97 protein-coding genes, 4 tRNA genes and 1 riboswitch (1 of these 102 cut by a window edge) are annotated in these 111,862 nt (G+C 70.2%); of the genes, 40 read left to right on the top strand and 61 right to left on the bottom strand.

Annotation, left to right across the window (positions count from 1 at the left end; all coding sequences use genetic code 11):
• A protein-coding gene (locus tag J2851_RS06955) for a Na/Pi cotransporter family protein (protein WP_209765212.1) crosses the window boundary here: on the top strand, window positions 1–1,175 show its 3' portion. 454 nt of this gene lie to the left of the window's left edge; only the last 1,175 of its 1,629 coding nucleotides appear in the window; the start codon falls outside the window, past its left edge; its stop codon occupies window positions 1,173–1,175.
• A 45-nt stretch (window positions 1,176–1,220) separates the two neighbouring features.
• A complete protein-coding gene (locus J2851_RS06950) occupies window positions 1,221–1,748 on the top strand; it encodes a hydrogenase maturation protease (protein ID WP_209765210.1) in 528 nt (175 codons plus the stop codon).
• A gap of 36 nt (window positions 1,749–1,784) precedes the next feature.
• Here the strand turns inward: J2851_RS06950 and J2851_RS06945 are convergent, their stop codons facing one another.
• Window positions 1,785–2,726, bottom strand: coding sequence for an NAD-dependent epimerase/dehydratase family protein (locus tag J2851_RS06945; protein ID WP_209765209.1), 942 nt, complete (start codon window positions 2,724–2,726; stop codon window positions 1,785–1,787).
• 329 nt (window positions 2,727–3,055) lie between these two features.
• Between J2851_RS06945 and J2851_RS06940 the strand changes: the two genes are divergently transcribed.
• Together J2851_RS06940 and J2851_RS06935 are read left to right on the top strand one after the other, a co-directional pair.
• Window positions 3,056–3,283 (top strand): hypothetical protein, encoded by a 228-nt coding sequence (locus J2851_RS06940; RefSeq protein ID WP_209765208.1) that lies wholly within the window; start codon window positions 3,056–3,058, stop codon window positions 3,281–3,283.
• A gap of 178 nt (window positions 3,284–3,461) precedes the next feature.
• The gene (locus J2851_RS06935; protein ID WP_209765207.1) at window positions 3,462–5,123 is read left to right on the top strand and encodes an ATP-binding response regulator; all 1,662 of its coding nucleotides are present in this window, start codon (window positions 3,462–3,464) and stop codon (window positions 5,121–5,123) included.
• Window positions 5,124–5,171: 48 nt separating this feature from the next.
• Here J2851_RS06935 and J2851_RS06930 read toward each other — a convergent pair whose 3' ends face one another.
• Entirely contained in the window at window positions 5,172–5,930 is a 759-nt protein-coding gene (locus J2851_RS06930; protein ID WP_209765206.1) for a glycosyltransferase family 2 protein, read from the bottom strand.
• A gap of 96 nt (window positions 5,931–6,026) precedes the next feature.
• Between J2851_RS06930 and J2851_RS06925 the strand changes: the two genes are divergently transcribed.
• Window positions 6,027–7,841, top strand: a complete 1,815-nt coding sequence (locus J2851_RS06925; protein WP_209765205.1) for a tetratricopeptide repeat protein — start codon at window positions 6,027–6,029, stop codon at window positions 7,839–7,841.
• A gap of 7 nt (window positions 7,842–7,848) precedes the next feature.
• On the opposite strand, the gene J2851_RS06920 is transcribed toward J2851_RS06925, so the two are convergent.
• Together J2851_RS06920 and J2851_RS06915 are read right to left on the bottom strand one after the other, a co-directional pair.
• Window positions 7,849–8,091 (bottom strand): hypothetical protein, encoded by a 243-nt coding sequence (locus J2851_RS06920; RefSeq protein ID WP_209765204.1) that lies wholly within the window; start codon window positions 8,089–8,091, stop codon window positions 7,849–7,851.
• Between the two features lie 150 nt (window positions 8,092–8,241).
• Window positions 8,242–10,416 carry a tetratricopeptide repeat protein gene (locus tag J2851_RS06915; RefSeq protein ID WP_209765203.1) on the bottom strand — a complete coding sequence of 725 codons (2,175 nt, stop codon included), beginning with the start codon at window positions 10,414–10,416 and terminating at the stop codon, window positions 8,242–8,244.
• A gap of 136 nt (window positions 10,417–10,552) precedes the next feature.
• Here J2851_RS06915 and lptF point away from each other — a divergent pair, with 136 nt between their 5' ends.
• The 3 genes from lptF to J2851_RS06900 all read left to right on the top strand — a co-directional run bounded on the left by lptF (window position 10,553) and on the right by J2851_RS06900 (window position 13,302).
• Window positions 10,553–11,683, top strand: coding sequence for an LPS export ABC transporter permease LptF (lptF, locus tag J2851_RS06910; RefSeq protein WP_209765201.1), 1,131 nt, complete (start codon window positions 10,553–10,555; stop codon window positions 11,681–11,683).
• 15 nt (window positions 11,684–11,698) lie between these two features.
• Window positions 11,699–12,688 (top strand): glycosyltransferase family 9 protein, encoded by a 990-nt coding sequence (locus tag J2851_RS06905; RefSeq protein WP_209765199.1) that lies wholly within the window; start codon window positions 11,699–11,701, stop codon window positions 12,686–12,688.
• 113 nt (window positions 12,689–12,801) lie between these two features.
• Window positions 12,802–13,302, top strand: a complete 501-nt coding sequence (locus tag J2851_RS06900; protein WP_209765197.1) for a flagellar biosynthesis regulator FlaF — start codon at window positions 12,802–12,804, stop codon at window positions 13,300–13,302.
• Window positions 13,303–13,532: 230 nt separating this feature from the next.
• On the opposite strand, the gene J2851_RS06895 is transcribed toward J2851_RS06900, so the two are convergent.
• The 4 genes from J2851_RS06895 to J2851_RS06880 all read right to left on the bottom strand — a co-directional run bounded on the left by J2851_RS06895 (window position 13,533) and on the right by J2851_RS06880 (window position 22,280).
• Window positions 13,533–15,602 carry a hypothetical protein gene (locus J2851_RS06895; protein WP_209765195.1) on the bottom strand — a complete coding sequence of 690 codons (2,070 nt, stop codon included), beginning with the start codon at window positions 15,600–15,602 and terminating at the stop codon, window positions 13,533–13,535.
• Window positions 15,599–17,008 carry a flagellar hook-associated protein FlgK gene (gene flgK, locus J2851_RS06890; RefSeq protein ID WP_209765193.1) on the bottom strand — a complete coding sequence of 470 codons (1,410 nt, stop codon included), beginning with the start codon at window positions 17,006–17,008 and terminating at the stop codon, window positions 15,599–15,601. The genes J2851_RS06895 and flgK overlap by 4 nt, the downstream gene beginning before the upstream one ends.
• Before the next feature lie 74 nt (window positions 17,009–17,082).
• Window positions 17,083–20,571, bottom strand: coding sequence for a flagellar hook-basal body complex protein (locus J2851_RS06885; RefSeq protein WP_209765192.1), 3,489 nt, complete (start codon window positions 20,569–20,571; stop codon window positions 17,083–17,085).
• A 290-nt stretch (window positions 20,572–20,861) separates the two neighbouring features.
• The gene (locus tag J2851_RS06880; protein WP_209765190.1) at window positions 20,862–22,280 is read right to left on the bottom strand and encodes a tetratricopeptide repeat protein; all 1,419 of its coding nucleotides are present in this window, start codon (window positions 22,278–22,280) and stop codon (window positions 20,862–20,864) included.
• 63 nt (window positions 22,281–22,343) lie between these two features.
• Between J2851_RS06880 and J2851_RS06875 the strand changes: the two genes are divergently transcribed.
• Window positions 22,344–22,679 carry a DUF1491 family protein gene (locus tag J2851_RS06875; RefSeq protein ID WP_246500479.1) on the top strand — a complete coding sequence of 112 codons (336 nt, stop codon included), beginning with the start codon at window positions 22,344–22,346 and terminating at the stop codon, window positions 22,677–22,679.
• Between the two features lies 1 nt (window position 22,680).
• Here J2851_RS06875 and J2851_RS06870 read toward each other — a convergent pair whose 3' ends face one another.
• The 5 genes from J2851_RS06870 to cobA form a co-directional block, all read right to left on the bottom strand.
• Complete coding sequence (locus tag J2851_RS06870; RefSeq protein ID WP_209765188.1) at window positions 22,681–25,218, bottom strand: PAS domain-containing sensor histidine kinase; 2,538 nt, start codon at window positions 25,216–25,218, stop codon at window positions 22,681–22,683.
• A gap of 9 nt (window positions 25,219–25,227) precedes the next feature.
• A complete protein-coding gene (locus J2851_RS06865; protein ID WP_246500478.1) occupies window positions 25,228–26,745 on the bottom strand; it encodes a bifunctional metallophosphatase/5'-nucleotidase in 1,518 nt (505 codons plus the stop codon).
• A 517-nt stretch (window positions 26,746–27,262) separates the two neighbouring features.
• Window positions 27,263–27,922, bottom strand: a complete 660-nt coding sequence (bluB, locus tag J2851_RS06860) for a 5,6-dimethylbenzimidazole synthase (RefSeq protein ID WP_209765184.1) — start codon at window positions 27,920–27,922, stop codon at window positions 27,263–27,265.
• Window positions 27,919–29,247 carry a cobyrinic acid a,c-diamide synthase CobB gene (locus J2851_RS06855; RefSeq protein ID WP_209765182.1) on the bottom strand — a complete coding sequence of 443 codons (1,329 nt, stop codon included), beginning with the start codon at window positions 29,245–29,247 and terminating at the stop codon, window positions 27,919–27,921. The genes bluB and J2851_RS06855 overlap by 4 nt, the downstream gene beginning before the upstream one ends.
• Entirely contained in the window at window positions 29,240–30,046 is an 807-nt protein-coding gene (gene cobA / locus J2851_RS06850) for a uroporphyrinogen-III C-methyltransferase (RefSeq protein WP_209765180.1), read from the bottom strand. The genes J2851_RS06855 and cobA overlap by 8 nt, the downstream gene beginning before the upstream one ends.
• Here cobA and J2851_RS06845 point away from each other — a divergent pair.
• Window positions 30,045–31,172: a cobalt-precorrin-5B (C(1))-methyltransferase gene (locus J2851_RS06845; protein WP_209765178.1), complete on the top strand. Its 1,128-nt coding sequence runs from the start codon at window positions 30,045–30,047 to the stop codon at window positions 31,170–31,172. The genes cobA and J2851_RS06845 overlap by 2 nt on opposite strands.
• 113 nt (window positions 31,173–31,285) lie before the next feature.
• On the opposite strand, the gene cobM is transcribed toward J2851_RS06845, so the two are convergent.
• From cobM to cbiE, 3 genes are read right to left on the bottom strand one after another with little or no spacing between them, the layout of a single operon-like run.
• The gene (gene cobM, locus J2851_RS06840) at window positions 31,286–32,047 is read right to left on the bottom strand and encodes a precorrin-4 C(11)-methyltransferase (RefSeq protein ID WP_209765176.1); all 762 of its coding nucleotides are present in this window, start codon (window positions 32,045–32,047) and stop codon (window positions 31,286–31,288) included.
• A complete protein-coding gene (locus J2851_RS06835; RefSeq protein ID WP_209765174.1) occupies window positions 32,044–32,421 on the bottom strand; it encodes a cobalamin biosynthesis protein in 378 nt (125 codons plus the stop codon). Before J2851_RS06835 ends, cobM begins: the two co-directional genes overlap by 4 nt.
• Window positions 32,418–33,644 (bottom strand): precorrin-6y C5,15-methyltransferase (decarboxylating) subunit CbiE, encoded by a 1,227-nt coding sequence (gene cbiE / locus J2851_RS06830; RefSeq protein WP_209765172.1) that lies wholly within the window; start codon window positions 33,642–33,644, stop codon window positions 32,418–32,420. The genes J2851_RS06835 and cbiE overlap by 4 nt, the downstream gene beginning before the upstream one ends.
• 31 nt (window positions 33,645–33,675) lie before the next feature.
• Between cbiE and J2851_RS06825 the strand changes: the two genes are divergently transcribed.
• On the top strand, window positions 33,676–34,416 hold the full coding sequence (locus J2851_RS06825) for a cobalt-precorrin-6A reductase (protein ID WP_209765170.1): 741 nt from the start codon (window positions 33,676–33,678) through the stop codon (window positions 34,414–34,416).
• A gap of 158 nt (window positions 34,417–34,574) precedes the next feature.
• Here J2851_RS06825 and cobJ read toward each other — a convergent pair whose 3' ends face one another.
• From cobJ to J2851_RS06785, 8 genes are all read right to left on the bottom strand, one after another.
• Window positions 34,575–35,339 carry a precorrin-3B C(17)-methyltransferase gene (gene cobJ, locus J2851_RS06820; protein ID WP_209765169.1) on the bottom strand — a complete coding sequence of 255 codons (765 nt, stop codon included), beginning with the start codon at window positions 35,337–35,339 and terminating at the stop codon, window positions 34,575–34,577.
• Complete coding sequence (locus J2851_RS06815; RefSeq protein WP_209765167.1) at window positions 35,336–36,076, bottom strand: precorrin-2 C(20)-methyltransferase; 741 nt, start codon at window positions 36,074–36,076, stop codon at window positions 35,336–35,338. Before J2851_RS06815 ends, cobJ begins: the two co-directional genes overlap by 4 nt.
• On the bottom strand, window positions 36,073–36,711 hold the full coding sequence (locus J2851_RS06810) for a precorrin-8X methylmutase (RefSeq protein ID WP_209765165.1): 639 nt from the start codon (window positions 36,709–36,711) through the stop codon (window positions 36,073–36,075). The genes J2851_RS06815 and J2851_RS06810 overlap by 4 nt, the downstream gene beginning before the upstream one ends.
• On the bottom strand, window positions 36,704–38,068 hold the full coding sequence (gene cobG, locus J2851_RS06805; RefSeq protein WP_209765163.1) for a precorrin-3B synthase: 1,365 nt from the start codon (window positions 38,066–38,068) through the stop codon (window positions 36,704–36,706). Before cobG ends, J2851_RS06810 begins: the two co-directional genes overlap by 8 nt.
• Window positions 38,065–41,451: a cobaltochelatase subunit CobN gene (cobN, locus tag J2851_RS06800; protein ID WP_209765162.1), complete on the bottom strand. Its 3,387-nt coding sequence runs from the start codon at window positions 41,449–41,451 to the stop codon at window positions 38,065–38,067. Before cobN ends, cobG begins: the two co-directional genes overlap by 4 nt.
• 161 nt (window positions 41,452–41,612) lie before the next feature.
• The gene (gene cobW / locus J2851_RS06795) at window positions 41,613–42,665 is read right to left on the bottom strand and encodes a cobalamin biosynthesis protein CobW (protein ID WP_209765161.1); all 1,053 of its coding nucleotides are present in this window, start codon (window positions 42,663–42,665) and stop codon (window positions 41,613–41,615) included.
• Between the two features lie 25 nt (window positions 42,666–42,690).
• On the bottom strand, window positions 42,691–43,419 hold the full coding sequence (locus tag J2851_RS06790; RefSeq protein ID WP_209765160.1) for a CbtA family protein: 729 nt from the start codon (window positions 43,417–43,419) through the stop codon (window positions 42,691–42,693).
• A 10-nt stretch (window positions 43,420–43,429) separates the two neighbouring features.
• Window positions 43,430–43,618 (bottom strand): CbtB domain-containing protein, encoded by a 189-nt coding sequence (locus tag J2851_RS06785; protein ID WP_209765159.1) that lies wholly within the window; start codon window positions 43,616–43,618, stop codon window positions 43,430–43,432.
• 39 nt (window positions 43,619–43,657) lie between these two features.
• Window positions 43,658–43,890: riboswitch (cobalamin riboswitch) on the bottom strand.
• Window positions 43,891–44,171: 281 nt separating this feature from the next.
• Here J2851_RS06785 and J2851_RS06780 point away from each other — a divergent pair.
• From J2851_RS06780 to J2851_RS06745, 8 genes are all read left to right on the top strand, one after another.
• Window positions 44,172–44,936 carry an ABC transporter ATP-binding protein gene (locus tag J2851_RS06780; protein WP_209765158.1) on the top strand — a complete coding sequence of 255 codons (765 nt, stop codon included), beginning with the start codon at window positions 44,172–44,174 and terminating at the stop codon, window positions 44,934–44,936.
• Window positions 44,929–45,675: an ABC transporter ATP-binding protein gene (locus tag J2851_RS06775; protein ID WP_209765157.1), complete on the top strand. Its 747-nt coding sequence runs from the start codon at window positions 44,929–44,931 to the stop codon at window positions 45,673–45,675. The genes J2851_RS06780 and J2851_RS06775 overlap by 8 nt, the downstream gene beginning before the upstream one ends.
• 123 nt (window positions 45,676–45,798) lie before the next feature.
• A complete protein-coding gene (locus tag J2851_RS06770; protein ID WP_209765156.1) occupies window positions 45,799–47,004 on the top strand; it encodes an ABC transporter substrate-binding protein in 1,206 nt (401 codons plus the stop codon).
• Between the two features lie 187 nt (window positions 47,005–47,191).
• On the top strand, window positions 47,192–48,079 hold the full coding sequence (locus J2851_RS06765; RefSeq protein ID WP_209765155.1) for a branched-chain amino acid ABC transporter permease: 888 nt from the start codon (window positions 47,192–47,194) through the stop codon (window positions 48,077–48,079).
• Window positions 48,080–48,082: 3 nt separating this feature from the next.
• Entirely contained in the window at window positions 48,083–49,090 is a 1,008-nt protein-coding gene (locus tag J2851_RS06760; RefSeq protein WP_209765153.1) for a branched-chain amino acid ABC transporter permease, read from the top strand.
• 44 nt (window positions 49,091–49,134) lie between these two features.
• Window positions 49,135–51,090: an acetoacetate--CoA ligase gene (locus J2851_RS06755; protein WP_209765151.1), complete on the top strand. Its 1,956-nt coding sequence runs from the start codon at window positions 49,135–49,137 to the stop codon at window positions 51,088–51,090.
• Between the two features lie 163 nt (window positions 51,091–51,253).
• Window positions 51,254–52,042 (top strand): 3-hydroxybutyrate dehydrogenase, encoded by a 789-nt coding sequence (locus J2851_RS06750; protein WP_417281614.1) that lies wholly within the window; start codon window positions 51,254–51,256, stop codon window positions 52,040–52,042.
• A gap of 252 nt (window positions 52,043–52,294) precedes the next feature.
• Complete coding sequence (locus J2851_RS06745) at window positions 52,295–53,713, top strand: sigma-54 interaction domain-containing protein (RefSeq protein ID WP_307418783.1); 1,419 nt, start codon at window positions 52,295–52,297, stop codon at window positions 53,711–53,713.
• A 222-nt stretch (window positions 53,714–53,935) separates the two neighbouring features.
• On the opposite strand, the gene J2851_RS06740 is transcribed toward J2851_RS06745, so the two are convergent.
• Window positions 53,936–54,640: a glutathione binding-like protein gene (locus J2851_RS06740; RefSeq protein WP_209765149.1), complete on the bottom strand. Its 705-nt coding sequence runs from the start codon at window positions 54,638–54,640 to the stop codon at window positions 53,936–53,938.
• 182 nt (window positions 54,641–54,822) lie between these two features.
• On the opposite strand from J2851_RS06740, the gene J2851_RS06735 reads away from it, so the two are divergent.
• Window positions 54,823–54,990: a hypothetical protein gene (locus tag J2851_RS06735; protein ID WP_209765147.1), complete on the top strand. Its 168-nt coding sequence runs from the start codon at window positions 54,823–54,825 to the stop codon at window positions 54,988–54,990.
• 8 nt (window positions 54,991–54,998) lie between these two features.
• Here J2851_RS06735 and J2851_RS36280 read toward each other — a convergent pair whose 3' ends face one another.
• Together J2851_RS36280 and J2851_RS06730 are read right to left on the bottom strand one after the other, a co-directional pair.
• Window positions 54,999–55,130, bottom strand: coding sequence for a hypothetical protein (locus tag J2851_RS36280; protein WP_281416000.1), 132 nt, complete (start codon window positions 55,128–55,130; stop codon window positions 54,999–55,001).
• A 97-nt stretch (window positions 55,131–55,227) separates the two neighbouring features.
• The gene (locus tag J2851_RS06730) at window positions 55,228–55,446 is read right to left on the bottom strand and encodes a hypothetical protein (RefSeq protein WP_209765146.1); all 219 of its coding nucleotides are present in this window, start codon (window positions 55,444–55,446) and stop codon (window positions 55,228–55,230) included.
• Between the two features lie 279 nt (window positions 55,447–55,725).
• On the opposite strand from J2851_RS06730, the gene J2851_RS06725 reads away from it, so the two are divergent.
• Window positions 55,726–56,178: a response regulator gene (locus J2851_RS06725; protein WP_209765145.1), complete on the top strand. Its 453-nt coding sequence runs from the start codon at window positions 55,726–55,728 to the stop codon at window positions 56,176–56,178.
• A gap of 54 nt (window positions 56,179–56,232) precedes the next feature.
• On the opposite strand, the gene J2851_RS06720 is transcribed toward J2851_RS06725, so the two are convergent.
• Window positions 56,233–56,391, bottom strand: a complete 159-nt coding sequence (locus J2851_RS06720; RefSeq protein WP_209765144.1) for a hypothetical protein — start codon at window positions 56,389–56,391, stop codon at window positions 56,233–56,235.
• Window positions 56,392–56,618: 227 nt separating this feature from the next.
• Between J2851_RS06720 and J2851_RS36275 the strand changes: the two genes are divergently transcribed.
• Window positions 56,619–57,104: a hypothetical protein gene (locus J2851_RS36275; protein WP_209765143.1), complete on the top strand. Its 486-nt coding sequence runs from the start codon at window positions 56,619–56,621 to the stop codon at window positions 57,102–57,104.
• A 139-nt stretch (window positions 57,105–57,243) separates the two neighbouring features.
• Here J2851_RS36275 and J2851_RS06710 read toward each other — a convergent pair whose 3' ends face one another.
• From J2851_RS06710 to J2851_RS06690, 5 genes are all read right to left on the bottom strand, one after another.
• On the bottom strand, window positions 57,244–57,669 hold the full coding sequence (locus J2851_RS06710; RefSeq protein ID WP_209765142.1) for a cupin domain-containing protein: 426 nt from the start codon (window positions 57,667–57,669) through the stop codon (window positions 57,244–57,246).
• A gap of 1 nt (window position 57,670) precedes the next feature.
• Window positions 57,671–60,439: a malto-oligosyltrehalose synthase gene (gene treY / locus J2851_RS06705; RefSeq protein ID WP_209765141.1), complete on the bottom strand. Its 2,769-nt coding sequence runs from the start codon at window positions 60,437–60,439 to the stop codon at window positions 57,671–57,673.
• 154 nt (window positions 60,440–60,593) lie between these two features.
• A complete protein-coding gene (gene treZ, locus J2851_RS06700; RefSeq protein ID WP_209765140.1) occupies window positions 60,594–66,239 on the bottom strand; it encodes a malto-oligosyltrehalose trehalohydrolase in 5,646 nt (1,881 codons plus the stop codon).
• An 81-nt stretch (window positions 66,240–66,320) separates the two neighbouring features.
• Window positions 66,321–66,635: a hypothetical protein gene (locus J2851_RS06695; protein WP_209765139.1), complete on the bottom strand. Its 315-nt coding sequence runs from the start codon at window positions 66,633–66,635 to the stop codon at window positions 66,321–66,323.
• A gap of 109 nt (window positions 66,636–66,744) precedes the next feature.
• Window positions 66,745–66,996, bottom strand: coding sequence for a hypothetical protein (locus J2851_RS06690; RefSeq protein WP_209765137.1), 252 nt, complete (start codon window positions 66,994–66,996; stop codon window positions 66,745–66,747).
• 209 nt (window positions 66,997–67,205) lie between these two features.
• Here J2851_RS06690 and J2851_RS06685 point away from each other — a divergent pair, with 209 nt between their 5' ends.
• Entirely contained in the window at window positions 67,206–68,213 is a 1,008-nt protein-coding gene (locus J2851_RS06685) for a hemerythrin domain-containing protein (protein WP_209765134.1), read from the top strand.
• Window positions 68,214–68,219: 6 nt separating this feature from the next.
• On the opposite strand, the gene J2851_RS06680 is transcribed toward J2851_RS06685, so the two are convergent.
• The 4 genes from J2851_RS06680 to rimO form a co-directional block, all read right to left on the bottom strand.
• Window positions 68,220–68,846 carry a calcium-binding protein gene (locus J2851_RS06680; protein WP_209765132.1) on the bottom strand — a complete coding sequence of 209 codons (627 nt, stop codon included), beginning with the start codon at window positions 68,844–68,846 and terminating at the stop codon, window positions 68,220–68,222.
• Window positions 68,847–68,993: 147 nt separating this feature from the next.
• Window positions 68,994–69,158: a hypothetical protein gene (locus J2851_RS06675; RefSeq protein ID WP_209765131.1), complete on the bottom strand. Its 165-nt coding sequence runs from the start codon at window positions 69,156–69,158 to the stop codon at window positions 68,994–68,996.
• Between the two features lie 78 nt (window positions 69,159–69,236).
• Complete coding sequence (locus tag J2851_RS06670; protein WP_209765129.1) at window positions 69,237–69,572, bottom strand: HNH endonuclease; 336 nt, start codon at window positions 69,570–69,572, stop codon at window positions 69,237–69,239.
• Window positions 69,573–69,691: 119 nt separating this feature from the next.
• A complete protein-coding gene (gene rimO / locus J2851_RS06665) occupies window positions 69,692–71,056 on the bottom strand; it encodes a 30S ribosomal protein S12 methylthiotransferase RimO (RefSeq protein ID WP_209765127.1) in 1,365 nt (454 codons plus the stop codon).
• Between the two features lie 321 nt (window positions 71,057–71,377).
• Between rimO and J2851_RS06660 the strand changes: the two genes are divergently transcribed.
• Window positions 71,378–71,824 (top strand): MarR family winged helix-turn-helix transcriptional regulator, encoded by a 447-nt coding sequence (locus tag J2851_RS06660; RefSeq protein ID WP_209765126.1) that lies wholly within the window; start codon window positions 71,378–71,380, stop codon window positions 71,822–71,824.
• A gap of 231 nt (window positions 71,825–72,055) precedes the next feature.
• Here J2851_RS06660 and J2851_RS06655 read toward each other — a convergent pair whose 3' ends face one another.
• From J2851_RS06655 to J2851_RS06630, 6 genes are all read right to left on the bottom strand, one after another.
• The gene (locus J2851_RS06655; protein WP_246500476.1) at window positions 72,056–72,445 is read right to left on the bottom strand and encodes a response regulator; all 390 of its coding nucleotides are present in this window, start codon (window positions 72,443–72,445) and stop codon (window positions 72,056–72,058) included.
• On the bottom strand, window positions 72,423–74,465 hold the full coding sequence (locus J2851_RS06650) for an MASE3 domain-containing protein (RefSeq protein ID WP_246500475.1): 2,043 nt from the start codon (window positions 74,463–74,465) through the stop codon (window positions 72,423–72,425). Before J2851_RS06650 ends, J2851_RS06655 begins: the two co-directional genes overlap by 23 nt.
• Window positions 74,466–74,604: 139 nt before the next feature.
• Window positions 74,605–74,991 carry a ribbon-helix-helix domain-containing protein gene (locus J2851_RS06645; protein ID WP_209765124.1) on the bottom strand — a complete coding sequence of 129 codons (387 nt, stop codon included), beginning with the start codon at window positions 74,989–74,991 and terminating at the stop codon, window positions 74,605–74,607.
• Between the two features lie 102 nt (window positions 74,992–75,093).
• A complete protein-coding gene (locus J2851_RS06640; protein WP_209765123.1) occupies window positions 75,094–75,804 on the bottom strand; it encodes a Crp/Fnr family transcriptional regulator in 711 nt (236 codons plus the stop codon).
• 68 nt (window positions 75,805–75,872) lie between these two features.
• Window positions 75,873–76,637 carry a TfuA-like protein gene (locus J2851_RS06635; protein ID WP_209765122.1) on the bottom strand — a complete coding sequence of 255 codons (765 nt, stop codon included), beginning with the start codon at window positions 76,635–76,637 and terminating at the stop codon, window positions 75,873–75,875.
• Window positions 76,634–77,884, bottom strand: coding sequence for a YcaO-like family protein (locus J2851_RS06630; protein ID WP_246500474.1), 1,251 nt, complete (start codon window positions 77,882–77,884; stop codon window positions 76,634–76,636). Before J2851_RS06630 ends, J2851_RS06635 begins: the two co-directional genes overlap by 4 nt.
• 302 nt (window positions 77,885–78,186) lie before the next feature.
• Between J2851_RS06630 and J2851_RS06625 the strand changes: the two genes are divergently transcribed.
• Together J2851_RS06625 and J2851_RS06620 are read left to right on the top strand one after the other, a co-directional pair.
• Window positions 78,187–78,495: a ribbon-helix-helix domain-containing protein gene (locus J2851_RS06625; RefSeq protein WP_209765120.1), complete on the top strand. Its 309-nt coding sequence runs from the start codon at window positions 78,187–78,189 to the stop codon at window positions 78,493–78,495.
• A 91-nt stretch (window positions 78,496–78,586) separates the two neighbouring features.
• Complete coding sequence (locus J2851_RS06620; RefSeq protein ID WP_209765119.1) at window positions 78,587–80,878, top strand: alpha-galactosidase; 2,292 nt, start codon at window positions 78,587–78,589, stop codon at window positions 80,876–80,878.
• Here J2851_RS06620 and J2851_RS06615 read toward each other — a convergent pair.
• Complete coding sequence (locus J2851_RS06615) at window positions 80,845–81,147, bottom strand: DUF1488 family protein (protein WP_209765117.1); 303 nt, start codon at window positions 81,145–81,147, stop codon at window positions 80,845–80,847. The two genes, J2851_RS06620 and J2851_RS06615, sit on opposite strands and share 34 nt — an antisense overlap.
• 119 nt (window positions 81,148–81,266) lie before the next feature.
• Between J2851_RS06615 and J2851_RS06610 the strand changes: the two genes are divergently transcribed.
• A tRNA-Gly gene (locus J2851_RS06610) sits at window positions 81,267–81,341 on the top strand.
• 74 nt (window positions 81,342–81,415) lie between these two features.
• Here the strand turns inward: J2851_RS06610 and J2851_RS06605 are convergent.
• Entirely contained in the window at window positions 81,416–82,477 is a 1,062-nt protein-coding gene (locus tag J2851_RS06605) for an inorganic phosphate transporter (RefSeq protein ID WP_417281613.1), read from the bottom strand.
• An 81-nt stretch (window positions 82,478–82,558) separates the two neighbouring features.
• On the opposite strand from J2851_RS06605, the gene J2851_RS06600 reads away from it, so the two are divergent.
• The 3 genes from J2851_RS06600 to J2851_RS06590 all read left to right on the top strand — a co-directional run bounded on the left by J2851_RS06600 (window position 82,559) and on the right by J2851_RS06590 (window position 84,765).
• Complete coding sequence (locus J2851_RS06600) at window positions 82,559–83,668, top strand: NUDIX hydrolase (RefSeq protein WP_246500473.1); 1,110 nt, start codon at window positions 82,559–82,561, stop codon at window positions 83,666–83,668.
• A 66-nt stretch (window positions 83,669–83,734) separates the two neighbouring features.
• Window positions 83,735–84,232, top strand: a complete 498-nt coding sequence (gene rraA, locus J2851_RS06595; protein ID WP_209765115.1) for a ribonuclease E activity regulator RraA — start codon at window positions 83,735–83,737, stop codon at window positions 84,230–84,232.
• 8 nt (window positions 84,233–84,240) lie between these two features.
• Window positions 84,241–84,765, top strand: a complete 525-nt coding sequence (locus J2851_RS06590) for a P-loop nucleotide/nucleoside kinase family protein (RefSeq protein WP_209765113.1) — start codon at window positions 84,241–84,243, stop codon at window positions 84,763–84,765.
• Window positions 84,766–84,795: 30 nt separating this feature from the next.
• Here J2851_RS06590 and J2851_RS06585 read toward each other — a convergent pair whose 3' ends face one another.
• Together J2851_RS06585 and J2851_RS06580 are read right to left on the bottom strand one after the other, a co-directional pair.
• Window positions 84,796–85,086, bottom strand: coding sequence for a hypothetical protein (locus J2851_RS06585; RefSeq protein WP_209765112.1), 291 nt, complete (start codon window positions 85,084–85,086; stop codon window positions 84,796–84,798).
• A 108-nt stretch (window positions 85,087–85,194) separates the two neighbouring features.
• On the bottom strand, window positions 85,195–86,403 hold the full coding sequence (locus J2851_RS06580) for an MFS transporter (RefSeq protein ID WP_209765111.1): 1,209 nt from the start codon (window positions 86,401–86,403) through the stop codon (window positions 85,195–85,197).
• 131 nt (window positions 86,404–86,534) lie between these two features.
• Between J2851_RS06580 and J2851_RS06575 the strand changes: the two genes are divergently transcribed.
• Window positions 86,535–87,311 (top strand): AraC family transcriptional regulator, encoded by a 777-nt coding sequence (locus J2851_RS06575; protein ID WP_209765110.1) that lies wholly within the window; start codon window positions 86,535–86,537, stop codon window positions 87,309–87,311.
• Between the two features lie 102 nt (window positions 87,312–87,413).
• On the opposite strand, the gene J2851_RS06570 is transcribed toward J2851_RS06575, so the two are convergent.
• The gene (locus tag J2851_RS06570; RefSeq protein WP_209765109.1) at window positions 87,414–88,391 is read right to left on the bottom strand and encodes a toll/interleukin-1 receptor domain-containing protein; all 978 of its coding nucleotides are present in this window, start codon (window positions 88,389–88,391) and stop codon (window positions 87,414–87,416) included.
• A gap of 124 nt (window positions 88,392–88,515) precedes the next feature.
• Window positions 88,516–91,101 carry a bifunctional aconitate hydratase 2/2-methylisocitrate dehydratase gene (gene acnB, locus J2851_RS06565; protein ID WP_209765108.1) on the bottom strand — a complete coding sequence of 862 codons (2,586 nt, stop codon included), beginning with the start codon at window positions 91,099–91,101 and terminating at the stop codon, window positions 88,516–88,518.
• A gap of 543 nt (window positions 91,102–91,644) precedes the next feature.
• Between acnB and J2851_RS06560 the strand changes: the two genes are divergently transcribed.
• The 3 genes from J2851_RS06560 to J2851_RS06550 all read left to right on the top strand — a co-directional run bounded on the left by J2851_RS06560 (window position 91,645) and on the right by J2851_RS06550 (window position 94,788).
• Window positions 91,645–93,399 carry a DUF2491 family protein gene (locus J2851_RS06560; protein WP_246500472.1) on the top strand — a complete coding sequence of 585 codons (1,755 nt, stop codon included), beginning with the start codon at window positions 91,645–91,647 and terminating at the stop codon, window positions 93,397–93,399.
• Window positions 93,400–93,436: 37 nt separating this feature from the next.
• Window positions 93,437–93,862: a DUF350 domain-containing protein gene (locus tag J2851_RS06555; RefSeq protein WP_209765107.1), complete on the top strand. Its 426-nt coding sequence runs from the start codon at window positions 93,437–93,439 to the stop codon at window positions 93,860–93,862.
• A 155-nt stretch (window positions 93,863–94,017) separates the two neighbouring features.
• Window positions 94,018–94,788, top strand: coding sequence for a hypothetical protein (locus J2851_RS06550; RefSeq protein WP_209765106.1), 771 nt, complete (start codon window positions 94,018–94,020; stop codon window positions 94,786–94,788).
• A gap of 170 nt (window positions 94,789–94,958) precedes the next feature.
• Here the strand turns inward: J2851_RS06550 and J2851_RS06545 are convergent, their stop codons facing one another.
• The 8 genes from J2851_RS06545 to J2851_RS06510 form a co-directional block, all read right to left on the bottom strand.
• Complete coding sequence (locus tag J2851_RS06545) at window positions 94,959–95,384, bottom strand: NUDIX hydrolase (RefSeq protein WP_209765104.1); 426 nt, start codon at window positions 95,382–95,384, stop codon at window positions 94,959–94,961.
• A gap of 128 nt (window positions 95,385–95,512) precedes the next feature.
• On the bottom strand, window positions 95,513–96,523 hold the full coding sequence (dgcN, locus tag J2851_RS06540; RefSeq protein WP_209765102.1) for an N-acetyltransferase DgcN: 1,011 nt from the start codon (window positions 96,521–96,523) through the stop codon (window positions 95,513–95,515).
• 28 nt (window positions 96,524–96,551) lie between these two features.
• Window positions 96,552–98,627: a TRAP transporter permease gene (locus J2851_RS06535; RefSeq protein WP_209765100.1), complete on the bottom strand. Its 2,076-nt coding sequence runs from the start codon at window positions 98,625–98,627 to the stop codon at window positions 96,552–96,554.
• Between the two features lie 162 nt (window positions 98,628–98,789).
• On the bottom strand, window positions 98,790–99,779 hold the full coding sequence (locus J2851_RS06530; protein ID WP_209765098.1) for a TAXI family TRAP transporter solute-binding subunit: 990 nt from the start codon (window positions 99,777–99,779) through the stop codon (window positions 98,790–98,792).
• 135 nt (window positions 99,780–99,914) lie between these two features.
• Window positions 99,915–101,093, bottom strand: a complete 1,179-nt coding sequence (gene rhmD, locus J2851_RS06525; protein WP_209765097.1) for an L-rhamnonate dehydratase — start codon at window positions 101,091–101,093, stop codon at window positions 99,915–99,917.
• Between the two features lie 22 nt (window positions 101,094–101,115).
• The gene (locus tag J2851_RS06520) at window positions 101,116–102,498 is read right to left on the bottom strand and encodes an MFS transporter (RefSeq protein WP_209765096.1); all 1,383 of its coding nucleotides are present in this window, start codon (window positions 102,496–102,498) and stop codon (window positions 101,116–101,118) included.
• A 69-nt stretch (window positions 102,499–102,567) separates the two neighbouring features.
• Entirely contained in the window at window positions 102,568–103,320 is a 753-nt protein-coding gene (locus J2851_RS06515; protein ID WP_209765095.1) for an SDR family NAD(P)-dependent oxidoreductase, read from the bottom strand.
• Between the two features lie 197 nt (window positions 103,321–103,517).
• Window positions 103,518–104,360, bottom strand: a complete 843-nt coding sequence (locus J2851_RS06510; protein ID WP_209765094.1) for a fumarylacetoacetate hydrolase family protein — start codon at window positions 104,358–104,360, stop codon at window positions 103,518–103,520.
• A gap of 125 nt (window positions 104,361–104,485) precedes the next feature.
• On the opposite strand from J2851_RS06510, the gene J2851_RS06505 reads away from it, so the two are divergent.
• A complete protein-coding gene (locus J2851_RS06505) occupies window positions 104,486–105,442 on the top strand; it encodes a LysR family transcriptional regulator (RefSeq protein ID WP_209765093.1) in 957 nt (318 codons plus the stop codon).
• Window positions 105,443–105,448: 6 nt separating this feature from the next.
• On the opposite strand, the gene J2851_RS06500 is transcribed toward J2851_RS06505, so the two are convergent.
• Both J2851_RS06500 and J2851_RS06495 read right to left on the bottom strand, forming a co-directional pair.
• Entirely contained in the window at window positions 105,449–105,838 is a 390-nt protein-coding gene (locus tag J2851_RS06500) for a hypothetical protein (protein ID WP_246500471.1), read from the bottom strand.
• A 430-nt stretch (window positions 105,839–106,268) separates the two neighbouring features.
• On the bottom strand, window positions 106,269–106,451 hold the full coding sequence (locus tag J2851_RS06495; RefSeq protein ID WP_209765092.1) for a hypothetical protein: 183 nt from the start codon (window positions 106,449–106,451) through the stop codon (window positions 106,269–106,271).
• A 297-nt stretch (window positions 106,452–106,748) separates the two neighbouring features.
• Here J2851_RS06495 and J2851_RS06490 point away from each other — a divergent pair.
• The 3 genes from J2851_RS06490 to J2851_RS06480 all read left to right on the top strand — a co-directional run bounded on the left by J2851_RS06490 (window position 106,749) and on the right by J2851_RS06480 (window position 107,082).
• Window positions 106,749–106,835, top strand: a tRNA-Leu gene (locus J2851_RS06490).
• Window positions 106,836–106,880: 45 nt separating this feature from the next.
• Window positions 106,881–106,956 (top strand) — tRNA-Ala (locus tag J2851_RS06485).
• Window positions 106,957–106,995: 39 nt separating this feature from the next.
• Window positions 106,996–107,082 (top strand) — tRNA-Leu (locus J2851_RS06480).
• A gap of 51 nt (window positions 107,083–107,133) precedes the next feature.
• Here the strand turns inward: J2851_RS06480 and ald are convergent.
• Complete coding sequence (ald, locus tag J2851_RS06475; protein WP_209765091.1) at window positions 107,134–108,252, bottom strand: alanine dehydrogenase; 1,119 nt, start codon at window positions 108,250–108,252, stop codon at window positions 107,134–107,136.
• A 460-nt stretch (window positions 108,253–108,712) separates the two neighbouring features.
• On the opposite strand from ald, the gene J2851_RS06470 reads away from it, so the two are divergent.
• Window positions 108,713–109,240 carry a phasin family protein gene (locus tag J2851_RS06470; protein WP_246500470.1) on the top strand — a complete coding sequence of 176 codons (528 nt, stop codon included), beginning with the start codon at window positions 108,713–108,715 and terminating at the stop codon, window positions 109,238–109,240.
• Window positions 109,241–109,312: 72 nt separating this feature from the next.
• On the opposite strand, the gene J2851_RS06465 is transcribed toward J2851_RS06470, so the two are convergent.
• Entirely contained in the window at window positions 109,313–110,833 is a 1,521-nt protein-coding gene (locus J2851_RS06465; RefSeq protein ID WP_209765087.1) for a bifunctional metallophosphatase/5'-nucleotidase, read from the bottom strand.
• 173 nt (window positions 110,834–111,006) lie between these two features.
• On the opposite strand from J2851_RS06465, the gene J2851_RS06460 reads away from it, so the two are divergent.
• Entirely contained in the window at window positions 111,007–111,729 is a 723-nt protein-coding gene (locus J2851_RS06460) for a type 1 glutamine amidotransferase (protein WP_209765085.1), read from the top strand.
• Window positions 111,730–111,862 lie beyond the last annotated feature (133 nt).

The following is a 111,862-nucleotide window of genomic DNA, read 5'->3' as shown; positions in this document are numbered from 1 at the left end:
TGGCGGCGCTGGGCGGGGAGCCCTTCTTCGCGATGCTGGTCGCCGCCGCGCTGACCGCGGCGGTGCACGCCAGCCTCGCCGTGGTGCTGCTGACCGCCTCGCTGGCCGGCGCGCACATCGTGGACCCGGTGTTGGCCGCCGCGCTGGTGCTGGGCGCCAACCTGGGCGGCGCCCTGCCCGTGGTGCTGGAGACCGCGCGGGAGAACGCGGCGGCGCGGCGGGTGCAAATCGGCAACCTGATCGTGCGTACGCTTGGCGCCCTGGCCGTGCTGCCGTTCCTGGGCACCGCCGTCACCGCGCTGGAGGGCATGGCGCCCTTCACCGCTGTCGTGACGATGCACGTCGCCTTCAACGTGGCGCTGGTCGTGGTCTTCCTGCCGCTGGTCGGGCCGCTGGCGCGCCTGACGGAGCGGCTGATCCCCGACGCCTTGAGCGAGGACGACGACGCGCGGCCCCGCCACCTGGACGAGTCGGTGCTGGAGACGCCGTCCGTCGCCATCGCGGGCGCGTTGCGCGAAACTCTGCGGCTGGGCGACCTCGTGGAGGACATGCTGCGCCGCAGCCTCGTCGCGCTGCGCCAGAACGACGAGCGCCCGATCGCCGAGGTCAGCCGCGCCGACGACCGGGTCGACCGGCTGCACACGGCGATCAAGCTCTACCTCGCGAAGCTCGGCCGCGGGAACCTGGACGAGGCGGAGTCACGCCGCGTCAACGAGATGATGGCCTTCGCCATCAACCTGGAGCATGTCGGCGACATCATCGACAAGAGCCTGATGGAGCTGGCCGCCAAGCGCCTGCGCCACGGCCTGCACTTCGCGGCGGAGGATTTCCGGGAGGTGGAGGAGCTGCACCGCCGCACGGTGGAGAACCTGCGCACCGCGCTCGGCACCTTCATCGCGGAGGACCGGCGGCTGGCCCGGCAGCTGATCGCCGGCAAGGACGCCGTGCGCGCGCTGGAGCGGGAGGCGACGCTGCACCACCTCGACCGCGTGCGCCGGGGCGTCGCCGACAGCGTGGAGACCAGCGCGCTGGTGCTCGACGTGCTACGCGACCTGAAGCGCATCAACGCCCACGTCGCCGCCGTCGCCCACCCGATCCTGGACGAGGTCGGGGAGCTGCGCGAAAGCCGCCTGAAGGTGGTCGGTTTGCCGCGCCTGGAACGCCGCGACGTCTGAGGCTGGCCGCGCTATCCTTGCCGGAAAACCGGAGGGGAGAGGCCCATGCTCATTCTCGGGATCGGCAACCGCTACCGGTCGGACGACGCGGTCGGGCCGCTGGTCGCCGACCGGCTCGCCGCGCTGGGCCTGCCGGCGCGGGAGCACAGCGGCGAGGGCGCTGCCCTGATCGAGGCCTGGGACGGGGCGGACCGCGTGATCCTGGTGGACGCCACCCAGTCGGGCGCCGCCCCCGGCACCATCCGCCGCCTGGACGCCGCCGCGGAGCCCCTGCCCGCCGCCTTCTTCCGCTACTCCACCCACCGCTTCGGCCTCGCCGAGGCGGTGGAGACCGCCCGCGCGCTGGGCAGGCTGCCCGCGTCGCTGGTCGTCTACGGGGTGGAAGGGCGGTGTTTCGACTTCGGCGAAGGGCTGTCGGAGGAGGTCGGAGCCGCGGTCGAGCGCGTGGTTTCGATGGTTGAGAGGGAAGTGGTCGCGTTGGGCCCCCACCCAACCCTCCCCCACTTCGCGGGGGAGGGCTTTACAAGACGCGCAGCGGAGTTCCCTCCCTCGCCGAAGGTGGGGGAGGGTTAGGGTGGGGGCCCAACGCTACCACTTCCCCCGATCCCCTTACGGCATCTCGCCGGTCAGGGTGGCGCCCAGGCCTTGTAGGAGGCCGACGCGGCAGACGTCGTCGAAGCCCGCGCGCAGGCGGGCGGGGTCGCCGATGGACACGCGGATGTCGCCCGGGCGCGGCGGCAGGTGGACGCGGCGCACGCGGCTGCCGCACAGTTCCTGCAGCACGTCCAGCAGCATCAGCAGGGAGGTCGGGCGGCCGGTGCACAGGTTGAACACGTCGGCTCCCTGGGCGGCGCCCTGCGGCCGGCGCTCCATCGCGCGGACGAGGAAGCGGACGACGTCGCCGACGAAGACGAAGTCGCGCACCTGCTGGCCGTCGCCGTAGATGGTCACCTCCTCGCCGCGCGACACCTTGCGGGCGAAGATGGAGATGACGCCGGAGTAGGGGGAGGCCGGGTCCTGCCGCGGGCCGTAGACGTTGAAGAAGCGGAAGCCCACCGTGGGCACGCCGTGGATCTCCCAGGCCACCCGCGCGTGCAGCTCGCAGCCCAGCTTGTCGGCGCCATAGGCCGAGAGCGGGCGGGTGGCGGCGTCCTCGCGCAGCGGAGTCGCCGTGTTGTCGCCGTAGACCGCGGCGGAGGAGGCGTAGACGACCGGCACCGGCGCGCCGTTGCGGGCCGCGCGCGCGGCCTCGAACACGGTGATGGTGCCGGACAGGTTGGTGCGGTGCGTTTCCGCCCAGAATTCCCGCGAGCGCGGGACCGACGCGATGGCGGCGAGGTGGAAGACGCCGTCCACGCCCTCCATCGCCTCCCGCACCGCCTGCTGGTCGGCGATGTCGCCCACCACCAGCCGGGCGAGCGTCGGCTTGTTCTCCAGCCGCCCGGTGGAGAGGTCGTCGAGGATGGTCACCCGGTGGCCGTCAGCGATCAGCCGGTCGGCCAGGTGCGATCCGATGAAACCGCATCCGCCGGTCACGAGGTAATGCGCCATGCGTCGTCCTTCTGGGGTCTGGCTTTCGAGGTCTGGTAAGCCCTGCTGTCCTGCCCGATAGTTGGCGGGCAACCGGCCCGGAAACAGCCCATCTTTGGGATAGCGGGCGTGGCAAGGGTGGGGCGTGCCTCCACCGGACGGGGGACCCCGCGCCGCCGTGCGCCGGTTCCGGCGTGTGGGCCGGCGCATAGGCGGGGCCGCCTGTTCAACAGGCTTATCCACGGCCTTATGCACCGTTCTGTGGATAAGTTTGGCCCAAGCGGTGGCGTGGCCGGTGCGTAGGCCGGCATCGGCTTGCCGTTGCCGGGGATTCGCGGTAAATAAAGCGTATGGTTGAGACCCGACGCACCGGTGACCGCTCCAACGAACCGATCCGCTCCGACATCGGCGGCGGACGGGTGCCCGCGCCCACCGGGGTGCACGGCCGGGCGGAAGCGGTCGGTGGCGGGCGCCAGCGCATCCCCACCGTCCGCGAACTGGCCAGCCTGCTGGTCAACGGCATCCTGACGCTGCCGCGCAACTACCGGCGCGGCATGTTCCTCGACGTTCAGGTGTAATGATCGGCCAGGTGTAATGATCAGCGCCACCACCTCAGGTTGGGTGATGCGCCCCTACGGGCCCCTTCCAAAAGACGGACTCGCGTCTCCGTAAGGTTGCTTGCGGTCAAAGGCAGCCGGTGACAGTCTTCGTTCGCATACCTGAGTATTCCTAAGTACACAAAACGATGGACTCGCCATGAGTCTGCGCCGACGGTTTGCATCACGGCTGGAAGCATTCCTTGGGCTTGCGCGGGAACGGCAGGCCGTCCAACTGCTCGACGTGTTCCAGGACAGCATCGCCATCCTGGGCGGCGACGGCACGATCATCCAGGTCAACGCGGCCTGGCGCGCCTTCGCCCGCGACAGCCGTCTGGAGATGGCCGACGCGGCGGTCGGGCAGAACTATCTGGCCGCGTGCGACGGTGCCGCCGCCGCGGGCGACACCCTGGCGGCGGAGGCCGCCGCGGGAATCCGCGCCGTGCTGGCGGGGCGGAAATCCTACCACCTCGTGACCTACCCCTGCCACGCGCCGACCCGGCAGCGCTGGTTCCAGCTTCAGGCCTCGGCGGTGGACGGCCCCGGCCGCGCGCGGGCGATCGTCCGGCACGCCGACGCGACCGACCTCGTGCTTGCCGCGGCGGAGCAGGAGCGGGCGCGCGCCGCCGCCGAAACGGCGGAGCAGGCCAGCGTGGCCAAGTCGCGCTTCCTGGCGATGGCGAGCCACGACCTGCGCCAGCCCATGATGGCGCTTCGCCTGTTCCTGGAGGTGATGAACCGCCGCGTGGCCGACCCGGGGCTGCGCCCCGTGCTCGACAAGGCGAACGAAACGCTCGCGGCGCTCACCGGGTTGTTCGAATCGCTGCTCGACCTCTCGCAGCTGGAATCGGGGAAGCGGTCGGTCCAGGCGATTCCCATCCCGGTGGACGAGTTGCTGGACCGGCTGCGCGACGAGTTCGAGATCATGGCGCGGGACAAGGGGCTGTCCTTCCGGACCGTGCCCTGCGGGAGCGCGGTCTACGGCGATCCCATCCTGCTGGAGCGCATCCTGCGCAACTTCATCGCGAACGCGATCCGCTACACCGACCGGGGCGGGCTGCTGATCGGCTGCCGCCGCGTCGGGCAGCGGCTGCGGATCGACGTCATCGACACCGGCGTCGGCATCGCGCCGGAGCAGAAGGCCCTGATCTTCCGCGAATCCTACCGCGGCGACGGAAGGCATGAGGGCGACCACGGTTATGGGCTCGGGCTCGCCATCGTGCAGCGGGCCGCCAACCTGATGGAGGTGCCGGTGGAGGTGTCCTCCACCCCCGGCCGGGGGTCGCGCTTCTCCATCCTGCTGCCCACCCAGCCGTCCCCCCAGTTGCCCGGAGCCATGCCGCCCGCGTCCAACCTGGCCGGGCCGCCGGCGCGGCCGGTCGTCGTCGAGGCCGGACGCCAGCCGGACGCGCCGACCTGCCTGGCGGTGGTCGTCGAGGACGACCCGATGGTGGCGTTGGCGGTGCGCCTGTTCCTGGAGGAGTTCGGCTGCACCGTGCTGTCCGCCAACAGCGTGAACGAGGCTGTCGCCCTGGTCCGGAGCGCGCCCACCCGCCCCGACGTCATCATCGCGAATTACCGGCTGGGGCCGGGCGGCAACGGGCTGGAGGCGATCAAGCGCCTGCGCGCCGATCTGGAGGCGGACGTGCCGGCCTGGCTGATCACCGGCGACGTCTCCACCGAGCTGTACCGGCGCGCCCGGGCGGAACGGGTTGGGTACCTGCGCAAGCCCGTGCGGCCGGAGGAGATCCAGGCCTGCATCCTGGCCTGCGACCAGGGCGGGCGCTTCGGTCCCGACCGCCGGCCGCGCCGGACCGGATGACCGCCGCGCCGGACCGGATGACCGCCGCGCCGGACCGGATGAGGATGCTCAGCCGGCGGCGGCCTGGGTGTAGGGCTGCACCTCCGGCCCGAACAGGCGGTCCAGCAAGGCCGGGGGCAGCTCGTACTGGGGCAGGCACAGGCTGGTGCTGCGCGCGTGCAGGGTGTGCAGGCACAGCCCCTCGGCGTCCGGGAAGTCCTGGACGCGGAAACGCTCCCGCGCCGCGGTCATGAAGGGGGCGTCCTCGCAGGCGTTCACGGCGGGAAAGCGCACCGCCTCCCACACCGCCCGGCGGTAGGCGTAGGAGAAGCCGTAGCCCATGCGGTTGTCGTCGGACGCCGGGCTGTCCGGCGCGTCGACGTAGGTGCGGGCGTTGCGGCCCCAGCGGTGGTGCGACCCGCCGCGCGCCGTGTCCCAATAGCCGAAGGCGCCGTGCACCGCGCTGTATAGGAACCAGCCCGACAGCTTCACGGCGTCGCAGCCCTGCTCCAGCCGTTCGACCATCCGCTCCACATAGGTCGGGGCGTAGAAGTCGTCGTCGTCGAAATGGACGATGATGGCGCCGCGCGCGTGCTCCGCCAGGATGTTGCGCTTCTCGCCGATGGCGTAGCGGCTGGGCGAGTAGAAATACTTCAGGCGCGGGCCGGCCAGGGGCTGGAGGTAGGCGTTCGGCCGCGGGCTGTCGTCGAAGACCAGCCATTCCACCTCCGGCCAGGTTTGCGCCTGCACGCGGGCGTGGCACAGCGGCAGGAACGCCTCCCGCCCCCAGCTGGGCGTGATGATGCTGACGAGCGGCCGATCGGCCATGGAACCTCCTTCGGCGGTCCTGTGTGTCGCAGCGCGTCCCGTTGCATGGACTCAGGTCGCATGGACTTGGGTCCGAAGCGCGTGTAGACAGGCGGCATGGTCACAGTTCGGGATGCCCTGGCCGCCGCGGTCGGCCACCATCAGGCCGGCCGGCTCGACGAGGCCCGGCCGCTGTATCTTAGCATCCTCCAAGCCATCCCGGGCCACCCCGACGCGCTGCACCTGCTGGGCGTGCTGGAAAGCCAGCGGGGGCTTCCGCGGCGGGCCGTGCTGCTGCTGCGCCGCGCCGTGGCGCTCCGGCCGGACGACGGCGACGTCGCCGGCAACCTCGGGCTGGCGCTGCGCGCCGTCGGGGACAGCGCGGGGGCGGTGCGCGCCCTCGGCCGCGCCCTGGCGCTCGACCCCGGGCAGGTCCAGGCGGCCTACAACCTGGGCAACCTGCTGCTGGCCGACGGCGACGCGGCGGGGGCCGTGGGGCGCTACCGGCAGGCGCTGGCGCGGCACGCCCGCTTCCCGGAGGCCTGGAACAACCTGGGCACCGCGCTGCTGGCGCTCGGCCGGGCGGGGGAGGCGGCGCAGGCCTTCGCCGAGGCGCTGGCCCTGCGCCCGGAGGACGTGGAGGCGCGCATCAACCGCGCCAACGCGCTGGCCACCCTCGGCCGGCCTGACGCCGCTGCCCGGCTGCGCCGGCAGGCGGCCGCGCTGGCCCCGGCGCAGGCCGACGCCCTGCACAACGCCGCGGTCAGCGCCCTGGCGGAGGCCGGGCTGGACCGCACCGTGACCCACCACAGCCGCCTCGACGATGCGCGAATCGCGCGCGCGGTGCGGACGCTTGGCCACGCGCTCGCGGCGGATCCGCGCCACGCCGCGGCGGGGGACGCGCTGGTCGGCGCGGCGCTGGCGCTCCTCCAGGCCGGCCGGGCGGACGATGCGCTGCTGGAGCGGGCGGCGCGCGCGGCCCTGGCGGCGCTGCGGCGCAACCCGCGCGATTCGCGGGCGGCGGCGCTGGTCGCCTACCGCCTGCACCGGCGGGGCCGGCTGGACCTCGCTGCGCGCTTCATGGCGCGCTTTTCCCGCCGCTTTACCCCGGCGGAGCTGGCGGAGGACTTCGAGCTGCGGCTCTGGTCCATGGTCCGGGCGGAGCGCGGGTTCCTCGACGGGATTCCGCCGGCCGACGAGCAGCTGTCCGCCTTCGCGCCGCTGGAGGTGCTGTTCGACGCGCCGGCAGGGCCAGGGGAGGGAGATCGGCCGATTCTCGCCCTGTCCTGCGACGACGGCTATTACCGCCGCTTCGCCGGGGCGTTGCTGGAGTCGGCGGCGGTGCCCCATGGGCCGGCGGTGCACGTGCACGTCATCAATCCCTCGCCGGAGACGGAGGCCGATCTCGCCGCCTGGCGCGCCCGCCTGCCGCTCGGCGCCAGCCGGGAGCGGGTGGACTTCACGGGCTGGGACGATCACCGCCGCATCACCTATTACGCCTGCATCCGCTTCCTGCGCTGGCACCAGCTGCTGGGCCGGCTGGGACGGCCGCTGGCCCATGTGGACGCGGACTGCACGCTCACCGAATGCACGCTCACCGAATGCACGGGGGCCGGCGGGCTCGGCGCGCTGGAGGAGGCGATGGCCGGCTTCGACGTCGGGCTGCTGCGCGACGGGCGCGGGCGGGGGCCGACTCGGGACATCACCGTCTGCTTCGCCTGGTTCCAGCCGACCCCGCACGGCCGCGCCTATCTGGAGCGCACGGCCGCCTACATCGCGTGGTTCCTGCGGCGGGGGCGGGGCTACTGGATGCTCGACCAGGCCGCACCCGCCTGCGTGCTCGACGCGCTGGAGCGGCGGGGCGAGGGGCCGCGCGTGCGCGCCTTCGACGTGCTGGATTTCCCGTGGGTGCGGTTCATCGGCGAAAAGTAAGGCTGTGTCAGCCCGCGGCCTCGTCACGGACGCAGCGGCCGTCCGGGCATTGCCGGCAGCACTGGGTGCACAGCTCCTCCAGGTCGACGGAAATGCCGTGCAGTTCCAGCACGCGCTGGGCGTAGACGCCGTAGAGCCGCGCGAGCGTGCCGCGGAGCGGCGGGCTTCCGTCGAATCGATCCGCCGCCGTCGTGGAAGCCGCGATTTCCACATCCTCAATCGCCCGGCGGATGGCCGCGATGTTCAGCATCCAGCACCCCCTTGCGTCCGGCTCTGTGGTTTCGACTATAGATTGGAAATCGTCAAGAATGTGTGACTGATATATTGTTCAGAGACAACATAAATCGCAGGAACGCCGCCGCGGCGCGCCTGTAGTTAGTACACAAACGAATGGACGTGACTACGGCCGGCCGTGCCGGAGATCGCGCAGCGATTGGGCCAGCCGGGCGGCGAGCCGGCCGCCGTCGCACAGGCTGCTTGCGGCCATTTGTCCACGCAGCCGGGCGCGCAGCGCGGCCAGACGCGCCGGGTCGGCGGCCCAGCCGGCGGCGATCTCCACGTAATGGTCCGGGTCGCGGGCGACGCAGCCCTCGACTCCGGCGGCGGCCAGGAAGGCCAGCGAGTGGCGGCTGGAGAAGGTCTCGCCCGGCAGGGTGATGACCGGCACGCCCATCCACAGCGTTTCCAGCGTCGTCGTGCTGCCGGCGAAGGGGAAGGGGTCCAGCGCCACGTCCACCTGGGCGCACCAGGCCATGTGCTCCAGGCTGTTGGTGGCGCCGACCAGGGTCAGCCGGTCCGACGCGATCCCCGCCGCGGCCAGCCGGCCGCGCCACAGCGCCGCCGTCTCCGGGCAGGACAGCGCCTTGGTCTTCAGCAGCAGGCGGGAGTCCGGCACGCGGTCCAGCACGGCGGCCCAGGTCGCCAGCACCGCGTCGGTCAGCTTGGTCAGGATGTTGAAGGCGCCGAAGGTGACCGGCCGGCCCTCCAGGCAGGGCGGCGGCGCGGGCTCCGGCGCGTCGGCTGGCGGGTCGTAGGCGATGAAGGCGCCGGGCATGCGCAGGATCCGCTCGGTGTAGAAGCGCTCCGCCCCCTCCGGCACGTGGTGGTCGTCGGCGACCAGCGCGTCCATGGCGGCGAGCCCGGTCGTCGCCATGTAGCCCGACCACGCCACCTGCACCGGCGCCGGCTTCCGCGCGAAGACGCCCAGCCGCCCCCGCGCGTTGTGCCCGGCCAGGTCGATCAGCGCGTCCACGCCGTCGGCGCGGATGCGCGCCGCCAGCTCGGCGTCGGTCAGGCCGCTCACGGGCAGCCAGCGCTCCGCCGCGGCGCGGAAGCGGGCGGTCAGATCGTCCTCCTCCGTCTGGTTGGCGTAGAGGAACAGGCGCACGCCCTGGGCGGGCAGCGCCTCCACGGCGCGGATGGCGAACTGCCCGGCGGGGTGGCGCCGGAAATCGCCGGACAGGATCCCGACGACCAGAGGGCGATCCTCGTTGTCAGGTGGATGCGGCGTCCAGGCGGCGCGCAGCGGCGCCCCGTGCACGGCGTCCCAGGCGCGGTGCGCCTCCAGCACGCGGGCCAGCGTCACCCCCGGTCGGAACAGCTCCAGATAGGCGAGGTTGGAGCGCACCTCCGCCAAATCCGGGCGCAGGGCCAGGGCGCGGCGGTAGCCGGCCTCCGCCGGATCGAGCAGGCCTTGGGTCTGCCGCACCAGCGCGAGGTTGGCCCAGGCCTCGGCCAGGTCCGGGCGCAGCGCCACCGCCCGTTCGTAGGTCCGTCCGGCCTCGGCCAGCCGGTGCCGGCGCTGCAGCGCGTCGCCGTGGCGCAGCGCCGCCTCGGCAAAGTCCGGCCGCACCACCATGGCGCGCCGCGCGGCCGGCTCCGCCGCCTCCGCCGGGCCGCTTGCCAGGAACGCCGCCGACAGGTTGGCCAGCGCCGTGGCGTGGTCGGGGCGCAGGGCCAGCGCCCGGCGCAGCACCCCCGCCGCCCCCGCGGCTTCCCCGCGTTGCAACATCAGCGCGCCCAGGTTGGCCCAGGCCTCCACGAATCCCGGATCGTCGCGCAGCGCCGCGCGGTAGGCGTCCGCCGCCTCTCCGGCGCGGCCGAGCGCCGCCAGCGCGTTGCCCAGGTTGAAGCGCGCCCGCGCGTAGTCCGGCCGCAGCGCCGCCGCCTGGGCGTAGGCGTCCGCCGCCTCCCCCAGCCGGCCGAGCGCCTCCAGCGCGTTGCCGAGGTTGTAGAAGGCCTGGGCGAAGCCGGGCCGCAGGCGGATCGCCTCGCGGTGGGCGGCGACGGCCTCCTCCGCCCGGCCGAGCGCCCGCAACGCGCTGCCCAGGTTGTCGTGATAGTCGGCGACGCCCTGGCCATCAACACCCTGGTCGGCGCGGATGGCCGCGCGGATGCGCGCCTCCGCCTCCCGCGGGTGGCCGGCCTGGAGATAGGCGACGCCCAGGAGGTGGAGCGCGTCGGGATGGTCGGGCACCGTGCCCAGGACGGCCTCGTAGCCGGCGGCGGCCTGCGCCAGCCGGCCGGACCGGTGGTGGGCCAGCGCATCGGCCAGCACGTCCTTGATCGTCGCCATGACGGACTGTCTAGAGCAAACGAAGGCGGGATTGAAGGGCTGCCAAACGCCGCGGTACCGACGTCTCCCGACAACAACACTTGACCCGGACGCTTTACCTCGTCAGCTTCACGCCGGGCTTCCCGCGATGCACCTCATGAATCGACTGCAACGGTATCTGTTCCGCAACCTCCTGATCGCCACCCTGTATTCCACCGCCGGGCTGACGCTGACGATCTGGCTGAGCCAGTCCCTGCGCCTGATCGAGATGGTCGTGGAAGCCGGCGCGCCGATGCGGATGTTCCTCTGGCTGCTGGTGCTGACGGTGCCGACCTTCCTCGGCATCGTGCTGCCGTTGGCGCTGGTCGGGGCCATCCTGTTCACTTACAACCGCCTGTCCTCCGACAGCGAGCTGAACGTCATGCGCGCGGCGGGCATCGGCCCCTTCGCGCTGGCCCAGCCGGCGCTGGTGCTGGCCTTCGGCGTCATGGTGATCGTCTATGTGCTGAACCTGTGGATCACGCCGGCCGCCCACCAGGAGCTGGTGCGCATGGAATACGCCGTGCGCAGCGACTATTCGCAGCTGTTCCTGCGCGAGGGCGTGTTCAACGAGGTGGGGGACCGCTTCAACGTCTTCCTGCGCGAGCGCGACAGCGACGGCAACATGCACAACGTGGTCATCCACGACGGGCGTATGCCGGAGAAGCCGGTCACCATCATCGGTGAGCGCGCGGTCATGCTGACCGGGTCGGACGGCGCGCGCTTCGTCGTCTTCAACGGCAACCGGCAGGAGCTGGACCGCAAGACCAACCGCCTGTCGCAGTTGTTCTTCGAACGCTACGCGGTCGACCTGAAGGTGCTGACCAGCTCCGGCGGGGAGCGCTGGCCCGACGCGCGCGAGCGGTCGACCGACGAGCTGCTGAACCCGCCGCCGCAGCTGGCCGGCAACGACAAGGTGCTGCGCGACCTGACGGCGGAGCTGCACCACCGCCTGTCCTCGCCGCTGCTGGCGCTGGCCTACACCATGGTGTCGCTGGCGGCGCTCCTGTCGGGCGAGTTCAACCGGCGCGGCCAGACCCGGCGCGTCACGGCCGCTGTGCTGACCGTCATGGCCATCCAGTCGGCCGTGCTGGGCCTCAGCAGCTTGGCTGCCAAGGCGAACGTGCTGGTCCCGCTGCTCTACGTCCTGCCGGTCCTGGTGCTGCTGCCGGCCGCCTGGGTTCTGGGCCGCAACCTGGGCCGAGATGGCCGCCCGGCGCCCGGCGCCGGGGCGCCGGCGGCGCGGTAGGGGCGGGAACCGGACGTGCGCATCCTCTTCATCACCTCCAACCGCCTGGGCGACGCGGTCCTCTCCACCGGCCTGCTCGCCCATCTGGTGGACCGCCATCCGGGCGCCCGCCTGACGGTCGCCTGCGGGCCGCTGCCCGCCCCACTGTTCCGCGCCGTGCCGGGGCTGGAGCGGCTGATCGCCATGCCCAAGCGCTCCTTCGCGCGCCACTGGATCGACCTCTGGCTGGAGTGCGTGCGGATCCGCTGGGATCTCGTGGTCGACCTGCGCAACTCGGCGGTCGGGCGTCTGGTCCCGGCGAAACGGCGCGTCTTCCACGCCCGCGCCCCGGAACTGCACAAGGTGCAGGAGATCGGCCGGGTGCTGGGGCTGTCGCCGCCGCCCGACCCGCGGCTGTGGATCGACGCCGCGGCGGACGCGGAGGCCGACCGCCTGCTGCCGGCGGGGGAGTCGGCTGGGTTTGGCCCGTTCCTGGCCATCGGGCCGACGGCGAACTGGACCGGCAAGGAATGGCCCGCACCCCGCTTCGCCGAACTGGCGGAGCGGATCACCGCCGCGGGCGGGCCGCTGGAAGGCGCGCGCGTCGCCGTCCTGGCCGCCGGGCCGGAGCGCGAGCGCGCCCGGCCGCTGCTCGACGCGCTGGGCGCGCGGGCGATCGACCTGACCGGGCGCACGGACCCGCTGACCGCGGCGGCCTGCATCCGCCGGGCAGCGCTCTATGTCGGGAACGACAGCGGCCTCATGCACATCGCGGCGGCGGCCGGCACGCCGACGCTGGGCCTGTTCGGCCCGGGCTTCCCGGAGACCTATGGCCCCTGGGGCCAGCGCGCGCGGACCGTGGTCAGCACCGTCCCGCGGGCGGAACTGCTGGCCCGGCAGAAGGCCGACCCGCAGGCCAGCGGCCTGATGGACGGCATCGCCGTCGCGGTGGTGGAACAGGCGGCGAAGGACTTGATCGGGCAGGCGCCGCGCCGTCTCGAACAGGTCGTGACAAAGGCTCGCTAAAGGTTTCGGACAGGTCCCTTAAGTTGACAAAACCCGGAGGATCCCGGACAATCGCGGTCACTCGCACCTGAGCGAACAGACATTTGTCCGACGGGCTGCCCCGAGGGTTTGGAATGAAGCCGACACCGACATACGCAAACAAACCGACCTCGGACAACCCGCGCGACGTGGAGGCGTGGGCCCTGGCGGAGGCGGCGCGCCGCCTGATCGACGCCGGCCGCAACCCGGACAACGCGGAAGCCCTGCGCGCGGCGCTGCAACTGAACCAGCGCCTGTGGACCATCTTCCAGGCGGCCATGACCGAGGAAGACTGCGGCCACCCGCCGGAGGTGCGCACCAACATCGCGGCCCTGTCGCTGCTGGTGGACCGCGAGACGACGGCCCGCCTGATCGACCTGGACGGGACGAAGCTGGAAACGCTGGTCGCCATCAACCGCTCCGTCGCCAGCGGCCTGACCATGCGCGCCGAAAACGCCGAGGTCCCGGCGCAGCCCGGCCAGCCGGCGGCACCGAGGCCGCAGGCCGCCGCCCCGGGCCGCCCGCCCATGGTCCCGCCGGCCCCGGCCCCCGACGGCCCCCCGGCGCAGCGCCAGTCGCTGAGCATCTCCATCTGAGGATGGCACAAACAAAAGCCGGCGCCTTCGAGAGAAGGCGCCGGTTTCGTTTTGGGCGGGTGGTTGGGGGGTGTTGGGGAGTTGTTGCGTTGGGCCCCCCTCCCAACCTCCCCCCACTTCGCGGGGGGAGGAGTTTTTCGCGGAGTGGCGGCAGTCCCCTCCCCCGTCGAAGATGGGGGAGGGCTAGGGTGGGGGCCCGACGCGGCCACTCCCCCACCCCCCAACACCCCCTACGCCAAATAATTCAGCAGCGACAGCTTCTGGGTCTGGCCGGCGACGGTGTAGGCGGCTTCCAGGGTGTTCATGGAGGATTTCAGGCGGGCGGCGACCTCCGTCTCGTCGATGCCCTCGATGCCGGCGATGCGCTGGGTCACGGTGGCGATGGCGTCCTTGTGCTCGGTCTTCTTCTGGTCCAGCGTCGCCATGTCGGAAGCGACCTTCGCGTGGACCGAGCGCACCTCGTCCTTCGCCTGCGACATCAGTTCGCGCGACTTGGCGATGTACTGCTCGTACTGGCCGGGGTTGGACGCCGCGACGCGCGCCATGCGGAAGGCGGTAACCAGCTTCTGGATGGCCCGGTCGGTGCTGGTCACGCCGTAGGTGATCAACTGCCCGTCGTCGATGGTCACCGCCGGCTTCTGCGAGGCCTTGATGTTCTCTTTCCTGGTCAGCGCCTCGCTGTCGTAGAAGGGCAGGTTCGGCGGATCGACGTAGGGCAGGTCGGTGATGGAGTCGGATTCCGGCGGCAGGGTCGACACCTGCGCGGTGTTGTCGATGGAGCCGTTGATGGCCCGCGCGGACGTCGCGAACTGCTGGACGCGCGAGGGGTGGTTCGGGTCCATGGTGGTGTTGCTGGTCAGCGCGATGCTGGACCCGCTGCCCACCGCGTCGATCGCCACCGGCGGCTGCGGGTTCAGCTTCGCGAACTGCAGGCGGAGCTGGTCGGCGACCTTCGACACGTCGGTGACGCCGCCGTTGTAGTCCTGCTCCGACACCGTGTAGCTGACGGTGTATTTCTGGTAGGGCGGCAGGTCCTTCGGCTCGTTCGGATACTGCTGATAGTATTTGAGGTTGTACGGGTCGCCGGGGTCGCCGACCTCGACCGAGAACTCGTAGGTGTCGCCGATGTCGACCTTCTGGCCGGTCAGGGTGAAGCTGTCGATCTGCTTCGCGCCCGTGCCGGCCGGGGCCGGCAGGGTGGCCTGCTGGGTGGTCGTCGGCGCGCTGATCGAGTTGTCCACGGTCATGGCGTTCACGACCCGCGCCTGCACGTCGAAGGTCTGCCCCGGCTCGTCGCCGACCAGCGTGATCACGCCGTCCGACGAGGCCATGGCGGTCAAGGGCAGCTTCGGGTCGGCCGAGCGGATCATGCTGTTCAGCGTGCCCGCGACGAAGCTCAGCGACTTCGGGTCGCCCGCCTGGACCTGATAGCTGAAGGGCTTGCCGTCGATCGTCACCTCGAAATAGTCGTCGGTGTTGACGATGGCCCCGTTCAGCGTGACCTTGGTCTTCTGCGGCGCGGCCAGCAGGTCGCCGACCGGTTCCTTGTCGTAGCGCGCGCCGCCGAACAGGAAGCGGTCGCCGAACCGCTCGTTCAGCAGCTGCTGCATGTCGCGCATCGCGCCTTCGACGCGTTCGCGCGTGTCGTTGGCCTGCGGCCAGGTCACCGTGAAGTTGCTGGTGGAGGCCGAGGCCAGCTGCTCGAAATTCAGGTTCACGACCGCGCCGCCGCCCGGCCCGCCGCTGATCTTGAAGTTGTAGCCGCCGCCGTCGTTGGGCGGCACGGTCTTCAGGTTGATGGCGCGCGTCGTCGTGCCGCCCAGCCCGTCGGTCACGGTCACGTCGAAGGTGCCGTTCTCCCCGGTCTTGGAGGGCACCGCGGACACCGTGTAGCGGGCGTTCTGGGTGAAGCTGGACTTGTCCGTGTTCACCGTCACCTTCATACCGTCGGGGTTGGCGTTGAAGGCCGAGGTGACGCTGGGCGGACCCGGCTGGAAGGGCATCAGGTTGTTGCTCTGCCAGTCCGACGCCATCTTCTCCAGCGTGTTCAGCACCGTGTCCGTCGCCTTCAGGCGCGGGGACGCGGTGTCGATGTTCTGGACGTAGTTGTCGCGCTTGGCCATCTCCGCCCGGAGGTCGAGAAGCTTCTGCGTCTCGGCCCCGTAGGCGTTCAGGTCGATCGACTTCTTGCCCGTCGTCAGCTGCGTGGACAGGTCGTCGATTTGCTTCTGGCCGGCGGTCAGGTTGCGGACCAGCCCCAGATATTTGGCGTAGCTGCCAAGTTGCGTGACCGAGCTCATCGGATGACCGCCTCCAGCGCATCAAACATCGAGTTGGCCACTTGCATGACCCGTGCCGACGCGGCGTAGGAGGTCTGGAGCTGCTGGAGGTTCGCGATCTCCTCGTCGATGTTCACGCCCGTGGCGCCGTGGTAGCGCTCGTCCAGGGTCTGCCGGGCGCTGGTGGCGAAGTCGCTGCGGTCCTTCACCGTCTTGGCCGCGGTCATCCAGCTGCCGGTGATGTTGCTGGCCATGGTGGTGTAGGACGCGTCGTCCAGCTCCAGCCCGTCGGCGCTGAACTTGCGGCCGGTGGCGTTCACCGCGGCGACCACGTCCTTGATGGCGGCGGCCTTGATCTTCGTCTCGCCGCTCAGCAGCTTGTCGTTCACCGCCAGGGTGAAGCGGTCCTTGCCCATGAAGAACTTCGTCGGCTCCTCGCCCGGCGCCACCGGCTTGGCGTTGTCGTAGGCATCGCGGAAGCTGGTCGGCTGGCCGGGCTGGGTTTGGTCGGTGAACATCGCGGCGTAGGTGTCCAGCTGCGAGCGCAGCTTGCGGATCACCTCGCTGGTCGGGTCGCTGCTGGCCGGCTTGGGCGGGCTGGCGGCCGAACCGTCGGCGCGCATGTCCATCAGCGCGGCCAGCTTGCCCTCGCGGATGTGCTGGTTGACGGTGGTGCGTTGATTGCCGACCGTCAGGTTGATGTTGCCGCCGTCATAGGAAAGATTTGCCGCGTCGCTGTCGACCAGCGCCAGGCCCGACGGCGTGAAGACGGCGACGCGGCCGTCCGGCCGCTCCACCGTGCGGATGCCGATGTAGGTGCTCAGCTCCTTGATCAACCCGTCGCGCTTGTCGGCGACTTCGTTCGCGGCGGAGCCGTAGCCCTGCAGCGACACGATGTTGTTGTTGATGGTGTTGATGTCCTTCAGCAGGCTGTTGACCTTGTCCAGCGACGTGGTCATGTCGCCCTTCATCTCGTGGTCCAGATCCTCCACCCCCTGCGACACGCGCACGATCTCGCGCGAGAAGGTATTGGCGGCCTGGATCAGCTGGTACTGGGCGGTCTCGCTTTCCGGCGACGTCTCCAGCGTCTTCCAGGCGGCCTGGAAGTCGGCGGCGTACTGGTTCAGGAGCGGCTTCCCGTCGGTCGTCCGCAGCAGGTCGCCCAGCTTCTGCATGTAGGCCGACTTCGTCGTCGAGGTGCCTTCCTGGGCGGTCAGGTCCTGGACCTGGGCGCGCATGGCCGTGTCCACCTCGCGCCGGTACTGCGTCGACATGACGAAGCCGGCGCTGTCCAGCACGTTGGACAGCGTGTGCCGGGTGCGGTTGGGGTCGTCGGCCCGGGCGATGTTGTCCGAGACCAGCTTGACCTGGGACTGGACGGAGCGCAGACCGGCCGTCGCGCTCCCGAGGGCGCCGAAGAGGGACATGGTCGTTGGACCTTTCGTCTGGGAAATGCGGGCGGCTCTTTAGCCGCCCGCCGGGCTCGCTGGAACCAGGCCGCTTAACGCTTCAGGCCGAGGACTTCCTGGAGCATCTCGTCGGACGTCGTGACGATCTTGGTGTTGGCGGAGTAGGTCCGCTGGGTCACGATCAGCTTGGTGAACTCGTCCGCGATGTCGACGTTGGACGCTTCCACGCTGTTCGCGACCACCGCGCCGGCGCCGTTGGTGTCCGGATCGTTGAAGTTCGGGCGGCCGCCCTCGTCCGTTTCGATGTAGACGCCGCCGGCCTCGCGCTGCAGCGCGTTCGGGTTGTTGAAGGTGACCACCGGGATGCGGCCGATGACGCGGCTGCGGCCGTTGTCGTAGTTCACGATCACGTCGCCGTTGTCGCCGTAGACCACTTCCTTGTACTGGCCGCGGGACGCGCCGTCCTGGACCAGCTCGCGGACGTTGATCTCGCTGCCGGCATACTGGGTGACGCCGCCGGACTTGCCGATCTTGCCGACGTTCAGCGTGATCTGCTGCGGGCCGAAGCCGTAGTCCACCGTGAAGGTGATGTTGGCGTCCGCCCCGTTCGACTGGTTCGCCGAGGTGACCGCGGTGCCCGTGCCCACCTTGGCCGTGCTGACGCTGGCGATGGTGCCGACGTTGCTGGGGTCCGTGCCGAAGCTCAGCTGGACGTGGGCCGGGGTGGTGCCCTTCTGCGAATAGGTGTCCAGCTTGAACTGGTCGGCAGCCGTGCCGGTCTCGGTCTTGGCGACGACGTTCAGCACCGCACCTTCGGCGCTGGCCGTCACCGGCAGGGAGGTGTTCTTGTTGATCAGGTTCGCGAGGCTCGCCGCGATGGTTTCCATCGACGCCTCGTCCCCGGTCGTCCGGTAGGTGATGGGCGAGCCGTTGACGATGACCGTGTATTCGGCGTCCTTGTCGCCGGGCGTGCCGGTCAGCGTGATCGACTGCTTCTGGCGCACGCCCGCGGTGTTGGGCGTGCCGGAGCCGGCGGTCAGCGTGCCGGAGTTGCCGATCGCGTTCTCCACATAGGCGGACGCGGCGAACTTGCCGGTGTTCGGGGTGTTGTGGACGATCGACAACCGCCCGCCGGTCGCGGTCGCGACGACGTTCAGGTTGGCCGAGTTGATCTGGTTGGCCATCATCTGCAACACGCCGGAGATGTCCTGCATGTTGCCGTAGTTGGACTTGTCGACGCTGACCGTGATCGGCGTGCCGTCGATCGACACCGTGAAGCGGTCGCCGATGTCGATCTGCGTCTGCGGGAAGGAGAATTCCTGGCGCTGGCCGCGCGTGTCGTTGGGATCGCTGCGCGTCGGGCCGGTCACCTGGTTGTTGGAGGCGGACCCGGAGGTGTATTCCTGCTCCGCCTTGAAGGGTGTGCCGGGGTTGCGCGCGGTCAGCTTCAACTCGGAGTTGATGACCGACGCGATGACCGGCGCCTGCGGCCGGGCGGAGTTGATCTGCGTGGCGAGCGCGTTGGCGACACCGGCGTAGTTGCCGAGCGTCAGCAGGTTGTCCGCGGTCACGGAGACCGTGTAGGCGACGCTGTCCACCCGGACGGTGTAGGTGTCGCCCACGCGGACGTTGTCCGTGCCCGTGATGTCCAGCTTGCTGCCGGACGCGGCAAGCGCGGTGCCGTTGGTCGTTCCGGTCAGCACCAGGTCGCCGGCCGTGTTGACCGACGCCGTCACTGCCAGGCCGGCGTTGTTGATCTGCTTGGCCAGGTCGTTCACCACGCCCTTCATGTCCTGAAGGGTGTTGATGTTGTTGTAGGCGACCTTCGTCTTGAACTCCGTGCCCAGGACGTTGACCACATACTGGTCCGGAACCTTCAGGGTCGCCGCCGTCGGGAAGGTCAGCTGGGAGATTTCCGGCTGGCCCACCACGACCGGCGGACCGACCGCCGGGGCGATGGGGGCCTGCGTCGTGACCTTCGTCGCCGCCGTGTAGTCGGTCGGCGTGTATTCGGAGATGTCGTTCTTGCGGCTGTCCGCGTGCGTCAGGGCGTAGGACGTGGTGAAGGTGGCCGCGCCCGCCGTTCCGTCCAGCACCAGCTGGTTCGCCGTGCCGCCGGCGGCAGCGCCGGTCGCCGCGGTGCCGATCGCCGCCGTGACGTTGAGGCCGGGCGAGGCGTTGATCTGCGCCGCCAGGTTGGCGACCACGCCGTTGATGTTCGCCAACGAGGCGATGTTGGCCGTGGTGACGCGGGTCTTGAACTCCTTGCCGGCCACGGTGATGCGGAATTCGTCGCCGACGTCGATGGCGGACGTGGAGAAGGTGAAGGTGCTCTGCTGGCGGCCGGCCGTCGTGCCGGTCAGGTTGGTGGACGGCCCGCTCACCGTGCTGAGCTGCGGCGTGGCGTTGGAGAAGGTGCCGGTGACCTCCACCGGCGTGCCGTCGAGCGTCTCGACCAGGATGCGGCGGGAGTCCGTGGGGTCGACCTTGGCGACATAGGGCGCCGGCGACATGCCGTTGATCTGCGCGGCCAGGTTGGCCGCCACGTCGCCGAAGGTGGCGAAGGTGTTGATGTTGGTCTGGCCGGCGGGCATCGTTGGCGGGGCGCCGACCGGGACGCCCAGCGTCAGCGTCGCCACCGTCGCGCCGTTGATCGTCACGCTGTAGGTGTCGCCGACGCGCAGGTTGTCCTGCGAGGTGTCGTCCGGGTAGTAGTTGGTGCGGCCGCTGATGGTGAAGGACGACTTCGGAACGGCGGTTGTGCCGTCGACGCGCACGGTGTTGATCTGCGCCACCGGCGTGACGCCGGCGACCGCGCCGCCGGTGGTCATCCCGGTGTCGCCGCCGGGGAAGGACCCGGCGACGGGCTGGCTGGCGCTGCCCGGCGCGTCGATGCCCAGGCGCCAGTTGTTGGCGCCGTCCTGGCGCCAGTTGAACTGGATGGTCCGCGCGTTGCCCTGCGTGTCGTAGACCTGGATGCTGGAGGACGGGATCGGGACGCCCGGGGTCGGCGTGGCCGGCAGGTTAGCGCCGAGCGTGATGTTCTGCGTCGCCTGCGGCTTGTCGGTCAGGGTGTTGACCTGGAGCGGCTGCACCACGTCCTTCTTCAACTGGCCGGTGGTGTCGTCCACGCCCCAGCCGTTCAGCGCGAAGCCCGCGCTGTTCACCAGATAGCGGTTCTTGTCCAGCTCGAAGTCGCCGACGCGGGTGTAGTAGACGTTGTCGGCGTTCAGCGTGCCGGTCTGGGTCTGCACCGTCTCGCCCTGCTGGCCGGGGCCGGTCAGGCCGCGGCTCAGCTTCGACACGCTGAAGAAGCCCTGGCCCTGGATGGCGGCGTTGGTCGCGCTCTGCACCTGGGTCAGGTTGCCCTGGATGTTGTTCATGAAGACGGGAGCGGCGGTGACGCCGCCCGGCTCGTGCAGGCGCTGGTTGGATTGCAGCACCAGCGTCTCGAACGCCGTGTTCACCCGCTTGTAGCCGTTGGTGGACGCGTTGGCGATGTTGTCAGAGATGTGACCGAGGGCCTTCGACTGCGCGCTCAGGCCGAGGACGGCGGTGGTCATCGAACCGAAGATGCTCATGGCCAGGGATCTCCACGAAGAAGGTGCATGTGTCTTGGCACCCTCCCAAGCAAGCCGGATGCCAACCCTGGGGAGCGCGGCAACCCGTTGATTTCCAAGCGCGGAGACCGATTTTGCCGGGCGCTGGGAATTTTTCGCCTAGCGCCCCCGGCAGGGGAGGGGGAAGAAAGCTCCCGCACGTCCCGCGTGTCCGGGGCCGTGGATCGGCCCGTAGGTTGGGTGGAGCGCAGCGCAACCCAACAGCCTTCGCCATGCGGGGTGTGTCGGGTTGCGCTTGCGCTTCACCCGACCTACGAAAGATTACGAAGCCCGTCGGCGACGGTCGCCACAACCGTGTCCCAGTCGCCGGGATTGGCCTGCCGGAACAGGCGCAGGGACGGGTACCACGGGCTGTCCACGCGGTCGAGCAGCCAGCGCCAGTCCGGCGCGTAGGGCAGCAGAAGCCAGGTCGGCACGCCGAGCGCGCCGGCCAGATGGACGATCGCCGTGTCCACCGCGATGACGAGGTGGAGGTGGGTCAGGATCGCCGCCGTGTCGGCGAAGTCGCGCACGCCCTCGATCAGGTCCGGCACGCCCGGGGGCAGCCGGTCGCGCGCGTCGCCGGTCTGCAGGCTGAACAGGCGAACCCCGGGGATCGACAGCAGCGGCCCCAGCCGCTCCACGGCGATGGAACGGTTGCGGTCGTTGCGGTGCTTCGGGTTGCCCGCCCAGACGAGTCCGACGCGGAAGGCTCCGTCCGCGGGAAGGTGCCGGCCCTGGCGCGCGGCCTCCTCCGGATCGGCGGACAGGTAGGCGCGTGCGGCGGGAACGCTCGCCAGGTCGGTGCCGAAGGCGCGCGGCAGGCTCATCAGCGGGCAGTGCAGGTCGTGGGGCGTCGGCGTCGGGCCCTGTTCCACGACCCGGAGGCCGGGCGCCGCCGCCTCCAGCGGCTTCAGCAGGCGGACCAGCAGGGGGTGGACCTCCAGCACCACGCGCCCGCCGGCTCGGGCCACCAGCGGCGCGTAGCGGGCGAACTGGATGGTGTCGCCGAAGCCCTGCTCCGCGTGCAGCAGGATGGTCCGCCCTTCCAGCGGCTCCCCGGCCCAGGGCGGCGTGGGGAAACGGCGCCAGCGCCATTCGAACCCCTCCCAGCCGGCCCGCAGGTCGCCCTGGACGAGGCGCCCGACGGCGCGGGCCAGATGCGTTTCGGCGTGGTTCGGCCGCAGCGCAAGCGCCGCGTCGAAACAGTCCTCCGCCTCGGCGAAGCGGCGCTGGTCGCGCAGCACCGTGCCCAGGTTCAGCAGCGTGTCGGGATGGCCGGGCCGCAGCCGCGCCGCGCGGGCCAGCCACGCCCGCGCCGGATCGTAGGCCGCCAGCGCGTGCCGTGCGGCGCCGAGATGGTCGAGCGCGTCGCCCAGCGCCGGGTCGAGCGCCAGCGACAGCATGGCCGCGGCGACCGCTTCCTCCGGACGGGCAAGCGCCCGCAGCACGCCGGCCTGGTGCGCCCAGGGCTGGGCCGCGTCGGGCCGCAGGCGGAGCGAGCGGCGGAGCGGCGGGGCGGCGGCCTCGAAGGCGCCGCGCTGCGCCTCCAGCACGCCCAGCAGGTGCAGGGCGTCGGGCTGGGCAGGCTCCACCGACAGCACGAGCCGGTAGAGCGCCGCCGCCTCAATGAGGCGGCCGGACATGTGGTGGTTGACGGCGGCGTCGAGAGCGTCCAGGAGAGTCGCCATGACCGTTGTCTACACCGGGGCCCGGCCGAAGGCGAGCCCCGCCATCCGAAACCACCGGGAACCATGATGGACGACCGCCTGCCGACGCATCTCTGGGTGATGGCGCACATCCGCGCCGCCGACTCGCAGGGCGTCTCGATGATGGTGCTGCGCAAGGGCGATCCCAGCCGCGGCACCGTCATCCTGAAGCTGAACCGCCTCGACCGGACCTTCCAGGTGCTGGTCCAGGTGCGCGAGGAGTCGCGGCTGCGCTGGTCGCGCGGCACCGGCGCCGATCCGGTGGACGAGGCGACGGCCGACGCCTACATCGCGCGCCAGACCCGCTACGACCCCGACGTCTGGGTCATCGAGGTCGAGGACCGCCACGGCCGTCATTGGTTCGAGGGCGAGGTGGTCTGATTCACACCGCGACCGTCTCCACCCCGCCCGATTCAGCTGGGCCGGGTGCTGCCGGGGCGACGCGGGGGAGGCGCAGGGTGAAGCGGGTGCCTTCGCCGGGGATGCTGGTCACCGCGATGGTCCCACGCAGCGTGCCGGTCACGAGGTTGTAGACGATGTGCAGCCCCAGCCCGCTGCCGCCGCGGCCGCGGCGGGTGGTGAAGAAGGGGTCGAAGATCTTCGGCTGGATGGCGGTGGGGATGCCGATGCCGTCGTCGGCGACCTCCAGCTCCACGATGTCGGGCGTCAGGGCGCGCGCGGTGATGGCGATGCGCCCCGGCCGGTCCGGGGTGAAGGCGTGGGTCAGCGCGTTGATGATCAGATTGGTCAAGACCTGCGACAGGGCGCCCGGGTAGCTGTCGAACTCCAGCCCTTCCGGGCTGTCCACGGCGATGTCCAGCCCCTTCAGGTCCTTGTAAGTCGGCCGCAGGCTGCGCAGCAGCTCGTCGACGTAGCTCTTCAGCTCGAAGCGGCGGCGCTCGTCGCTCGACTGGTCGACGGCGACCATCTTGAAGCTCTGCACCAGGTCGGCGGCGCGGGTGCCGTTGGCGAGGATCAGCCGCGCCATCTCCCGCCCGTCGGCCAGGAAGCGCTGGAAATCGGAGCGCTTGATCGTGCCGTCCGCGTGCTTCTGGGCCAGCTCGTCGATCAGGACGACCAGCTGCGAGGCGCCGGTGATGGTGATCCCGATGGGCGTGTTGACCTCGTGCGCGACGCCGGCGACGAGCTGGCCGAGCGAGGCCATCTTCTCCGCCTGGATCAGGCTCGCCTGCGTCTCCTTCAGCTCGCGCAGGGCCTGCTCCGCCGCGTCGCGCGACCGGCGCAGCGCGGCCTCCGCCTCCACCTCGCGGGTCACGTCGACGACGACGGACTGCACGGCGGGCTCGCCCATCCAGTCGACGCGGCGGCTGGTCAGCTCGATCCACAGCTCCGTCCCGTCGAAGCGGAAGGCGCGCAGCCGCCGCCGCTCGCTGGGCTGCCCGGTTTCCAGGATGTGGTAGTAGTTCGTCTCGACCAGCGGGCGTTCCGCCGTGGGGATGAGGTCGAGCACCGAGGGCACAGACAGCGCCCGGCCGGGGCTGGTCCCCAGCATCTGGGCGAAGGCGTCGTTGGCGTAGAGCGGGCGGAAGTCGCGGTGGATGACGATGCCCTGGATGGAGCCCTCCACCAGGTCGCGGAAGCGCCGTTCCTTGTCGGCGAGGTCGCGCTGGCGGCGGTCGATCTCCTCGATGAAATAGCGGATGGAGGCGCCGATGTCGGTGATCTCGTCGTCGCCCTCCGCCGGGACGGCGGCGGCGCTGCCGGACAGACGCGCCAAGACTGCGCCGTTCAGCGCGACCAGCCGCGAGGTCAGGAAGCGCCGGAAGAACAGGTAGACGCCGATCGCCAGCAGGACGGAGGCGCCGCCCAGCGCCATCACCGCGCGCGTGCGGTCGGTGATCAGGGTGGTCAGCGCGTCGGTGCGCTGCGTGGAGCGGTCGTTCAGCGCGTCGAACAGCGCGCGGGTGGACCGGTCCACTGTTTCCACCAGCACGCGGGACTGGCCGAACAGGGCCTGGGCCCGGTTGCGCGCCTGGAGCCGTTCAGCGGAGCTGTCGAACAGGCCGCCGGGGGCGACCAGGATGACGTCCAGCGTGGCGCGGATCCGGTCCATGGCGGCGCCGTCCGGACCGGGCGTGCTCGCGGCGATGCGGCCGAGGTCGGCCAGCGTGCGTTCGGCCGCGACGCGCTCCGTCCGCAGGCGGTTCAGGTGGTCGAGCTGGACGGCCCCCGCCGCCCGCGCCATCAGCGCGCCGGTCCGCACCGCCCAGGCGCCGGCGGCGGGGGCAGGGGTGGGGCCGGGGGTGGGGGCAGGGGTGGGACCGGGGGCGGGGGTGTTCGGCCCGTCCGGGCCGGACAGCCGCTCCAGATCCTCGGCCATGCGGGCGAGCGCGCGGATGGCTTCGGCCTGCCGGTCGCCGGCCTCGATCTGGCGGCCGACCTCGCCGTTCAGGTCGGCCACGGTGGCCGCCAGGATCACCAGCGTGGAGCGCACCTGGTCGAGAAGGCGGGCGTCCGCGACGTCGGTGTCCTCCCGCGCCCCGGATTTTTGTTCGGCGCCGGCCCTTTGCAGCGCGGCGACGCGGTCCACCAGCCTGTGCAGGAACTCCAGCTCGCGCACCAGCTCGTCGTGGATGCCCCGGCGCTGCGGCATGGTCGCGGCCCCGGCCAGCCCGGGAAGCCGCGCGACCAGCTGCTGCAGCGACCCGCGCAGCTCCGCCGCGGCGACGACCTCCGGCAGGGTCGTCGACGACAGCGACGACACCTCCGCGCGCAGCAGCCGGAAGGAGGAGATGGAGACGCCGCCGATCAGCAGGACCAGCATCGCCATGATCGCCAGGCCGATGGTGATGCGCAGCACGATGCCGGCCCGACGCTCCGGCGGGCGGGGCGGGACCGCCGCGGCCGCCGGGCCGTCGCGGTGGGCCGGGCTGGCCTGATGAGGGGACAGCGTATCCATCCCGGCCGCTTACCGCGTCACCGTGAGGCGCCCGTCCAGGCGCGGCGCGAAGCTGCCCGTCCGCGCGATCTGGTCCGCCAGGATGGTGGAGAGGAAGTCCGCGTCGCGGTCGTCCACGAGGCGCGGCGCGGCGGCGAGCGCGGTGTAGCCGTCGCTGCCCTGCGCGATGTAGCTGCCGGTCGCCAGACGGTAGCGCGCCGCGGGCTCCACCGGCTTTCCGCCGACGGTCAGCTCCACGATCCGCCGGCCGGCGGGCCGCGACGCGTCGACCAGGACGCGGGCGTTGGACAGGTGCGGGAAGCGCCCCTGCGCCTGCTCGATCCCCGAATATCCGGACTCCAGCGCGTCGCGCAGCTGCTGGCCGGTGACCTCCAGAAGGACGGCGGTGTCGTGGTAGGGAATTTCGGTCTGGATGTCGCGGCGGGTCCACAGCGTGCCGGCCGCGTACTGACGGTCGCCGCGGATGGTGCCGCCGTTGACCAGCGCCACGTCGGCCTCCATGGCGGCGCGCAGCGCGTCGGCCAGCGCGTTGGCGAAGGCGTTCTCCCCGCCGCGCACGGCCTCCCTCCGCGTGTCCACGGGGGATTCCAGCCGCCCGACCTGCATGCCGAGCATGCCGTCGAGCCGCGCCAGATAGGCCTTGGCGCGGCTGTCCACCGCGCTGTCCGGCGGGATCGGCGCCGTGTCGATGGCGCGCACCCCGGCGCTCCACGCAACGCCGGACGGGCCGGTCTTGGCGTTGCGGTCGATCGCGCCGCGCTCGATTGTGATGTCCAGCGCGAGCACCCAGGCGGCCTGCGCGTCCACCGTCGCGGCCAGCGACTTCCCGTCATACTCCACGCCGACGGCGCGTCCGCGGTCCTGGTACAGCACGATGTTGGCGGCGCGGGCGGCGATGACGTCGCGGTGGGTGTTGCCGGAATTGGCGGTCATCGCGACCACCAGGTCCACGCCCTGCGCGCGCAGCTCCCGCGCCTTGTCGGCGACAGCCCCGGCCGGGTCGCGGAATTCCGTGCGGCCGGAGCGGGTGGTCTCCTTCGTCTGCGTCGGCGTGGCGGCCAGCACGCCGACCTTGTAGGGCCCGGCGTCCAGCACGACGGCGCTTTCCAGCCCATCCAGCGGCTTGCCCGTCGCGCGATCGACCGCGTTGGTGGTCACCAGCGGGAAGTTTGCCGCGAAGGCGCGCGTCATCAGCGTGTCGTCGCCGTGATGGAACTCCCGGTTCAGCGCGGCCATGGCGTCGATGCCCAACCCGTTCAGCAGATCGATGACATGGGCGCCCTGGTCGTAGAAGGACAGCACCGACGGCGCCAGCGACTGCCCGCCGTGCAGCACCAGCACCGTGTCGTGCGCGGCCCGTTCCTGCCGGACCACCGTCGCCAGCCGGGCGATCCCGCCGCGGCCCTGCGTGTCCTCCAGCTCGGTCGTGCTGTGGGCGTAGAGAAGGGTGAAGCGGAACGGCTCCGCCAGGGCGCTGGCGAGCGGCGTTGCCAACCCGGCCAGTGCCAGCGCCAGGACGGGGAGCAAGGACCGGCCCAAAGCGGGGATTGTGGCGGGGATTGCGCGCCAGCCCACGATTCCGCCAACCCCCATGCCGCTTTCCCCCGACCGACGTCCCCAGCGCGTCTGCGGGATTATGACCGTTCGTGCGCCGGTGGTGAAGAGTTGCCGTCATGGGCGCGTCATCATGGACGCATGCGCATGCAACCGCCGCCCGGTTGTCGCCCACAGGTCGGGCGCGCGGCAAAGAACAAAGTCACCCTGAAATCACAGCAAATTTTCGGCTTATGCGCATGCTGCACCGCACCCATGCCGCATTGGTAATACCACTTGGTGTGCGCTGCGGCATACATTGCCCCTGCCCATTCTCGGGGCGTTTCCTCCCTAGACTCAGGGCCGCGGCTTTCCGCGGCCCTTTTTTCTTGCCCGTTTGGGATCGTGGATGCGTTGGATTCGTAGGTTGGGTGGAGCCGAAGACGCAACCCAACAGGTTCGCATCGCGGGCGATGTCGGGTTGCGCTTCGCTCCACCCGACCTACGGTTTTCATCCCCGATCGCCCCAGCGGTCGCGGAAAACCAAGTCCTCCAGCGGGAGGCGGTTGCGCCAGCCGGCCTGCTCCAACTCCGGCGTCTCGTGAAAGTAGGAGACGTAGCCCAGACACAGGTAGGCGATGGGCACGATCCGCTCCGGGATGCCCAGCGCCTCGCGCAGCCGGTCCTCGTGCAGGATGCTGACCCAGCCGACGCCCAGCCCCTCCGCCCTGGCGGCCAGCCACAGGTTCTGGACGGCGCAGACGCAGCTGTAGAGGTCCATGGTGGGAATGTGCGTCCGGCCCAGCACGACGGGGCCGGAGCGCTCGCGGTCGCAGGTGATGCACAGGTTGACCGGCGCCTCGCGGATGCCCTCCAGCTTCAGCCGGCTGTAGAGCGTCTGCCGCTCGCCCTCGAACAGCGCTTTCGCTTCCTCGTTGGCCTGGGCGAAGTCGGCGTGCACGCGGGCCTTCACCGCCGGGTCGCGGACGACGATGAAGTTCCAGGGCTGCATGAAGCCGACCGACGGCGCGTGGTGCGCGGCGGTCAGGACGCGGGTCAGCACCTCCTCCGGCACCGGGGCGGGCGCGAACTGCCCGCGCACGTCGCGGCGGGAGAAAATCGCCTTGTAAAGCGCCTCGCGCTCCTCCGCGGAAAAGGCGTGGTCGCTCATGTCCGGTCCGCGGCGATGACGTGGAAGAAGGACGCGAAGACGTGACCGCGCCGCCCGCCGAGCGGACCCAGGTCCGACCCGTCCGCCGCCGTGGCGGTGACCAGCGGATCGTCTGACCCGCGCGCGAGGATGGAGGCGTAATGGAACTCGTGCCCGCGCAGCGCGGTGCCGGCCCGCCCCAACGGCGTGTCGGCGAGCAGCACGGCACGGCGGTAGCCCAGATGCAGCTTCCGCTTGGCGAAGGAGGTCCGCACGCCGAGCAGCCCGAGCATGGGGTGGGTCACGCCGTCCGCATCCTCCAGCGTTTCGCCCAGCACCATGTAGCCGCCGCACTCGCCATAGACCGGGCGGGTTTCGGCGGCGCGGCGCAGCCCCTCCCGAAAGTTTTCGGCGGCGGCGAGGCGGCCGGCGTGCAGCTCCGGATAGCCGCCGGGCAGATACACCGCGTCCGAGCCGGCGGGCGGCGCCTCGTCGGCCAGGGGGGAGAAGGTGACGACCTCCGCCCCGGCCTCGCGCCAGCCCTCCAGCAGGTGCGGGTAGACAAAGGTGAAGGCGGCGTCGCGGGCGATGGCGATGCGCTGCCCCAGCGGCGGCAGGGCCGGGGCGAAGGCCCCCTCCGGCGCGCGGGAGGGGGAGGCGAGTGCCGCCACCTTGTCCAGGTCCACATGCTGCGCGATGAAGCGGCCGAGCGCAGCCAGCCGGTCCTGAAGGTCGGCCGTCTCCTCCGCCTGGATCAGGCCCAGGTGGCGTTCCGGCAGGATCACGTCGGGCGTGCGGGGCAGGGCGCCCAGCACGGGGATGCCGAGATCCTCGATGGCGCCACCCGCCAACGCGAGGTGGCGGGGGCTGGCGATGTTGTTCAGGATCACGCCGCCGATGCGCACGCCCTCCTGGTAGGTGGCGAAGCCCTTCACCAGGGCGGCGGCGGACTGCGACTGCCCCTTGGCGTTGACCACCAGCACCACCGGCCAGCCGGTGCGCGCGGCGATCTCCGACGTGGCGCCGGTGCCGGTCGCGCCGACGCTTGCCACCCCGTCGAACAGGCCCATCAGGGCCTCGCAGACCAGGATGTCGGTGCCCTCCCCGGCGCGGCGGGCCAGGCTGTCCAGCAGGTCCGGCCCCATGGTCCAGCCGTCCAGGTTGAAGCTGGGCCGCCCCGTGGCCGCCTGGTGGAAGGCCGGGTCGATGTAGTCCGGCCCCGCCTTCACCGCGCCCACGCGCAAGCCCCGTTCCCGCAGGGCCGCCAGCAGGCCGAGCGTCACGGTGGTCTTGCCGGTGCCCGACGCCGGGGCGCCGACGATCAGCCCGCGCGGCGCCTCAGCCATGGGAAGCCCCTTGCTGGAAAGCCTGTTGCGGCAGCCAGTCGAGCACCGGGCGCAGCCGCACCACCTCGCCGACCACGATGATCGCCGGGGGCTCCAGCCCGCTCGCCGCCAAATCCTCCACGCAGGTGCCCAAGGAGGTGACCAGCACGCGCTGCCGCTCGGTCGTCGCGTCGGTGACCACGCCCACGGGGGTGTCGGCGGGCAGGCCGCCCTCCATCAGGCCGGCCGCGATGCCCGGCAGGCCCTTCCACGCCATGTAGAGGATCAGCGGCGCGCCGGTGGCGGCCAGCGCCTTCCAGTCCGGGCCGCCCGCGCAAGAGTGGCCGGTCGCCAGGATCACCGCCTGGTTGGCCGTGCGGTGAGTCGCCGGGATGCCGGCGTAGGCCGGGCCGGCGAGCCCCGCCGTGATGCCGGGGATGATGCGGAAGGGGATGCCCTGCTCGGCCAGCGCCTGCGCCTCCTCCCCGCCGCGGCCGAAGACGAAGGGGTCGCCGCCCTTCAGCCGCAGCACGCGGTGCCCCTCGCGCGCCAGCTCGATCAGGCGGTTGGTGATGTCGTCCTGGTGAGCGGACGGGCGGCCGCCGCGCTTTCCGGCGAACTCCAGCCTTGCCGCGGGCGAGGCCAGCGCCAGGATCCGTTCACCAACCAGCGCGTCGTGGACGATCACGTCCGCTTGCCTTAGACCTTGCAGCGCACGCAGGGTCAGCAGGCCGGGGTCGCCGGGGCCGGCGCCGGCCAGCCAGACGCTGCCGGGGTCGAACGGAACTTGGAGGGAGTCGGGCAACGGCTCTGTGGTCATGGACGAGCACTCAGCTGCGAACGGCGATGAATCGGAGAGCGATGGCAAGGCGTTGCGCCGGGGCTGGACGACGGGCACCTGCGCCACCGCCGCCGCGCGCGCGGCTTGCGAGGCGCTGTTCACCGGCCGGTTTCCCGACCCGGTGACCGTGACCCTGCCCGGCGGCCAGACGCCGGCCTTCGCGCTCGCCTGGAGCGAGACGGGCGATAGCTGGGCGGCGGCCGGCGTGGTGAAGGACGCGGGCGACGACCCGGACGTCACCCACGGCGCGCTGGTCCGCGCCCGTGTCTGGCGCGCCGAGCCCGGCCAGGGCGTCGTCTTCCGGGCGGGGGAGGGCGTCGGCACCGTGACCCGTCCCGGCCTTCCGGTCCCGGTCGGGGAGCCCGCGATCAACCCCGTGCCCCGCGCCATGATCCGCCAGGCGGTCGCGGAGGCCGCGGCGTTGGCCGGCCAGCCCGCCGACGTGGTGGTGGAGGTCTCGGTCGAGAACGGGGAGGCGCTCGCCCGCCGCACCATGAACCCGCGGCTGGGCATCGTCGGCGGCTTGTCGATCCTGGGGACCACGGGGATCGTCGTGCCGTACTCCTGCGCGGCTTGGATCGCGTCGATCCATCGCGGCGTCGACGTGGCGCGGGCGGCCGGGCTGACGCACGTCGCGGCCTGCACCGGCGACACCTCGGAAAAGGCGGTTGTCGCGCGCTACGGCCTGCCGGACCACGCGCTGTTGGACATGGGCGATTTCGTCGGCGGCACGCTGAAGTACCTGCGGTCGCATCCCGTGCCGCGCCTGACCCTGTGCGGCGGCTTCGCCAAGTTCGGCAAGCTGGCGCGCGGCCTGATGGACCTGCATTCCAAGCGCAACAGCGTCGATCTCGACTGGCTGGCCGACCGCTTGGCGGAGCTGGGCGCCGGGCCGGAGGTGACCACACAGGCGCGCACCGCAAACACCGCCGCACAGGTCCTGGGCATCGCGGCGGAAGCCGGCCTGCCGCTCGCCGACCGCGTGGCCGCGCTGGCCCAGGACGCCGCGCTCGGCGTGCTGGAGGGCGCTCCGGTGGATGTCGAGGTTCTGGTCACCGACCGCCAGGGCAACATCGTGGGAAAGGCGGACTGGCGCGGGCCGTGAGAGGGGCGCGGTGTTGGGTTGCGGCTTCGCCTCCACCCAACCTACAAAGCAACTCGTAGGTTGGGTGAAGCGCAGCGCAACCCAACGTCCGCCATCCGCGGCCCGCCCCGTCCTCACTCCCCCAACCCCCGATAACGCCGGACGTGCGAGCCGTCGTAAAGCGCGCTGCACCGGAAATCCTCCACCCCCAGCGCCGGGCCGACCAGGATCAGGGCGGTGCGCTCCATCGGCGCCTCGGCCACCTTGGCGGCGATGTCGGCCAGCGTGCCGCGCAGCACCCGCTCCTCCGGCCATGTGGCGCGGTAGACGACCGCCGCCGGGCAGTCGGCGCCGTACAGCGGCGTAAGGCGCTCCACCACCCGGTCGATGACGTGGATCGACAGGTGGATGGCCAGCGTCGCGCCCGACCGGCCCAGCACCTCCAGCGTCTCGTTGGCCGGCATGGCCGAGGCGCGGCCTTCCGTGCGTGTCAAAATCAGCGTCTGGCTGACCTCCGGCAGGGTCAGCTCCCGCCCCAGCGCGGCCGACGCCGCGGCGAAGGCCGGTACGCCGGGGGTGATGGTGTAGGGGATGCCCAATTCCCGCAGCGCCCGGGTCTGCTCGCCGAGCGCGCTGAAGACCGACAGGTCGCCGGAATGCAGCCGCGCCACGTCCTGGCCGGCGTCATGCGCCGCCTGGAACTCCGCCACGATCTGGTCGAGCGTCATGGGCGCGGTATCGACCACCCGCGTGCCGGGCGGGGCGTGGGCGATGATCTCCTTCGGCACCAGCGAGCCGGCGTAGAGGCAGACCGGGCAGGACGCGATCAGGTCGCGCCCGCGCAGGGTCAGAAGGTCGGGCGCGCCCGGTCCGGCGCCGATGAAGTGGACGGTCATGCTGACACCTCTGAAATGGCGAGCGCGCAGGTCGCGCGCGGCGTGGAGCGGCGCGGCAGAAGCAGATGCGCTCCTGGGCCGGCGGCGGCCAGCGCCGCGGCCTCCGCGACCGAGGCGACGCCCACCGCGGCCTCGACCCGGGCGGAGCGGGTCTGCGTCCGGTCCTGCACGGCGGCCAGCTCCGCGTCCTCGACGAAGGCCAGCGGCAGCGCCAGCAGGTCCGCCGCCTCCCGCAGGCCGGCCTCAAACCGCTTGCGCACCGGTGCGGCCAGGACATCGGCGCCCACGCCCGCCTCGTCGAGCGCGGCGCGGACCAGCCCGGCGATCTCCGCGCCCGGACAGCCGGAGCGGCAGCCGATTCCCGCCGCGATCATGCAGGCTTCTCCACCATCCAAAGCGTGACCGGCATCAGCGGGCGCCAGCCCGTGAAGCCGCCGATGGGGGCCGCCCGGCTGACCGCGATCTGAGACAGCTGGCCGCCCAGCCGCTTGTGCGTGGCGATCAGCATGGCTTCGCTCTCCAGCGTCACCGCGTTGGCGACGAGGCGCCCGCCGGGTTTCAGCGCGCCCCAGCAGGCGTCGAGCACGCCGTCGTTGGTCAGCCCGCCGCCGATGAAGACGGCGTCCGGCGCGGGGAGGCCGGCCAGCGCGTCCGGCGCCTTGCCGCGCACCAGCTCCAGCCCCGGCACGCCGAAGGCGGCGGCGTTGGCCGGGATGCGGGCGGCGCGATCGTCCTTGTGCTCCACGGCGATGGCGCGGTTGGTGGGATCGCTCAGCATCCACTCGACGCCGATGGAGCCGGACCCGGCGCCGACGTCCCACAGCAGCTCGCCGCGGCGCGGGGCCAGCCAGGACAGGGTGACGGCGCGCACCTCGCGCTTGGTGATCTGGCCGTCATGCTCGAACCAGTCGTCGGGCAGGCCGGGCGTGCGCGGCAGGCTGCGGGCGTTGGGGGCGGCGACGCACTCCACCGCCAGCGTGTTCAGGTCGGCGACCCGCTCCGTATCCCAGGCGTCGGCGGTGGCCTCGACGCGGCGCTCGCGCGGGCCGCCCATCGCCTCCAGCGCCGTGATGCGCGACGGCCCGAAGCCGCGGGCGCGCAGCAGGGCCGCCAGCTTGGCCGGGGTCGTTCCGTCCCAGGAAAGGACCAGCAGCCGCGCGGATGGGTGCAGGTGCGGAATGACCAGCTCCAGGGGACGCCCGTGCACGGTCAGGCAGGTGCATTCCTGCAAAGGCCAGCCCATGCGGGCCGCGGCCAGACTGAAGGATGACGGGGCCGGAACGACCAAGGTTTCGGCCGTCGGGACGATCCGCGACAGGGTTGCGCCGACGCCGTACCAGGACGGGTCGCCGCTCGCCAACACGCAGACCCGCCGCCCGCGCCGCTCCAGCAGGGCGGGGAAGGCGTCCGACAGGGGCGAGGGCCAGGCCAGACGTTCCTGCCGGGCGATGTCCGGGACCAGCGACAGGTGCCGCGCGCCGCCCACCAGCAGCTCCGCGCCCTCGACCAGCGCGCGGGCGGCGGGCGACAGACCGTCCCACCCGTCCTCGCCGATGCCGACGACGCTCAGCCAACGCGAAGAAGCTGTGCTATTCATGGCGCCTCTCACCGGCGGAGGGGATTTCCATATGAAGGCGCTGATTCTGGGTGGCACGACGGAGGCCACGGCGCTCGCCCGCCTGCTCGTTGGCCATCCGGCCATCGCGGCGACCGTGTCGCTGGCCGGGCGCACCAAGCAGCCGGTGCTGCCGCCCTTGCCGACGCGCATCGGCGGCTTCGGCGGTGTGGACGGGCTCGTGGAGCACCTCGCCGCGAACGGCATCCAGGCGGTGGTGGACGCGACGCACCCCTTCGCCGACCAGATCTCCGCCAACGCGGCGGCGGCTTGCGCGCGGGCCGGGGTCCCGCTGCTGGTGCTGACCCGCAAGCCCTGGGCGCCGGGCCCAAGCGACCGCTGGATCGGCGTGCCGGACATGGATGCTGCGGCCGAGGCTCTGCGCCCGCTGGGCGGCACCGTCTTCCTGACCATCGGACGGCAGGAGGTCGCCGTGTTCGAGGCAGTTCCGGACAAGACCTACCTGATCCGCGCCGTCGACCCGCCGGAGCCTGCGCCGACCCTGCGCCACACGCTGATCCTCGACCGCGGCCCCTTCACGCTGGACGGCGAACTGGCCCTGCTGGAGGAGCACCGCGTCGACGTGATCGTCAGCAAGAACAGCGGCGGCACGGCGACCGAAGCGAAGCTGGAGGCCGCAAGGCGAAAGGGCGTCCCCGTGGTGATGGTGGAGCGGCCGCCCGGCAACGGCGTGCCGGAGGTGCACGACGCGCCCGCCGCGTTGCGTTGGCTGGAGGGGTTGGCGGCTGGGTGAGGGCGAAGGTTGACGGAGAGCGTGGTCGCGTTGGGCCCCCCTCCCAACCTCCCCCCACTTCGCGGGGGGAGGGGCTTTGGTCGCGGAGCGGCGGAGTTCCCTCCCTCGCCGAAGGTGGGGGAGGGTTAGGGTGGGGGCCCAGTGCGACCACGAAATCTTCACGCCCGCACCCCATAGCTGCGCGGGGTGTACACCCACGGCTGCGCGTCCTGGCGCGGCACAAGGCGGGTGTGCGAGGCGCCGATGATGACGCAGGTGCGCATGTCCGCCTGCGCGGCGTCCACGGTTCCAAGCGTCGTCACGATCAGCGCCTCGTCCGGGCGGCCGACGGCCTGGGCCAGGATCACCGGCGTGTCCGGCGCCCGGACCTCGCGCAACGCATCGAACGCGGCGCCCAGCTGCCAGGGGCGGGCGCGGCTGATCGGGTTGTAGAGCGCGATGACGAAGTCCGCCTCCGCCGCCAGCCGCAGGCGCTTCAGCACCACGTCCCAGGGCTTCAGGTTGTCGGACAGCGAGATCGCGCAGAAATCATGCCCCAGCGGAGCCCCGGCCCGCGCGGCGGCGGCCTGCATGGCGGAGATGCCGGGATCGACCCGCAACGGCACGCGGTGCCAGACCTCCGGCGCGGCCGGGTCGTCCAGCGCCTCGAACACGGCGGCGGCCATGGCGAAGACGCCGGGATCGCCGCCGGACACCACAGCCACCCGGCGCCCTTCCGACGCCAGTTGCAGGGCATGGCGGGCGCGGTCCAGCTCCACCCGGTTGTCCGACGCGTGGCGAACCTGCGGCCCCGGCGGCACGCGGTCCACATAGGGCTTGTAGCCGACGAGGTCCGTCGCCTCCGCCAGATCGCGCCGCGCCTCCGGCGTCAGCCAGTCCTCGGTCCCCGGGCCAAGGCCCACGACCTTCAGCCAACCAGTCATCGCCGCAGCCCCTCGCCGGGAATGACGATCTGCGAGAAGTAGGGCGCGACCTCCGGGGCCTCCGTGAAGGGCATCACGCGCTGGTTCTCCATGCTCGCGCGCTCGATGTACCAGGCGCGGTCGGCCAGCCCAGCGGCGATCACGGCGCGGCGCACCTTCGGCAGGTTCTGGCCCAACTTCATGACGACCGCGGCGTCGGCGTTGCGCAGGGCCTGGACCAGCGCCTCCTCCCCCAGCGTGCCGGGGATCACCGACAGCACGTCGTCGCGCAGCGTCAGCGGGCGCGGCAGCAGCGAGGCGCTGCACATCATGGAGGTCACGCCCGGCACCACCTCCGTCGGGAAGCGGGAGGCGAGCCGCAGGAACAGATGCATGAAGCTGCCGTAGAAGAAGGCGTCCCCTTCGTTCAGCGCGGCGACGGAGCGCCCGGCGGCCAGATGCCCGGCCAGCCGTTCCGCGGACTCGTCGAAGAAGGCTTCGATCTGGCGGCCGTAGTCGGGGTGGCTCGGCGGCAGTTCCACCGTCACCGGGTAGACCATCGGCAGCTCGACATGCTCCGCCGTGATGCAGTCGGCGGCGATGCGGCGCGCTTGGCCGGAGGTTCCGCGCTTGCAGAAATAGGCGACCACCGGGCAGGCCTTGATGGTGCGGATGGCGCGGACGGTCATCAGGTCCGGGTCGCCGGGGCCGACGCTGACGCCGTAGAGCTTGCCGGTGGTTTGGATTTCGCTGGTCATTCGACGTCGCTCGCCAGGGCGTTGACCGCCGCCGCCGCCATGGCGCTGCCGCCACGCCGGCCGCGGATGGCCAGGAAGGGAATGCCGTAGGAGTGTTCGGCCAGCGCGTCCTTGCTCTCGGCCGCACCGACAAAGCCCACGGGGAAGCCCAGGATGGCGGCGGGCTTCGGCGCGCCGTCGCGGATCATCTCCAACAGCTTGAACAGGGCGGTGGGCGCGTTGCCGATGGCGACGACAGAGCCCTCCAGCCGGGGCCGCCACAGCTCCAGCGCGGCGGCGGAGCGGGTGTTGTCCACCTGTTTGGCGAGGTCCGGGACGGCGGGGTCGCGCAGCGTGCAGATCACCGCGTTGTCCGCCGGCAGGCGCGCCCGTGTGATGCCGTGCGCCACCATCTCGCTGTCGCAGAGGATCGGCGCGCCATTGCGCAGGGCTTTGCGCGCGGCCGTGCCGACGTCCGGCGAGAACATCAGGTCGCCCGCCGCGTCCACCATGCCGCAGGCGTGGATCACGCGCACGGCGACCGGCTTCAGGTCGTCGGGCAGCGCCGACAGGTCGGCCTCCGCCCGGATGGTGGCGAAGGACTGGCGGTAGATGGCCGCTCCATCGCGGATGTAGTCGTAAAGCGGCTCAGTCACGGGACAACTCCTCGACAGTAAGACCGGCTACGGCGTCCACCGCCTCGGCCGGGGTTAGGCCGGTGCGCCAGCCGGCGGCGCCGGGGGCGGCGTTCAGCGCGGCATCGTAGACGCCGTCGCGCGCCGTCAGCGTGACATCAGCCGCCTGGGGGTGCGCGCAGCCCTTCGCGCAGCCGGAGACATGCACCATCCGGACCCTCTCCAGCAACCCCGCTGCACGCGCCGCGATGGCGAGGCCGTCCGCGTGCGTGTCCGTGGTGCCGACGTCGCATCCGGTGATCCCGCTGCAGGCCGTGACCTTCAGCCGTGGATCCGCGGGATCGAGGATGCCGCCTAGGGCTTCGGCGGTCTCTGTGGCGGCGTTATTGGCGTCCACCAGAAGGAGGGCGCGCCAGGGGGTGAGGCGGACCTCATTGGCTTGGGCGGCCAGCGCTGCCAATTGGTCGCAGGTCAGGCGCCCGAAGGGGAAGGCGACACCGAGCCAGGTGGGATGGGGGCCGAGGAAGGTGCGGGGCTGGTGCACTTGCCCCCACCCTAACCCTCCCCCGCTTCGCAGGGGAGGGGACATCTCCCTCCCTTGCGAAGCGGGGGAGGGAAGGGGCCCATGCGCAGCATGGGAAGGGTGGGGGCAAGCCGCCGCGACCCGTTCACGCACCGCCTCGACCCCCACCGCCGTCACCAGCCCCGCCATGCGCCGCGGCGGCTCCGCCAATGCCGCGCGCAGGTCCAGGAACGCCCGCGCCACAGCCGCCGCGACCTCCACCAACTCCTCCGGCCGGCAGAAGCCCAGCAAGGCGGAGCCCTCCGCCGTGCCGCCCAGCCCGACGCGGAAGCGCGGCCCGTCCTCCGTCGCCACGGCGTCGAAGCGCACGTCGGCGCTGCTGTCGGACAGCGGAGCCCGGCCGCCGCCGTCCACCAGCCAGTTGAACTTGACGGGCAGCGGGTGCAGCGCCCGGTCGGCCGCCAGCCGGGCGTCCAGAGCCAGCGCGTACGGGCGTACGTCCAGCACGGCCGTGTCGTCCAGACCGGCGGTGGGAGAGGCCAGCACGTTGCGCACCGCCTCGCTCTCCGCGTCGGCGGAGACGTAGCCGAGCGCGCGCAGCTCCTCAATCAGGGCAACCATCCCATCCGCCCGCACGCCGCGCAGTTGCAGGTTGCCGCGCTGGCTGAGGTCGATCAGGCCGTTGCCGAATTGGTGCCCGAGCGCCGCGATGCGCAGCGCGGCGGCGCTCGGCAGCACGCCGGCCGGCACGCGCACGCGGACCAGCAGGCCGTCGCCGACCGCCATTGGCGCCAGCACGCCCGGGCAGGTGCCGCGGCGGCGTGGGGCATTGCGAGGGGGCGTCTGGTCCGTCATGCGACCGTCTCCTTGCGACGGCGCAGGTCCTCGCCGGTGGAATTGCGGCGGGGGTGCCACAGGCCGCGGTCCATCGCGTCGGTCAGCCGGTCCAGGATATGCCCCGCAGCGGCCGGGTTGGACTGCGCCAGGAAGTCCCACACGCTCTGGTCCTCGATGTACGCGTCGAACAGCTGGTCGAAGTGGTGCGAACGTACGGCCGCCGTGGTCGCGGCGAAGGCGTACAGGGTGTCGACGCTCGCCGCCAGTTCCGCCGCCCCGCGGTAGCCGTGGCGCATCATGCCGGCGATCCAGCGCGGGTTCGCTGCCCGGCCGCGCAGGACGCGGGTGATCTCCTCCGCCAGGGTGCGGACGGTCGGCGCCTCCGGCTCCGAGCTGTCGAGGTGATAGAGCGCCGGGTCGTTGTCGGCCAGCGCGGCGGCGGCGGAGAAGCCGCCCTCATACTGCATGAAGCCGTCGGTGGAGAGCACGTCGTGCTCCCGCTGGTCCTGGTGGTGGACCAGCGCGTCGGCCTCGCCGACGCGGCGGCGGAACAGGGCGGGCAGGGGCAGGCCGTCCAGGTCCTTGCCGTAGGCGTGGCAGCTGCCCTCCAGGTAGGCGGCGCCGAAGTCGGCGCGCGAGGTCCAGTCGCCGCGCGCGATCATGCCGGACAGGGCGGTGCCGTAGACTCCAGGGGCGGAACCGAAGACGCGCGCGGCGGCCCAGCGTTCCGCCGTGCCGGACGGTGTGCCGCCGGCCTCCAGCGCGGCGCGGTCGGCGCGGGCGGCGGCGGCGACCGGGTTGACGTCGTCGGGCTCATCCTCCGCGATCACGGCGCGGACGGCTTGGTCGAACAGAGCGATCTGCTGCGGGAAGACGTCGCGGAACAGGCCGGAGATGCGCAGCGTCACGTCCACGCGCGGCCGGCCGAGCACGCTGGCCGGCATCACCTCGAAGCCGATCACCCGGCCGGACCCGTTCTCCCACAGCGGGCGCACGCCCAGCAGGGCCATGGCCTGGGCCAGCTCGTCGCCGCCGGTGCGCATGGTCGGCGTGCCCCAGCAGTCGACCACCAGCCGCTTCGGCCAGTCGCCATGGTCCTGGAGGTAGCGGGTGATCAGCGCGTCCGCCGCCTGCCAGCCGAGCGTCCAGGCGGTCGGCGTCGGCACCCCGCGCGGGTCCAGCGCGTAGAGGTTCCGCCCCGTGGGCAGCGTGTCGGCGCGCCCGCGCGCCGGGGAGCCGCCGGGGCCGGGCTTCACGAAACGGCCGTCCAGCCCGGCCAACAAGGCGGTCATTTCGGCTTCGCCGCAGGCGTCCAGCCGCCCGGCGGCTTCCTTGGGATCGCCGGAGCGGGCCACGGCGGCGAGCAGGCGGGCGCGCCGTTCCGGCTCCGGCGTGGTGCCGAAGACGTGCAGGCCGTCGCGGATCTGAAGCTCCTTGATGTCGCAGAGCTGCGCGTCCAGCCGGTTCAGGATGGTGTCCGGGTCGTCGTCCGGGTTCAGGTTGCAGTCCGCTGCAAGCCCGGAGGTCCAGGCCAGGTCCAGGATGGTCTCGCGCAGCGTGCCGAGGCGGCGCGGGTCGAGGCCGGTGGCTTGGCTGTACTCGTCGATGGCCTGCTCCAGCGCCGCGAGGTCGCCGTGCAGCCCGGCCTCCACCGGGGGCGGGGTCAGGTGGCCGATCAGGACGGCGCCCAGCCGGCGGCGCGCCTGCACGCCCTCGCCGGGGTTGTTGACGATGAAGGGATAGAGGCAGGGCAGCGGGCCGGCGACGATCTCCGGCCAGCAGCCCGCCGACAGGGCAACCGCCTTGCCGGGCAGCCACTCCAGCGTGCCGTGCGCGCCGACCTGGACCAGCGCGTGGATGCCGAACGCGTGGCGGAACCAGAGGTGGAAGGCGAGATAGCCGTGGCTGGGCGGCGTTTCCGGGTCGTGGTGCTGCTGGGTGGTCAGGGGGCCGTGGCCGCGGCTCGGCTGCACCGCCACGACCGCGTTGCCGCAGGTCAGCACGCGGAAGCGGAAGGCGCCGTCCACCGCCAGCGGGTCGGCCTCCTCCGCGCCCCAGGTCGCGGCGATGCGGGCGCGGGCGTCGGGCGGGGCAAGGTGGCGGTAGTCGTCCAGGCCGAGGGACACCGTGGATTCGCCGGTCAAGGCGGCCATCAGCGATGCGCCCGCATCCGGAATGGCATCGACGGCGTAACCCTCGTTGCGCAGCCGGTCCATGATGGCGACAACGCTCGCCGGCGTGTCGAGGCCGACCGCGTGGCCGATGCCGCCGCCCGGCCCCGGATAGTCGGACAGCACCAGCGCCAGCCGCCGCTCCGCGCGCGGCGTGGCGGCCAAGCGCACCCAGGCCCGCGCGAGGTCGGCGGCGAAGGCGACGCGGTCGGGCACTGGGCGGATCAGGGTGGGGGCGAACTCCAGGGCGGGGTCGGTCTCCCCCTCCGCCTTGAAGGCGATGGCGCGGGTCAGGATGCGGCCGTCCATCTCCGGCAGCACCACATTCATGGCGAGGTCGGACGGCCCCAGCCCGCGTGACGAGGCGCGCCAGCCGTCCTCCGGCGTGGTGGACAGGATGGCCTGCAACACCGGCGTGCCGTTGGCCTCCAGCGGCGACCCGTCCTCCCGCGCGGCGGAGAAGCCGGTGAGGTTCATCACCACGGCGGCGTTGCGCGCCGTCAGGGTGGCGCGCATCCAGGCGGCGCAGTCCGGCTCCTTCAGGCTCGCCACGAACAGGGGCAGGGGCGACAGGCCGCGGTCGGCCAGCGCGTCGCACAGCGCGTGCACCGGCTCCAGGTCGCTGGCCAGCAGGTGGGAGCGGTAGAAGACGACCGGGGCGACCGGTCCCTGGGCCGCTCCGCTCCACCCCTCATAGACGCCGAAGCGCGGCACGGGCGCCGGTTCACGCCAGGGCGTCTCCCGGCCGGCCAGGGTGGCGGCGAAGGCCAGGAGGTGGACCATGTTGTCCGGCCCGCCCTCGGTGAAATAGCGCCACAGGCGTTGCGCGGAGTCCTTCGGAATGGTGCCGTAGCCGTCCAGGCTCGGGTTCGGCTGGGCGCAGCCCGGCAACACGGCGAGGGCGACGCCGGATTCGCGGCACGCCGCCGCGACGTGGTCGAGGCCGTAGCGCCAATAGCCGGCCCCGCCGAGCAGCCGGACCATCACGAACTTGGCCTTGCGGATGACGGAGTCGACGTAGAGGTCCACCGACAGCGGGTGGCCCAGCCGAGCGAGGTTCGCCAGACGGAGGCTTGGCAACCGGTCGCGGTTGCGCTTGTGCGCGGCGGCGAGCGCCGTCAGGTCGCTGTCGGAAAAGGACAGCACCACCAGCTCCGCCGGGGTCTGCCCCAGGTCCACGGCCTGGGGACCGGCGTCGAGATCTTCCTGGCGGGCGGCGAGCAGGTGCATGACTGAGGAACTTTGCGAAAACGCCAACAATCCCCTCTCCCCTCTGGGGAGAGGGTTAGGGTGAGGGGGCCTCGCATTGGCTGCGCTTTTGGTCCCCCGGCATCCCCCTCACCCCGACCCTCTCCCCAGAGGGGAGAGGGAGATTGGGGCGGGAGAAGTGCCTAACCGATCGCCGCGACCACGGCGTCGCGGTCCAGGCCGGTCTCGCCGATCACCACCAGACGGCTGCGGCGCGGCTCGTCGGCTTTCCAGAAGCGGTCGAAATGGGTCTGGATGCGGGTGCCGACGCCCTGGACCAACAGGCGCATGGGCTTGCCCGGCACGTCGATGAAGCCCTTCAGGCGCAGCACGCCGTGCGTGGCCGCGACCCGCTCCAGCACCGTCGCCAGGGCCGCCGGGTCGGGCTGGGGGCCGAGTTCCACGACGAAGCTGGTGAAATCGTCGTGGTCGTGCCCCTCTTCCTCGTCGTGGTGGCTCGGGCGGGCGGCGAGGTCGTCCTCCGCGGCGGCGCCGACGCCCAGCAGGACCATCGGGTCGACCTTGCCGTTCGACGCGCGAAGGATCTTCGGCTGCCGGGTGACGCCACCCTCGGCCATGGCGCCGCGGATCAGGTCCTCGACCTTCGCCAGATCGGCGGCGTCCACGAGGTCGGTCTTGTTGACCACGATCAGGTCGGCGCAGAGAAGCTGGTCCTCGAACACCTCCTCGACCGGGGTCTCATGGTCCAGCTGCCCGGCGTCCGCAGCTTGGGCGGCCAGCGCCGCGGGATCGGGGGCGAAGCGGCCCTCCGCCGCCGCGGCGGCGTCCACCACGGCGACCACCCCGTCCACGGTCACCCGCGTCTTGATGGCCGGCCAGTGGAAGGCCTGGACCAGCGGCTTCGGCAGGGCGAGGCCGCTGGTCTCGATGATGATGTGTTCCGGCGGCTCGGGCCGGGCCAGCAGCTTCTCGATGGCCGGGACGAAGTCGTCGGCGACGGTGCAGCACAGGCAGCCGTTCGCCAGCTCGATGACGTCGTCGTCGGTGCAGGTCGGGTTGCCGCAGGCGCGCAGGATCTCGCCGTCGATCCCGACGTCGCCGAACTCGTTGATGATCAGCGCCAGCCGCCGCCCCGCGGCCTGCTCCAGCAGGCTGCGGATCAGCGTCGTCTTTCCGGCCCCGAGGAAGCCGGTGATGACGGTGGCGGGGGTCTTACCAGAAAGGCCGGTCTTCATCGGCCGTCTCCCAACAGAGGAAAAATCAGCGGCGGGCTGGCATGACCCGCTGCATCAGGGCGCCGCAGGCGCTGCCCAGCGCCGCCCAGAACAGGGCGGCCACGCCGATGGACAGCACGGCGAAGCGCGCCGCCATCTCCGGCGGAACGACGCCTTCCGGGCTTTCCGGATGCGGCGCGCCGATGACGTGGGGCAAGGCGGCCAGCACGACGCCCGCGGCGATCACGAAGCGGTTCTTCGCGAATCCCAGGGCCAGCAGCCCGCCGGCCGCGCAGAGTGCGGCGGCGATCCACCAGGCTTGGCGAGCCTCCAGCGCCGCACCGCCCATGCCCGGCAGCTCGGGCGGCAGGCCGACGGCCGGGGCCAGCGCGAAGGCGATGAAGCCGCCGATGCCCCAGACGAGGCCGCGCCGGGCGTCCACCGGAGCCCCGACCAGCAGCATGGTCCCGGCCAGCAGCAGGCCGTAGGCCACGCCCACCAGCAGGTTCGCCACCACGGTCAGGCCGACGCGCTGGAACGCCTCCGCGGTGGTCACCGCTTCCGCCGGGGCGGGGGCGCTGTGAGCATGGCCCGCTTGGTTGTGCGCGTGCTCCGCGTTCGCCGCGGGCGCGGCAACGGGCGCCGGGACGGTCTCGTACCGTTCGGCTTCGAGGATCAGCGGGACAGTGGTCACCTGCTGAACGACGGACGCGGCCGTGCCGGAGAGCACGCCCGCGACCACGGCGGCCAGAAACAGCCGCCGGAACAGCGTCATGGAGAGACGCTCAGTGGCAGGGGAAGGCGAAGGAGTGACGGCCGTCGTGGGCGGCGTCGTGGATGGCCTGCGGCTGGGCGAAGCCGACGCCGAACAGGATGAAGGCGCCCAGCAGCATCGCGCCGAAGGCGGCGGCGACGGTCTGGAGCGACGTCGTCGAAGAGGAACGGACGCCAGCGTTCAGGGGGGTATTCAGCATGATAACGGTTCCCTTCTCCGCCACACCCGGCGGGTTGGATTGGTCGTGGGTCCGGTGGCAGGTTTCCTGGCTTGCGGGTCATCGTTTCGCCTCCCGCCTTCCCGGCCCGTGCGCGACGTGAATCGCAGGCCAGTGGCTTATCGGGAGGGAAGCTCGCCGCTTACAGTTGCGGGGGCAGCCGCGGCGTTGGACCCCCATCCGAGGTCCGCACCGCATTCCCTATTATCCCCGCGCCTTTGCGGCGGCGGGGCACCATCGGACGCGCAGAATTGCAGGCCGGCCCCGATTTGGCAAGCGGCAAAGCGGCTTGGATCCGCCGGTGAAAGACTGTTTCGGGAGTGCATTCGGTTTATGTGTCGGACAGGGGCGACACGCTGTCCGGAATCCTGACACCGCCGGCGGGATGCCGCCCATCGGTCCCGTGGCCGATCATCAGTGCTTTCAACGCTTTGCTGGCCGCGCGAACATTTGGCACGCCGCATGCATTTGGATGGCCAAAACACGAAGCCCCGCGGCGACGGGGCGGTTCCGACAGGGAGGGCACAGGGCAACGATGAGCCAGGACGTCATTCTCGAAGCGCGCGGACTCTCCAAGGAGTTCAAAGGCTTCATCGCGGTGAAGGAGGTGAACCTCCAGGTCCGCCGCGGCACCATCCACGCGCTGATCGGCCCGAACGGGGCGGGCAAGAGCACGGTGTTCAACCTGCTCACCAAGTTCCTGACGCCCACCCGCGGCCAGATCGTCTACAAGGGCCGTGACATCACCGCCATGAAGCCGGCCGACGTGGCCCTGCTCGGCCTCGTCCGCTCCTTCCAGATCTCGGCGGTGTTCCCGCATCTCTCGGTGCTGGAGAATGTCCGGGTGGCCTTGCAGCGCCCGCTCGGCACCAGCTTCCACTTCTGGAAGCCCGAATCGAGCCTGCACGGATTGCGCGACCGCGCCATGGAGCTGATCGAGGCGGTGAACCTCACTCCCTGGGCCAACCACACCGCCGCCGAGCTGCCCTATGGGCGCAAGCGCGCGCTGGAGATCGCCACCACCCTGGCGCTCGACCCGGAGGTGATGCTGCTGGACGAACCGCTGGCCGGCATGGGCCACGAGGACATCGAGCGCACCGCGGCACTGATCAAGCGCGTGTCGGCCGACCGCACCATCCTGATGGTGGAGCACAACCTGTCGGTCGTCGCCCACCTGTCCGACACCATCACCGTGCTCCGCCGCGGCGAGATCCTGGCGGAGGGGCCATACGACGTCGTATCGCGCAACCCGCAGGTGATGGAAGCCTACATGGGCACCGGTGAGGTGGGTCATGCCTGACGCCGTCATGACCAAGACCAACGCCGCCCAGGGCGCCGGTTCGGCGATGCTGGAGGTACGCGATCTCCACGGCTTCTATGGTGAGAGCCACGTGCTGCACGGCGTGTCGCTCGACGTGCGCCAGGGCGAGGTGGTGACCCTGCTCGGCCGCAACGGCGCCGGAAAGACCTCCACCATGCGGGCCATCATGGGGATCATGGGCAAGCGCACCGGCTCCATCCGCTTCCAGGGGCAGCAGCTGATCGGCATGGCCCAGCACAAGATTCCGCGCCTCGGCATCGGCTACGTGCCGGAGGAGCGCGGCATCTTCTCCTCCCTCAGCGTGGACGAGAACCTGACGCTGCCGCCGGTGGTGAAGCCGGGCGGCATGACCGTGCCGCAGATCTACGAGCTGTTCCCCAACCTCCAGGGCCGCGGCTCCACGCAGGGCACGCGCCTGTCGGGCGGCGAGCAGCAGATGCTGGCGATCGGCCGCATCCTGCGCACCGGCGCCAACCTGATCCTGCTGGACGAGCCGACCGAGGGTCTCGCCCCGGTCATCATCGAGCAGATCGGCGTGGCGGTGCGGGCGTTGAAGGCGCGCGGCTTCACCATCGTGCTGGTGGAGCAGAACTTCCGCTTCGCCGCGACCATCGCCGACCGGCACTATGTGATGGAGGAGGGGCATGTCGTCGACATGATCCCCAACGACCAACTTGCCCAGAACATGGACAAGCTGCACACCTATCTCGGGGTGTGAGTGTTGGGTTGCGCTGCGCTCCACCCAACCTACGGGTGACTTTGTAGGTTGGGTGCAGGCGAAGCCGGAACCCAACAAACCCCAGAACAACCACACCAAAAAGCCAGAATACGGGAGACTGAAATGCTCAAGTCGTTGCTGTGCGGAACCGCTCTGCTGGCCGTCACCGCGGGTGCGGCGCACGCCCAGGTGACCAACAACGTGGTCAAGATCGGCGTCATGAACGACCGGTCGGGCATCTACGCCGACCTCGCCGGCGAGGGCTCGGCCATCGCCGCCCGCATGGCCGCCGAGGAGTTCGGCAACAAGGTCGCCGGCGCGCCGATCGAGATCGTCGTCGCCGACCACCAGAACAAGGCCGACATCGCCGCCAACACGGCGCGCGAGTGGGTGGACGCGCAGAACGTCGATGTCGTCGCCGACGTGCCGAACTCGGCCGCGGCGCTGGCCGTCCAGGGCATCACCAAGGAGAAGAAGCGCATCTTCCTGATGTCCGGCCCGGGCTCCACCGACCTGACCGGCAAGGCTTGCAGCCCGTACGGCTTCCAGTGGACCTACGACAACTATGCCATGGCCGCCGGCACCGCCCGCGCGCTGGTCGAGCAGGGCAAGAAGAACTGGTTCATCGTCACCGCCGACTACGCCTTCGGCCATTCGCTGGAGGATGAGACCACGAAGATGGTCAAGCAGCTGGGCGGCAAGGTCGCGGGCACCGTCCGCCATCCGCTGGGCACCTCGGACTTCTCGTCCTTCCTGCTGCAGGCCCAGGCCTCCAAGGCCGACGTGATCGGGCTGGCCAACGCCGGCGGCGACACCACCAACGCCGTCAAGCAGGCGTCGGAGTTCGGCATCACCCAGTCGGGCCAGAGCCTGGCCGGCCTGCTGCTGTTCATCAGCGACGTGAACGCGCTGGGCCTCCAGGCGGCGCAGGGCCTGATGCTGACCACCGGCTTCTACCACGACATGAACGACGAGACCCGCGCCTGGTCGAAGAAGTTCATGGAGAAGAACGGCGGCAAGGCGCCGACGATGGTGCAGGCCGGCGTCTATTCCGCCGTCCGCCACTACCTGAAGGCGGTCGAGGCCGTGGGCTCCGACGATGCGGACAAGGTCGCCGCGAAGATGCGCGAGACCCCGGTCAACGACATGTTCGCCAAGGACGGCAAGATCGGCCCGAACGGCCGCATGTTCCACGACATGTACCTGGCCCAGGTGAAGACCCCGGCCGAGTCCAAGGCCGCGTGGGACTACTACAAGATCGTGAAGACGATCCCGGCCCAGCAGGCCTACCTGGACCCGGCGCAGAGCGGCTGTTCGCTGGTGAAGTAAAGACGTCATAGGCGTATTGCCCCCACCCTAACCCTCCCCCGCTGCGCAGGGGAGGGGACTTGGCCCTCCCCTGCGCAGCGGGGGAGGGAGGGGACCCACGAAGTGGGGAGGGTGGGGGCACCCGCTTCAAGCACTCCAACGACAACAAAAACCCAAAAACACGCTCGACACACAGGGAGGGACGGTCATGTTTGACGTGCTGGGGGTGCCGCCCCAGGTCCTGTTCGGCCAATTGCTGCTCGGCCTGATCAACGGCTCGTTCTACGCGCTGCTCAGCCTTGGGCTGGCGGTCATCTTCGGCATGCTGAACGTCATCAACTTCGCCCACGGCGCGCTCTACATGATCGGCGCCTTCGTGGCCTGGCTGCTGCTGAACAAGCTGGGCCTCGGCTACTGGTGGGCGCTGGGGCTGTCGCCGCTGGTCGTGGCGGTGGTGGGCGTGCTTCTGGAAAAGACCATGCTGTCGCGCCTCTACAAGCTCGACCACCTCTACGGCCTGCTGCTGACCTTCGGCCTGGCCCTGATCTTCGAGGGCGCCTTCCGCCACTTCTACGGCGTGTCGGGCCAGCCCTACCCGATCCCCGACCTGCTGAAGGGCGGCCAGAACCTGGGCTTCATGTTCCTGCCCAACTACCGCGGCTGGGTCGTGGTGGCGTCGCTGATCGTCTGCTTCGGCACCTGGTTCGCCATCGAGCGCACCCGGCTCGGCGCCTACCTGCGCGCCGCCACGGAAAACCCGGTTCTGGTGCAGGCCTTCGGCATCAACGTGCCGGTGATGATCACCGCGACCTACGGCTTCGGTGTCGCGTTGGCGGGGCTGGCCGGCGTGCTGGCGGCCCCCATCTACCAAGTGTCGCCGCTGATGGGCACCAACCTGATCATCGTGGTGTTTGCCGTGGTGGTGATCGGCGGCATGGGCTCGATCCTGGGCGCCATCGTCACCGGGCTGGGCCTGGGCCTGCTGGAGGGCCTGACCAAGGTCTTTTATCCGGAGGCCTCCAACATCGTGGTGTTCGTCGTGATGGCGATCGTCCTTCTCATCAAGCCCGCGGGCCTCTTCGGACGGGAGCGCTGAGCCATGGCCGCCAAATCCCAGGTCAATCTTTCACAGGGGAACCCTTCCCAGGCCACCATCGCCGTGCGCCAGCCGGGCCAGGACAACACCACCCGCCTGATCCTGGTCGGGCTCGGCCTCGCGGCGGCGGTCGCAGCCCCCTTCGTGCTGTACCCCGTTTTCGTGATGAAGGTGCTGTGCTTCGCGCTGTTCGCCTGCGCCTTCAACCTGCTGATCGGCTTCGCCGGCCTGCTCAGCTTCGGCCACGCGGCCTTCTTCGGCGGGGCGGCCTACATCACCGCGCACGCCGCCAAGGTCTGGGGCCTCAGCCCGGAGATCAGCATCCTGCTCGGCACCGTCTTCGCGGGCTTGCTCGGCCTCGCCTTCGGGGCGCTGGCGATCCGCCGGCAGGGCATCTACTTCGCCATGATCACGCTGGCGCTGTCGCAGATGGTCTTCTTCATGGCGCTCCAGCTGAAGTTCACCGGCGGCGAGGACGGCATCCAGGGCGTGCCGCGCGGGCACCTGTTCGGGGTGTTCGACCTGAACGACCCGCTGGCCATGTACTACTTCGTGCTGGCGGTGTTCCTGGTCGGCTTCGCGCTGATCTGGCGCACCGTGCACTCCCCCTTCGGCCAGGTGCTGAAGGCGATCCGCGAGAACGAGCCGCGGGCCATCTCGCTGGGATACCGGACGGAGCGCTACAAGCTGCTGGCCTTCGTCCTGTCGGCGAGCCTCGCCGGGCTGGCCGGCGGGACCAAGTCGCTGGTCTTCCAGCTGGCCTCGCTGACCGACGTGACGTGGCAGATGTCGGGCGAGGTGGTGCTGATGACGCTGCTCGGCGGCATGGGCACGCTGTTCGGCCCGGTGGTCGGTGCCGGCATCGTGGTCACGCTGGAAAGCTACCTCGCCGGCACGAACCTGCCGGTGCCTGTGGTGATCGGCGCCATCTTCGTGGTCTGCGTGCTGGTCTTCCGCCGCGGCATCGTCGGTGAGTTGCAGGCGTTGATGGCCCGCCACCGGAAGTCGTAGAGCCGGTCGAAGCGTAAGAAGAACCAAGAACAGGAACGACACCCATGGACCAGCCGCTCTGGAGCCCGTCGGAGGCGCGGATCGCCGCCTCCAACCTGACCGCCTTCCGCGAGGCCGCCAACGCCCGCTTCGGGCTGCGGCTCGCCGGCTATGAGGATCTCTACAACTGGTCCGTCGCCGGGAAGGAGGACTTCTGGCGCTTCCTGTGGGAGTGGGCCGGGCTGAAGGGTGACCTCGGCCCGGTGGCCCTGGTGGACGGCGACAAGATGCCCGGCGCCCGCTGGTTTCCCGAGGCCCGGCTGAACTACGCCGAGAACCTGCTGGCCAAAGCGCCGGAAGGCGAGGCCGTCGTCTTCTGGGCGGAGGACAAGGTCAAGCGCCGCTGGTCGGGCACGGAGCTGAAGGACCACGTCTCCCGCCTCCAGCAGGCGCTCAAGGCCGCCGGGGTGGGGAAGGGCGACCGCGTCGCCGCGGTCATGCCCAACATGCCCGAGACGCTGGCCGCCATGCTCGCCACGGCCAGCCTGGGGGCCATATGGTCCTCCTGCTCGCCCGACTTCGGCGTTCAGGGAATCACCGACCGCTTCGGCCAGATCGAGCCGACGGTCCTCTTCGCGCCGGATGCCTACTGGTACAACGGCAAGGCCCACGACGTCCGCGCCAAGATCGCGGAGGTGCTGGACAGCCTGCCCACGGTCAAGGCCACGGTCATCGTTCCTTACGTGGACGCGGCCCCGGACGTCTCGGCCATCCGCCATGGCGTGACCTACCCCGACTTCCTCGCCCCCTTCCCGGCCGCGGAGGAGATCGAGTTTGAGCGGGTGCCCTTCAACCACCCGCTGTTCATCCTCTATTCGTCGGGCACCACCGGAAAGCCCAAGTGCATCGTGCACGGCACCGGCGGCACGCTGCTCCAGCACGTGAAGGAGCACCGGCTGCATTCCGACGTGAAGCCGGGCGACCGCGTCTTCTACTACACGACCTGCGGCTGGATGATGTGGAACTGGCTGGTCTCCGGCCTCGCCAACGGCGCCACGCTGCTGCTCTACGACGGTTCGCCCTTCGCGCCGGACGGCAACATCCTGTTCGACTACGCCGACGCGGAGCGCATGACGCTGTTCGGCACCTCGGCCAAGTTCATCCAGCAGCTGGAGAAATCGGGGCTGGAGCCGATCAAGACGCACAACCTGTCCACGGTGCGGGCGCTGGCCTCCACCGGCTCGCCGCTGATGCCGGAGAATTTCGGCTTCGTCTACCGGGCGATCAAGCAGGACCTGCATCTGGCCTCGATCAGCGGCGGGACGGATATCGTGTCCTGCTTCGTGCTGGGCAACCCGACGGCGCCGGTCTATGCGGGCGAACTGCAGACGGCCGGCCTGGGCATGGCGGTGGAGGCGTTCGATGACGCCGGCCACGCGGTGCGCGGCGAGAAGGGCGAGCTGGTCTGCACGCGGCCCTTCCCGTGCATGCCCGTGGGCTTCTGGGCCGACCCGGACGGGGCGAAGTACCGCGCGGCCTATTTCGAGCGCTTCCCGAACGTGTGGACGCACGGCGACTTCATCGAGCGCACGGCGAACGGCGGCTGGGTGATCTACGGCCGCTCCGACGCGGTGCTGAACCCCGGCGGGGTGCGCATCGGCACGGCGGAGATCTACCGGCAGGTGGAGCAGCTGCCGGAGATCCTGGAGGCGGTGTGCATCGGCCAGCAGTGGGACGGCGACGTGCGCGTCGTCCTGTTCGTGGTGCTGCGCGAGGACACGACTCTCGACAAGGCGCTTGAGGACCGCATCCGCAAGCGCATCCGCGACAACTGCTCGCCGCGGCACGTGCCGGCGAAGATCGTCGCGGTCAGCGACATCCCGCGCACCCGCTCCGGCAAGATCACCGAACTGGCGGTGCGCGACGCCGTGCACGGCCGCCCGATCAAGAACACCGAGGCGCTGTCCAACCCGCAGGCGCTGGACCAGTTCATCGACCGGCCGGAGCTGTCGGGGTCTTAAGCAACCGCATCGGGTGGGGCGATCACCACAGAGACACAGAGGCACGGAGAGAATTCCGGGACGTCGTCGTGACGCTCTCTGTGTCTCCGTGCCTCTGTGGTGACCCCCTGCCATCCACGGCACATCGCCAAACGACAATGAACATTGCGCGAATTGGGGGGAAATGATGACTTTGAAGCAGAAGGTGGCCGTGGTCACCGGGTCGACCAGCGGCATCGGGCTGGGCATCGCGCGGGCCCTGGCCGGTGCCGGGGCGGACGTGGTGCTGAACGGCTTCGGCGACGCGCGCGCGATCGAGGATCTCCGCGCCAGCCTTGCCAAGGACTTCGGCGTGCGCGTCGGCTTCCACAACGCCGACATGTCCAAGCCGGCGGAGATCGCCGACCTGATCGGCTACGCCACGAAGGAGTTCGGGTCGGTCGACGTGCTGGTCAACAACGCCGGCATCCAGCATGTGGCGCCGGTGGAGGAGTTCGCGCCGGAGCGCTGGGACGCGGTGATCGCCATCAACCTGTCGGCGGTCTTCCATGGCATCCACCACGCGCTGGCCGGCATGAAGCAGAAGGGCTGGGGCCGCATCATCAACATCGCCTCGGTGCACGGGCAGGTCGCCTCGGTCAACAAGGTCGCCTACGTCGCCGCCAAGCACGGCGTCGTCGGCATCACCAAGACGGTGGCGCTGGAGACGGCCGGTACGGGCGTCACCTGCAACGCCATCTGCCCCGGCTGGGTGCTGACCCCGCTGGTCCAGAAGCAGATCGACGCGCTGGCCGCCTCCAAGGGCATCCCGGAGGTGCAGGCCAAGGCCGAGCTTCTCGGCGCCAAGCAGCCGTCGGGCGAGTTCGTCACGCCGGACCAGCTGGGGCAGCTGGCGGTCTTCCTGTGCAGCGACGCCGCCGCGCAGATGACCGGCGCCAACCTCACCATGGACGGCGGCTGGACCGCCCAGTGACGTAACGAAGGGCGCGTAGGTTGGGTGGAGGCGCAGCCGCAACCCAACATCGTCGGCGTTGAAGCGGGTGTTGGGTTTCGCTGACGCTCCACCCAACCTACGGCCCTGACTGGCCTGACCGGCTGGTTGGATGACTTCCCCCATTGCACGGCGGTGCGCTACGATGAATTTCGTAGAAAACACCGCCGCGCCTTGCTGCGTCGCAGCATAGGGCGGCCCAAAAAATGATTGGGTTGCTTTGGGAGGGTCCGTGTGACCAATGACCTGGACTTCGAGTCCCTGAAGCAGCGCGCCGTCGCGTCGCTGTTCGGGCATCTGGAAGGCATGTGCGTCGGCACGGTGGCGGTGGACCGCACCGCGCGCATCGCCTGGATGGACGACAAGTACAAGGCCCTGCTCGCCCTGACCGAGGATCCCGCCGGCAAGCCGGTGGAGGAGGTCATCCCCGCCAGCCAGCTGCGCCGCGCGGTGGAGACCGGCCAGCCCTCGATGATCGACATCATGGAGTTCGGCGACCGCTCCTTCGTCGTGTCGCGCCTGCCGCTGAAGGACGCGGGCGGCGCGGTGATCGGCGCGCTCGGCTTCGTGCTGTTCGAGCGGGCGGAGCAGCTGCGCCCGCTCGTCACCAAGTACCAGCGGGTGCAGGAGGAGCTGACCCGCACCCAGCAGGAGCTGGCGCAGGAACGCCGCGCCAAATACTCCTTCTCGCAGTTCCTGGGCGTCAGCAACGCGGTGCGCGAGATCAAGCGGCTTGGCCGCCGCGCCGCGCAGCTGGACTCCACCGTGCTGCTGCTGGGCGAGACCGGGACCGGCAAGGAGCTGCTGGCCCAGGCCATCCACTCCGCCAGCCCGCGGGCCGGACGGCCCTTCGTCGGCGTGAACGTCGCGGCCATCCCGGAAAACCTTCTGGAGGCGGAGTTCTTCGGCGTGGCGCCCGGCGCCTACACCGGGGCCGACCGGCGGCTGCGCGAGGGCAAGTTCCAGCTCGCCAACGGCGGCACGCTGTTCCTGGACGAAATCGGCGACATGCCGCTGCCGCTCCAGGCCAAGCTGCTGCGCGTGCTCCAGGAGCGGGAGATCGAGCCGCTGGGCTCCAACAAGGTGGTGCGGGTGGACGTCCGCATCGTCGCGGCGACCAGCCGGGACCTGGAGGCGCTGGTGCGGGACAAGCAGTTCCGCGCCGACCTCTACTACCGCCTGAACGTCGTGCCGATCACCCTGCCGCCGCTCCGCGACCGGACGGAGGACATCGAGGGGCTCGCCGACCGCATCCTGGAGCAGCTGTCCCTCCAGCAGGGTGGCGCGCCGCGGGAGTTGACGGACGGGGCGCTGGCGGTGCTGCGCGGGCACGGCTGGCCGGGCAACGTGCGGGAGCTGACCAACACGCTGGAGCGCGTCACCGCCCTGACCGACGCCCCGGTCCTGACGGAGGAGCATCTGCGCCGCGTCCTGCCCGCCGCACCGTCCCAGGCCGCCCCTCCGGCGGCGATGGCCGAGGCTTTCAACGGGCGCCCCCTGTCGGAGGTCCTGCACGCCGCGGAGCGCACCGCCATCGCGTCGGCGCTGGAGCAGACGGGCGGGGTGAAGGCGCGCGCGGCGAAGCTGCTCGGCATCTCCCGCGCGTCGCTCTACGAGCGGATGATGTCGCTGGGCATCGGCGCGGGAGCGTAGAAGAAAAACCCCCTCTCCCCTCCGGGGAGAGGGTCGGGGTGAGGGGGCCCCGCCACCTTGGTACGTTCGGCAAGAGCGGGGGGGGGCGGCCCCCCCCCCCCCCCCCGCCGGGGGGGGGGGGGGGGGGGCCCCCCCCCCCCCCCCCCCGCCACCTTGGTACGTTCGGCAAGAGCGGGACCCCCTCACCCTAACCCTCTCCCCAGAGGGGAGAGGGGATTACCCTCAGCCCTTCACGTTGGCGGCGGTTTGGCCGAACAGGATCGACTTGCCCTGTTCGGTCACCGTGGGCCGCGAGGCGGACAGGGCCGCACCCTTCTCATAGGCGCGGACGGTGGCCGGGCGGGCCTTGATGGCCTCGAACCAGCGCTTCAGCTCGGGGAAGTCGTTCAGGTCCTGCTGCTGGCGCTCGTGCGGGACGATCCAGGGATAGCAGGCCATGTCGGCGATCGACAGCGCGTCGCCGGCGATGAAGGCGCGGCCGGCCAGGCGCTTGTTCAGGACGCCGTAGAGGCGGTTGGTTTCCTTCACGTAGCGGTCCATGGCGTAGGGGATCCGCTCCGGCGCGTACTGGACGAAGTGGTGGTTCTGGCCCGCCATGGGCCCGAGCCCGCCGACCTGCCAGAACAGCCATTCCAGCACCGTCTTGCGCTGGCGGACGTCGGTGGGCAGGAACTTGCCGGTCTTTTCGGCCAGGTAGGTCAGGATGGCGCCCGATTCGAAGACGGAGATTGGCTCCCCGCCGTCGGCCGGGGCGCGGTCGAGGATGGCGGGCATCCGGTTGTTCGGCGACATGGCCAGGAAGTCCGGCTTGAACTGGTCGCCGGCGGAGATGTCGACGGGATGGATGGTGTAGTCGAGGCCCGCTTCCTCCAGGAACATCGTGATCTTATGCCCGTTGGGGGTCGGCCAGTAATAAAGGTCGATCATGGCGGTCCTTACTGGTTGGCGCTTCGGCTGCCAGAAAGGTGAAGGATCGCGGCGGCGCGGGCAACCCGCGGCGGGCGCGGAGCAGCCTTCCGGTTCCCGCGGGCGGGCACCGCCGTAACGGCGCAACGCCGGGCTCCCGGCCATGTTGATCCCTGTGAACGTCAACAGCCGCGAGAAACATCATGGCCCAGGACCGCAACGAGACCGACAAGCAGCCGGACCGGATCGACGAAAGCCAGCAGGGTACCGTCAAGCCCGACCAGGGCGGCGAGGCCGAACTGACCGAGAAGGAGGAGCAGAAGCAGGGCGGCAAGAACAAGAGCTCGCCCGGCCCGATCTACGACGTGTAGGGCATGGATCAGCGTCTCCCGCGGGCGGCTTCACGGCGGCCGGCGGGAGATGGCGTCCGGCGGGCCGGACAGGGTTCGGCGCGCGCGGGAACGGTCGTCAGCAGGGCCACGATCATGGCGAACAGCAGGGGCGTGAGCATGGCGGATCTCCGGGAAGGCGTCGGGTTGCCGCCATGGTGCCCCGGCGCGCAGACGGCCGCTGTGATCCCCGGCACAGTCGCATCGCGAATCCGCCGGTCAGGCGAGGAGCGCCAGCGTCGGGTCCGGCGGCTCCGGTTCCGCGCTTTCCAGCGCGCGGGCGACCTCCTCCAGCGGGGCGGCGACGAGCAGGGGCTCGGCCCGGCCGGCGAAGGTCAGTTCGGTGCGGTTGCCGTCGGCTTCGCGCAGGAACAGGATTCCGGCGGGGTTGACCAGGACGGTCGCACCGGCGCGGTCGGGAAATTCGACAAATCTCATGCACGGCTCTCCGTGATGTGGCGAAGGCGGACGTCATGGCAAGACGGGTCCATCCCGGACCGTTCAAACACGCGGGAGGCCGGAGTGTTTCCCCTGCCCTGAAGACCTTCCCCGTTCGCCCCCTTGATTGATGCACCGCATCGACAAACATGGGCGCACTGGGCATTACGCCGGAGGGGACCACCAAAGTTCGGAACGACCGGACGGTCCCGCCGCCGCCCCGAGAGGAATCGCGTCAAAGGCCGTACCATAAGGCCGCCGTTTGAAGGATTGCATGTCGTGAAGGTGCTTGTCGTCGAGGACGATCCGTTGATCGGGCCGGCTGTGAAGGCGGTTCTGGAGAACGCCGGCTACACGGTCGTCGGGCCGTTGCGCGATGCCAACAAGGCCGCGCGGATCGGTGCCCGGGAACGGCCGGACCTGGCGTTGGTGGACGTGTATCTGGCCGGGGGCGAGAACGGGCTGTCGCTCGCCCGCAAGCTGTGGGAGGACAACGCCGTCCCGTCGCTGCTGATCACCGGCTTCGACCACCGGGGCGAGGACGCGCGCGACTTCGCGCTCGGCCTGCTGCGCAAGCCGGTGATGCCCGACGCCCTGGTCGATGCCGTCGGCGCGGTCGGGGAAATCCTGGCGGGCATGCGCCCGTCGTCCATCCCGCCCGCCCTGGAGCTGTTCGGCCGCCCGGCCCGGCCGCAAGCGGACGAGCCGGGCGCCGTCCTGCGGCGGGGCTGAGGGGAAGGATCGGTCGGGACTGGTGGAATGGGAAGAGGCCGGAGCCCCCCGGCCTCAGCGTTCCGCTTCGGTGTCCGGCTCCGGGGTGGCGGCGCTGTCCTGGGCCGGCTGCCCGGCGGCGGTTTCGACCGCGCCGGCCGGCATATCCTGCGGCTTGCGCGCGTCGGCGCCGTTGTTCGGATCCAACTCCACCCACTGGCGATGATTGCTCATGGTCGTCTCCCCTCCTCGGCTATGACTCATTGGGTTACAACAACCCTGAAGACAGAACAGGCCCAGGGCAAAAAACGCTGCCACCACAGAAACATTTCTGGATTCTTTGGGATAACACGTGTTGGCCGCATTTGGTCCTGCGGTCCGCAATCATCCACGCCGGGTCCTGTTGTCTGCGTCATCGGAAAGGCCCCGGCGAACGGGGCGCTTCGCGAAAGGATGACGATATGAATCGGTGGATGATCGGTGCCGCGACGGCGTTGGTTCTTGCGGCGGCGGGCGCTGGCAGCGGCATTGCCCAGACCAGCGGGAGCGGCAGCGGAATCGGCGGATCGTCGGGAACCGGCGGCGGATCCACGTCCACGATGCCGAGCAATTCCGGCGCCACCGGAAGCACCACGGGAACGAGCGGTTCCTCCGGCATGAGCACCGGCGGCGTGAACAGCGGCGGCACGAACAGCACCGGTACAAACGGAACGGCCGGCTCCACCATGGGCGGAAACACCGGCAGCGGCATTCCCGGCAGCGGCGGCACCACCGGCCTCGGCACGAGCAACGGCGGCACGTCGCCGGGCAGCAGCAACTCCGGTGCCGGAATGGGCACCACCAACCCGTCCATGGGCACCGGCACCAGCGGGTCGTCCTCGACTTCCGGCGGCACCGGCATGTCGAACGGCGGCGGTGGTGGCGGTGGAGCCGGCGGCGGCCAGTGACCCCAAATCCCTCTCCCGCCCCGGGAGAGGGTGGCGCGAAGCGCCGGGTGAGGGTAAAGCCAAGGATCAGCGCCTTGATCCTTGCGCGACCCTCACCCTTCCCTCTCCCGGGGCGGGAGAGGGATTTCAGTGCGCCGCGTCAGGCGCTCCGCATCAGCCTTAACGGCGCCTTCAGCAGGCGCTTGACCGCCGCGGCGCGGCCGGTGTGCTTCTGGATCGCGTAGTGTTTGCGGATCGTCTCGCGGATGTCCCAGGTGCCGGTGAAGCCCTTGGGAATGACGAAGGCGTCGCCCTGCCGGTGTTCGGTGGGCGACCCGCCCTGCGGCGTGATCACCACCCGGCCGGCCAGCAGCACGCACAACTCGTCGTAGGGCCAGTCGGTCATGGCGACCACGCCGGGGGTGCATTGCCACACCCCGCAGGCGAAGCGCCCCCCGCGGTCGTCGTATAGGTTCAGGAAGGTTTCCTGCGGGTCTCCGGACAGGACGGTCCCGAAGACCGCCGGCTTGCCCGGATCCCGGTCGATCAGCCGGGGGTCGAGCGGGATGAGATGGTGTGGCGTCACCTTACCCCTCCCGCACCAGCAGGGCGACGGGGAAGCCCTGGAACAGCGCCGCCGCGGTGATGGCGCCCTCGGCCTCCAACTCCTCCCCGGTCAGGACGTTGCGCCAGCGCTGGCCGCGGGGCAGGGGGACGGACGTGTCGCCCCAGTCTGGGGCTTCGCCCAGCGCGCCGACCAGACGCGGCGCGGCGACCACCACAGCGTCGTCGTCCAGCGTGCGGGCGAAGGCCACCACATGCTCCGCGCGGGTTCCGGCGGCGTCCAGCGGCTCGTAGGCGCCGTCGCGGAACAGGGCGGCCTTGTCGGCGCGCAGTGCCAGGATGCGCCGCGTCAGGGCCAGCTTCACCGCGCCGTCCTGCCAACGGCCGAGCAGGCCGGCGATGTCCGCCCCCTCCACCTCGTCCAGAAGGCGGCGGCGCTCCGCGTAGTCCACCGGCCGGCGGTTGTCCGGATCGACGAGGCTGAAGTTCCACAGCTCGCAGCCCTGGTAGATGTCGGGCACGCCGGGGCTGGTCAGCTTCAGCAGCGCCTGGCTCAGCCCGTTCAGCATGCCCAGCTTCGCCACACGCGCCTGGAAGGGCAGGAAGGCGTCGAAGAAGGCGGTGCTGCGCGCCGCGTCCAGCGCGTCGTGCACGAAGCCGGTCATCGCGCTTTCGTAGGTCTCGTTCGGGGCGGCCCAGGTGGTGTGGACCTTGGCCTCGCGCATCGACTTGGTCATGGCCCCGGCGATGCGCTCCGCGAAGTCGGCAAGGGCCTGCGGGTCGAGGTTGGACGGCTCCACCCCGGTCAGCTCCGCCGGCCAGGCGCCGAGGATCAGCTGGTAGAACAGGTACTCGTCGTTGCGGTCGGGCGGTGCGGTGCCCTCCACGTCGCCGCGGCGGGCGCGCAGCAGGCGGCTCCAGGTCTGGATCTGCCGCTCCCACTCCTCGGGCATCTCGGACAGGGCGTAGAGGCGGGCGCGCGTGTCCTCGCCGCGCTTGGTGTCGTGGGTGGTGGTGCCCAGCATAGCGTGCGGCCAGCGGGCGGCGCGGTCCTGGTTGGCGCGGTGGAAGGCGGAGACGCTGACCCCGAAATGCTCGGGATGCCCGCCCACCTCGTTCAGCGCGGCCAACCGGTTGTAGCGGTAGAAGGCCGTGTCCTCCAGCCCCTTCGCCATCACCGGGCCGCTGTACTGCTGCAGCTTCATGGCGAAGCGCAGCACCTGCTGGCGGCTGTAGCCGCTGTGCGGCTCCGCCACCAGGTCGCCGGTCAGCAGCCGGTGCAGGAAGTCGTAGACGGACGCGTCCGGCCCCTGCTCGGACCGTCGCGCCTGGGAGATGGCCCAATCGATGTCGCGCCGGTCCAGATCGGTCAAGCCGTTCCAGTCGACGTAGGTGCGGTAGACCGGGAAGCGGGCGATGGTTTCCTTCAGCGCCTGGTGCAGGATGTTGGCGGTGAAGTCGGCCGTGCGCGGGTTGCAGCGGGCGATGCGGGAGGCCTGCCGGGCGAGCACGTGCAGCTCGCTCGACATCTCGCTCTCCATGATGCGGATTTTGCTCATCCGCACCACCTCCTCGAAGCTCTCGCGCCGGCCGGTGAAGTCGCCGTAGAGGCGGGTGAAGGCCTCCTCCGTGTTCGGGTCGACGTACAGCCCGCCCAGCAGGTTCGCGAACTCGTAGCCGGTGGTGCCGTCGATCGGCCAGTCCTCGCGCAGGCGTTCGTGCCGCGCCAGGATCTTCTCCACCACCAGGTAGAAGGGGCGGGAGGCGGAACGGGTCAGCCGCGCGCAATAGCCCTTGGGGTCGAACAGCCCGTCGATGTGGTCGATGCGGATGCCGTCCAGCGTGCCGTTGTCCACGAGGCTCAGCACGAAGCGGTGGGAGACGTCGAACAGCTCCGGCTCCTCCATGCGCAGGCCGGCCAGCTCGTTGATGTTGAAGAAGCGGCGGTAGTTGATGTCGTCCGCCGCCACCTTGAAATAGGCCGCGCGCCAGTTCTGCTGCGCGATCAGCTCGTTCAGGCGGCTCCAGCTGTCCAACTCGCCGGGTTCGCCCTGGAAGCGCTTCAGGCGCCGCCGCACCGCCTCGGCCACGTCGGGTTTCTCGGTCACCAGGGCGGCCAACTCCGCCTTCAGCGATTCCGCGCGCCGGATCTGGTGCGGGCGGACATAATCCAGATGCAGGAATCCGTCGCCGATGCGCTCCAGGTCCGGATGGTCGGTGCCGAGCACGGTGCCGTAGTCCACCGGGCGCACCGGCAGCTTGTGCGTGCCGTAGGCCCAGACGGCGAAGCCGCCGGTGTCATTGTCGAAGCGCAGCTCCAAGGCACCGGACTCCAGCACCGCGCCGTACTGGTCGCCGAGCAGCGGCACCAGCACCTTGCCCTGGAGGTAGCGGCGGTCGGGCTCCCACTCGATGTCGAAATAGCCAGCGTAGGGGCTGTCCGGCCCCCATTCCAGCACATGGAGCCACCAGCCGTTGTCCGACCCGCCAACCCCCATGTGGTTCGGCACGAAGTCCAGAACCTGCCCCAACCCGTTGCGGCGCAGCGCCTCCACCATGCCGTGGAAGGCGTTGGCGTCGCCCAGCTCCGGGTTCAGGGCGTTGTGGTCCACGATGTCGTAGCCGTGGGTGCTGCCCGGCCGCGCCTTCATGTAGGGCGAGGCGTAGAGGTGGCTGACGCCCAGCCGCGCCATGTAGTCGGCGATCTCGGCGGTGCGGTCGAACCCGAACTCCGCGCGCAGCTGCACGCGGTAGGTGGCCCGGGGGATCGGCTTTTCGGCGTCGGCCGACATGGGGGTGGTTCTCCTGAGGTGTTGTTCCCTCTCCCCTCTGGGGAGAGGGGAGGGTGAGGGGGTTGCGCGTGTGCCGGACGTACCTAGGTTGCGGGACCCCCTCACCCCAACCCTCTCCCCAGAGGGGAGAGGGGGCTGGCCGGGGGATAGGGGGCTATTCCCGGCGCTTTCCATCCACCACCGCGGCCGGCCTTGCGGCGGCCATGATCGTGGCGATAGCGCCGGCTTGCGGACAGTCGGCGATGTCCTCCAGGGGCAAGCCCAGCTTGCGGCGCCAGTTCGGGTACTGGTCCACGGTGCCCGGCAGGTTCACCTGCTCCCGCTCCGCCGTCATGTCGTCGAGCTGGACCATGGAAATCGCGGCGTTCGTCCGGGCCAGGAAGGCGTGCACGGCGTGGCCGAGCGATTCCGTGTAGGGGCTGTCCGGGCCGAAGCTGGCGGGCATGGGCAGATAGGCGGCGGCGAGCGCCTCCAGCAGGCGGCTGCGCTCCGTCCGGCGGCGGTCGCGCTGGCGCTGCGCCTCGCCTTCCGCCGGGTAGAGGCCCTTGTCCTCCTTCAGGTCGATGTCGTGCCCTTCCCACCAGCCGCGCAGCGTGGCGAGGTCGTGGCTGCCCACGGTGGCGAGCGCGAGGTACGAATAGTCGTCCGGCGTCTTGAAGCCGCCGTCGTCGGTCCATTCGAAGAACACCACGCGGTAGCTCAGGATGCCCGCCTCCTCCATGCGCTCCCGGAACCCGTCGGGCACGGTGCCCAGGTCCTCGCCGACGACGAGGCAACGGTTGCGCTGGCTTTCCAGGGCCAGGATTCCGAGGAGGTCGTCCATCGGGTAGGCGACGTAGGCCCCTTCGGAGGGCGGGTGACCCTCCGGGATCCAGTAGACGTGCTGGAGCGCCATCGCGTGGTCGATGCGGATGGCCCCGGCATGGCGCATGTTGGCGCGCACCAGTTCAATGAAACGGGCGTAGCCGTCCTCGCGCAGGGCGTGGGGGTGGAAGGGCGGCAGGCCCCAGTCCTGGCCGGCCGGGTTGAACAGGTCGGGCGGGGCGCCGACGTGGGCGCTGGCCACCACCACATGCGGGGCCGCCCAGGTCTCCGCGCCCGCGCTGTCCGCCCCGACGGCGAGGTCGCGGTAGAAGCCGACCGCCAGCCCGCGTTCCTTCGCCCGGTCCGCCGCCATGCGGAGCTGCCCGTCGGCCAGCCATTGCAGCCAGGCGAAGAAGTCCACGCGCTCCCGGTGTTCCTCCACGAAGCGGCGGACGGCGTCGGAGGCGGCGTCGCGGAACTCCTCCGGCCACTGGCGCCAATCCGGATTGCCGATCTCCGCGAAATGCTCGCGCAGGGTCTGGAAGGCGCAGAAGCGCTCCAGCGCCTCCCCCATCTCCGCGCGGAAGGCGGCGAAGCCGCTCCAGCGCTCGGTCGTGCCGTGCTCCTGGAAATGGGCGAACAGGGTTTCCAGGACGGGCAGCTTCAGCGCCGCCACCGCCGCGTAGTCCACCAGCGGCGCCGCTTCCGCCGCCTGCGCCGCCCTGGTGAAGTCGTCGGAGGCGACGCGGTCGCGCGCCTCCGCGCAGGCCATCAGCTCCGGCACCGCCATCACGTCGATGTAGAGCGGGTTCAGGAACAGGCGGCTGGCCGGGGAATAGGGGCTTGCCTGCTCCGGCTCGTCCAGGAACAGGGCGTGCAGCGGGTTCAGCCCGACGATGCCCGCCCCGCGCGCTGCCGCCATGTCGGCGACGCTGACCAGGTCGCCGAAGTCGCCGATGCCCCAGTCGCCGGCGCAGCGGACGGAGAACAGCTGCACCGACAGGCCCCAGATCCGCTCGCCCATCTGGAGCGGGGTGGGCAGGTGGCACTGCCCTGGCGCGGCGATCACCGTGGTCTCCGACCGGGTGCCGTCGGCCTCGATCAATAGCCGGTGGTAGCCGGGCGCCGGCGCCTCGCCGAGGTCGAGACGGCGCACCTCCACCGGCCGGCCGTCCATGGTCGCCTTGCGGACCAGCGGCAGGTCGCCGAAGTTCGCCGCGTCGCTGCGCGGTTCCCCGTTCTCCAGCGCCAGGGTCCAGCGCAGCTCGCCGGAGCCTTCGGGCAGGGTGACGGTCACGGTGAAGGGCGGCCGGTCGACGCGCTGCACGACCACCGGCGGCAGGGGCCGCGACAGCTCCCGCCGGTCGAGATCGGCCAGCGCGCGGACCGGGTCGTTCGCGTCCACCTCCATGGCGGCCAGCAGGGCGCGCACCGCCTCCTCCGACGCGCGGACGGTCTCGCCGGCGGCGTTGGAATAGTCGGTCTCGATCCCCATGCGCTCGGCAAGGCGGTCGAGCGCGGTGGTCTCCTCGATCGACCAGACGACGGACCAGGGGCCGAGCGTGCCGTCGCGGATCACCTCGCCGCGGCCGGGCCCCTCCGTCCACAGCACGCGCCCCGGCGCGTCGCTGACGCCCGGCACGGGCTCATCCGACAGGTTGGCGCGCAGGTGCAGCCGGCTGCCGTCGCCGAGGCGCCAGCACACGCGCACCGCGCGCCCGCCGATCACCTCGTGCGTGGCGGAGCCGCCCGGCGCGCCTTCCAGCCGCGGCGCGATCTCCTGACGGCGCAGCGCCAGGATGCGGCGGTACCAGTCCAGCCACTCCCCGTGGGCTCCCCGGTCGCGGTTCTCCCAGTCCAGCTTGGCGGACAGGAAGGTGGCCTGGCCCGTGGGGTCGGGGATGCGGTCGCGCACCGCCGGGTCCTGGAACTCGGGGAACTTGGCGAACTCCTCCCGCCGCCCCTTGCGCACGGCCTCGGCTAGCTCGTCGCCGAAATCGCAGAAGAAGGGGAAGGGGCGGTCGGACGCCCACTCCTCGCCCATGAACAGCATCGGGATGCCCGGCCCCAGCAGGAAGAGCGAGGACGCCGCCCGCACCGCCTCCGGCTTGGAGAAGGCGGTGATGCGGTCGCCGAAGGCGCGGTTGCCGATCTGGTCGTGGTTCTGGATGAAGTTCACGAAGGCCGTAGGCGGCAGGTGCGCCGACGGCTCCCCGCGCGCGCCGCCCCCGCGGTAGGAGGAGGCGTGGCCCTGGAAGGCGAAGCCCTCCGCCAGCGCGCGGGCCAGCTTCACCGGATCGTTGGCGTAGTCGGCGTAGTAGCCGCTCGACTCACCCGACGCCATGCTGTGCAGGCAATGGTGCAGGTCGTCGTTCCACTGCGCGGTGTGCCAGCGCGGGTCGCCCTCGGGGTGGCGCTCCAGCAGGTGGGCCTCGTTCTCGTCGTTCTCCAGGACGAGGTGGACGTGGCGCTTGCCGCGCACGGCGTCGTGCACGCGCTCCGCCAGCTCCTGCAGGAACAGCTTGTCGCTGTCGTCGAGGATGGCGTGGACCGCGTCGAAGCGCAGCCCGTCCAGGTGGAACTCCTCGATCCAGTAGAGCGAGTTGTGGATGAAGTAGTCGCGCACCGTGGCGTTGCGCGGGCCGTCCACGTTGATGGCGTCGCCCCAGGGGGTCTTGTGCCGGTCGGTGAAGAAGGCCTTGGCGTAGGCGTTGAGGTAGTTTCCCTCCGGCCCGAAGTGGTTGTAGACGACGTCCAGGAAGACCATCAGCCCCCGGGCGTGGGCGGCGTCAACCAGCGCCTTCAGGTCCTCCGGCCGGCCATAGGCGGCGTCGGGCGCGAAGGGCAGCACGCCGTCGTAGCCCCAGTTGCGCGTGCCGGGGAAGTCGGCCACCGGCATCAGCTCGATCGCCGTGACGCCGAGGTCCACCAGCTGGTCCAGCTTGTCGATGGCGGCGCGGAAGGTGCCGTCGGGCGTGAAGGTGCCGACGTGCAGCTCGTACAGCACCGTTTCGTGCCAGGGCCGGCCGGTCCAGGCCTCGTCGGCCCAGCGGTAGACGGTGGGGTCGATCACCTCGCTCGGCCCGTGCACGTCCTCGGGCTGGTGGCGCGACGCCGGGTCGGGCACGCGGGTGCCGTTTCCGAGGTCGAACAGGTAGCGGCTGCCGGGCTGGGCCTGGGAGGTCGTCCATTCGAACCAGCCGTCGCCCCGTCGCACCATGGGCAGCAGCGCCTGCGTGTCCTCCAGCCACAGGGAAACCTGCTCCGCGCTGGGCGCCCAGAGGGCGAAGCGCACGGAGCCGTCGGGCTGGACCTGCGCGCCGAAGGGCATGGCGTGGGCGCGCGCCTCCCCGATGCGGGTGGCGCCGGGGGCGGCCTGCCCGATCATTTCACCTTGGGGGCCGGACACGCGGTCGGCCACCTCCGGCCCGGCGTCGGCGCCGAGGATGCCGATCACCCCGGCCAGCGGGATGGCGACCCAATTGGGCCGGTTCGCCAGTTCGTAGCCGATCTCGTAGAAGGCCTTTTCCAGCAGGAAGAGTTTCAAAAGCTGCGAGGCGACGGTCGGGTCGGCCGGATAGCCCGGGCAGTCCTCGATGGCCTCGCGGTAGCCGGCGACGAAGCAGGAGGAGGCCTCCCCCTCCCACCAGCGCAGCCAGGATTCGCGGGCGGTGCGCGCGGTCTCGTCCAGGTCGGCGGGCAGCGCGTCGCGCGCCGAGGCCGCGGCGTAGGCGATGGAGCGCAGCATCCCCGCCACGTCGCGCAGGATGCCGTGCTTGGCGCGCCGCTCCGCCAGCGGGCGCATCGGCTCGCCCTCGAAATCGACGATGTAGACGTCGTCCTTCGCCGCCAGCACCTGCCCCAGGTGATAGTCGCCGTGCAGGCGCATGGCGTGGAAATCGGCGCTGGCAGGCGTCAGCGCCTCGATCTGGCTCATGACCGTCGCCTCGCTGTCGGCGAGCGAGGCGGCGTAGGGAATGATGGACTGATCCAGCCCGGCCATGCCCTCGCGCAGCTGCGCCAGCACGCGGCGGGCCAGCCGCCGCACGCCGTCGGCCCAGTCGGCCAGCGTCTCCGGCGTGACCGGCTCCGGCGTGAAGGCCGCGTCGTCGCTGGGGGTGGCGAGCGCCCGGTGCATCTCCGCCGTGCGGCGGCCAAGCCGGCGCATGAAGGCCATCAGGGCGACGTCGTCGGCCTTTTCGTCGTCGAAGCGCGCCATGCGGTCGTTCAGCCGGGCGGTGACGTGGCTCCAGGCGTCCTCGCAGTCGGGCACGAGGCCCTGGAGGATGCACAGCGCCGCGGTCTCCCCGTCGCCGGACCGCTCGACCCAGCCGAGCAGCGGCGGCGTGTTGCGGAAGTTTGCGACCTCCGTCAGGAAGCGGCCGACCTCCAGCTCCGGATGGACGCCGGTTTCCAGCTTGCGCAGGCCCTTCAGGATGGCCGTGTCGCCGACGCGGATGGAGGTGTTGGACTGCTCCACCCCCGTCCAGCGCAGCGGCGTGTCGGCGCCGAGCGCGCCCTCGACGTCGGCGAAGGCGCGGCTGCGGCCGAAGCTCAGCCCGCCGGCGCCGTCCTTGCCGCGCGCTTCCTTGGTTCCGTTGGCGCCCTTGCGGATGCCGTCCAGCAGGGCGCGCACCACCTCCTCGTCGCCGTAGCCGTCGCGCAAACTGCCCGCCCAGGGCAGGTCGTCGGGGCCGGCGATGGAGAAGGGGTCGTCGGGCCTCATCTCCCCACTGCGGTCGAGCACGAGCGGAAGCTGGTAGAGCTGCGGCTCCCGCCCCGGCGGCTCGACCCGCAGCAGGCAGAGCTGCGCGGAACCGGAGGCGAGCGGCAGCGGCAGGGCGTCCACGATGCGGACGCGGGGCGCCCCGGCGTCCTTGGCGGCGTACCAGCGGCGCCCGGTCAGGAAGGCCGGCAGCAGGTCGTCCTGAAGGAGTGAAAGAGCCTCACCCTCGATCGGGCCGGGGAAGGCGTTTGGTTTCGGCGCGGTCGGCAAGACACGTCTCCGGTGTTGAGCGGCTCGGCTTCGCACAACAACGGGAACGGGGCCGTGTTCCTCTCGCCCGTCCTGTCGGTCCTACCCGTCCGACATGCGTCTGTGGTGGGGCAGGCGGCCCAGCTTCCCGATCCGCTCCGCCAATTGAAGCGCCTCGACCACGTCGTCGAGGCGTCCGCACTGCATCAGCGTGTGGGCGTGGGTGTTCAGCGCGGCGACCACCGCGCGTTCGTCGGTGACGCCGTCGGCGGGCTGGCCTTCGCGATCGAGGATGACGGCGCCCAGCGCCGCCAGGGCCTCCGCCGACAGGTTGACGGCGTCCAGCATCGCCGCGTCGTCTTCCTCCGCGGCGTTCAGCACGGGCTCCAGCACCTCGGCGAGCAACCGGGGGTTCATGGGGTTAAAGGCTCCAAACGGCGTCTACGCTGTGAAACACAGCAGATGGCCACTTGTGCCCCCGCGGCAAGCCATTCCCACGTCAACTGGACGGGAGGTAGAGGACGGTTCAGCCTTCCAGCACCGATTCCACCTCGGACAGGTCGCTGAGGCGCCGCGCCAGCTTGTCGGTGCACTGGATTTCCAGGATGCCGAAGCCGGCGTTGGGCGCGATGGCGTGCAGGTCGCCGGCCATGCCGTTCTGGCTGGCGAAGCGCTTCACCCGCTCCACCATGGCGTCGCGCTCCGGCCGGCCGGGGCGCAGGCCGGGCAGGGGGCGGGTGAACATCACCTTGTAGCGTTTGAACATGGCGTGCGCCATGGCAGGCACCGGGAACAGCCGTGGGGATCGGTCCTGGGATGTGGCACGCCCACCCCCGTCCGCGCAAGTCCCGCCGGTGCGACCGCCGCTTCGCGCGGTAAAATCCCAGGGATCGGGAACCCTTCGGCCGCTGCCGAGTTTCACTGGTTATGCCGCAGCGCAACATGACCACGCTGCGACGCGGCGTGCCCCATGGCAAGGAGAGCATCATGACCATCGCGCAACTGATCCAGGCGGCCCCGGCCAAGGCGAACGAGCTGTTCGCCAAGCTGTCCGACACGACGGTGCGCGCCGTGAAGACACGCGAGCGCCTGCTGGCCGAACTGCGGGACGAGCTGCACCTCCAGATGGAGCTGGAGACGAAGCACCTGTTCCCGGCCCTGCGCCGCCACCCGAAGCTGAAGGAGCTGGTCGCCGACGCGACCGCCGACAACAAGACCGCCCGCGCCTTGCTGGCGGAGCTGGAGCGGATGCCCAAGGACGACGAGGGCTTCGCCGGCAAGCTGGCGGAGCTGCGCCGGGTCTTCCAGCAGCACATCCGTGACGAGCGCAAGGAACTGCTGCCCGCCATGCGCAAGCTGCTGAGCGACGACGAGACCAGGGCCATCGCCGAGCGGATGGACACCGGGCGGGAAGAGATCGAGGAGGCCCGCCGCAAGGAGGCCGAGAAGGTGAAGCGGCCTCCACAGGCGTCCCCGGAACCGGAGCATGACCCCGACGCCACCGGCCTGCGCGAGGCGAGCAGCGCGATCGCCGAGATGGCCGGGAAGGCGGTCGAAAACACGTCCGACACGGCGGAGACGTCGGTGCGCGCCGCTGCGGAGGCGATGGCACGCGACGTGTCGGAGGTGACCGCGGCCGTCGTCCGTCCCGCGGGCACTCGGCCCATGGCCACGCCCATGGTCGATGGTTTTGAAACGCTGGCCTCCATCCCCGCCGCCGTCGTCTCCGCCGGCAACGAGGCCGGGCGCGTCTGGATGTCGTGGGCCGAAGCCACCTCCCGCACCTGGCTCGACGGCGCGCGGGAACTGGCCGGCGCGCCGAGCCCGATGAAGGCCACGGAGATCCAGCGGCGCCTGATCCATGAGGCCATGCGGTCCTGGCTGGACGCGGGCACGCAATTGATGGACATCGCGTTGCACGCCTCGCGCGGCGTCATGGCGCCGGCCAAACGCCAGATGGAACGCCAGACGGAACGGCTGAAGCGGGACGTTTGACTCGCGTCAGGTGAACCAGGACGGGCTGACGAAGGCGGGATTCACGCCGGCCAGGGTCACGGACTCCGTCGGCGACCAGGCGATCACCGCGTTGCCGACGGCGTCCGTGGTGACGCTGGCCGCGCTGCCGAAGGGCAGGGCGATGTGATCGCCCTCGAACGCGTTGAAGTCGGAGATCACGTCGAGCCCGTCGCCCGGCGCGAACAGGAAGAGGTCGGCGCCGGCGTTCCCGGTCAGGATGTCCTGGCCGGGTCCTCCCACCAGCGTGTCGTTGGCAAGGCTGCCGGCGAGCAGGTCGTTGCCCCCGCGTCCGTCGATGAAATCCGGCGCCGGACCGCCAAGAAGCGTGTCGTCGCCAAAGCCGCCGACGAGCGTCGCGCCAGGGCCCGTCCCGACGAATCCCGTCGGGCCGATGGTCGGACCGGTGATGACCGGCGGAAGCAAGACCGGCTGCGTGATGATGGTCGGTGGCGGCTGAAGGACGGTGAGCGGCGGCACCGGGTTCGAGGTGAAGGGCGGCACCGGGTCGGACGTGAAGGTCGGGACCGGGCCGGGGTTGAGCGGCATCACCGGACCCCCGAGGGTGCTGGTGAAACCGAAGGGCTGCCCAAAGGTCAGGTCGAGCGTCAGCATGGGAAGGCCTCCGCATAAAGCCTGGGCGCGCTCAGCGCATCCAGACCGGAACGCGGGGGAGGCCGTTTTGCTCCAACAGAGCGCCGACCAGCTGAAAAGAAACGGCTTGAGAAGTCCCCGAGGCCATGGCAGCCCCGGGGTCAAAGACTACGACGTCTTTTTATCCGTTTTCTCGACATTCTCCGCGCCCTTGCGGGTGCCGCCGAAACGGTCGGCGCCGCCGGCGTCGGGAGCGTCGGGCTTCTTGTGGTTGCCGGTGTTCTGCTGGTCGTCGGTGTGCTTGATCGTTTCTTCGGTGTGCGGCTGCTTCATGATGTGGCCTCGTTTCCGTTCGGAAGGGTCACCCATGACAACCGCCCGCATACCGGCATGTTCCGCGGCGAAGCGCCGTCAGCGCAGGTCGGCGATGGCGCGGGCCACGGTCATCCACTCGTCGCCGGGCTCGGCCTTCAGGAGCGCGAGGAGGGGTGGCCAGACGCCCAGGCGGCTGCGCCGGCGCTCCGCGGCGAAGCGCTCGATCTCCTCCGGCGTGGGCAGGCGGTCACCCTTCTTCTGGTTGCAGCGGCGGTGTGCCAGCACGACGTTGGCCGGCTCGTCGGCGCCGCCGTAGGCCTGCGGGATCAGGTGGTCGAAGGTGGCCTTCGCCCCGACCGGCTCGCCGCAGTGGAAGCAGCGCCCGCCCTGAAGCACGTCCATCAGCCGGGTGTCGTCGGGTGTCACGGGCACGACGCGGGCCTCCTTCGCAGCCATCGTAGGTTGGGTGGAGCCGCAGGCGCAACCCAACACGCTTCCCGGTGCAAGGAACCGTCGGGTTTCGCTGCGCTCCACCCGACCGACGAGCTTGCTTACTCGGGACGCTCGATGGAGCCCCAGAGGTCGTAGTCGTCGGCGTGCTCGATGGTCACGTCCACGATGTCGCCGGGCTTCACGTTGGTCTCGCCGTTCAGGAAGACGTTGCCGTCGATCTCCGGCGCGTCGGCGTAGGAGCGGCCGATGGCGCCTTCCTCGTCGACCTCGTCGATGATGACGCCCAGCGTGTAGCCGATCTTCTGCTTCAGCCGCTCGGCGCTGATCGCCTTCTGGGTCTCCATGAAGCGCTCCCAGCGCTCCTGCTTGACCTCTTCCGGCACGGCGTTCGGCAGGGCGTTGGCGGCCGCACCCTCGACCGGCTCGTACTTGAAGCAGCCCACGCGGTCCAACTGCGCCTCCTGCAGCCAGTCCAGCATGAACTGGAAGTCCTCCTCCGTCTCGCCGGGGAAGCCGGTGATGAAGGTGGAGCGCAGCACCAGATGCGGGCATTCCGCGCGCCACTTCTTGATGCGGTCCAGCTGCTTCTCCTGCGCGGCCGGGCGGCGCATGGCCTTCAGCACGGTGGGGGAGGCGTGCTGGAACGGGATGTCCAGGTAGGGGAGGATGCGCCCCTCCGCCATCAGCGGAATGACCTCGTCCACATGCGGGTAGGGATAGACGTAGTGCAGGCGCACCCAGACGTCGAAGTTCGCCAACTCCTGGCACAGGTCGAGGAAGCGGGCCTTGACCTTGCGGCCGTACCAGTCCTCCTCCGCGTATTTGCGGTCGATGCCGTAGGCGCTGGTGTCCTGGGAGATGACCAGCAGCTCCTTCACCCCGGCGGTCGCCAGCTTCTCCGCCTCGCGCAGGACGGAGGCAACCGGGCGGCTGACCAGGTCGCCGCGCAAGGACGGGATGATGCAGAAGCTGCACCGGTTGTTGCAGCCTTCGGAAATCTTCAGGTAGGCGTAGTGGCGCGGCGTCAGCCGCAGCCCTTCCGGCGGTACCAGGTCGGTGAAGGGGTCGTGCACCGGCGGCACGGCGTCGTGCACGGCGTTGACCACCTGTTCGTACTGGTGCGGGCCGGTGACGGCCAGCACGTCGGGGTGGACCTCCCGGATCATGTCCGATTCCACGCCCATGCAGCCGGTCACGATGACCCGGCCGTTTTCCTTGATCGCCTCCCCGATGGCCTCCAGCGACTCCTTCTTCGCCGAGTCGAGGAAGCCGCAGGTGTTCACCAGCACGACGTCGGCCCCGTCGTAGGACGGCGAGATCTCGTAGCCTTCGGCGCGCAGGCGGGTGAGGATGCGCTCCGAATCGACGAGCGCCTTCGGGCAGCCCAGGCTGACGATGCCGACCTTCGGAGTCGTCGCGGCGCTGGTCTTGGAACCGGGGATGGAGAGGGGCGTGCTGGTCATGGCGCGCATATATAGGCGAGTCGGGGTGCAACGCCAGCCAAAACGCATGGCTCCGTTCGTACAGGAGGTGGTAGCTGCCCTGCGGCGCGGGGGTGCGACACCATGTGTAGGGCGCCGCCCGACGCCGCTGTTTCGTTTTGTGCGCGCATGGCTTAGTGTTGGCTTCACCGTGACCGTGGCCGCGCTGGACTTCGCTTCGCTCGGCTGATAGTCTGGTGGTCGTATAGCCTCTAAATGGTGTAGACTCCGGCAGCGTCAAGGCACTGCGCGGCGCCGTTTACGGGTTCTGCACGCTACAGTAACCATCGAGACCCGGTCGTCATGTCGAAAAGCCCATCGTCACAGGCGTCGGCGCAAGCGATCGCCGAGGTCATGATGCACATCGGCCATCTTGCGGACAGCATGGGCTACACGCAGGGTCTGAAGCCGTCGCAATGGACCGCCCTGCGCTATTTCGCGCGCGCCAACCCCAGCCAGCGGACGGTGTCCGCCTTCGCCGAGTTCCACGCGACCACGCGCGGTGCGGCCTCGCAGATGGTCGAGGTGCTGGTGACCAAAAGCCTGTTGACCCGCGTCCCGGTGCCGGAAGACCGCCGCGTGATCCAGCTCCACCCCACGCCGAAGGCGCTGGAGCTGCTGGAGAACGATCCGCTGAAGGAATTCGCCGGCGTGATCGCGGCGCTGCCGGGGCCGGACCAGCTGCAACTGGCCGATCTGCTGTCGCGGGTGCTGCGCGGGCTTCTGAACAAGCGCCAAGCCGCGGCCTGATCCGGCCGCCTTCCCGATTCCAATTGTGCTCGATAGGTCTGCGCTGGAAGGGCGGGCGGGGCGCTTATTGTTGTGGAATTCCCTCCCACGCCCCGGCCCGCCGGTTCCTATCCAAACCTTACGGTTTAGAGACGTAACTTTTACCGGGGCAGAGACGGGCTGTCAAGACGGCGGGGTGCGACCTTCGGACGCTGTGGTCCTACCAGCGGGCCGCGCCGGCCGTGGCGGTGGTCAATGGCCGTTGTCGGCCGTTTCCGCCAGCAGGCGCGCCACGGCCTTCTTCAGCTCCTCGTTCAGGAACGGCTTGAAGAGCACGGCGTCGGCCGCGAACATCTCCGCCATCTTCAGGGCATAGCCCGCCGGCAGGTTCGGCGCGCCACCGGACATCGCCAGCACCTGGGTCTTCGGATGGCGCGCGCGCGCCTCCTTGATGACCTCCAGCCCGTCGGCCTCGGGCATCAGGACGTCCGTCACGATCAGGTCGAAGGTCTCCCCCTGGAGCAGTTCGATGGCGACCCGGCCGTTCTCGGCCGAGGACACCGTGTGGCCGGCCTGCTCGATCACCTCCGTCACGGCCAGCCGAACCGCCGCGGAGTCCTCAACGACCAGCACCTTCGCCATGAACCGCCATCCCATGTGTCGTTTCGCCCGTGGCGCCGGCGTGGGCGACGGGCAGGTCGATGATGAAGGTTGTACCCCGGCCGGGCGCGCTGTCGACCAGGATATCGCCTCCGCCGTTCCTTACGATACCATACACAACCGAAAGCCCAAGCCCTGTCCCTTTGCCGACGGGCTTGGTCGTGAAGAACGGGTCGAACACGCGCTGGCGCGTCTGCTCGTCCATCCCGCAGCCCGTGTCGGCCACCGTCAGGCGGATGTAGGCGCCTTCCGCGATCTGGCGGCGGGACGCGTCCGGCTCCCGCACCGCCACGCCGTCGGCGGCGATGGTCAGGGCGCCGCCGTCCGGCATGGCGTCGTTGGCGTTCTGGATCAGGTTCAGCAGGACCTGGGTCAGCTCGGTGGCGGTGATCGTCACCGGGGCGAGCCCCGTGCCCACGCGCGTGCTCACCCGCAGGCCGGCGGACAGCGACGGGGTAGCCAGCTGAACGGCGGAGCGGACGGCTTCCTCCAGGTCGCCCGGCGGCGACTCGGTGACCTCGACCCGCGCGAACTGCAGGACGTCGCGCATGATGTCGCGGGCCTTCAGGCCGCTTTCGTGCACCGCGTTCAGGTAGAGGCGCAGCTTGGCGTCCTCCCCGACGCGGCCGAGCGCCAGCTCCGACAGGCCGATGATGGGCTGCAGCAGGTTGTTGATCTCGTGGGCGAGCCCGCCGACCAGGCTGCCCAGCGCGGCCATGGTCTGCTTCTGCTGGGCCGCTTCGGCCGCCTGCCGCCGGCCGGTGATGTCGCTGGTCGTGCCGCGGTAGCCGAGGAAGGTCCCGTCCGCGTCGTGCCGGGGCATGCCGCTGACCAGGACCCAGCGGGTCGACCCGCCTGGCGACGCCAGCGGGAAGGTCAGCCGGCGGAAGGGCTCCCGCCGGCGCAGCGCCTCGGCCAGCGCGGGGAAATCCTCCGGCGGGCGGCCGGTGTCGAGCAGGTCGGCGTGGGTGAAGCCCAGAAGCTCCGCGCCGCCGCGCCCGGTCGATTCCTCGGCGCGCGGGGACAGGGAGGTGAAGCGCCCGCGCGCGTCGGTTTCCCAGAACCAGTCGTTGGAGCATTCCAGCAGCGCCCGCCAGCGCCCCTCGCTCTCGCGCAGCTCGCCGGTCCGGGTGGCGATCAGCGACTCCAGCCCGCCGAGATGGTCGCGCAAGGCCTCCTCGCTGCGGCGCATGCGGTAGAAGGCCAGGTCGTAGGGGTTCTTCAGGGCGGTGACGGCGATCGCCTTGTAAAGCAGATAGAAGGACAGGATCTTGATGAAATGGCCCGCCGCGTTCAGCAGCCCGTGCGGGTCGTTGTAGAGCGTGAACACCATCTCCTGCGGGATCAGCAGGGCGAATCCGGCAAGCGTCAGCCCGTAGACCCCGGGATCGAACTGCCGCCGGCGCCGGATCAGCAGCAGGCAGGACAGGGCGGCCATGCCGCTGATCACATACTCGCTGCCGACCTTGAAGGGGCTCAGCCCCAGGCCGGGGATGTAGCAGTCCGGCATGATGTCGAAGGTGAAGATGGCCAGCAGGGAAATGGCCATGACGCCGGCCTGGACCAGCAGGACGTCGCCGGTGCGCAGGCGCGTTTCGGCCAGCAGCGGGGCGGCCAGGAATATGGCGGCCTGGACGTAGCGGGCGGCGATCCACAGCTCCGTCGCCAGGTTCGGACTGCCCTCCCCGATGACGTTCATGCCCTGGAAGGCGACGCTGTGCAGCAGGTCCAGCAGGGCCACCGCGGGCAGGGACAGCCCGACGAAGGCCAGGAAGGGCGACTGGTTGGTCTCCCGCGTGTTCCACGCGATCATGAAGATCGAGACCGACACGACGACGGCGAACAGCTCCGCGCAGAGGTGGAACAGCAGGTAGTTCTGCCGCATGACCAGGAACAGCACCCCCATCGCGGCCACGATGAAGGCCACCTCGGGCAAGGCCGAGCGATCCCACGGGCGGCGGGGCGGCGGAAGGCTGGAAAGGGACGGCTCGGCCGTGCTCATGCGCTGGGCGGCTCTGCGACGGGGCGGGAGCCGCAGTCTCGCAAATTTCAGACGAATTGCGCCAGCAGCCTCTTTGTCGCGCCCCGGGAAACCACAGCCACCGCCACAGCCCGCGGACGCGTGGATCAGGGCTGACGGATCAGAGCTGCTTGGGCGCGGGGGGTAGGTCGAACGGCGTGCTGACGAACGGGTCGCCGCGGCCATGGCCGGCGCGGTCGTGACCCTTTTCGGTCGCCGCCTTGCGGTAATAGCCGACGATGAAGACGCGCACCGCGTTGGACAGCGACACGCTGGACACGCGGCGCGACCGCCGGGACTGCGAATCGAGCCGGTCCTTGAGGTCGCTGCACAGCTCGTCCACCGTCAGGTCTTCGCGGCGGCAGATTTCGTCCAGCGCTTCCCAGTAGGACGGTTCCAGGCGGATCTGCGTGGCGTGGCCGAACAGCTTCACCGTTCGCGCCTCCAGAGGCACGACGCCGGCCGGCGGCGGGAGCGCGCTGGTTTCCTGAGACCCCTGATCAGACATGACCATAACCTTCCCCAATACCGCCCGGTTCATGCTCAGCCGCACTATAGCGCGATTGAAAGAGATTGCGATGACAAAACTAATTGTGTGTGCCCCTATGCGTCAAGGCACGCGGTCGGACTCTCCGGCCATGTCTTTCAGCAGATGAAGATCGGTCACCACGATGAAGCCCTTGGTGTAGGTGATCGCACCTGAATTCCGCAACGCGCGCAGGCTCTTGTTCACCATCTCGCGGGTGACGCCGAGCATGGCGGCGAGCGATTCCTGGGACACGGCTTGGTTGACCCGGATCCCGGAGGCGCTGCGCTGGCCGTAGGTGTCCACCAGAAGCAGGATTCGCCGCGCCAGCCGCCGGGGGACGTCGTGGAAGACGGCGTCCTCGATGTTCTCCGACACCCAGCGCAGCCGCTCGCACAGCATCGCCATCATGCCAATGCACAACTTCGGGTGGCGTTCCAGGAAGGAGATGAATTCCGGCCGGTCGACGCGGAACAGTTCCGACGGGCGGAGCGCCGCGGCGCCGGCCGTCCGTTCCTTACCGTCGATCAGGGCGATCTCGCCCAGCACGTCGCCCGGATTCAGGATGTTCAGGAGCATCGTCTTGCCGTCCACCGAGGAGGTGGAGACGGCGATCTGCCCCTTCAGGATGGCGTACAGGCAATCGCCGGGATCGCCCTTGGTGAAGACGGTCTGCCCCTCGATGAAGCGCGACACGCGGCCAAGCGCCACCAGTTCGGCCATCTGGGCGTCATCGAGCCCGCTGAGAAGCCGGTTGCGGCGCAGAACCGTGCCGACGTTTTTGAGTAATCCCATGCTCGTTCAAGCTGTCGTCCGCTTGCCCGCGCCCCGACGGGGGCGCGCGGTCGCTCTCGCCCGTCACTCTACCCCAAGCGCTCCCGGTCGGCGAGCGATGCCGCGTCGCGGACGGCCCGGTCCCACAGGACGGTGCGCTCGAAGTGGAAGCGCGCCTCCGGCGCCGCCACCCCCTGGGCCGCCCAGCGGCGCATGACGCGCAGCATCTCCCGCGCGTCGTCACGCTTCTGGTCGAAGCGGCCGTTGGGCAGCCACAGCTTCAGGTCGGCCAGCTCCTCCTCCGGCACGCCCTGGTCGGCAGCCAGCCGCAGCACCCGCCCATAGCCGCGGTCGCGGTAGGGCAGGGCCTTGGCGATGCCCTCCAGCTGCCGGGCGGTGGCGGCCGGGATGACGTCGTCGGCGACCGCGTCGGCCAGGGTGCGGCGGATGTTGACCATCGCCTCCGACAGGCTCGGGTAGCCAAGCTCGGCCGGGCCGTGGATCACCGCGACCTCGTCGTCGTCCTCCAGCCGCCCGTCGCGGAAGGCCTCGAAGATGGCGCCGACCCCGATCATGCCGAAGGGGTGCAACTCCGCCGCGCGCAGCGCCCCCATGCTGGACGCGCCGAACACCGCCACGCCCTGGTCGATGGCGTGCAGGATCTCCTTGTGCCAGACCGAGGGGATGTTCTCGAAGAAGCCGTCCACGATCCCGATGGCGCGCGGCTTGCGCGCGCACAGGCGGATGATGTCGCCCTGGGCCACCGGCGGCAGGTAGGCCGCGTCCAGGTCGCGCGCGGCCTCCGCGCGGGGCAGGGTGGGGCCGAGGAAGACGTACAGGCCGCTCGTGCTCATGATTCCTCTCCGGCGCCCAGGTCGATAACAGCGCGCGCCCGCGCGCCCAGCAGGTAGTCCGGCGACTCGTCGATCCCCTCCAGGCCGGGGATGACGACGCGGGCCACGGGGATGCCGAACTCCGGCTTGGTCAGGTCCACGGCCACCACCTCCTCGATGCCGACGGCGCGCAGCCGGTCGAGCTGGTGGGCGAGGTCGTCCTCGATGGTGCGGCCGGAGAAGGTGGGGACGGTTGCGAAGTCGCGCACGCCCGTGTCTTCGGTGATGCGCCTCTTCCAGCGCTCGTGCTGGACCGGGTCGAGGTGGCGTTCGTATTCGGCGCGGGGCATGTCGTCGCGGGCCCCGGCGATGAAGGTCAGGCGGCTCTGCGCCGCCTCGGTCAGGGCGCGGGACAGCGCGACTTCGCGCGCCGCGTGGCAGCCCATGCCCAGCGCCGGCCGGATGGACTGCTGCGGCGCGTCCTCCCGCGTCACGATGCGGCAGAGGAAGGCCGGAAGGCCGATGTCGCTGGTGATCTCCCACAGGCCGACGTCCACGCCCGCCGCGTCGAACCGGTCGAGCAGGGACGCGCAGACCGGGTCCGCGACCGTGGCCGGGTCGATGCGCGTCGCCTCCTGCGCCTCCAGGCCGCGCAGGCGCCACAGGGTGGCGCCGTCGCGCTCCACCAACTCGGTGATCGCGTGGCCGATGGCCTCCGCCAGCGAGTTGCCCGAGGCCAGCCCGTTCGACCCCGCGACGAAGCTGCCCGATCCCGGCGGCAGGGGCAGCGTGAAGTTCAGGTGCACCATCTCGAACGGCACCCATTTCGGGCCGCCGCCCAGCAGGTCCGTCCCCTCCACCCACAGCATCGGCGTGTGCGGGGTGAAGCCGGAGGCGAGCCTGGGCAAGCGCTGCACGTCCACGATCGGGTGGGACCAGCGCAGCTCCTCATAGCTGCCGTACTTCAGCGGCAGGGTGATGCGCTCCGCGTGGTAGCTTTCGACCGACTCCATGACGCCGGACGCCTTGGCGGCGGCCAGCGTCACGCCCTTGCCCTGCGCGACCGAGACGGAGCGGGAGTTCGGCCGGGTCACCATCACCACCGGGATGCCGACCATGTCCAGCCCGGTGACGTTCGCCACGCGCGTGATGCCCATGACCGGAAGGAAAGGGGCCACGCGGGCGAGCGTCTGCTCCGGCGCGACGATCCGGTGCGTGCCCGTGGTGTGGACCTTCACGGCCTGCTCGGTGCTTGTGCGGAGGTCCATGGCTGTCCGTTTGCGCTCGAATGGCATGGAAGAGGCTCGGGAAAGGGCGCGCCGGGACGGCGATCCGCTTCGGCTGAAGGTGAAGGGCGTACCACGAACGGTGGAGGATGCCCAGGCCGGGCCGGCCCGGTCCCCCGCCGCAGAGGCCGCGCCGGGATGGCGTGAATACCGCGGTATGCCACAGCTTTGGACCCTGGCGACGGTCCGCACTGTGAAGTTCTTCACACAGCGAGAGGTGGTGCCAGGGGTAAAAATTCGGCATTCGGCGCCGCCCGGCGCCAGGCCGAGACAGGACCGTTCCCATGAAGATGGACCGCCGCATTCCCCGCGCCCTCGACGAGATGGCCGACCTCAGCTCCCTCTCCGCGCAGCCCGTCGTGGTCTCGCGCTCGGTGTCGCTCGGCGGTCGCCGGGCCAGCCTGCGCCTGGAGGCGACGATCTGGGACGGTCTGAAGGACATCGCCCAGCGCGAGGGCAAGTCGGTGGAGGCGCTGTGCGCGGACATCGACGCCAGCCGCACCCAGGGCATCCCCTTCGCCACCAGCGTGCGCGTCTATGTGCTGAACTATTTCCGCACCGCCGGCACCTCCTTTCCCGCCCTGGTGAACTGAGCCGCAAGTCGGGCTGACGACCCGGCGCCTTGCCGCCGCCCGCTTTCGGCGACACCTCCCTTCCTCCCCGAAACCGCGGAAGGATGGGAGGATGGGACAGCGAACCGGGGGGCGAAGCGGGACCCGAGCCGGCATTGCCCGGCGCCGCCTGCTTGCCGGCGTCGCCGCCGCAACGACTCTGGCGGGGCTGCGGCCTCGTGTCGCTGCGGGATCGACTCCCGACGGTGCGGCGCCCCCTGCGCCCGAGATCCTGCGGCTCGACGGGCCGGGGACGACGCTGCTTTTGCTCCGACACGCCCGTGGGCTGCCGGAGATCGCCTGGTGGGGCAGTCGCCTGCCGGACGCGCTGGACGGGGCGTGGCTGCGCGACGTCCGTGCGGCCGGCCGGCCCAACAACCGGCTTGACCGGCAGGTCCCCGAAGCGACCCTGATGCCGACGGTCGGGCTGGACGTGCAGACCACGCCGGCCCTCGTCGCCCACCGCGGCGGCCTGGACTGGACCGCGGCCTTCGACGTGCGGGAGGTGCGCCGGGACGGCAGCGCCTGCGTGGTCGTCGCCCAGGACCCGGTCGCGCGCCTGTCGCTGGAGCTTCACCTCGATCTCGGCGACGACGACGTCCTCACCAGCCGCAGCGTCCTGGTGAACGAGGGCGATTCGGGGCTGGTGGTGGACCGCATCGCGTCGGGCGTCTTCCTGCTGCCCGCCGCCGTGGCGGACCTCCGCGCGCTGGAGGGGCGCTGGGCGCGGGAGTTCCAGGAAACCAGCGTCCCGCTGGCCCGCGAAGCCCTGACCATCGAGACGCGCGGCAACCGCACGCAAACCCACTTCCCCGGCCTGCTGGCCGGCCTTCCCGGCAGCGGCGAGGAAACCGGGACCGTCTTCGGCGTCCAGCTGGGCTGGAGCGGCGGCCACCGCCTGACGGCGGAGCGCGTGACCGACGGGCGCGTCCTGGTCACAGTGGGGGAGCTGTTCCACCCCGGCGAGGTCATCCTGGGGGCGGGCGAGCGGCTGGAGACCGCCACCGCTCACGCCGCAGCGTCGGCCGAGGGTTGGAGCGGGCTGTCGCGCCGCTTCCACGCCCACGCGCGCCAAAAAGTGCTGCGCTGGCCGGGCGGGACCATGCGCCCGCGTCCGGTGACCTTCAACACCTGGGAAGGCAACGGCTTCAAGCTGGACGAGGCCCGCCTGATGCAGCAGGCGGAGGCGGCGGCACGGCTGGGGGCGGAGCGGTTCGTGCTGGACGACGGCTGGTTCCGCGGCCGGCGCAGCGACCGCGCCGGGCTCGGCGACTGGACGCCTGACCCGGCCATCTTCCCCAACGGCTTGGCGCCCCTGGCCCGCCGCGTGAACGAGTTGGGCATGGAGTTCGGCCTGTGGGTCGAGCCGGAGATGGTCAACCCGGACAGCGACCTGCTCCGCGCGCACCCCGACTGGGCCCTGGGCGTCCGCGGACGCGATCCGGTGACCTCGCGCCGCCAGCTCGTCCTCGACCTCACCCGGCCGGAGGTGACGGAGTACCTGTTCGAGGCCATCGACCGCCAGCTGCGCGAGGCGCCGATCGCCTACTTGAAATGGGACATGAACCGCGACCTGACGGACGCCGGCGACGCCGCCGGCCGACCGGCCTACCGGCGTCAGGCGCTGGCCGTCTACGCGCTGATGGACCGTCTGCGGGCGGCGCACCCGGCGCTGGAGATCGAAAGCTGCGCGTCGGGCGGCGGGCGGTCCGACCTCGGCATTCTGGGCCGCGCGCTGCGCGTCTGGCCGTCCGACTGCACCGACGCGCTGGAGCGGCTGGACATCCAGCGCGGCTTCCTGCGTTTCCTGCCGCCGGAGATCATGGGCGCGCATGTGTCCGCCAGCCCCAACCACCAGACCGGCCGGCGCCACAGCCTGGGCTTCCGCGCCGCCGTCGCCCTGTTCGGGCACATGGGGGTGGAGCTTGACCCGCTCTCCCTGCCGCCCGATCAGGCGGCGGAGCTGGCGGAGTGGATCGCCCTGCACAAGCGGTTGCGCCCCTTGCTGCACGGCGGCCTGCACCACGCCGGGCCGGAGCTGGACGGGCGGCGCGTACAGGGGGTGGTCGCCCCGGACGGCGGCGAGGCCGTCTACCTCGTCGCGCAGCGGACCAGCCCGTCGGCCGCCATCCCGGCCCCGCTGACCCTGCCGGGGCTGGACGACGCACAGCTCTACCGGCTGACCCTGCCCGGGCCGCAGGCGGTGCGGGGCTACGCCCCCTCCGACGCGCAGAGGCGGCTGACGGGGGAGGGGCTGGTGTCCTCCGGCGCGCTGCTGCGGCAGACCGGCATCCTGCTGCCGGAGCAGCGGCCGGAGACCGCCCTGCTCCTTCACGCCGAAGCGGTCTCCTCCAACGCCCGCTGAACCGCCCGGCTGGTCAGGTGGAGGCTGGCGTCGGGGGGCAAGCCGCGGTCGACGATCTTCCGCGCCGCGGCCCGCTGGTAGGCGGCACGGTGCGCGGCGAAATGGGCGAGCCCATCGGCCGGTTCCGGCTGCCGAAGGCCGAGCAGCGCGCGGAAGGCCAGCCGGTGCACCACGCACCGTCCCCGGTGCCCGTCCGGGGTGAAGACCAGGGAGTCGATCGCGCGGCTCCACTCCGCGTCGGGCGGCGTCGGCACGGCGGCAGTCCTCATTTCAATGGATCCTCACGTCAATGGCTCCTCGTTTCGATGGAAAAATGATGCGTCCTGTCAAAAGGTCCTTGCCAGCGTGAGCGCCAGCGGGTATACGGGCGCTCCTCCGACGGAGCGGCGCGGGCGTAGCTCAGGGGTAGAGCACAACCTTGCCAAGGTTGGGGTCGAGGGTTCGAATCCCTTCGCCCGCTCCAGTCACGGAGGACACCGAAAAAGGGCGGCCGTCTGGCCGCCCTTTTCGTTTGCACCCCTTGTTCAGTGCTGCCCCTCACCAGAGGAGCAGCGAGACCTCGTAGAACAGGGCGCCGACCAGCGCCGTCGCCGGCAGCGTGACGACCCAGGCGATGACGATGCCGTGCGCCAGGCCCCAGCGCACCGCGCTGGTGCGGCGGGTGGCGCCGACGCCGATGATGGCGCCGGTGATGGTGTGGGTCGTGCTGACCGGCACGCCCAGCCAGGTCGCGGCGAACAGCGTGAGGGCGCCGCCCGTCTCCGCGCAGGAGCCCTGGACCGGCTTCAGCTCCGTCAGCTTCGACCCCATGGTCTTCACGATGCGCCAGCCGCCGAACAGCGTGCCCAGCCCCATGCAGGCCTGGCAGCTCAGCACCACCCAGAAGGGCACGTAGAACTCCGCCCCCAGCATGCCCTGGGAATAGAGCAGCACGGCGATGATCCCCATGGTCTTCTGCGCGTCGTTGCCGCCGTGCCCCAGGCTGTAGAGCGAGGCGGAGACGATCTGCAGGTGCCGGAACAGCCGGTCCACCGCGAAGGGCGCCCTGCGCCGGAAACCCCAGGAGACGGCGATCATCATGATGCTCGCCAGGACGAAGCCGACGACGGGGGACAGCACGATGGCGGAGGCGGTCTTGGCCAGGCCGGAGACGACCACCGCCCCCCAGCCGGCCTTCGCCACGCCGGCGCCGACCAGCCCGCCGATCAGCGCGTGGGAGGAGCTGGACGGGATGCCCAGCCACCAGGTGATCAGGTTCCAGACGATCGCCCCCATCAGCGCGCCGAAGATCACGTTGGCGTCCACGACCCCACCGCCGACGATGCCGGTGCCGATGGTCGTCGCCACATGCAGGCCGAAGAACAGGAAGGCGATGAAGTTGAAGAAGGCGGCCATCGCCACCGCGGCCTGCGGCTTCAGCACGCGGGTGGAGACCACGGTGGCGATGGAGTTGGCCGCGTCGTGCAGGCCGTTCAGGAAGTCGAAGAGGAGGGCGACGCCGATCAGCCCGACGACGATGGGCAGGGCGAGGGTTGCGGCTTCCATGGGGATCAGATCGGTGTGGTGGCGGAGGAGGCGCGGGCCTGTGTCGCGCGTCATGTATCATTCCCGGCGCCCGAGGGGAGTCACAAAAGTATCATGGACGCCTTATCCGGGCCGGAACGGACCCCATGCGGCGCGATGACCGGTGATTTGCGCGCCCGCCGCGCCTATCTTGCCGGGACGGCTCAACAGGGGGTGGTGCGGCGCGTGGCGGACGGGACACAGGTGGGGTTGGCGGTGGCCATTGTCGCGGTGAACGGGGCGTCCGCCGCCGGCGCCGTGCCGCGCGTCGTGACCGTGCGCAGCGGTTTCGAGATCCCCGAGTCGCACCGCCGCGGCGACGAGCCCCTGCCGCACCGCGACTCCCTGCCCGGCGCGCCCTTCGACCCGCGGCAGTTCCGCACGCTCCAGGACGGCGTGCGCGCGGTGGCGGAAGGCCGGGCGGGGCTGGCCCTGCGCTATGTGGAGCAGCTCTACAGCTTCGGCGACCGTTACCGCGACCCGCACGAGCTGTTCGGCGGCGCGCGCTCCCTGGTGGTGGGCTATCTGGCGCTGGTGCGCGAGGCCCCGTTGCGCATGGGGGACGGCGAAGCGGGGGCGGAATGGCGCGACCTCTACGACTTCTTCCCCTGGGAGGACTGGCGCGACGAAAGGCCTCATCTGCTCGACTCGGTGATCCGCCCGGCGCTGGCCCGCTGGGTCGCGGCCGCCCCCGACGAGCCCTCCCGCGCCCGCCGGGGCGAACGCGCGGGCATGGCCTTCGCGCTGGACGGGGCGCCGTGGGATTCGGAACGGGTGCTGGAGCGGTACGAGCTTCTGTACGAGGCCGGGCTGGTGGTGGAGGCCTTCCGCGACCACGACCTCGCGCGCCGCGCCGGGGTGGAGACCGCATCGGCCCGCCTGGAGATGCCGCGCGCGCTCGGCCGCCCGATGGCGCGCGACGGGCGCCGCATCCTGGCGACGGCGCTTGAGAGGCTGCGCGGCAAGCTGAAGTACCGTCCCATCGTCTTCGAGCTTCTGCCCTCCACCTTCACCCTGAACCAGCTCCAGCAGGTGGTGGAGGCGCTGTCCGGCGAGCGGCTGCACAAGCAGAACTTCCGCCGCCTGATGATCTCCGGCGGCCTCGTGGAGCCGACCGGCCGGTTCGAAAGCCAGACCGGCGGGCGCCCCGCCGAACTCCACCGCTTCCGCCGCCACGCGATCCTGGAACGCACCAGCACGGGTGCAGTGGACGCCGCGGAGGATTGACCCCTACGGTCGGTGGATTATGCTCCCCGCAAACACAACCGAACTCCGCTTGGGGAGCGAAATCGCATGACCGCGTTCGACAGCACCTGCGACCTCTACGACCGCTTCGAGAAGACCGCCCGCGTCGCCGACCCGGTCTTCCGCGACTTCGGCGCACGCCGCAAGTTCGCCGGCGAGGCGGTGACCATCAAGTGCTTCGAGGACAACTCCCGTGTCAAGGAGACGCTGGGCACGCCGGGCCGGGGAAAGGTGCTGGTGGTGGACGGCGGCGGCAGCCTGCGCGCCGCCCTGATGGGCGACCTGATCGCCAAGGACGCGGTGAAGAACGGATGGGAAGGCGTGGTCATCCACGGCTGCGTCCGCGACGCCGCGGTGCTCGCCACCCTGGACCTGGGCATCAAGGCGCTGGCCGCGATCCCGCGCAAGACCGTGCGCAACGGCGAGGGGCAGCGCGACCTGCCCGTGACCATCGCCGGCATCCGCGTGTCCCCCGGCGACCTCGTCTTCGCCGACGAGGACGGCGTCCTGGTGCTGACCGCCGCGGAGTTCGGCGCGGCCGGGTGAGGCACGGCATGTTGATCGTTCTGGGCGGGCTTCCCGGAACCGGCAAGACGACCATCGCCCGCGCGCTGGCGACGCGGCTGGGGGCGCTCCACCTGCGGATCGACACCATCGAGCACGCGCTGCGCGGCGGTGCCGACGCCGAGGTTGGGCCGCATGGGTATGTGGTGGCCTATGGGGTGGCGGCGGACAACCTCCGGCTCGGCAACCGGGTGATCGCGGACTGCGTCAACCCGGTCCGGGCCACCCGCGAGGCGTGGCGCGCGACGGCGGAACGGGCCGGCGCGCGGCTGGTCGAGGTGGAGGTCGTCTGCTCCGACCCCCAGGAGCACCGCCACCGCGTCGAGACCCGCCGACCCGACATCGACGGCTTCCGCCTGCCCAGCTGGGCGGAGGTGACCGGCCGTGACTACGAGCCCTGGGACCGGCCGTTCCTCGTCATCGACACCGCCGGCCGTTCGGTCGAGGCGTGCGTCGCGGAGGTTTTGCGTCATGCGGCGGAGTTCCCTCCCCCGTCGAAGATGGGGGAGGGTTAGGGTGGGGGCCCAACGCGACAACGCCCCTCATCACCCCGCAACCTTCCGCCACCCCAACCGCTGGAAGCGCGATTCCAGAATGGTCGGCGTCGCGCAGGCGTAGCCGAACCAAGCGCCGAGCACCATCAGGATCCCGCTGGGCCACAGCAGAAGACCGATGACCGTCAGCACGGCGTGGATCGCCGCGTGCATCCACTCGCCCTTCATGGCGAAGTAGAACGGACCGCCGAAGAAGGCCCGGACGCCGTCGCGGTTGGACACCGCCTCCCGTTGGCCGTTCGCCGGGTTCTCGAAGATCATCGCCGATGCTGCCGTCGCCATGGTCGCCTCCCTGTTTTGTTTGAAGCAATGTTGGACGGCGAGGGTGGGGCCGTCGATGGCGCATCCGAATTTTCCCGGATGGTGGAGGATGCCGCCACCGCGACACGGCTATCGGCCCACGTCCTTCGGCGGGACGTTCGGCAGAAAGACGGCGAGCAGGCCGAGCAGGGGCAGGAACGCGCAGGCCTGATAGACGAAGGCGATGCCCATGCGGTCGGCGACGACGCCCAGCCCTGCGGCGCCGATTCCGCCGATGCCGAAGGCCAGGCCGAAGAACAGGCCGGAGATCATGCCGACCCGGCCGGGCATCAGCTCCTGCGCGTAGACCACGATGGCGGGAAAGGCCGAGGCCAGGGCCAGCCCGATGACCGCGCTCAGCACCACCGTCGCCGTCAGCCCGACGTGGGGCAGCAGCAGCGTGAAGGGCAGGATGCCGAGGATGGACACCCAGATCACCGTCTTGCGGCCGATCCGGTCGCCGATAGGACCGCCGATCACCGTGCCGGTGGCGACCGCCGCCAGGAAGACGAACAGGCAGAGCTGCGCCGTGTCGGCCGGAAGGGCGAAGCGCTCCATCAGGTAGAAGGTGTAGTAGCTGGTGATGCCCGCCAGATACACGTATTTGGACAGGATCAGGGCGATCAGCACCGCCACCGCCCGGCCGACCTGCCCACGGCTCAGCCCCTCGCGGTGCAGCGCGGCCCCGCGTCGCGCCGGGCGGGCGTGGCCGTTGCGCTCGTACCAGCGGCCAAGCGCGGTCAGGATGGCCATGCCGCCCAGCGCAGCCAGGGCGAACCAAGCGAGGCTGTCCTGCCCGCGCGGCAGGATGACGTAGGCGGCGAGCAGCGGGCCGAGCGCGGACCCGGCGTTCCCGCCGACCTGGAACAGCGACTGCGCCAGCCCGTGCGCCCCGCCCGACGCCAGCCGCGCGATGCGCGAGGCCTCGGGGTGGAACACCGACGAGCCCAGGCCCAGCAGCATCCCCCCGGCCACCAGCGCCGGGAAGTTCGGCGCGAAGGCCAGCGTGACCAGCCCGAGCAGCGACGCCCCCATGCCGGCGGCCAGCGAATAGGGCAGCGGCCGGCGGTCGGTGAAGAGCCCGATGAGCGGTTGCAGGAGCGACGCCGTGATCTGGTAGGTCAGCGTCAGCAAGCCGACCTGCGCGAAGCTGAGGTCGAAGCCGCCCTTCAGGATGGGATAGATCGCCGGCAGCAGCGACTGGACCATGTCGTTCAGCAGGTGGCAGACGCTGATCGCGCCGAGGACGGGAAGGGCGGTCGCGCTGGCCCTTGGCCGGCTTAAGGTGGTGTCGGTCACGAAAAGGACCCTCTCTGACGCCCGCCGGGCTTTCCGGCGAGACGCTGCGTTGCTTGGAAACCACCGCAAGCCTATGGTGCGCCGCAAGGGCCTGCCACCGCGGTCAGGTCGATTTCCTACGAGACTGGGCCATGGTCCGGAACGTCCGCATCAACGAGGTCGAGGGGTGCCCCAGCCCGCTGATCGCCCTGGGGCACGACTACGAGGACGGCGGCTGGCTGGCTGCCCATTCGCACCGGCGCGGACAGCTGATCTCGGGCGCGACGGGCACACTCGTCCTGTCCACGGCGCAGGGCCGCTGGGTGATGCCGCCGCACTGCGGCCTGTGGATCCCACCCGGCGTCCTCCACGAGGTCCGCATGATCGGCGCGGTCACCACCCAGAGCCTGTACCTGGACCCCGCCTTGGCTGACGCCATGCCCGCCCGCTGCGAGGTCGTCGAACTGTCGCCCTTCGTCCGCGGCCTGATCGCCCGCGCCCTCGACATCCCCGTGGACTACGCGCCGGACAGCCACGACGGCGCGGTGATGGCCCTGCTCCAGCACGAGATGCGGCGCCTGCCGGCGCAGCCGCTATCGCTGCCCTTTCCCGCCCACGCGGCGCTGGCCGCGCGCTGCCGCCGCTTCCTCCAGGAACCGACGATCCGCGCGACCATCGAGGACTGGAGCGCCGACCTCGGCATGAGCCGCCGTACCTTCACCCGCCTGTTCCGCCGCGAAACCGGCCTCAGCTTCGTCGCATGGCGCCAACAGGCCTGTCTCGTCTCCGCCCTGCCGCGTCTGGTCGCCGGAACCCCGGTCACGACCGTGGCCCTGGACCTCGGCTACGACAATCCCGCCGCCTTCACGACGATGTTCAAGCGCACCCTGGGCGCCGCACCGAGGGCGTATTTGGCGGGGAATGGTTGAGCGACGAAGTAAATCGTAGGTTGGGTGGAGCGCAGCGCAACCCAACACCATCGTTATGCAACGTATGTTGGGTTCCGGCTGCGCCTTCACCCAACCTACGAATCAGGGCAGGCGACGTGCTAATTCTTCAAGCACCAAAGCGCTTTCATGTAACGGCGCTACTCCCGCGAGCATGCCATGGTTTAGGGCTCTAGTACGATGGTCATCGGGATATGGTGGTGGGCCATAAAGACGCCGTCTCAGCTCATTCCATAGAGAGACGGCTTCAGGGCACAGCTCTGATCTCCATCTATTGTTGTGTTCATTTGAAATTGCAGACATCTTTCTGCAGTGTTCTTCAAAACTGAGAGATTCGTTGAAAAATATTCCTCTCGAAACGTCTCGCGCGGCTGCTTCAAAAGAGCGCATTCGTGCGCATATGTTAGCTACACGGCTTCTCATTTCCTCAGAAGAAAATAAGCGTAAATCTTGAACTGAAGATAGCAAGGGATCTGAAGAAGTTTTGCTTGCGTTCTGGTGTTGCTGAATTCTTTTATCTTTTGCTAAATTGCATATTCCTTCTACAACATCGGTCCAGGCTTCGTCTTGATCTGCCCATGACTTGACATGTTTGCCGCCCGTGGGCAACGCTTGAAGATGGCCGAACGCGCTTTCTTGCCAGAACGGAGTAGAGCGGAGGATAATGGGAGCTACGACGCAATCTCTTAATTGCTGTCGTTTCAATGCCGGTGTCAACTCTTCGTCCCAAATGAATTTTGATGCCATAAAATCAGGTGAGACTAAAAGAAGAATGATCTCTGCTGCATTGAGCTCCGATTTGATCGCATGGCGCCATTCCTCTCCTGCGCGGATTTGTGTGTCTTCCCATGACTTGATATCAGGAAATAGACGAGTTGCAGCCTTAAGGTGAGTGCAGAGATCGTCGAAAAAAAGTCTGTCCTTGTGGCTGTAACTAATAAATATTTTCATGGCGCATTCTCTTACTGGAAGATTGTATGGATCTTCGTTGTTGCAGTTAAGGATTGAATATCTCAAATTGCTGTTCTGAGTATAATAGCTAAAACTAACGAGCTTGACCATATAAGAGAACAGCCCCGCCGGATCGCTCCGGCGGGGCTGTTCTCTTCAACAAACGCGCACGCACCCGCCCTCCTCCCCCCTCCCCCCGCTTGCGCGAGGGGAGGGGAAAGGGCGCAGGTCTCCGTTACGCCGCAACCGTATCCGCGACTTCCTGGAAGTCCTTGATCTGGTCGAAGTTCATGTAGCGGTAGATGTCGCCGGCCTTCTGGTTGACGACGGTCACGCGCTCCAGGTACTCGGCCGGGGTCGGGAGCTTGCCCAGCAGGGCGGCGACGGCGGACAGCTCGGCGGAGCCGAGATAGACGCGGGTGTCGATGCCCAGGCGGTTGGGGAAGTTGCGGGTCGAGGTGGAGATGGCCGTGGAGCCCTTGCGGATCTGCGCCTGGTTGCCCATGCACAGCGAACAGCCCGGCATCTCCATGCGGGCGCCCGACTTGCCGAGAACGCCGTAATAGCCTTCCTCGGTCAGGATCTGGGCGTCCATCTTGGTCGGCGGGGCGATCCACAGGCGGGTCGGGATGTCGCTCTTGCCGTCCAGGATCTTGCCGGCCGCGCGGAAGTGGCCGATGTTGGTCATGCAGGAGCCGATGAAGACCTCGTCGATCGTGTCGCCGGCGACCTCGGACAGCAGCTTCACGTCGTCCGGGTCGTTCGGGCAGGCGACGATCGGCTCCTTGATGTCGGCCAGATCGATGTCGATCACCGCCGCGTACTCGGCGTCGGCGTCCGGCTCCAGCAGGGACGGGTTGGCGATCCAGGCTTCCATCGCCTTGATGCGGCGGCCGAGCGTCCGGGCGTCCTCGTACCCGTTCGCGATCATCCACTTCATCAGGGTGATGTTGGAGCGCATGTACTCGATGATCGGCTCCTTGTTCAGCCGCACCGTGCAGGCGGCGGCGGAACGCTCGGCCGAGGCGTCGGACAGCTCGAACGCCTGCTCCACCTTCAGGTCGGGCAGACCCTCGATCTCCAGGATGCGGCCGGAGAAGATGTTCTTCTTGCCCTTCTTCTCCACCGTCAGCAGGCCCTGGCGGATGGCGTAGAGCGGGATCGCGTTGACGAGGTCACGCAGCGTGACGCCCGGCTGCAACTCGCCCTTGAAGCGGACCAGCACCGACTCCGGCATGTCCAGCGGCATGACGCCGGTCGCGGCGGCGAAGGCGACGAGGCCCGAGCCGGCCGGGAAGCTGATGCCGATGGGGAAGCGGGTGTGGCTGTCGCCGCCGGTGCCGACCGTGTCCGGCAGCAGCAGGCGGTTCAGCCAGGAGTGGATGACGCCGTCGCCCGGACGCAGCGCGACGCCGCCGCGGGTGGAGATGAAGGCCGGCAGCTCGCGGTGGGTCTTGACGTCCACCAGCTTCGGGTAGGCCGCGGTGTGGCAGAAGGACTGCATGACCAAGTCGGCGGAGAAGCCGAGGCAGGCCAGGTCCTTCAGCTCGTCGCGGGTCATCGGGCCGGTGGTATCCTGGGAGCCGACCGTGGTCATCTTCGGCTCGCAGTAGGTGCCCGGACGGACGCCCTTGCCCTCCGGCAGGCCGCAGGCGCGGCCGACCATCTTCTGGGCCAGCGAGAAGCCCTTGCCGCTGTCGGCCGGGGCCGACGGCAGGCGGAACAGGGTCGACGGGGCGAGACCCAGCGCCTCGCGGGCGCGGGCGGTCAGGCCGCGGCCGATGATCAGCGGGATGCGGCCGCCGGCGCGCACCTCGTCGAAGATCACGTCGGACTTGACGGTGAACTCCGCGATGACCGCGCCGTTCTTCAGGGCCTTGCCCTCATAGGGGCGCAGTTCGACCGTGTCGCCCGTCTCCATCTGCGAGACGTCCAGCTCGATCGGCAGGGCGCCGGCGTCTTCCATCGTGTTGTAGAAGATCGGGGCGATCTTGGAGCCGAGGCACACGCCGCCGAAGCGCTTGTTCGGGACGTAGGGGATGTCCTCGCCCGTCCACCACAGCACGGAGTTGGTGGCCGACTTGCGCGAGGAGCCGGTGCCGACCACGTCGCCGACGTAGGCGACCAGGTTGCCCTTCGCCTTCAGATCCTCAAGCTGCTTGATCGGGCCGCGGACGCCGGCTTCCTCCGGCACGATGCCGGGGCGCGGGTTCTTCAGCATGGCCAGCGCGTGCAGCGGGATGTCCGGGCGCGACCAGGCATCCGGGGCCGGCGACAGGTCGTCGGTGTTCGTCTCGCCCGACACCTTGAAGATGGTCAGCGTCAGGCTTTCCGGAACGGCCGGGCGGGAGGTGAACCACTCCGCGTCGGCCCAGGACTGGATCACCGCCTTGGCGTTGGCGTTGCCCTTGTCGGCCAGCTCCTTGACGTCGTGGAAATAGTCGAACATCAGCAGCGTGGTCTTCAGGCCGGCCGCGGCGGCCGCGCCGCACTCCGCGTCCTCCAGCAGGTCGATCAGCGGCTTGATGTTGAAGCCGCCGAGCATGGTGCCCAGCAGCTCCGTCGCCTTGACGCGGGAGATCAGCGGCGAGGACTCCGTGCCCTTCGCAAGGGAGGCCAGGAAGCCGGCCTTCACCTTCGCGGCGTCGTCCACGCCCGCCGGGACGCGGTGGGTGATCAGGTCGACCAGGAAGTCTTCCTCGCCCTTGGGCGGATTGAGAAGGAGGTCGACCAACTCCCCGGTCTGCTTGGCCGAAAGCGGCAGGGGCGGAATTCCGAGCGCGGCACGCTCAGCGACATGCTGGCGGTAAGCTTCAAGCACGGTTCGATCCTCTCATCCAAGGTTTCTCAATCGACATCCGTTCCCCCCGACTTGGGGCGCCGCGGCCTTGTCCCGGTTCTTCCCTCCGACCGGCCACCGTCCACTTGCGCGCAATTGCGCGGCCATGCACCAGGACAAGAGATGGCCTGGGACAAAAAGCGGAAGGGCAAGACGCGCACCCCACGCCGCAGACCCTTCTTCTGCGAAGGATCCACCGCGGAACGCCGATGTCTTACGTCGTCGCTTCGTCATCGTCAAGTTGACGCGCGATTCCCGCTGCGGTTTTCAGCCGCAGCCATAGAAGTGGTATTACAACTTGCTCCGGACGGCCCTGTCCGGCGCCCGCGATTTCCTGGCCAACACATCGCCATTGCCACATCGCCTTTGCAAGGATCGGCTGTGGCCGCGGTCTCGGGCGCCTTGACGCGGCGGGCCGGCAACGCTAGAGCTTAAGCCTCAAACAGGGCCTGCCGGCGAACTTTTTGGGCGCCGGGGGCGTTGTGGTGTACGCCAATTCACCGAAGCGGCCGGCCGAACGTCCCGATGCCCATCCGAACCCGGATCGTTGCCTCCCTGTTGAGCGCCCTGCTGGCGCTGACCCCGGTCCTGCCCGGACCGGCCGTCTCCCTTGTGTCGGTGACGGTGTCCGCGACCGTCGCGGGGGTGGTCACCGCCTGGCCCGGCGAGGCCGAGGCGCGTTCCCGCAGCAGCGGTGGGTACAGCCGTCCGTCGAGCGGCGGCTACAGCCGGCCCTCGCGCACGCCGTCCTTCTCCACCGGCCCGTCCACCTCCCGCGTGCCCTCGGCGGGCAGCAGCGGCTACGCGCGGCCCCCGTCCAGCGGCGGCTACGCACGGCCGCAGACCTCGCCGTCCTTCGGTTTTCCGGGAGCGATGTCGCCGTCCCAGAGCGGCGGCGACCTGTCGGTGTCGCGCCGCTCCAGCGGCGAGGCGCTGGACCGCTACCGCGCCCAGCAGGAGCGCGAACGCACACCGCCGGTCACCGCGCCGCCGCCCTCCACCGCGCAGCGGCCGAATTCGGGCTCCGGCTGGGGATGGGGCGGGGGAGGCGGTGGTAGCTGGGGAACCGGCGGCTGGGGGCAGCGGCGCTCGGGCGGGGCCTACCCGCCGGGGAGATACGCGCCGGGCGGCTGGTACGGCGGCTGGAACCCGCCGGGCTGGGCCTACCGCAGCGCGCCGCGCTTCGGGATCTGGGACGGGCTGTTCCTCTGGTTCCTGCTCGACAACCTGACGCGGCCCGGCTACGCCGACTGGTTCCACAACCACCAGAACGACCCCGGCTACCAGCAATGGCGGGCCGAGGCCGACCGCCGCGCCCAGGACGACGCCGACCTGAAGCGGCGCCTGGACGAGCTGGACGGCCGCCTGCGCGCGCAGCAGGACCAGCCGCGCGACCCCAACTACCTGCCGCCGGACGTCCCGAAGGAGGTCGCCCAGGGCGACGCAACGGCCGAGACGAACGCAAACGCGGACCGCACCCCGGCGGAGCGGTCCGGCGGCTTCGGCATGGGGACGCTGCTGGTGATCGTGCTGCTCGGCGGGGCGGGCGTGGTGGCCGTGATGGTCCTGCGCCGCCGCTCCGCCGCCTCCGGACAGGGGACATCCGCCATGAACCGCTCGCCGCTGGGTACCGCCGCCGACATCATCCGCAACAAGGTCACCGGCGCCAAGTACGAGCCGTCGCTGTTCCGCGTCGGCATGACCATCACGCTGGACCCCACGCCCTTCCTGCTCGCCGGGACGGCCACGAAGGTCACCGCGCCCAGCGGGGCCGGCGGCGACACGCTGGTCAGCGTGGAGGCGGTCGGCACGCTGAAAGGCGGCGGCGTCACGCTGCACCGCCTGTACCTCCAGGGCGGCCGCGGCTTCTTTCAGTTGCACCTGGGCGAAGACGGCACGCCGGACGAATGCCGCTGGTTCTCCATGCTGGATGAGATCCACCCGGCCGACGCGGAGGAGTGGGGCTTCTGGCTGGCCGACGCCGACGGCATGATCGGCTACCCGCAGTTCCAGACCAAGGACGGCAAGCTCTACGACCGGCAATGGGCGCCGAGCGAGGCGCGCATCCGGCCCGTGGTCTTCGAAGAGACGATCACCGACCACCGGGGCAGCCGCAGCCGGCGCCTGTCCACCATGCTCTACGCCGCCCCCACCGGTGCCGCCGACCCCGCGCCGGCCACGGAATATGTGCTCGTCGCCGCGCTGGAGGACATGCAGCAGGCCTGGGTGGACGTCCGCGCCGGCATCGACATCAACCCCGCCACCCTTTCCCTCGCCTAAGACAAATTCTGAGCCAGAAGACCGGACGGACCCCACTATGGACACCAGCCTCGCGCAAATCCTGCAAAGCCTCGAATCCGGCCTGCCGCTGCTGGTGCTGCATTTCGGGGCGACGCTCCTCCTGTTCTTCATCGGCGTGGCGATCTACGTCGCCGTGACCCCGATGCACGAGCGCGAGCTTCTGGCCGACGGCAACAAGGCGGCCGGCGTCGTGCTGGGCGGCACGGTTGTGGCGCTGGCCATCCCGCTGGCGGCGACCCTGGCGACCAGCAGCGCGCTGATCGACATCATCATCTGGGGCACGGTGGCGCTGGTGTTCCAGCTGCTGACCTTCCTGGTGGCCATCTGGCTGTTCCGCGACCTGCGGACCATGATCGAATCCGGCAACGTGGCGGCCGGCACGGCGCTGGCCGGCTTGCAGATCGCCGTCGCGTTGCTGAACGCGGGGGCCATGGCGGGCTGAAAGCCCGTGTCGGACCAGGGCGGGCTGAAAGCCCGCTTGGGACCAGGGCGGGCGAAAGGCCGCAGGCGGCACTCTGGCGGGCCGACGGGCGCGCCACCACCTATGGCGGACCGAAGCTGTCGAAGCACGGCACAGAACACAGGGGAATCGCAGCCATGATCTCGTTCATCCGCAACCTCGTTGGCGTCAAGACCGACCAAGCCGTGCAGTCCGCGGTGGAAGCCCTGGTCCGCTGGGACCCGAAGTCCGCCACCGAAGCGGAACTGCGCTCCATGGAACAGAATCTCGACCAGCTCGGCCTCCAAGTCGCGCAGGCGCGCGCCGCCTATGAGAAGGAGCAGAAGGAGGCCGACGCCATCACCGCGCTGTCCCGCCAGCGCATGGCCGCCGCCGAGCACCTCCAGAAGCAGCTGGAGACGGAGGCCGACGCCGGCCGCAAGGCGCAGCTGGAGAAGAGCCTGGAGACGCTGGTCGGCATGCTGGAGCAGATGGCCCCGGACATCGACCGCGAGGAGCAGGACGCCCGCGATGCCCGCGACTTCCTCGACACGCTGGAGAAGACCTACTCCGACGCCGGCAACAAGCTGAAGCAGGCGCGGTCGGAGCTGCAGCGTGCGGAGCGCGACATGGGCCGCGCGGCGCAGCAGCGCGACATGGCGCAGCAGCGCGCCGAAGCCGCCCGGCAGGCCGCGGGCCTCAGCGGCGCCACCTCCAGCCTCGGCACCGCGTTGAAGGCGATGCAGGACGCCGCCGCCCGCGACCTCGCGTCGGCGGAAGCGGCCAACAGCAAGGCCCGTCTGCTGAAGCCCAGCAAGCCGGAGGAAGAGGACCCCAACATCAAGGCGGCCCTGGCCGCCGCGTCCGGTGGGAAGCCCGCGCCGACCAACCTGTCGGACCGTCTGGCCGCGCTGAAGAACCGGGGGTAACGGGGTTTTGGGGGAGTGGTCGCGTTGGGCCCCCACCCTAACCCTCCCCCATCTTCGACGGGGGAGGGAACTCCGCCGCTTCGACGCTAAACTCCTCCCCCCGCGAAGTGGGGGGAGGTCGGGAGGGGGGCCCAACGCGACCACTCAGCCCCATCATCCCCAACAGAACCTCACCCCGGCGGAATGCCCAGGCGCAGCAGCATCTCCACCAAGCCGCTCTCGCCCACGGTCAGGGCGGCTTGGCTGGGGGACAGCCAGCGGCGTTCGCGTTCGGATTTCTCGGGCCAGTCGTCCAGTTCCTCGTCCACCTCCAAAAGGTAGACGGTGACGGAGCAGAGGACGGACTTGGACGCGGTCAACCGCTTGACGTAGCGGTAGCTGCCGAAGGGCTTGTGGTCGACGGTGCCGCGCACGCCCGCTTCCTCATAGGCCTCCCGCGCCGCCATGGCGTGCGGCTTCACGGCCTTTTCGGCCCAGCCCTTGGGAATGATCCATCGCCGCGTCTCCCGCGAGGTCACGAGCAGGACCTCCGGCCGGCGGCTGCGCAGGCGGAAGGGAAGGGCGGCGTATTGGATGCAGGACGTGCGGTCGCTCATGATCTGCAAGTGGGCAGGTTGAACCCCAAATCCAATTCGGCAAAAGGCAAGCTTGAGCGCGAAACTACGACAAAGGGCGGAGCCCTTCGGTCAGCAAAGGCGGAGCCTTTCGGCCCCGCCCGGATCCTTCAGGCGGGAAAATCTTCCATCAAACGATCCACGATTTTGCCGACACCGAACCGGATCGGATCGGTCGCCGGCAGGTTGTGGGCCTTTTCCGCCGCCTCCAGGCAGGCGCGGGCCTCATCCTCGCCGTAAGCCTTGGTGTTGATGGCGATGCCGACCGGGCGGATGCCCGGGTTGGTCAGCCGGCCGCACTGGATCGTCAGGTCGATCACCTCCTGAATGGAGGGCAGCGGGTGCTGCACCCCGCGCATGGTCGTGCGCGTCGGCTCGTGGCAGACCACGAAGGCGTCGGGCTGGGCGCCGTGCAGCAGGCCCAGCGACACGCCGGCGAAGGACGGGTGGTAGAGCGAGCCCTGGCCCTCGATCAGGTCCCAGTGCCCCGGCGCCGCGGCCGGCGCGATCCACTCCACCGCGCCGGAGATGAAGTCGGCCACCACCGCGTCGATGGCGACGCCGCGGCCGGAGATGAAGACGCCCGTCTGGCCGGTGGCGCGGAAGTCGGCGTCGAGCCCGCGGGCGCGCATCTCCCTCTCCAGCGCCAGCGCGGTGTATTTCTTGCCGACGGAGCAGTCGGTGCCGACGGTCAGCAGGCGCAGGCCCGGCCGCCGAGTGCCCTTGCCGGTGGCAAAGCGCTGGTCGGAATGGCGGACGTTGAACAGCCGGCGGCCGTGCGCCGCGGCGGCCTCGCGGATGGCCGGGACGCTCTCCAGCCGGGCGTGCAGGCCGCTGGCGACCTCCATCCCCGCCTCCAGCGCCTGGACGATGGCGCTCGTCCAATGCTCCGGCAGGACGCCGCCGGCGTTCACCACGCCGACGACCATCGTCTTCGCCCCGCGGCTTGCAGCCTCCGCGATGGTCAGGTCGGGAATGCCGAGGTCGGCCTTGCAGCCCTCCAGCCGCAGCTGGCCCAGGCACCACTCCGGCCGCCAGTCGACGATGCCCTGCGCCGTCTTGGCGGCGAGCTGGTCCTGCACGTCGCCGACGAACATCAGGTAGGGGTGGGGGATGTCCATGCTTCGGATCCTTGTCGGGGGGTGTCGTTCAGGCGGCGTGCGGGGTGAGCTTGCGCGCGCTCATCTGGCGGATCAGCACCGGCACGATCAGCGCCAGCCCGATCAGCGAGGAGTAGATCTCCGGCGCCACCAGCAGGATGGCGGCGACGGCCAGCACCAGCCGCTCCCACGCCTGGGTCCGGGTGAGCAGCCAGCCGGACAGCGCGGCGCCGAGGCAGGTGATGCCGATGATGCAGCCGAGGAAGGCGATCAGGAAGTCCGGCCAGGTGAAGCCGGGCACGACCAGCAGAAGCGAGGGCGAGAAGACGAAGACGAAGGGAACCAGCGCCTTGCCAAGCCCCAGCCGGAAGGCCGTGTTGCCGGTCTTGAACGGGTCGGCACCGGCCATGCCCGCGGCGGCGTAGGCGGCCAGCGCCACCGGCGGCGTGATGTCGGCCAGCACGCCGTAGTAGAAGACGAAGAAGTGCGCGACGATCGGCGCCACGCCGAGGATGCCCAGCGCCGGGGCGGCGATGGTCGCCATGATGATGTAGTTGGCGGTGGTCGGGATGCCGCAGCCCATCAGGATGCAGACCACGCCGGTCATGATCAGGGTGAAGAGCAGCGTCAGGCTCTTGGCGTCGAACAGCCCGCCCGGCAGGATCGCGCCGACGTAACCGGCCATCTCCGCCGCCGTGGAGGTGACGATGAAGGAGATCTTGAAGCCGACGCCGGTCAGCGTCACCACGCCGACGACGATGCCCACCGTCGCGGCCGCCGCACCCACGGCCAGCGCGTATTTGGCGCCGTCGCGCAGGCCGTCCAGCACCTCCCAGATGGTCATGCGCTTGCGCGGGTTCAGCAGCCCGACCGCGATGCACAGCGTGATGCCCCAGAAGGCCGCCATGTAGGGGGTGTAGCCGGCGATCAGGATGCCGATCAGCGCCACCAGCGGGATCACCGTCGGCCAGTCGCGGCGCAGCGCCGCCTTGACGTCCGGCATCTCGTCCGGGCGCAGGCCGCGCAGGCCGTTGCGCTTGGCCTCGAAATGCACCTGCACCAGCACGCCGAAGAAATGCATGAAGGCCGGCACGATGGCCGCGATGATGATGGTGGTGTAGGGCAGGTTCAGGAACTCGATCATCAGGAAGGCCGCGGCCCCCATGATCGGCGGCGTGATCTGCCCGCCGGTGGAGGCGGTGGACTCCACCGCCGCCGCGAAGTGCCGCTTGTAGCCCAGCCGGATCATCGCCGGGATGGTCAGCGATCCCACCGTCACCGTGTTGGCGACCGAGGAGCCGGAGATCATGCCGAACAGCGCCGACCCGAAGACCGACACCTTGGCCGGCCCGCCGGCGTAGCGCCCGGCCACCCAGGCGGCGCAGTCCAGGAACAGCTGGCCCAGCCCGATGCGCGTGGCGAAGACGCCGAACAGCACGAAATGGAAGACGTAGGTCGCCACCACGCCCAGCGCGATGCCGTAGATGCCCTGCGTCGTCAGGTAGAGGTGGTCGACCAGCTGCGGGAAGGTGGCGCCGGGGTGGGTCAGCAGGCCCGGCATCTGCGGCCCCCAGATCGCGTAGGCCATGAAGACCAGCGCGATGATCGGCAGCGGCCAGCCGACCGACCGCCGCGTCGCCTCCAGCAGCACGACGATCAGGATGCCGCCCAGGATGACGTCGGTGGTGGTCGGGTTGCCAACGCGGAAGGCCAGGTCGTCCAGCGGGATCAGCGGCACGTGCAGCACCGCCGCCACGGCGCCGGCCGCCAGCAGCCAGTCGAACCAGGCGATGCCGAGCGGGCGCAGCAGGCTGCCCCCGGCCGGCTGGTCGTAGCCGCGCTTGGTGAAGGGGAAGACCAGGAAGCAGAGGCCGAGCACGAAGGACAGGTGGATGCCCCGATGCTCCATCTCCGGAAGCAGGCCGAAGCCGGCGGTGTAGTAGTGGAACAGCGACAGCAGGATCAGCAGCCCGCCGACCAGCCGCCCGGCCAGGGGCGCCAGCGGGCGGAAGCGGATTTCGGAATCGAACTTCTCTTCCAGCTCCCGCGTCTTGGCCTCGTCGAGTTCCATCGTGGCGGGATCGAGCCGCGGCTCGTCCGCCGGCGCGCGATGGGTGTCGGTCATGGATGCTCCCGGTGAAATGGGGAGGGGGTGGTCGTCGTCGACCTATTGCCCCCTCCCTGACCCTCCCCCGCTTCGCAGGGGAGGGGAACTTTGCCCTCCCCTGCGAAGCGGGGGAGGGAGGGACCCGCGCGCGAGCGCGGGAGGGTGGGGGCAAGCGCCCCCTTACTTCACCAAACCCTGCTCCTTGTAGAACTTCTCCGCCCCCGGGTGCAGCGGGATGCCGAGGCCGCTGGTGGCGTTCTGCAGGGTGACCAGCTTGCCCTTGGCGTGGCCGGCGTCGAGTGCGGCGCGGCTCTTCTCGTTGTAGAGCGTCTTGACGATGTTGTAGACGAGGTCGTCCGGCTGCTTGGCGCTGGTCACCCACTGGGCGTTGACGGAGATGGTCTGCGTCTCCGGCACGTCCTTGTAGGTGTTGGCCGGGACGGTGTCCTTGGCGAAGAACTGGTACTGGCCCAGCAGCTTCTCCACCTCCGGACCGCTGATCGGCACCAGCGAGATGCCCGACGAGGTGGCAAGCTCGGAGATGGCGCCGGTCGGGTAGCCGCCGACGAAGAAATAGGCGTCGAGCGCGCCGTCGCGCAGGCGGTCGCCGGCCGGGCCGGGCTTCAGGTATTCCGCCTTCACGTCCTTCTCGGTCAGGCCGTAGGCGCCCAGCACGATTCGCGCGTCCACCAGCGTGCCGGAGCCCGGCTCGTCCATGGACACGCGCTTGCCCTTCAGGTCGGCGACCGACTTGATGCCGGCGTCCTTGCGGGCGACGAGGTGGATGGTTTCCGGATAGAGCGTGGCGATGGCGCGCAGGGACTCGATCTTGCCCTTGCCCTCGAACAGGCCGGTGCCGGTGTAGGCCCAATAGGCGACGTCGGACTGGGTGAAGCCCGACTCGGAGCTGCCGCCGTTGATCGCGTTGATGTTCGCGACCGACCCGTTGGAGGCGACCGCCGTCGCCACGAGGCCCGGAACGCCGCCGTTGTTGCCGGAGATCACGTTGGCGATCAGGCCGCCCACCGGGTAATAGGTGCCCGCCGTGCCGCCCGTGCCGATGCGGAAGAAGGCCGGGGTCTGGGCAATGGCGACGGTGGCCGCGCCGATGGCGACCGCACCCGCCACCGCCGCAAGCGCCTTGCGGCGGGTCATGGACAGAATCGTCACGACAATCTCCCTTTTATTATGTGTCGTAACGGAATCATGCCGTTGGGCGGCGCCGTTGTCGATACCAATGGTAGGACCGGTCAGCCGAACGCCCCTCCCGGGCCTTGCGGCGGGAGGGGCGACGGGAAACGGCCCTCAGTGCGTGTGCGGGCGGTTCAGCGCGCAGTCCGGGTTCAGCCGGACGCCGAAGCCCGGCGTTTCCGGCACCTTCAGCCGGCCGTTCACCGGAACCGGCTCGTCCAGCAGCAGCGGGTTGAACATCGGCACGACCTCGTCGGCCTTCGGCGCCATCATCAGGAACTCGGCGAACGGGCTGTTATGCCGGGTCACGACGAAGTGGTAGCTGTAGACGCTCGACCCGTGCGGGACGACCAGCGCGCCGTGGGCGTCGGCGAGGGCGGAGATCTTCACCAGCTCCGTGATGCCGCCGCACCAGCCGACGTCCGGCTGGATGATGTCGCAGCAGCCCATCTCCAGCAGCATACGGAAGCCCCAGCGCGTGGCCTCGTGCTCGCCGGTGGTGACCAGCATCCCCTTCGGCACGTTGCGGCGCAGCTGTGCGTAGCCCCAGTAGTCGTCGGGCGACAGCGCCTCCTCGATCCACTTCAGCCCGAACTCCTGCGCGCCCAGCGCCAGCTTGGTCGCGTAGTTGACGTCCAGGCTCATCCAGCAGTCGTACATCAACCAGAAGCCGTCGCCGACCCGCTCCCGCATGTCGGCCAGCAGGGCGAGGTTCTTCCGCAGACCCTCCTCGCCCTCGGCCGGGGCGTGGTGGAGCGGCAGCTTGCCGCCGATGAAGCCCATCTTCTTGGCGAGGTCGGGCCGCGCGCCGGTGGCGTAGAATTGCAGCTCGTCCCGCACCGGCCCGCCGAGCAGCTGGTAAACCGGCTCCTGCCGCACCTTGCCCAGCAGGTCCCACAGCGCCAGGTCGACGCCGGAGATGACGTTCAGGACGATGCCCTTGCGCCCGTAGAACAGGGTGCCGTTGTACATCTGGTCCCACATCTTCTCGATGTCGGTGACCTTCTGCCCCTCGACGAAGCGGGCGAGGTGCTTCTCGACGATCCAGGCGCCGATCTCGCCGCCGGTGGTGACGGCGAAGCCGACGGTGCCGTCGGACGCCTCCACCTCCACCACCAGCGTGCCCAGCACGTTCAGGCCGAAGCTCTGGCGGCTCTGTCGGTATTCCGGGTACTTGCTCATGGGGGTGGCGATGTGGTCGTCGATCCAGTGGTCGGCGCCCTGGTCGTGGTAGTCGGCTCCGCCGCCGCGCACGGTGAAGGCGCGGAGCTGTCGGATGGTCGGAACGGCCATGGGGAAAACTCCCGGATTCGTGTTACGGCTGGTGCTGCGGGGAGACGGCGCGCGGGGCGCGCAGCGCGTCGGGGGAGGCGGTGATGCGCTCCGGCTCGGACAGGCCCATCGCCTTGAGGCCGAGGAAGAGCAGGGCGCCCAGCACGGTGGTCGCGGCCAGCAGGTAGAGGCCGGCGGCGCCGGAGGCGAAGGCGCCCTCCGCCCAGGTCTTGACGTTCGGCGCGACGAAGCCGCCGAGCGCGCCCAGGGAATTGACCAGCGCGATGCCGCCGGCCGCGGCGGCCCCCGCCAGATAGCCCGTGGGGAAGGTCCAGAACAGCGGCTGCACCGCGATGAAGCCGGCGGCGGCGACGCACAGCGCCAGCAGCGAGATGAAGGGCGACGGCGTGGCGACGGACACGGCGATGCCGATGCCGGACACGGCCAGCGTCAGGGCGGCGGGGACGCGACGCTCCCCCGTGCGGTCGGAATAGCGCGGGATGAAATAGGCGGCGGCCAGCGCGCAGACCCAGGGAATGGCGGTGACGAGCCCGACCGTGAAGCCGACCTTCTGGCCGAGCAGCCCGGCGACCTGGGTCGGCAGGTAGAAGACGACGCCGTAGACGCTCATCTGGATCAGGAAATAGATGGCGCAGAGATACAGCAGCTTCGGGTTCGACAGGGCGGCCAGGACGCTCTTCGGGCCGTGGGCGTGCTTGCTCGCCTCCTCCGCGCCGATGGCGCCGTTCAGGGCGGCCTTTTCCTCAAGCGTCAGCCACGTGGCGTCGTTCGGGCGGTTGTCCAGGTACCAGAAGGCCCAGACGCCGACGACGGAGGCCAGAAGCCCTTCCACCAGGAACATCCACTGCCAGCCGGCGAAGCCGCCGGCGCCGTGCAGGTCGAGCAGCAGGCCCGACAGCGGGCTGCCGAAGATGAAGGCGATGGGCGCGCCGAAGTAGAACAGCCCCATGGCCCGGCCGCGGGCGTGGGCGGGGATCCAGTAGGTCAGGTACAGGATCACGCCGGGGAAGAAGCCGGCCTCCGCCACGCCCAGCAGGAAGCGCAGCCAGTAGAAGGCGGTCTCCGTATGGGCGAAGGCCATGGCGGCGGAGATCAGGCCCCAGGTGACCATGATGCGGCACATCCAGGCGCGGGCGCCGACGCGGTGCATGATCAGGTTGCTGGGGATCTCGAACAGCGCGTAGCCGATGAAGAAGATGCCGGCGCCGAGCGCGAAGGCGGCGTCGCTGAGGCCGGTGTCGACCTGGAACGCCTTCTTGGCGAAGCCGATGTTGGCCCGGTCCAGGAAGGCCAGCACATACATCAGCAGAAGGAAGGGCAGCAGCCGGGCCGTCACCTTGGCGACGGTGTGGTCGAGCAGGGCAGGCGCCGGCGACGCCGGCGGAGCGGTCGCGGAGATGGGCATGTCGCGTTTCCTCGGGGGGCTTGCCGGGGGCGCTTGTTCTTCTTGTGCGCCCTCCGGTCAGTGGGGGCGTCAGTACACGGCGCGGCCGCCGGAGATGTCGAAGACGGCGCCGGTCGTGAAGGAGCAGTCCTCCGTCGCCAGCCAGCCGATGATCGCGGCCACCTCCTCCACCTGGACGAAGCGGTTCATCGGGATCTTCGACAGCATGTAGTCGATGTGCTCCTGCTTCATCTGGGCGAAGATGTCGGTCTTCGCGGCGGCCGGGGTGATGCAGTTCACCAGCACGCCCTTGGTCGCCAGCTCCTTGCCCAGCGACTTGGTCAGGGCGATCAGCCCGGCCTTCGACGCGCTGTAGTGGGAGGCGTTGGGGTTGCCCTCCTTGCCGGCGATGGAGGCGACGTTGACGATGCGCCCATAGCCGCGCTGGATCATGTGCGGCACCACCGCCCGGCAGGTCAGGTACGGGCCGACGAGGTTCACGTCGATCACCCGGCGCCAGACCTCCGGCTCCAGCTCCCAGGTCGGGCCGTTGCCGCCGGTGATGCCGGCGTTGTTGACCAGGATGTCGATGCGGTCGAAGCGGGCCAGAGTCGTGGCGACGGCGTCGGCGACGGACCGCTCGTCGGTCAGTTCCACCACCGCGCCGGCCACGTCGCCGAGCGCCGACAGGCGCTCCCGCGCCTCCTCCAGCTTGCCGGCGTCAACGTCCCACAGGCACACCGCAGCACCCGAGCGCAGCATGCGCTCCGCCGCCGCATAGCCGATGCCACGCGCACCCCCGGTGATGACGGCCACCCGGCCGTTGAGATCGAGACGGTTCATGGTTGTCACTCCCTGTATGTTCTTCTTCTCCCTCTCCCCTCCGGGGAGAGGGTCGGGGTGAGGGGGTTGCGCTTCTGCCGGACGTCCTTGCGTCGCGGGGCCCCCTCACCCGGTGCTTCGCACCACCCTCTCCCCAGGGGGGAGAGGGTTTGCCCCCTCACCCTAACCCTCTCCCCGGAGGGGAGAGGGGACTGAGGTCAAATCTCGACGGTGCGCTGCCGCTGCTCGCCCAGGCCCTGGATCCCCAGCCGCATGGTCTGGCCGGCGCGCAGGTAGAGCGGCGGCTTCTGGCCCAGGCCGACGCCGGGCGGGGTGCCGGTGGAGATGATGTCGCCCGGTTGCAGGCTCATGAAGCGGCTGATGTAGGATACCAGGTGGGCGACGCCGAAGATCATGGTCCGGGTGCTGCCGTCCTGGAACCGCTTGCCGTCCACCTCCAGCCACATGGCGAGATCCTGCGGGTCCTCGATCTCGTCGGCGGTGACCAGCCAGGGGCCGGTCGGGGCGAAGGTGTCGTGGCCCTTGCCCTTATCCCAGGTGCCGCCGCGCTCCAGCTGGTAGGCGCGCTCAGACACATCGTTGACGATGCAGTAGCCGGCGACATGCTCCAGCGCGCTCTCCTCGGGCACGTACTTGGCCGTCTTGCCGATCACCACGCCCAGTTCGACCTCCCAGTCGGTCTTCTCGGCGCCGCGCGGGATCTCCACGTCGTCGAAGGGGCCGCAGATGGAACTGGAGGGCTTCAGGAACAGCACCGGCTCGGTCGGCACGGCCATGCCGGACTCCGCGGCGTGGTCGGAGTAGTTCAGGCCGACGCAGACCATCTTGCCCACCGCGCCGACGCAGGCGCCGATGCGCGGGTTGCCGGGGATTTCCGGCAGCGTTTCCGGATCGATGCGGCGCAGGCGGTCCAGCGTCTCCGGCTGCAGGGTGGCGCCGGTGATGTCCGGCACCTGCCGGGACAGGTCGCGCAGGCGCCCCTGGCTGTCGAGCAGGGCCGGCGTCTCCCGGCCGGGCTGGCCGACGCGCAGCAGCTTCATGATGTCCTCCCGATTGTTCATTGACGAATTGTTGGCAGCGTAAGACAAAGCCGTGATGCCATTCCAATCGAATGTCGTCGCGGATCGATCGAGTTTTTCTATCGCAAGCCGAACAGTGAGAGCCCATGCGCCCGTCCCCCCTGCTGCCCACGCTGATGAACCGCCTGCGCCTGAAGCAGCTGGCCCTGGTCGCGGCCCTGGGGGAGCAGCGGAACCTCCACCGCGCGGCGGCGGCGATCAACGTGACGCAGCCGACGGCGACCAAGATGCTGCACGACGTGGAGCTGGTTTTCGGCTTCCCGCTGTTCGAACGGCTGCCCCGTGGCATGCAGCCGACGGAGCTGGGGCGGGAGGTGGTGCGCTTCGCCGTGCGGCTGCTCGCCGACTTCGACCGCTTCGCCGAGGATCTGGACGACAAGCGGCGCGGTGGCTACGGGCAGCTGGTGGTCGGGGCGATCATGGGGGCGGCCCCCGACCTCGTCGCGCGGGCGGTCGCCGACCTGAAGGCGAAGCGGCCCCTATTGGTGGTCCGGCTACTGGGGGAGACCAGCGACGAGATCCTGGACCTGCTGGCGGAGCGCAAGATCGACCTCGCCGTCGGGCGCTTCGCCGGACCGCTCCAGCACAACGAATTCGACTTCGAGCCGCTGGCCAACGAAACGCTCTACGTCGTCGCCCGCGCCGGCCACCCGCTGGCGGGCATCCCGGCGCTGGAACTGCGCGACCTCGCCGACCTGCCCTGGGTGGTGCAGCCGCTGACCAGCCCGGCCCGCCAGCTTCTGGAGCAGGAATTCGCCCAGGCCCGCATGGCGACGCCGGCGAATGTGGTGGAGGCCAGCTCCATCTTCGCCACGCTCCAGCTGCTCCAGACCAGCGACGCGGTGGCGGTGCTGCCGGAATCGGTGGTGCGCGACCACCTGCGGGCCGGGCTGCTGGGGCGGCTGCCGCTGGTCATCGGCAAGAACCTGACCGGCTTCGGCATCCTGACGCGCAAGGGCGAGGTGCCCGGCGCCGTCGCCGTGGAGTTCCTGCGCGCGTTGCGCCATTACGCCCAGGCGATCGGGGCGCAGCCTGTGACGTAACGCGTATCAGGCTTGCCGGTTGGGAAGCTTGGCGCCGTCGCGTGTGTAGATCTGCCGCAGAGTGCAGTATTCGTCCATCTGCACGATCACCGAGCCGGGCTGGTCCTTCAGGTAAACCCAGGCGTCGTAGCCGACGATCTTGCCGCGGCGGTCGTCGCGGTAGAGGCCGTAGACCACGTCCCGCACGTCGTCGATGGGAATGCGCGCCCCGGCCAGCGACCGCGCGAGCACCGGGTTGCAGACGCCAGGGCTGAGGCGGTCGAGGCTGGCGACGGCCCCCGGCTCCGGCGTCGCCTGGGCCGGCGGGGTCAGGCCGGCCGTCAGGTCCGCGCAGCCGGCCAGAAACGCCGCCGTCAGGGCGGCCGACGCCGCCCACCCCCGGATGTGTGCTGTCATGATGGAACCTCCCGGCCGGTCGCCGCTGCGCCGGCCCTGATCGAATGGGTGACTGTCCGCCATCAAACCGGGCACCACCTGATTGGTTTCCCGCACCATCGGTCGTATCGCGAACAGGAGGACACGCCATGCCGCAGCAACGACGCGCCAACGATTCCCGGGCCGAGAAGCGCAAGGGCAAGCGGAAGGCCAAGCTGCGCCGCAAGCGCGCCGCGCGAACCGGTTGAGCCGAACGCCCTGAACGCAAGAAAACGCCCGCCGTCGGTTGAGGACGGCGGGCGGCGAAGTTCTAAACAGGGAGGCACACGCCTTTAAGGGCAAGGACAGAGTAGCAAGTCCCGCTTACCCGCGCGAAAGTGGGAAAGGCTAGGGCGGCGGCGCGTTCGGGGTGCGCCGAAGGCGGGCGCCTTTCCTCCTCGAAGGTGGGCGATCAATCCTCCGCGGCCGCTCCGTGCTTCGGCGGGGCCGTGGGCTCCAGCAGGCCGGCCCGCTCCATGAGCCAGGCCAGCGTGTCGGTGCGCACCCCGCCGACGCTGGGGACCCCAAGGGCCTGCGCCTGCTTCACGACGCGACGAAGTTGACGAAGCTGTTCTTCCGTCGGCGGCTCAACCATGACCGCATTCCTTCCCGTGCCTGTCGTCCATTGTACACCTTCCAGCCGGACATTCGCCACGGACGGGGATTGCGTCGAATGGTCCCGGTCGGGGTGAATTGCCAGCGCGCGGACATACGCTGCGGGTTGGACGCCGGATCTCCGGAAACTCCTGCGCCTTCCCATTTTGGCGGGGCGGCGGTTCCTGGAAAAAAGAAAATGCCATTCGTGAAAAATTTCTCTTGAGCGCCGCCGGCGGGCCGGCTATACGAGCGCTCCCGCGTCGCCCCAAGGGACGCGGGTCGAGGTTGAAGAAACGCGCTTGTGGCGGAACTGGTAGACGCGCTAGGTTCAGGTCCTAGTGGCTGAAAGGCCGTGGGGGTTCGACTCCCTCCAAGCGCACCAACATCCTGGTGTTGGGCACTTCGGTGTTTGGTTGAGAGGTACAGTGGGGCCATAGCTCAGCTGGGAGAGCGCTACAATGGCATTGTAGAGGTCAGGAGTTCGATCCTCCTTGGCTCCACCATCTCTCTCCAAGGTTTTGACCCTCACAAGGGTCGGCGATGCGGTCGTGGCGGAATTGGTAGACGCGCAGCGTTGAGGTCGCTGTGGCAGAAATGCTGTGGAAGTTCGAGTCTTCTCGACCGCACCATCTCCGATGAAGAAATCAGGGGCCTTCCGGCCCCTTTTTCTTTGCCTGAACCTACAATCCCAAAGCCTCCTCGGCCGGCCTGTAGGCCAGGTTCTGCGCCTCCGCCACCGCCTTGCAGGTGACGGTGCCGGCGTGGACGTTCAGGCCGTTGCGCAGGTGCGGGTCGCGGGCCAGCGCCGCGCGGTGGCCGTGGTCGGCGAGGTCGAGCACGAAGGGCAGGGTGGCGTTGTTCAGCGCGAAGGTCGACGTGCGGGCCACGCCGCCGGGCATGTTGGCGACGCAGTAGTGCACCACCCCATCGACCACGTAGGTCGGCTCCGCGTGCGTGGTCGGGCGGGAGGTCTCGAAGCAGCCGCCCTGGTCGATGGCGACGTCCACCACCACGGCGCCGCGCTTCATCCGCGACACCATACCGGCGGTGACCAGCTTCGGCGCCGCCGCCCCGGGCAGAAGCACCGCGCCGATGACGAGGTCGGCGTCCAGCACATGCTCCTCGATCGTGTCCACCGTGGAATAGAGCGTCTGGAGCTTCGCGCCGAACTGCAGGTCCAGCTCCTTCAGGCGGGCCAGCGACTTGTCGATGACGACGACTTTGGCCTCCAGCCCCATGGCCATGCGGGCCGCGTTGGTGCCGACCACGCCGCCGCCCAGCACCACCACCTTCGCCGCCGGAACGCCCGGCACGCCGCCCAGCAGCACGCCGCGCCCGCCCTGGGCCTTTTCCAGGCAATGGGCCCCGGCCTGGACGGACATGCGCCCGGCGACCTCGCTCATCGGCGCCAGCAGGGGGAGACCGCCGCGCGCGTCGGTCACCGTCTCGTAGGCGATGGCGGTGGCGCCGGACTCGACCAGCAGCGCGGTCTGCTTCGGGTCGGGGGCCAGGTGCAGGTAGGTGAACAGGATCTGGCCGGGCCGCAGCAGGCGGCATTCCTGGGGCTGCGGCTCCTTCACCTTCACGACCATGTCGGCGCGGGCGAAGACGGTGGCGGCGTCGGCCGCGATCTCCGCCCCGGCCGCTACGTACTGCTCGTCCTCCAGCCCGATGGCGGTGCCGGCGCCCGCCTGCACCAGCACGGAATGGCCGTGGTGCGTCAATTCGCGCACCGAGGCCGGGGTCAGCCCGACACGGTATTCGTGGTTCTTGATCTCCGTCGGCACTCCGATGAGCATCGCAACCTCCGCGGTCATGGCCGGGACCCGCACGCCCGCGCATCGCACCGGCCGCTTGTTGTTGCCCCTTTATTTAGGATGCGTTGGCCCGGCCCGCAGCCCCCCGCGAACCTTGGTCGCGCTTGCACCGCGACACCCCGTCGTTAAATAAAAAACGCTGCAATTTTCGTCGCAGTCTTTTGTCCCCTAAAAGCTCCATCCCCTGCAATAAAGTGTATGGGGGTAGTTTTTAGAGTTGTGGATTGGCCATTGCTTGGCGTGATATAGGGCTGGTCATTGTGTCGCGGTGCACAAAAACAAACGCGATAAAGACAAAGCCGCAAACAAAAACATGGAGGAAGCGTCCGGTTCGGACGAAATGAAATCAGGAGCAAGGGATATGGCATCAGACAAGGACGCGCAGACGGTAACCCGCGATACCGCCGCCCGGGCCCGGTCCGCAGCCGAAGAAGCAGCCCGCATGGGTGAGTCCGCGACCCGGCGCGCCGCCGACGCGGCCCGCTCGATCGCGGACGAAGGAACCGACACCGGCCGCCGCATGGCCGACACCGGTGCCAACGCCGCGCGCGACATGATGGGCAAGGCCACCCAGATGGCCGGGCAGAACGCCGAGCAATTCAACCGGCTGATGGGCTTTTCCGCCGACGCCCAGGGCGAGGTCGCCCAGCAAGCGCGCGAGAACATGGACGTCATGGCCCAGTGCGGCGGCGTGCTGATGGAAGGCATGCAGTCGATCATGCGCGAATGGATGAGCTTCGCGCAGGAGGCGATGGCCCGCAACGTCGAGGGCGTCAACACGATGATGCGCAGCCGGTCGGTCCAGGACCTCTACGCCGCGCAGAGCGACATGATCAAGGACGAGATGGCGCTGCTGCTGAACCGCAGCGTCAAGATTTCCGAGCTTTCGGCGCGGACCGCCAACGACGCGGTGCGCCGGCTGAACGCCCGGGCGGAGGGCGCCGCGCGGCAGGCACGCCACGGCGCCTGACGCCCCCCACGATCCATCCTGGCCTTGCGCCCCCGGTCCATCAGGGCCGGGGGCGTCTTTTTGCCGGCGCCGTCACTTCGCGATAATGCGCCCCTCGACCTTGGGCGCCACGGTCTTCCTCGCCTCGACGTAGTCCATGACGATGGTCGCCATCAGCACCGCGCCGGAGGGATCCACCACGACCTTGCCGCGGGTCAGCGCGGCATAGCCGTCGCCGCCCTTCAGCATGTAGTCGTTGGTCGCCACGCGGTAGACGGCGGCGGGGTCGAGCGGCTTGCCGCCCACCTTGGCCTCGGTCACGCGGGTGCCGGAGGGCAGCTTCGGGTCGTAGGTGAAGGTGACGCCCGACACCTGCGGGAAGCGCCCGGCCTTTTCCTCCACCTTGGACACGCCGTGTTCCAGCGCGGCCATCAGGTCGATCCCCTTCAGCTCGGTCAGCACCCCGACGTTGCCGAAGGGAAGCTCCGCGAAGACGTCCTTGCGGGTGATCCTGGACCCGGCCGGGTGCAGCGCGTCGGCGCGGATGCCGCCGCCGTTGGTGATGGCGACGTCGGCCTTCAGCCCCTCGCGCAGCGCGTCGGCGATCAGGTTGCCCATGCTGGCCTCCTGCGTGCGGACGACGTCCTTGCGGCTGTCCAGCGGGGTCTCCGTCGTGCCGATGACAGCGGCCAGCGTGGTGTCGAGGCTGTCGGTGTACTTGCCGACGATCGCGGCGACCTCCGCGTCCGGCGCCACGCCGGCGGTGGTGGTGAAGCGCCACTCGGTCGGCAGGACGGTGGTTGCCGGGCCCTTGTCCGTCGCCTTGGTGCTGACCGCCAGCTCGACGACGCCCAGATACTGCCCGTCGTGGCCGGCCTTCAGGATCAGGGTGGAACCCTCGTAGAAGCTGATCGGGTCGTGGTCGTGACCGCCGAGCACGAGGTCGATGCCCTTGACCTTGGTGGCCAGCTCCCGGTCCTCCTCGATGGTCAGGTGGGTGAGAGCCACGACGACGTTGGCGCCGCCGTCCCGCAGGGCCTTCACGGCCGCCGTGGCGGTCTCCTTCACGTCGGCGAAGCGGATCTCCGGGCCGGCGCTGGACAGGCGCGCGGTTTCCGGCGTGATGACGCCGAGGAAGCCGACCTTGATGTCGCCGACCGTCTTGGTCCAGGTGGCGACGGCGCCGCCGTAGGGCTTGCCGTCCGCCTTGGACAGGACGTTGGTGCCGATCCAGGGGAACCTCGATTCGGCGATGCGCATCTTCAGCACGTCGTCGCCGAAGTCGAATTCGTGGTTGCCGAAGGTCACCGCGTCCACACCGATGGCGTTGAACAGCGCGATCATCTGGTCGCCACGCGTCGTGCCCGACAGCAGGGAGGGGGACAGGAAGTCGCCGCCGACCGTGGTCATCGCGTTGGCGTCGCGCTGGCGGGCCTGCTTCAGCAGGGTCATCAGCGGCGCGAAGCCGCCCTGGCCCTTGATGGGCGCAATCTCGTAGATGTCGTTGATGTGCAGGAAGGTCAGCCTGCCATTCTGCGCCATGCCCGTCGCCGGAATCAGAAAGGCGCCGGCGAGTGCGGCGGCGCCGGCCAGCGTACGAAGCCCGATCAGCATAAGTCTCGTCTCCCTGGGGATTCGCCTGGGGGTTCTCGGGGGTGTGCCCCCCGCATCGCCGCACTGTATCCCATTCCCGCGCGCCGGCGCATAGCGGCCTTGCACGTCTTGATTTCGCGGGCCCGCCTGCACATCAATGCGGCCTGAGCCAACCGCAACGGACCGACCGACCCATGCGCATCCTGGTCGTGCAGAACAGCCGCACCGCGCCCGCCGGCCTCGTCGGCGACGCCCTGGCCGGCCTCGGCGCCAGCCTCGTCACCGTCGCCGCGAACGAAGGGGAGGCGCTGCCCGCCACGCCGCAGGGCTACGACGGCCTCCTCGTGCTCGGCGGGCCGCAGGACGCCTGGGACGACGCGCAGGGGCCGCATTTCCCGCAGGTGATGGATCTCATCCGCGACTTCCACGCCGAGGATCGGCCGGTGCTGGGCATCTGCCTCGGCGCCCAGCTTGCGGCGCGCGCCTTCGGCGCCCGCGTCCACCGCCACGACCGCGCGGAACTCGGCGTCGCCGCCGTGGACCTGACCGACGCCGGCCGGGACGACCCGCTGCTCGCCGGGCTGGGGGAGCGGCTGCACATGGTGCAGTGGCACTACGACACCTTCCAGTTCCCCGACGGCGCCGTCCCGCTCGCCCGCAACGAGGCCTGCGAGCGGCAGGCCTTCCGACTCGGGGACTCGCTCTACGCCTTCCAGTTCCACCCGGAAGCGACCGCCCCCATCGTCCGCGGCTGGGCCTCCCGCTTCGGCGAGGAAGCGCGCGAACGCAACCGCGCGGTGCTGGACGGCCTGGACGAGGCGCTGGACCAGCACCTGCCGGCTGCGGAAACCGTCGCCCGGACGATCTCAAAGCGCTGGCTGGATCTGGTGCGGGAGCGGGCGGCGCAGGCGGTGTGACATCGTAGGTTGGGTGGAGGGGGGGGGGCCCCCCCCCCACCCCCCCCCGCGGGGGGGGGTGGGGGGGGGGGGGGCCCCCCCCACCAACCCGCCGACCGAAAAAAGGTGGGTGGGCGTGGGGAGGGGCCGCCCC

The sequence above is a fragment of the Azospirillum rugosum genome (assembly GCF_017876155.1).
Taxonomy (GTDB): domain Bacteria; phylum Pseudomonadota; class Alphaproteobacteria; order Azospirillales; family Azospirillaceae; genus Azospirillum; species Azospirillum rugosum.
The sequence above is the reverse complement of the archived record's forward strand: the minus strand, read 5'-3'. Positions and strand labels throughout refer to the sequence as shown.

What these genes read in the sequence shown, in the direction of transcription:
- dgcN (WP_209765102.1), bottom strand. Translation starts at nt 96,523, where the DNA reads ATGGACATCCCCCACCCCTACCTGATGTTCGTCGGCGACGTGCAGGAC.
- J2851_RS06950 (WP_209765210.1), top strand. Translation starts at nt 1,221, where the DNA reads ATGCTCATTCTCGGGATCGGCAACCGCTACCGGTCGGACGACGCGGTC.
- J2851_RS06575 (WP_209765110.1), top strand. Translation starts at nt 86,535, where the DNA reads ATGGTCCGGAACGTCCGCATCAACGAGGTCGAGGGGTGCCCCAGCCCG.
- rhmD (WP_209765097.1), bottom strand. Translation starts at nt 101,093, where the DNA reads ATGGCCGTTCCGACCATCCGACAGCTCCGCGCCTTCACCGTGCGCGGC.
- cbiE (WP_209765172.1), bottom strand. Translation starts at nt 33,644, where the DNA reads ATGAATAGCACAGCTTCTTCGCGTTGGCTGAGCGTCGTCGGCATCGGC.
- J2851_RS06855 (WP_209765182.1), bottom strand. Translation starts at nt 29,247, where the DNA reads ATGGCTGAGGCGCCGCGCGGGCTGATCGTCGGCGCCCCGGCGTCGGGC.
- J2851_RS06900 (WP_209765197.1), top strand. Translation starts at nt 12,802, where the DNA reads ATGAAGCCGACACCGACATACGCAAACAAACCGACCTCGGACAACCCG.
- J2851_RS06615 (WP_209765117.1), bottom strand. Translation starts at nt 81,147, where the DNA reads ATGAGGACTGCCGCCGTGCCGACGCCGCCCGACGCGGAGTGGAGCCGC.
- J2851_RS06465 (WP_209765087.1), bottom strand. Translation starts at nt 110,833, where the DNA reads ATGCTGATCGGGCTTCGTACGCTGGCCGGCGCCGCCGCACTCGCCGGC.
- J2851_RS06535 (WP_209765100.1), bottom strand. Translation starts at nt 98,627, where the DNA reads ATGACCGACACCCATCGCGCGCCGGCGGACGAGCCGCGGCTCGATCCC.
- ald (WP_209765091.1), bottom strand. Translation starts at nt 108,252, where the DNA reads ATGCTCATCGGAGTGCCGACGGAGATCAAGAACCACGAATACCGTGTC.
- J2851_RS06560 (WP_246500472.1), top strand. Translation starts at nt 91,645, where the DNA reads ATGCCCATCCGAACCCGGATCGTTGCCTCCCTGTTGAGCGCCCTGCTG.
- J2851_RS06460 (WP_209765085.1), top strand. Translation starts at nt 111,007, where the DNA reads ATGCGCATCCTGGTCGTGCAGAACAGCCGCACCGCGCCCGCCGGCCTC.
- J2851_RS06920 (WP_209765204.1), bottom strand. Translation starts at nt 8,091, where the DNA reads ATGCTGAACATCGCGGCCATCCGCCGGGCGATTGAGGATGTGGAAATC.
- J2851_RS36275 (WP_209765143.1), top strand. Translation starts at nt 56,619, where the DNA reads ATGAATCGGTGGATGATCGGTGCCGCGACGGCGTTGGTTCTTGCGGCG.
- J2851_RS06495 (WP_209765092.1), bottom strand. Translation starts at nt 106,451, where the DNA reads ATGGTTGAGCCGCCGACGGAAGAACAGCTTCGTCAACTTCGTCGCGTC.
- rraA (WP_209765115.1), top strand. Translation starts at nt 83,735, where the DNA reads ATGACCGCGTTCGACAGCACCTGCGACCTCTACGACCGCTTCGAGAAG.
- cobN (WP_209765162.1), bottom strand. Translation starts at nt 41,451, where the DNA reads ATGCACCTGCTCGCCGCCCGCCAGGAAGATCTCGACGCCGGTCCCCAG.
- J2851_RS06765 (WP_209765155.1), top strand. Translation starts at nt 47,192, where the DNA reads ATGTTTGACGTGCTGGGGGTGCCGCCCCAGGTCCTGTTCGGCCAATTG.
- J2851_RS06895 (WP_209765195.1), bottom strand. Translation starts at nt 15,602, where the DNA reads ATGAGCTCGGTCACGCAACTTGGCAGCTACGCCAAATATCTGGGGCTG.
- J2851_RS06740 (WP_209765149.1), bottom strand. Translation starts at nt 54,640, where the DNA reads ATGATCGACCTTTATTACTGGCCGACCCCCAACGGGCATAAGATCACG.
- bluB (WP_209765184.1), bottom strand. Translation starts at nt 27,922, where the DNA reads ATGAGCGACCACGCCTTTTCCGCGGAGGAGCGCGAGGCGCTTTACAAG.
- J2851_RS06675 (WP_209765131.1), bottom strand. Translation starts at nt 69,158, where the DNA reads ATGAAGCAGCCGCACACCGAAGAAACGATCAAGCACACCGACGACCAG.
- J2851_RS06590 (WP_209765113.1), top strand. Translation starts at nt 84,241, where the DNA reads ATGTTGATCGTTCTGGGCGGGCTTCCCGGAACCGGCAAGACGACCATC.
- lptF (WP_209765201.1), top strand. Translation starts at nt 10,553, where the DNA reads ATGAATCGACTGCAACGGTATCTGTTCCGCAACCTCCTGATCGCCACC.
- J2851_RS06570 (WP_209765109.1), bottom strand. Translation starts at nt 88,391, where the DNA reads ATGGTCAAGCTCGTTAGTTTTAGCTATTATACTCAGAACAGCAATTTG.
- J2851_RS06545 (WP_209765104.1), bottom strand. Translation starts at nt 95,384, where the DNA reads ATGAGCGACCGCACGTCCTGCATCCAATACGCCGCCCTTCCCTTCCGC.
- treY (WP_209765141.1), bottom strand. Translation starts at nt 60,439, where the DNA reads ATGTCGGCCGACGCCGAAAAGCCGATCCCCCGGGCCACCTACCGCGTG.
- cobW (WP_209765161.1), bottom strand. Translation starts at nt 42,665, where the DNA reads ATGAAGACCGGCCTTTCTGGTAAGACCCCCGCCACCGTCATCACCGGC.
- J2851_RS06825 (WP_209765170.1), top strand. Translation starts at nt 33,676, where the DNA reads ATGAAGGCGCTGATTCTGGGTGGCACGACGGAGGCCACGGCGCTCGCC.
- J2851_RS06555 (WP_209765107.1), top strand. Translation starts at nt 93,437, where the DNA reads ATGGACACCAGCCTCGCGCAAATCCTGCAAAGCCTCGAATCCGGCCTG.
- J2851_RS06550 (WP_209765106.1), top strand. Translation starts at nt 94,018, where the DNA reads ATGATCTCGTTCATCCGCAACCTCGTTGGCGTCAAGACCGACCAAGCC.
- J2851_RS06875 (WP_246500479.1), top strand. Translation starts at nt 22,344, where the DNA reads ATGATGGACGACCGCCTGCCGACGCATCTCTGGGTGATGGCGCACATC.
- J2851_RS06870 (WP_209765188.1), bottom strand. Translation starts at nt 25,218, where the DNA reads ATGGATACGCTGTCCCCTCATCAGGCCAGCCCGGCCCACCGCGACGGC.
- J2851_RS06505 (WP_209765093.1), top strand. Translation starts at nt 104,486, where the DNA reads ATGCGCCCGTCCCCCCTGCTGCCCACGCTGATGAACCGCCTGCGCCTG.
- J2851_RS06625 (WP_209765120.1), top strand. Translation starts at nt 78,187, where the DNA reads ATGAAGATGGACCGCCGCATTCCCCGCGCCCTCGACGAGATGGCCGAC.
- cobA (WP_209765180.1), bottom strand. Translation starts at nt 30,046, where the DNA reads ATGACCACAGAGCCGTTGCCCGACTCCCTCCAAGTTCCGTTCGACCCC.
- J2851_RS06660 (WP_209765126.1), top strand. Translation starts at nt 71,378, where the DNA reads ATGTCGAAAAGCCCATCGTCACAGGCGTCGGCGCAAGCGATCGCCGAG.
- J2851_RS06885 (WP_209765192.1), bottom strand. Translation starts at nt 20,571, where the DNA reads ATGAGCATCTTCGGTTCGATGACCACCGCCGTCCTCGGCCTGAGCGCG.
- J2851_RS06780 (WP_209765158.1), top strand. Translation starts at nt 44,172, where the DNA reads ATGAGCCAGGACGTCATTCTCGAAGCGCGCGGACTCTCCAAGGAGTTC.
- cobG (WP_209765163.1), bottom strand. Translation starts at nt 38,068, where the DNA reads ATGACGGACCAGACGCCCCCTCGCAATGCCCCACGCCGCCGCGGCACC.
- J2851_RS06750 (WP_417281614.1), top strand. Translation starts at nt 51,254, where the DNA reads ATGATGACTTTGAAGCAGAAGGTGGCCGTGGTCACCGGGTCGACCAGC.
- rimO (WP_209765127.1), bottom strand. Translation starts at nt 71,056, where the DNA reads ATGACCAGCACGCCCCTCTCCATCCCCGGTTCCAAGACCAGCGCCGCG.
- J2851_RS06790 (WP_209765160.1), bottom strand. Translation starts at nt 43,419, where the DNA reads ATGACGCTGTTCCGGCGGCTGTTTCTGGCCGCCGTGGTCGCGGGCGTG.
- J2851_RS06500 (WP_246500471.1), bottom strand. Translation starts at nt 105,838, where the DNA reads ATGACAGCACACATCCGGGGGTGGGCGGCGTCGGCCGCCCTGACGGCG.
- J2851_RS06720 (WP_209765144.1), bottom strand. Translation starts at nt 56,391, where the DNA reads ATGAGCAATCATCGCCAGTGGGTGGAGTTGGATCCGAACAACGGCGCC.
- J2851_RS06585 (WP_209765112.1), bottom strand. Translation starts at nt 85,086, where the DNA reads ATGGCGACGGCAGCATCGGCGATGATCTTCGAGAACCCGGCGAACGGC.
- cobM (WP_209765176.1), bottom strand. Translation starts at nt 32,047, where the DNA reads ATGACCGTCCACTTCATCGGCGCCGGACCGGGCGCGCCCGACCTTCTG.
- J2851_RS06835 (WP_209765174.1), bottom strand. Translation starts at nt 32,421, where the DNA reads ATGATCGCGGCGGGAATCGGCTGCCGCTCCGGCTGTCCGGGCGCGGAG.
- J2851_RS06775 (WP_209765157.1), top strand. Translation starts at nt 44,929, where the DNA reads ATGCCTGACGCCGTCATGACCAAGACCAACGCCGCCCAGGGCGCCGGT.
- J2851_RS06645 (WP_209765124.1), bottom strand. Translation starts at nt 74,991, where the DNA reads ATGTCTGATCAGGGGTCTCAGGAAACCAGCGCGCTCCCGCCGCCGGCC.
- J2851_RS06650 (WP_246500475.1), bottom strand. Translation starts at nt 74,465, where the DNA reads ATGAGCACGGCCGAGCCGTCCCTTTCCAGCCTTCCGCCGCCCCGCCGC.
- J2851_RS06630 (WP_246500474.1), bottom strand. Translation starts at nt 77,884, where the DNA reads ATGGACCTCCGCACAAGCACCGAGCAGGCCGTGAAGGTCCACACCACG.
- J2851_RS06640 (WP_209765123.1), bottom strand. Translation starts at nt 75,804, where the DNA reads ATGGGATTACTCAAAAACGTCGGCACGGTTCTGCGCCGCAACCGGCTT.
- J2851_RS06635 (WP_209765122.1), bottom strand. Translation starts at nt 76,637, where the DNA reads ATGAGCACGAGCGGCCTGTACGTCTTCCTCGGCCCCACCCTGCCCCGC.
- J2851_RS06940 (WP_209765208.1), top strand. Translation starts at nt 3,056, where the DNA reads ATGGTTGAGACCCGACGCACCGGTGACCGCTCCAACGAACCGATCCGC.
- J2851_RS06770 (WP_209765156.1), top strand. Translation starts at nt 45,799, where the DNA reads ATGCTCAAGTCGTTGCTGTGCGGAACCGCTCTGCTGGCCGTCACCGCG.
- J2851_RS06735 (WP_209765147.1), top strand. Translation starts at nt 54,823, where the DNA reads ATGGCCCAGGACCGCAACGAGACCGACAAGCAGCCGGACCGGATCGAC.
- J2851_RS06655 (WP_246500476.1), bottom strand. Translation starts at nt 72,445, where the DNA reads ATGGCGAAGGTGCTGGTCGTTGAGGACTCCGCGGCGGTTCGGCTGGCC.
- cobJ (WP_209765169.1), bottom strand. Translation starts at nt 35,339, where the DNA reads ATGACTGGTTGGCTGAAGGTCGTGGGCCTTGGCCCGGGGACCGAGGAC.
- J2851_RS06600 (WP_246500473.1), top strand. Translation starts at nt 82,559, where the DNA reads ATGACCGGTGATTTGCGCGCCCGCCGCGCCTATCTTGCCGGGACGGCT.
- J2851_RS06510 (WP_209765094.1), bottom strand. Translation starts at nt 104,360, where the DNA reads ATGAAGCTGCTGCGCGTCGGCCAGCCCGGCCGGGAGACGCCGGCCCTG.
- J2851_RS06815 (WP_209765167.1), bottom strand. Translation starts at nt 36,076, where the DNA reads ATGACCAGCGAAATCCAAACCACCGGCAAGCTCTACGGCGTCAGCGTC.
- J2851_RS06620 (WP_209765119.1), top strand. Translation starts at nt 78,587, where the DNA reads ATGGGACAGCGAACCGGGGGGCGAAGCGGGACCCGAGCCGGCATTGCC.
- J2851_RS06755 (WP_209765151.1), top strand. Translation starts at nt 49,135, where the DNA reads ATGGACCAGCCGCTCTGGAGCCCGTCGGAGGCGCGGATCGCCGCCTCC.
- J2851_RS06925 (WP_209765205.1), top strand. Translation starts at nt 6,027, where the DNA reads ATGGTCACAGTTCGGGATGCCCTGGCCGCCGCGGTCGGCCACCATCAG.
- J2851_RS36280 (WP_281416000.1), bottom strand. Translation starts at nt 55,130, where the DNA reads ATGCTCACGCCCCTGCTGTTCGCCATGATCGTGGCCCTGCTGACGACC.
- J2851_RS06760 (WP_209765153.1), top strand. Translation starts at nt 48,083, where the DNA reads ATGGCCGCCAAATCCCAGGTCAATCTTTCACAGGGGAACCCTTCCCAG.
- J2851_RS06695 (WP_209765139.1), bottom strand. Translation starts at nt 66,635, where the DNA reads ATGAACCCCCGGTTGCTCGCCGAGGTGCTGGAGCCCGTGCTGAACGCC.
- J2851_RS06930 (WP_209765206.1), bottom strand. Translation starts at nt 5,930, where the DNA reads ATGGCCGATCGGCCGCTCGTCAGCATCATCACGCCCAGCTGGGGGCGG.
- J2851_RS06520 (WP_209765096.1), bottom strand. Translation starts at nt 102,498, where the DNA reads ATGCCCATCTCCGCGACCGCTCCGCCGGCGTCGCCGGCGCCTGCCCTG.
- J2851_RS06605 (WP_417281613.1), bottom strand. Translation starts at nt 82,477, where the DNA reads ATGACGCGCGACACAGGCCCGCGCCTCCTCCGCCACCACACCGATCTG.
- J2851_RS06880 (WP_209765190.1), bottom strand. Translation starts at nt 22,280, where the DNA reads ATGGCGACTCTCCTGGACGCTCTCGACGCCGCCGTCAACCACCACATG.
- J2851_RS06680 (WP_209765132.1), bottom strand. Translation starts at nt 68,846, where the DNA reads ATGCTGACGCTCGACCTGACCTTTGGGCAGCCCTTCGGTTTCACCAGC.
- J2851_RS06685 (WP_209765134.1), top strand. Translation starts at nt 67,206, where the DNA reads ATGACCATCGCGCAACTGATCCAGGCGGCCCCGGCCAAGGCGAACGAG.
- J2851_RS06935 (WP_209765207.1), top strand. Translation starts at nt 3,462, where the DNA reads ATGAGTCTGCGCCGACGGTTTGCATCACGGCTGGAAGCATTCCTTGGG.
- flgK (WP_209765193.1), bottom strand. Translation starts at nt 17,008, where the DNA reads ATGTCCCTCTTCGGCGCCCTCGGGAGCGCGACGGCCGGTCTGCGCTCC.
- J2851_RS06945 (WP_209765209.1), bottom strand. Translation starts at nt 2,726, where the DNA reads ATGGCGCATTACCTCGTGACCGGCGGATGCGGTTTCATCGGATCGCAC.
- J2851_RS06845 (WP_209765178.1), top strand. Translation starts at nt 30,045, where the DNA reads ATGGACGAGCACTCAGCTGCGAACGGCGATGAATCGGAGAGCGATGGC.
- J2851_RS06915 (WP_209765203.1), bottom strand. Translation starts at nt 10,416, where the DNA reads ATGGCGACGATCAAGGACGTGCTGGCCGATGCGCTGGCCCACCACCGG.
- J2851_RS06785 (WP_209765159.1), bottom strand. Translation starts at nt 43,618, where the DNA reads ATGCTGAATACCCCCCTGAACGCTGGCGTCCGTTCCTCTTCGACGACG.
- J2851_RS06515 (WP_209765095.1), bottom strand. Translation starts at nt 103,320, where the DNA reads ATGAACCGTCTCGATCTCAACGGCCGGGTGGCCGTCATCACCGGGGGT.
- J2851_RS06470 (WP_246500470.1), top strand. Translation starts at nt 108,713, where the DNA reads ATGGGTGAGTCCGCGACCCGGCGCGCCGCCGACGCGGCCCGCTCGATC.
- J2851_RS06690 (WP_209765137.1), bottom strand. Translation starts at nt 66,996, where the DNA reads ATGGCGCACGCCATGTTCAAACGCTACAAGGTGATGTTCACCCGCCCC.
- J2851_RS06730 (WP_209765146.1), bottom strand. Translation starts at nt 55,446, where the DNA reads ATGAGATTTGTCGAATTTCCCGACCGCGCCGGTGCGACCGTCCTGGTC.